Annotated in this window: 79 protein-coding genes and 3 tRNA genes; 25 read left to right on the top strand and 57 right to left on the bottom strand. The window is 57.2% G+C overall.

The annotated features are described in order from the left end of the window. Together F8562_RS28450 and fepB are read right to left on the bottom strand one after the other, a co-directional pair. A partial coding sequence (locus F8562_RS28450; protein ID WP_151891957.1) for a glycoside hydrolase family 18 protein occupies positions 1–1,512 on the bottom strand: 1,512 nt, incomplete at its 3' end. A gap of 229 nt (positions 1,513–1,741) precedes the next feature. Then, positions 1,742–2,701, bottom strand: coding sequence for a Fe2+-enterobactin ABC transporter substrate-binding protein (gene fepB, locus F8562_RS28445; protein WP_014837776.1), 960 nt, complete (start codon positions 2,699–2,701; stop codon positions 1,742–1,744). A gap of 187 nt (positions 2,702–2,888) precedes the next feature. On the opposite strand from fepB, the gene entC reads away from it, so the two are divergent. From entC to F8562_RS28405, 7 genes are all read left to right on the top strand, one after another. Next, entirely contained in the window at positions 2,889–4,064 is a 1,176-nt protein-coding gene (gene entC, locus F8562_RS28440) for an isochorismate synthase EntC (protein WP_014837777.1), read from the top strand. A gap of 9 nt (positions 4,065–4,073) precedes the next feature. Further along, positions 4,074–5,681 (top strand): (2,3-dihydroxybenzoyl)adenylate synthase EntE, encoded by a 1,608-nt coding sequence (gene entE, locus F8562_RS28435; RefSeq protein WP_014837778.1) that lies wholly within the window; start codon positions 4,074–4,076, stop codon positions 5,679–5,681. A 13-nt stretch (positions 5,682–5,694) separates the two neighbouring features. Next, positions 5,695–6,546 carry an enterobactin biosynthesis bifunctional isochorismatase/aryl carrier protein EntB gene (gene entB, locus F8562_RS28430; RefSeq protein ID WP_014228361.1) on the top strand — a complete coding sequence of 284 codons (852 nt, stop codon included), beginning with the start codon at positions 5,695–5,697 and terminating at the stop codon, positions 6,544–6,546. Further along, positions 6,546–7,301: a 2,3-dihydro-2,3-dihydroxybenzoate dehydrogenase EntA gene (gene entA, locus F8562_RS28425; RefSeq protein ID WP_014837779.1), complete on the top strand. Its 756-nt coding sequence runs from the start codon at positions 6,546–6,548 to the stop codon at positions 7,299–7,301. The genes entB and entA overlap by 1 nt, the downstream gene beginning before the upstream one ends. After that, positions 7,302–7,715: a proofreading thioesterase EntH gene (gene entH, locus F8562_RS28420; RefSeq protein ID WP_004848685.1), complete on the top strand. Its 414-nt coding sequence runs from the start codon at positions 7,302–7,304 to the stop codon at positions 7,713–7,715. It abuts the gene before it with no gap. Between the two features lie 507 nt (positions 7,716–8,222). Then, positions 8,223–10,328: a pyruvate/proton symporter CstA gene (gene cstA, locus F8562_RS28410; protein WP_025108508.1), complete on the top strand. Its 2,106-nt coding sequence runs from the start codon at positions 8,223–8,225 to the stop codon at positions 10,326–10,328. 55 nt (positions 10,329–10,383) lie between these two features. After that, positions 10,384–10,581, top strand: coding sequence for a YbdD/YjiX family protein (locus tag F8562_RS28405; RefSeq protein ID WP_004130340.1), 198 nt, complete (start codon positions 10,384–10,386; stop codon positions 10,579–10,581). Here F8562_RS28405 and F8562_RS28400 read toward each other — a convergent pair. From F8562_RS28400 to F8562_RS28390, 3 genes are all read right to left on the bottom strand, one after another. Beyond that, a complete protein-coding gene (locus tag F8562_RS28400; protein ID WP_032718732.1) occupies positions 10,578–10,982 on the bottom strand; it encodes a helix-turn-helix domain-containing protein in 405 nt (134 codons plus the stop codon). The genes F8562_RS28405 and F8562_RS28400 overlap by 4 nt on opposite strands. Then, positions 10,963–11,256 (bottom strand): type II toxin-antitoxin system RelE family toxin, encoded by a 294-nt coding sequence (locus F8562_RS28395; protein WP_071889099.1) that lies wholly within the window; start codon positions 11,254–11,256, stop codon positions 10,963–10,965. The genes F8562_RS28400 and F8562_RS28395 overlap by 20 nt, the downstream gene beginning before the upstream one ends. Before the next feature lie 186 nt (positions 11,257–11,442). Next, on the bottom strand, positions 11,443–12,531 hold the full coding sequence (locus F8562_RS28390) for an oxidoreductase (RefSeq protein WP_014837783.1): 1,089 nt from the start codon (positions 12,529–12,531) through the stop codon (positions 11,443–11,445). Positions 12,532–12,691: 160 nt separating this feature from the next. On the opposite strand from F8562_RS28390, the gene F8562_RS28385 reads away from it, so the two are divergent. From F8562_RS28385 to F8562_RS28370, 4 genes are all read left to right on the top strand, one after another. Then, positions 12,692–14,194, top strand: a complete 1,503-nt coding sequence (locus F8562_RS28385; RefSeq protein ID WP_014228366.1) for a sugar ABC transporter ATP-binding protein — start codon at positions 12,692–12,694, stop codon at positions 14,192–14,194. Continuing rightward, the gene (locus tag F8562_RS28380; RefSeq protein WP_014837784.1) at positions 14,191–15,189 is read left to right on the top strand and encodes an ABC transporter permease; all 999 of its coding nucleotides are present in this window, start codon (positions 14,191–14,193) and stop codon (positions 15,187–15,189) included. Before F8562_RS28385 ends, F8562_RS28380 begins: the two co-directional genes overlap by 4 nt. Positions 15,190–15,333: 144 nt before the next feature. Next, the gene (locus F8562_RS28375) at positions 15,334–16,398 is read left to right on the top strand and encodes a sugar ABC transporter substrate-binding protein (RefSeq protein WP_014228368.1); all 1,065 of its coding nucleotides are present in this window, start codon (positions 15,334–15,336) and stop codon (positions 16,396–16,398) included. Then, positions 16,395–17,636, top strand: coding sequence for an LVIVD repeat-containing protein (locus tag F8562_RS28370; RefSeq protein WP_004848703.1), 1,242 nt, complete (start codon positions 16,395–16,397; stop codon positions 17,634–17,636). Before F8562_RS28375 ends, F8562_RS28370 begins: the two co-directional genes overlap by 4 nt. 344 nt (positions 17,637–17,980) lie before the next feature. On the opposite strand, the gene mtnK is transcribed toward F8562_RS28370, so the two are convergent. Next, positions 17,981–19,180, bottom strand: coding sequence for an S-methyl-5-thioribose kinase (gene mtnK / locus F8562_RS28365; RefSeq protein WP_014228370.1), 1,200 nt, complete (start codon positions 19,178–19,180; stop codon positions 17,981–17,983). Between the two features lie 102 nt (positions 19,181–19,282). On the opposite strand from mtnK, the gene mtnA reads away from it, so the two are divergent. Next, positions 19,283–20,311, top strand: coding sequence for an S-methyl-5-thioribose-1-phosphate isomerase (gene mtnA, locus F8562_RS28360; RefSeq protein ID WP_014837785.1), 1,029 nt, complete (start codon positions 19,283–19,285; stop codon positions 20,309–20,311). Between the two features lie 46 nt (positions 20,312–20,357). On the opposite strand, the gene F8562_RS28355 is transcribed toward mtnA, so the two are convergent. The 7 genes from F8562_RS28355 to codB form a co-directional block, all read right to left on the bottom strand. Beyond that, positions 20,358–21,626: a histidine-type phosphatase gene (locus tag F8562_RS28355; protein WP_014837786.1), complete on the bottom strand. Its 1,269-nt coding sequence runs from the start codon at positions 21,624–21,626 to the stop codon at positions 20,358–20,360. A gap of 25 nt (positions 21,627–21,651) precedes the next feature. Beyond that, complete coding sequence (locus F8562_RS28350) at positions 21,652–23,013, bottom strand: MFS transporter (RefSeq protein WP_014837787.1); 1,362 nt, start codon at positions 23,011–23,013, stop codon at positions 21,652–21,654. Between the two features lie 300 nt (positions 23,014–23,313). Further along, positions 23,314–24,123, bottom strand: a complete 810-nt coding sequence (locus F8562_RS28340) for an inositol monophosphatase family protein (protein WP_014837788.1) — start codon at positions 24,121–24,123, stop codon at positions 23,314–23,316. 121 nt (positions 24,124–24,244) lie between these two features. Further along, entirely contained in the window at positions 24,245–25,234 is a 990-nt protein-coding gene (locus tag F8562_RS28335) for a LacI family DNA-binding transcriptional regulator (RefSeq protein ID WP_038424211.1), read from the bottom strand. A 145-nt stretch (positions 25,235–25,379) separates the two neighbouring features. Next, complete coding sequence (gene codA, locus F8562_RS28330) at positions 25,380–26,618, bottom strand: cytosine deaminase (RefSeq protein WP_014837789.1); 1,239 nt, start codon at positions 26,616–26,618, stop codon at positions 25,380–25,382. Next, positions 26,615–27,850 carry a PucR family transcriptional regulator gene (locus tag F8562_RS28325; RefSeq protein ID WP_014837790.1) on the bottom strand — a complete coding sequence of 412 codons (1,236 nt, stop codon included), beginning with the start codon at positions 27,848–27,850 and terminating at the stop codon, positions 26,615–26,617. Before F8562_RS28325 ends, codA begins: the two co-directional genes overlap by 4 nt. 2 nt (positions 27,851–27,852) lie before the next feature. Further along, the gene (codB, locus tag F8562_RS28320) at positions 27,853–29,115 is read right to left on the bottom strand and encodes a cytosine permease (RefSeq protein WP_014837791.1); all 1,263 of its coding nucleotides are present in this window, start codon (positions 29,113–29,115) and stop codon (positions 27,853–27,855) included. A gap of 520 nt (positions 29,116–29,635) precedes the next feature. Here codB and F8562_RS28315 point away from each other — a divergent pair. From F8562_RS28315 to F8562_RS28305, 3 genes are read left to right on the top strand one after another with little or no spacing between them, the layout of a single operon-like run. Beyond that, a complete protein-coding gene (locus tag F8562_RS28315) occupies positions 29,636–30,247 on the top strand; it encodes a methylthioribulose 1-phosphate dehydratase (RefSeq protein WP_014837792.1) in 612 nt (203 codons plus the stop codon). A gap of 24 nt (positions 30,248–30,271) precedes the next feature. After that, complete coding sequence (locus tag F8562_RS28310) at positions 30,272–31,768, top strand: FGGY-family carbohydrate kinase (RefSeq protein ID WP_014837793.1); 1,497 nt, start codon at positions 30,272–30,274, stop codon at positions 31,766–31,768. Further along, positions 31,765–32,793 (top strand): 2-hydroxyacid dehydrogenase, encoded by a 1,029-nt coding sequence (locus tag F8562_RS28305; RefSeq protein WP_004848726.1) that lies wholly within the window; start codon positions 31,765–31,767, stop codon positions 32,791–32,793. Before F8562_RS28310 ends, F8562_RS28305 begins: the two co-directional genes overlap by 4 nt. A 38-nt stretch (positions 32,794–32,831) precedes the next feature. Here F8562_RS28305 and F8562_RS28300 read toward each other — a convergent pair whose 3' ends face one another. The 5 genes from F8562_RS28300 to F8562_RS28280 are packed head-to-tail and all read right to left on the bottom strand — an operon-like array spanning position 32,832 to position 38,302. Beyond that, complete coding sequence (locus F8562_RS28300; RefSeq protein ID WP_014837794.1) at positions 32,832–33,776, bottom strand: carbohydrate kinase family protein; 945 nt, start codon at positions 33,774–33,776, stop codon at positions 32,832–32,834. 11 nt (positions 33,777–33,787) lie between these two features. Next, positions 33,788–34,789: an ABC transporter permease gene (locus F8562_RS28295; protein ID WP_094909295.1), complete on the bottom strand. Its 1,002-nt coding sequence runs from the start codon at positions 34,787–34,789 to the stop codon at positions 33,788–33,790. After that, complete coding sequence (locus F8562_RS28290) at positions 34,789–35,775, bottom strand: ABC transporter permease (RefSeq protein ID WP_014837796.1); 987 nt, start codon at positions 35,773–35,775, stop codon at positions 34,789–34,791. Before F8562_RS28290 ends, F8562_RS28295 begins: the two co-directional genes overlap by 1 nt. Continuing rightward, positions 35,772–37,277, bottom strand: coding sequence for a sugar ABC transporter ATP-binding protein (locus F8562_RS28285; RefSeq protein WP_047725149.1), 1,506 nt, complete (start codon positions 37,275–37,277; stop codon positions 35,772–35,774). The genes F8562_RS28290 and F8562_RS28285 overlap by 4 nt, the downstream gene beginning before the upstream one ends. Positions 37,278–37,321: 44 nt before the next feature. After that, positions 37,322–38,302 (bottom strand): sugar ABC transporter substrate-binding protein, encoded by a 981-nt coding sequence (locus tag F8562_RS28280; RefSeq protein ID WP_014837797.1) that lies wholly within the window; start codon positions 38,300–38,302, stop codon positions 37,322–37,324. Positions 38,303–38,840: 538 nt separating this feature from the next. Between F8562_RS28280 and F8562_RS28275 the strand changes: the two genes are divergently transcribed. After that, positions 38,841–41,150 (top strand): molybdopterin-dependent oxidoreductase, encoded by a 2,310-nt coding sequence (locus F8562_RS28275; protein ID WP_014837798.1) that lies wholly within the window; start codon positions 38,841–38,843, stop codon positions 41,148–41,150. A gap of 183 nt (positions 41,151–41,333) precedes the next feature. Here F8562_RS28275 and F8562_RS28265 read toward each other — a convergent pair whose 3' ends face one another. Together F8562_RS28265 and mtnC are read right to left on the bottom strand one after the other, a co-directional pair. Then, positions 41,334–41,876, bottom strand: coding sequence for a 1,2-dihydroxy-3-keto-5-methylthiopentene dioxygenase (locus F8562_RS28265; protein WP_014837799.1), 543 nt, complete (start codon positions 41,874–41,876; stop codon positions 41,334–41,336). Continuing rightward, positions 41,873–42,562, bottom strand: coding sequence for an acireductone synthase (mtnC, locus tag F8562_RS28260; RefSeq protein ID WP_014837800.1), 690 nt, complete (start codon positions 42,560–42,562; stop codon positions 41,873–41,875). Before mtnC ends, F8562_RS28265 begins: the two co-directional genes overlap by 4 nt. A gap of 194 nt (positions 42,563–42,756) precedes the next feature. On the opposite strand from mtnC, the gene F8562_RS28255 reads away from it, so the two are divergent. Next, positions 42,757–43,902, top strand: coding sequence for a pyridoxal phosphate-dependent aminotransferase (locus tag F8562_RS28255; RefSeq protein WP_160742792.1), 1,146 nt, complete (start codon positions 42,757–42,759; stop codon positions 43,900–43,902). Here the strand turns inward: F8562_RS28255 and F8562_RS28250 are convergent, their stop codons facing one another. The 3 genes from F8562_RS28250 to citR form a co-directional block, all read right to left on the bottom strand. Further along, positions 43,903–44,532 (bottom strand): IbrB-like domain-containing protein, encoded by a 630-nt coding sequence (locus F8562_RS28250; protein WP_014228387.1) that lies wholly within the window; start codon positions 44,530–44,532, stop codon positions 43,903–43,905. After that, positions 44,517–45,740: a phosphoadenosine phosphosulfate reductase gene (locus F8562_RS28245; protein WP_094909296.1), complete on the bottom strand. Its 1,224-nt coding sequence runs from the start codon at positions 45,738–45,740 to the stop codon at positions 44,517–44,519. Before F8562_RS28245 ends, F8562_RS28250 begins: the two co-directional genes overlap by 16 nt. A 104-nt stretch (positions 45,741–45,844) precedes the next feature. Further along, positions 45,845–46,756 carry a DNA-binding transcriptional repressor CitR gene (citR, locus tag F8562_RS28240; protein WP_014228389.1) on the bottom strand — a complete coding sequence of 304 codons (912 nt, stop codon included), beginning with the start codon at positions 46,754–46,756 and terminating at the stop codon, positions 45,845–45,847. 866 nt (positions 46,757–47,622) lie between these two features. On the opposite strand from citR, the gene ahpC reads away from it, so the two are divergent. After that, on the top strand, positions 47,623–48,186 hold the full coding sequence (gene ahpC, locus F8562_RS28235; RefSeq protein ID WP_002894394.1) for an alkyl hydroperoxide reductase subunit C: 564 nt from the start codon (positions 47,623–47,625) through the stop codon (positions 48,184–48,186). Positions 48,187–48,355: 169 nt separating this feature from the next. Then, positions 48,356–49,921 carry an alkyl hydroperoxide reductase subunit F gene (gene ahpF, locus F8562_RS28225; protein WP_004848755.1) on the top strand — a complete coding sequence of 522 codons (1,566 nt, stop codon included), beginning with the start codon at positions 48,356–48,358 and terminating at the stop codon, positions 49,919–49,921. A 76-nt stretch (positions 49,922–49,997) separates the two neighbouring features. Here the strand turns inward: ahpF and uspG are convergent, their stop codons facing one another. The 4 genes from uspG to dcuC form a co-directional block, all read right to left on the bottom strand. After that, positions 49,998–50,426, bottom strand: a complete 429-nt coding sequence (gene uspG, locus F8562_RS28220) for a universal stress protein UspG (RefSeq protein WP_004100140.1) — start codon at positions 50,424–50,426, stop codon at positions 49,998–50,000. Positions 50,427–50,625: 199 nt separating this feature from the next. Continuing rightward, positions 50,626–51,036 carry a nucleoside diphosphate kinase regulator gene (gene rnk / locus F8562_RS28215; RefSeq protein ID WP_094909294.1) on the bottom strand — a complete coding sequence of 137 codons (411 nt, stop codon included), beginning with the start codon at positions 51,034–51,036 and terminating at the stop codon, positions 50,626–50,628. Positions 51,037–51,191: 155 nt separating this feature from the next. Continuing rightward, positions 51,192–51,986, bottom strand: coding sequence for a ribonuclease I (gene rna / locus F8562_RS28210; RefSeq protein WP_014228391.1), 795 nt, complete (start codon positions 51,984–51,986; stop codon positions 51,192–51,194). A gap of 92 nt (positions 51,987–52,078) precedes the next feature. Continuing rightward, the gene (dcuC, locus tag F8562_RS28205) at positions 52,079–53,452 is read right to left on the bottom strand and encodes an anaerobic C4-dicarboxylate transporter DcuC (RefSeq protein ID WP_014228392.1); all 1,374 of its coding nucleotides are present in this window, start codon (positions 53,450–53,452) and stop codon (positions 52,079–52,081) included. A gap of 296 nt (positions 53,453–53,748) precedes the next feature. Between dcuC and pagP the strand changes: the two genes are divergently transcribed. After that, positions 53,749–54,318 (top strand): lipid IV(A) palmitoyltransferase PagP, encoded by a 570-nt coding sequence (gene pagP / locus F8562_RS28200; protein WP_014228393.1) that lies wholly within the window; start codon positions 53,749–53,751, stop codon positions 54,316–54,318. 195 nt (positions 54,319–54,513) lie between these two features. Then, positions 54,514–54,723: a transcription antiterminator/RNA stability regulator CspE gene (gene cspE, locus F8562_RS28195; protein ID WP_004100146.1), complete on the top strand. Its 210-nt coding sequence runs from the start codon at positions 54,514–54,516 to the stop codon at positions 54,721–54,723. Positions 54,724–54,787: 64 nt separating this feature from the next. Here cspE and crcB read toward each other — a convergent pair whose 3' ends face one another. Then, the gene (gene crcB, locus F8562_RS28190) at positions 54,788–55,171 is read right to left on the bottom strand and encodes a fluoride efflux transporter CrcB (protein WP_014228394.1); all 384 of its coding nucleotides are present in this window, start codon (positions 55,169–55,171) and stop codon (positions 54,788–54,790) included. A gap of 91 nt (positions 55,172–55,262) precedes the next feature. Here crcB and F8562_RS28185 point away from each other — a divergent pair, with 91 nt between their 5' ends. Both F8562_RS28185 and tatE read left to right on the top strand, forming a co-directional pair. Continuing rightward, entirely contained in the window at positions 55,263–56,051 is a 789-nt protein-coding gene (locus tag F8562_RS28185; RefSeq protein ID WP_014837805.1) for a deaminated glutathione amidase, read from the top strand. 127 nt (positions 56,052–56,178) lie between these two features. Next, complete coding sequence (gene tatE, locus F8562_RS28180) at positions 56,179–56,382, top strand: twin-arginine translocase subunit TatE (protein WP_004130411.1); 204 nt, start codon at positions 56,179–56,181, stop codon at positions 56,380–56,382. A gap of 226 nt (positions 56,383–56,608) precedes the next feature. Here the strand turns inward: tatE and lipA are convergent, their stop codons facing one another. The 15 genes from lipA to leuS form a co-directional block, all read right to left on the bottom strand. Further along, positions 56,609–57,574 (bottom strand): lipoyl synthase, encoded by a 966-nt coding sequence (gene lipA / locus F8562_RS28175; protein ID WP_004848774.1) that lies wholly within the window; start codon positions 57,572–57,574, stop codon positions 56,609–56,611. A 187-nt stretch (positions 57,575–57,761) separates the two neighbouring features. Continuing rightward, complete coding sequence (locus F8562_RS28170) at positions 57,762–58,715, bottom strand: YbeF family transcriptional regulator (RefSeq protein ID WP_014837806.1); 954 nt, start codon at positions 58,713–58,715, stop codon at positions 57,762–57,764. A 137-nt stretch (positions 58,716–58,852) separates the two neighbouring features. Beyond that, on the bottom strand, positions 58,853–59,497 hold the full coding sequence (lipB, locus tag F8562_RS28165) for a lipoyl(octanoyl) transferase LipB (protein WP_014228397.1): 645 nt from the start codon (positions 59,495–59,497) through the stop codon (positions 58,853–58,855). 100 nt (positions 59,498–59,597) lie between these two features. After that, positions 59,598–59,861, bottom strand: a complete 264-nt coding sequence (gene ybeD / locus F8562_RS28160; protein WP_004100153.1) for a DUF493 family protein YbeD — start codon at positions 59,859–59,861, stop codon at positions 59,598–59,600. A 106-nt stretch (positions 59,862–59,967) separates the two neighbouring features. Continuing rightward, the gene (dacA, locus tag F8562_RS28155) at positions 59,968–61,167 is read right to left on the bottom strand and encodes a D-alanyl-D-alanine carboxypeptidase DacA (RefSeq protein ID WP_014228398.1); all 1,200 of its coding nucleotides are present in this window, start codon (positions 61,165–61,167) and stop codon (positions 59,968–59,970) included. Between the two features lie 143 nt (positions 61,168–61,310). Beyond that, positions 61,311–62,411, bottom strand: a complete 1,101-nt coding sequence (rlpA, locus tag F8562_RS28150) for an endolytic peptidoglycan transglycosylase RlpA (protein WP_014837807.1) — start codon at positions 62,409–62,411, stop codon at positions 61,311–61,313. A gap of 10 nt (positions 62,412–62,421) precedes the next feature. Then, a complete protein-coding gene (gene mrdB, locus F8562_RS28145; protein WP_004100156.1) occupies positions 62,422–63,534 on the bottom strand; it encodes a peptidoglycan glycosyltransferase MrdB in 1,113 nt (370 codons plus the stop codon). Next, positions 63,534–65,435, bottom strand: a complete 1,902-nt coding sequence (mrdA, locus tag F8562_RS28140; protein WP_004130417.1) for a peptidoglycan DD-transpeptidase MrdA — start codon at positions 65,433–65,435, stop codon at positions 63,534–63,536. Before mrdA ends, mrdB begins: the two co-directional genes overlap by 1 nt. Before the next feature lie 27 nt (positions 65,436–65,462). Beyond that, the gene (gene rlmH / locus F8562_RS28135) at positions 65,463–65,930 is read right to left on the bottom strand and encodes a 23S rRNA (pseudouridine(1915)-N(3))-methyltransferase RlmH (RefSeq protein ID WP_004100160.1); all 468 of its coding nucleotides are present in this window, start codon (positions 65,928–65,930) and stop codon (positions 65,463–65,465) included. 3 nt (positions 65,931–65,933) lie between these two features. Further along, the gene (rsfS, locus tag F8562_RS28130; RefSeq protein ID WP_004100162.1) at positions 65,934–66,251 is read right to left on the bottom strand and encodes a ribosome silencing factor; all 318 of its coding nucleotides are present in this window, start codon (positions 66,249–66,251) and stop codon (positions 65,934–65,936) included. Between the two features lie 221 nt (positions 66,252–66,472). Continuing rightward, positions 66,473–67,102 (bottom strand): adenosylcobalamin/alpha-ribazole phosphatase, encoded by a 630-nt coding sequence (locus F8562_RS28125; RefSeq protein ID WP_014837808.1) that lies wholly within the window; start codon positions 67,100–67,102, stop codon positions 66,473–66,475. Positions 67,103–67,148: 46 nt separating this feature from the next. After that, the gene (gene nadD / locus F8562_RS28120) at positions 67,149–67,799 is read right to left on the bottom strand and encodes a nicotinate-nucleotide adenylyltransferase (RefSeq protein WP_032694329.1); all 651 of its coding nucleotides are present in this window, start codon (positions 67,797–67,799) and stop codon (positions 67,149–67,151) included. Beyond that, a complete protein-coding gene (gene holA / locus F8562_RS28115; RefSeq protein ID WP_032748700.1) occupies positions 67,792–68,823 on the bottom strand; it encodes a DNA polymerase III subunit delta in 1,032 nt (343 codons plus the stop codon). The genes nadD and holA overlap by 8 nt, the downstream gene beginning before the upstream one ends. Continuing rightward, positions 68,823–69,413 (bottom strand): LPS assembly lipoprotein LptE, encoded by a 591-nt coding sequence (gene lptE, locus F8562_RS28110; protein ID WP_004130425.1) that lies wholly within the window; start codon positions 69,411–69,413, stop codon positions 68,823–68,825. The genes holA and lptE overlap by 1 nt, the downstream gene beginning before the upstream one ends. A gap of 14 nt (positions 69,414–69,427) precedes the next feature. Next, positions 69,428–72,010, bottom strand: a complete 2,583-nt coding sequence (gene leuS, locus F8562_RS28105) for a leucine--tRNA ligase (protein ID WP_014228403.1) — start codon at positions 72,008–72,010, stop codon at positions 69,428–69,430. A gap of 226 nt (positions 72,011–72,236) precedes the next feature. Here leuS and F8562_RS28100 point away from each other — a divergent pair, with 226 nt between their 5' ends. Continuing rightward, positions 72,237–72,719, top strand: coding sequence for a zinc ribbon-containing protein (locus F8562_RS28100; protein ID WP_014228404.1), 483 nt, complete (start codon positions 72,237–72,239; stop codon positions 72,717–72,719). A gap of 199 nt (positions 72,720–72,918) precedes the next feature. Here F8562_RS28100 and F8562_RS28095 read toward each other — a convergent pair whose 3' ends face one another. The 11 genes from F8562_RS28095 to miaB form a co-directional block, all read right to left on the bottom strand. Continuing rightward, on the bottom strand, positions 72,919–74,706 hold the full coding sequence (locus tag F8562_RS28095; protein WP_094909293.1) for a filamentous hemagglutinin N-terminal domain-containing protein: 1,788 nt from the start codon (positions 74,704–74,706) through the stop codon (positions 72,919–72,921). 55 nt (positions 74,707–74,761) lie between these two features. Next, positions 74,762–76,429 (bottom strand): ShlB/FhaC/HecB family hemolysin secretion/activation protein, encoded by a 1,668-nt coding sequence (locus F8562_RS28090; protein WP_014837811.1) that lies wholly within the window; start codon positions 76,427–76,429, stop codon positions 74,762–74,764. A 371-nt stretch (positions 76,430–76,800) separates the two neighbouring features. Next, positions 76,801–77,526: an amino acid ABC transporter ATP-binding protein gene (locus F8562_RS28085; RefSeq protein ID WP_004100186.1), complete on the bottom strand. Its 726-nt coding sequence runs from the start codon at positions 77,524–77,526 to the stop codon at positions 76,801–76,803. Continuing rightward, positions 77,526–78,200, bottom strand: coding sequence for a glutamate/aspartate ABC transporter permease GltK (gene gltK, locus F8562_RS28080; RefSeq protein WP_004848815.1), 675 nt, complete (start codon positions 78,198–78,200; stop codon positions 77,526–77,528). The genes F8562_RS28085 and gltK overlap by 1 nt, the downstream gene beginning before the upstream one ends. After that, positions 78,200–78,940, bottom strand: a complete 741-nt coding sequence (locus F8562_RS28075; protein WP_014837812.1) for an amino acid ABC transporter permease — start codon at positions 78,938–78,940, stop codon at positions 78,200–78,202. The genes gltK and F8562_RS28075 overlap by 1 nt, the downstream gene beginning before the upstream one ends. A gap of 163 nt (positions 78,941–79,103) precedes the next feature. Beyond that, entirely contained in the window at positions 79,104–80,015 is a 912-nt protein-coding gene (locus F8562_RS28070; protein WP_004848819.1) for an amino acid ABC transporter substrate-binding protein, read from the bottom strand. A gap of 357 nt (positions 80,016–80,372) precedes the next feature. After that, on the bottom strand, positions 80,373–81,911 hold the full coding sequence (lnt, locus tag F8562_RS28065) for an apolipoprotein N-acyltransferase (protein WP_014837813.1): 1,539 nt from the start codon (positions 81,909–81,911) through the stop codon (positions 80,373–80,375). A gap of 22 nt (positions 81,912–81,933) precedes the next feature. Next, positions 81,934–82,812 (bottom strand): CNNM family magnesium/cobalt transport protein CorC, encoded by an 879-nt coding sequence (gene corC / locus F8562_RS28060; RefSeq protein ID WP_004130445.1) that lies wholly within the window; start codon positions 82,810–82,812, stop codon positions 81,934–81,936. Positions 82,813–82,910: 98 nt separating this feature from the next. Then, positions 82,911–83,378 (bottom strand): rRNA maturation RNase YbeY, encoded by a 468-nt coding sequence (gene ybeY, locus F8562_RS28055; protein WP_004130446.1) that lies wholly within the window; start codon positions 83,376–83,378, stop codon positions 82,911–82,913. Further along, positions 83,375–84,421: a PhoH family protein gene (locus F8562_RS28050; RefSeq protein WP_179294845.1), complete on the bottom strand. Its 1,047-nt coding sequence runs from the start codon at positions 84,419–84,421 to the stop codon at positions 83,375–83,377. The genes ybeY and F8562_RS28050 overlap by 4 nt, the downstream gene beginning before the upstream one ends. A 144-nt stretch (positions 84,422–84,565) precedes the next feature. After that, positions 84,566–85,990, bottom strand: a complete 1,425-nt coding sequence (gene miaB, locus F8562_RS28045) for a tRNA (N6-isopentenyl adenosine(37)-C2)-methylthiotransferase MiaB (RefSeq protein ID WP_004111391.1) — start codon at positions 85,988–85,990, stop codon at positions 84,566–84,568. A 208-nt stretch (positions 85,991–86,198) separates the two neighbouring features. Between miaB and ubiF the strand changes: the two genes are divergently transcribed. Beyond that, positions 86,199–87,374, top strand: a complete 1,176-nt coding sequence (ubiF, locus tag F8562_RS28040; RefSeq protein ID WP_014837815.1) for a 3-demethoxyubiquinol 3-hydroxylase — start codon at positions 86,199–86,201, stop codon at positions 87,372–87,374. A 107-nt stretch (positions 87,375–87,481) separates the two neighbouring features. On the opposite strand, the gene F8562_RS28035 is transcribed toward ubiF, so the two are convergent. The 3 genes from F8562_RS28035 to F8562_RS28025 form a co-directional block, all read right to left on the bottom strand. Next, positions 87,482–87,556, bottom strand: a tRNA-Gln gene (locus F8562_RS28035). Between the two features lie 97 nt (positions 87,557–87,653). Further along, positions 87,654–87,728, bottom strand: a tRNA-Gln gene (locus F8562_RS28030). 45 nt (positions 87,729–87,773) lie between these two features. Beyond that, positions 87,774–87,850: transfer RNA gene (locus F8562_RS28025), tRNA-Met, on the bottom strand. Position 87,851 lies beyond the last annotated feature (1 nt).

The following is an 87,851-nucleotide window of genomic DNA, read 5'->3' as shown; positions in this document are numbered from 1 at the left end:
ATCCGCCGGGTCGACGTTGATGCCTTCGAAATAGAACGGCTCCATATCGATAACTTCAGACGCCATTTCATAGCCCAGACCTTCACGGGCGGCGTTAACCAGCACGCCGTTGTCCTGGTCGATTGTCCAGGTGAACAGCGCGCCCAGGCCGAGGCTGGCGGCGTATTCGCCCTTGGCTTTCACCGTGCGCGGCGTATCCAGGGACATGAACAGTTTGCTGTCAGGGTTGTAGAGGTAGTCCGCGTCGGCAACCTTGTCGGTGTAGACGTTGAAGCCGTTACGGCCTTTCTGGTTTTCCAGATCCAGGTAGTTATAAATGATGTCGTACCATTCGGTGGTACCCGATTCGAAGGAGCCGACGGTGGTACCGGTGCCCGGGTTATAGGTGCCTTTCAGCGGGGACAGGGATTCCAGCTCCGCGTTGCGCTCGTTACGGGTGTAGGCAGCGTAACCAATGTTGATGCGCTCTGCCGGGAAGCCTTCGGACAGCAGATGGCCGACAACGGTATCCACCCCCCAGCCGCCTTCTTCCAGCGCCTTCAGGTTGGTGTGGTGGGTCACGCTCTCCGCCCACGGGGTACCGAAGAAGTCATAGGTCATGACGTTGATACCGTAAAGGCCCGCTTTCAGCAGCGCATTGACGTTGGAGTAGCCGAGCGTCTTGACCACTGCGGAGCTGGCAATGGAGATTTTGACGTTGCTCAGGCCTGCGGCGTCCAGCTGCTTACGCAGTTCGCCAATCAGCAGGGCGTAGTTCTCGCCGTCTTCCGGGCCGTACGGGTTGCCAGCGCCTTCGGCGTTCGGATATTCCCAGTCAATGTCCACTTCGCTGAACATCGGGAACTGCTTGAATAGTTTTACCACGCCTTTGGCAAAGACCTTACGCGAGGCGTCAGACGCGGCGGTTTCATGGAAACCGTTACTCATACTCCAGCCGCCGATGCTCATGGACAGCACCAGGTCGTGGCCCTGCTGCTTCGCTTTGGCCTGCAGATCGCGCAGGCCGCCGAGCAGGCCCTTAGTATTACTCTGGGTCACGGTCTTCGGATCGACATCCCAGCCGCTGACGGTATGGCCAACGTTAACGTAAGACTGGAAGTCGCCCCACGGGTCGAGGAAGGTGGGCTCGTACTTCACTTTTCCGCACTGATCGGCACCTTCGGCAACCACGTCGCGCCACAGGTTGTCTACTTTGTGGAAGCCGGTCACGCCGACGAAACCGACGATGATTTTGTCGTAGGCGGTAGGAGAAACGTTGGCCAGGTCGTAGCCGCGACCGCGGTTATCTTTTGAATCATCGCCCTGCAGACGACCATCGTACTGTGACCAGTCGGTGTAGTAGCCGAAGACTTTGGGTTTGGTGGTGGAAGCTTTGTATTTGTTATAGACCGGTTTAGCGACGCGAGCGGAGGTATAGCTGTATGCGCTCACTTCTGTTGCCGGGTTAAAGCCGTCTGCGGCGTTGCTGGTTTCGGTCAGCGTATCGCCCTTAATCAATTTGCTCGTTGCCACGTTAATTTCCTTCTGTGTTGAATGACCACCTCAAGCGGTGTGGGGCAGATAATCGGGCAACGCGGCGGCCGGGGCTAATCACAAATTAACACCTGAAACGATGATATTTCGGCTGATGGGCGATGAGGGTGATAAGGCGCTAAACGGTGAAAAAGCCTGTTATAACAACGCGATGATATATGAAATGAGGCGCGATGAGATCCCGGCGACCGACGCCGGGAAGCGTGGCTTATGCAAAGAGGGCCGCTAAGCGCTGCAGCACCAGCACGGCGCTGTAGTAATCCAGGCGGAAGGTTTCCGTCCCCAGCGGATAAACGCGTTTGCCTTCAACGGCGGGCAGATGCGCCAGCAGCGGGTTGGCGTTAATCGCGTCGGCATCCTTTTGGTCGCCGGCAAACAGGAACAGGCTCTGGCCGTTAAGTCCGGCGGCTAAGTTTTCCCCGCCCAGCTGCACGATATCATGACGTTTTCCCTGGCTCTGGCTGGCATGCAGCCCGCCGGGCAGGTCGGCGAGGGTAAAGCCCAGCTGCTCGAGCAGCTGTCCCTGAGCGGATTCTTTGGTCCAGATATTGGCGCTATGGGCCGCGGCGGTGTAGACCAGCGCGGTGACCGGCTGCGGCGGCAGCTTCATTTTCTCTTTCAGCGCCGCCAGCTTTTTATCAAACTCCGCGATTCTCTCCGCCGCCTGTTTTTCGTGGCCGGTAATCTCCCCCAGTTGGATCAGCAGGGCCTGCCAGCTTTTATCATCGTAGTTAATGATAAGCGTCGGGGCGATGGTGGAAAGCTGGTCGTAGAGCATCATCGCCGAATCGCCGCCGGTGGCGCTAATCAGAATGAGATCCGGCATTTGCGCCGCGACGGCCTCAGCGCTCGGTTCGCCAATATAGAGGCGCGACAGCTTGCGCGCTTTCGCCACATCGCTCCACTGGCGTAAAAATCCCTGACCGTCGGCGACGCGGTTATTGGGCGTCGTGGCCCCGCTGGCCACCACCGGCGCGTCAATCGCCAGCAGCGAGCCGGTCAGCGTCACGCTGGTGGAAACAATGCGTAGCGGCTGGCTTTCCAGCGTATGGGGTCCCCGGCTGTCGGTTATCTGACGCGGCCAGTCTGCCGCCAGCGCTGAGCTAATTCCGAAAATCGCCAGGCCGCTGGCGAGGAGGGTACGGCGGCAAAAGGTGGAGAAATTCACGTATTCGCATCCTGGTTAAGTAGTGATAAATGCTTCTCATTTTCAGCTGTGAGCGACGTCGATGCAAGCTTAAGTCGCACAACATGCTACCTGTACGGTTGACATAGCGCGCAATACCTTTTAGGTTACCCAACCAAAATATAAATGATAATTATTAGTAATATCTTTATCGTTTTTGGAGGATGATATGGAAACGTCTTTGGCTGAGGAAGTACGGGAGAAAAAAATGACTCTGCCGCCGGAAAGCTTCTTCTTTATGTCGCCGTACCGCAGCTTCACCACCGCTGGCTGCTTTAGTCGGTTTTCTCATCCTGCCGCCGATGGCGAAAATCTGGACGGGGAATTCCAGCGCAAAATGGCTGCCGCCTTTGCAGCGGCGCGGGCTGCCGGGATCGCTAAGCCGATAATGGTCGGCGCCATTCCGTTTGATACCAGCGAGGCGTCCGAGCTGTTTATACCCACAAGCTGGGAAACCTTCTCCCGACCAGAAAAGCAGCACTCCGCGCGCTATGCGTCCGGGCAGCAGCCGATGGACGTGGTGCAGCGCCGGGAGATCCCCGAACAGGACACCTTCATGGCGATGGTGGCGCGCGCGGCGGCCCTCACCGCGACGCCGGAAGTGGACAAAGTGGTCCTCTCGCGCCTGATTGATATCACCACCCGCGAACGGGTGGATAGCGGGGCGCTGCTCGAGCGCCTGATCGCCCAGAACCCGGCCAGCTATAACTTCCACGTGCCGCTCTCGGACGGCGGCGTGCTGCTGGGCGCCAGCCCGGAGCTGCTGCTGCGTAAAGAAGGCGCGCATTTCAGCTCTCTGCCGCTGGCCGGTTCGGCCCGTCGCCAGCCGGACGATGTGCTGGACCGCGAAGCGGGGCACAGGCTGCTGGCATCGGAAAAAGACCGCCACGAACATGAGCTGGTGACCCAGGCGATGAAGGCCGTATTAGCGCCGCGCAGCAGCGAACTCTCCCTGCCGGACTCTCCGCAGCTGATCACCACGCCGACCCTGTGGCATCTGGCGACGCAGATTCAGGGCGCCGCGCTGGCAAATGAGAACGCCATGTCGCTGGCCTGTCTGCTGCACCCGACGCCGGCGCTGAGCGGCTTCCCGCATCAGGCGGCGAAACGCCTGATTAACGAACTGGAGCCGTTCGACCGTCAGCTGTTCGGCGGCATCGTCGGCTGGTGCGATGATGAAGGCAACGGCGAGTGGGTGGTGACCATCCGCTGCGCGCGCCTGCAGCAGCGCACCCTGCGGCTATTTGCTGGCGCAGGTATCGTCCCGGCCTCTTCGCCGCTAGGCGAGTGGCGCGAAACCGGCGTCAAACTGACCACCATGCTGAACGTATTCGGCTTGCAATAAGGGACTATGATGATCGAATTTACCCGCTGGCCGGAAGAGTTTGCGGCCCGCTATCGGCAAAAAGGTTACTGGCACGATCTGCCGCTAACCCATCTGATTACCCGTCATGCGGAAAACGACGCTCCCGCGATTATCGACGGCGACAAAAGCTACAGCTACCGTGAATTCAACCGCCTGGTGGATAACCTCGCCTCCTCGCTGCAGCGTCAGGGCCTGAAGCGCGGCGAAACGGCGCTGGTACAGCTGGGCAACGTTGCGGAATTTTATATCACCTTCTTCGCGCTGCTGCGTATCGGCGTTGCGCCGGTCAACGCGCTGTTCAGCCACCAGCGTAGCGAGCTGAACGCCTACGCCGCGCAGATTGAACCCGCTTTGCTGATTGCCGACCGCGAACACGCGCTGTTTGCCGATGATGATTTTCTTAACGCTTTTGTCGCCCAGCATGCGTCGGTACGCGTGGCCCTGCTGCTGAACGACGGCGGCGAACGCAGCCTGGCGGCGGCCATCGCCCGGCCTGACGATAATTTCGTCGCGCATCCGACGCCCGCTGACGAAGTGGCCTTTTTCCAGCTCTCCGGCGGCAGCACCGGTACGCCGAAGCTCATTCCGCGTACTCATAACGACTACGAGTACAGCATTCGCCGCAGCAACCAGCTGTGCGGCGTAAGCGCCGAAACGCGCTACCTGAACGCGCTTCCCGCCGCCCACAACTACGCGATGAGCTCGCCGGGTTCACTCGGCGTCTTCCTCGCCGGCGGCGTGGTGGTGCTGGCGCACGACCCGAGCGCCAGCCTCTGCTTCCCGCTGATCGAAAAGCACCAGATTAACCTGACCTCGCTGGTTCCGCCGGCGGTAAGCCTGTGGTTACAGGAGATCCATGAGTCCGGCAGCAATGCCCGTCTGCAGTCGCTGCGGCTGCTGCAGGTAGGTGGGGCACGCCTGTCCGCGACCCTCGCCGCGCGTATTCCGGCGGAAATCGGCTGTCAGCTTCAGCAGGTCTTCGGCATGGCGGAGGGGCTGGTGAACTATACCCGCCTCAACGACAGCCCCGAGCGCATTATCAATACCCAGGGCTGCCCGATGTGTCCTGATGACGAAGTGTGGGTGGCCGATGCGCAGGGTAATCCGCTGCCGCGCGGCGAAGTCGGGCGCCTGATGACCCGTGGCCCTTATACCTTCCGCGGGTACTACAAGAGCCCGCAGCATAATGCCGAGGCCTTTGATGCCGATGGTTTCTACTGCTCTGGCGATCTGATCTCGATCGATGAAGATGGCTATATCACCGTGCAGGGACGGGAAAAAGATCAGATCAACCGCGGCGGCGAGAAGATCGCGGCGGAAGAGATCGAAAACCTGCTGCTGCGCCATCCGGCGGTGATCCACGTCGCGCTGGTCAGCATGGAAGATAGCCTGCTGGGGGAAAAGAGCTGCGCATATCTGGTGGTAAAAGAGCCTCTGCGCGCGGTGGCGGTACGCCGCTTCCTGCGGGAACAAGGGGTCGCAGAATTTAAACTGCCGGACCGCGTGGAGTGCGTTGATGCGCTGCCGCTGACGCCGGTGGGCAAAGTCGATAAAAAACAATTACGTCAGTGGCTGGCTGAACGCAAGCTGGGCTGAAGGAGAAGACAGAATGGCAATCCCAAAATTACAGGCTTACGCGCTGCCGGAAGCCAGCGATATCCCGGCGAACAAAGTGAACTGGGCATTTGAGCCGTCCCGTGCCGCGCTGTTGATCCACGATATGCAGGAGTATTTCCTTAACTTCTGGGGCGAAAACAGCGCGATGATGGAGAAAGTGGTGGCCAACATCGCCGCCCTGCGCGAGTTCTGCAAACAGAACCATATTCCGGTTTTTTACACCGCCCAGCCGAAAGAGCAGAGCGATGAAGACCGCGCGCTGCTGAACGACATGTGGGGGCCTGGCCTGACCCGTTCGCCGGAGCAGCAGCAGGTGATTGCCGCGCTTGCGCCGGACGACAACGATACCGTGCTGGTGAAGTGGCGCTACAGCGCGTTTCATCGCTCGCCGCTGGAGGAGATGCTGAAAGACGCGGGGCGCGATCAGCTAATCATCACCGGCGTATATGCCCATATCGGCTGCATGACCACTGCGACCGATGCGTTTATGCGCGATATTAAGCCGTTCTTCGTTGCCGACGCGCTGGCCGATTTCAGCCGCGAGGAGCACCTGATGGCGCTCAACTACGTGGCGGGTCGCTCCGGTCGAGTGGTGATGACCGAAGAGCTGCTGCCGCTGCCGGCATCGAAAGCGGCGCTGCGGGCGCTGGTGCTGCCGCTGCTGGATGAATCCGACGAACCGATGGATGACGAAAACCTGATCGACTACGGCCTGGATTCGGTACGCATGATGGCGCTCGCCGCCCGCTGGCGTAAAGTGCACGGCGATATCGACTTCGTGGTGCTGGCGAAAAATCCGACCATTGATGCCTGGTGGGCGCTGCTTTCCCGCGAGGTGAAATAATGAACGGGCTCGATTTTCACGGCCGGACCGTGTGGATCACCGGCGCGGGCAAGGGGATCGGCTACGCCACCGCCCTGGCGTTCGTTGAGGCCGGCGCGCAGGTAACCGGGTTTGATTTGGCGTTCGACGGCGAAAGCTACCCGTTCGCCACCGAGACGCTGGACGTTGCCGACGCGCAGCAGGTGGCGCAGACGTGCGGCCGCCTGCTGGCAGGGATCGCGCGGCTGGATGTGCTGGTCAATGCCGCCGGTATTTTGCGGATGGGGGCGACCGATGCGCTGAGCCAGGAAGACTGGCAGCAGACCTTTGCCGTTAACGTTGGCGGGGCGTTTAACCTGTTCCAGCAGACGATGGCGCAGTTCCGCCGCCAAAAAGGCGGGGCGATTGTGACCGTGGCGTCCGACGCTGCGCATACGCCGCGCATTGGCATGAGCGCCTACGGCGCGTCAAAGGCGGCGCTGAAGAGCCTGGCGCTGACCGTCGGGCTGGAGCTGGCGGGCAGCGGCGTACGCTGTAATCTGGTTTCTCCTGGCTCTACCGATACCGATATGCAGCGGACGCTGTGGGTGAGCGATGACGCTGAGCAGCAGCGCATTCGCGGCTTCGGCGAGCAGTTTAAGTTGGGCATTCCGCTGGGCAAAATCGCCCGCCCGCAGGAGATTGCCAATACCATTCTGTTCCTCGCCTCCGACCACGCCAGCCATATCACGCTGCAGGATATCGTGGTGGACGGCGGCTCGACGCTGGGGGCATAAATGGCCTGGAAACGTCAGCTGACGCTGGATGAACTCAACGCGACCAGCGTCAATACGATGGTGGCGCATCTGGGCATCGTTTATACCCGGCTTGAGGAGGGCGTGCTGGAAGCGGAAATGCCGGTCGACGCGCGAACCCATCAGCCGTTCGGGCTGCTGCACGGCGGCGCCTCCGCGGCGCTGGCGGAAACCCTGGGCTCGATGGCCGGGTGGCTGATGACCGAAGAGGGGCAGTGCGTAGTGGGGACCGAGCTCAACGCCACCCATCACCGGGCGGTCTCCAGCGGCAAAGTCCGCGGCGAATGCCGGGCGCTGCACCTGGGGCGTCAGGGCCAGAGCTGGGAAATTGCGGTGTTCGACGAGCGGGGACGACGCTGCTGTACCTGCCGTCTGGGCACGGCGGTCCTCGGCTGAGGCATAGCCTGTTCCCGGGTCGCGCTGCGCTTACCCGGGCTACGGGTAACGCGCCGTCTGTGGTTCCGGCCAACTCACCGTCGTCTGCGGTGTGCTTCCCCGGTGGCGCTGCGCTGACCGGGCTACGGGTTCACCGTCGTCTGCGGGCCGGTAGCCCGGGTAAGGCGTTTACGCCGCAACCCGGGGATACGCCGGGATGAATGCATCGGTGCGGCTTCTTCCCGGATCGCGCTGCGCTTACCCGGGCTACGGGTTCATCATCGTCTGCGGACCGGTAGCCCGGACAGGCGCGTCAAGCGCCGCCTCCGGGGAAGCAGGATGCGATGCAGTGAGAGATTATCCCTCCCCGTTTTCATCCATTTTCCTGCCAGAAGTGATCTCGCTTGCAATGTGAGATAAATCCTTGCCGTCAGGCGACATCTGCAACGTTTCAAAGTTGTTAAAACTTCCATTGTGTTCTAGAAACAACTTGTAACATCCTGATTACCCTACCTGTGGAACACAATGATGAATAATTCAGGGAAATACCTCATCTGGACACTGCTCTCCGTTATCGGAGCCTTTGCCCTGGGCTATATCGCGCTAAACCGGGGTGAACAGATTAACGCGCTGTGGATTGTCGTCGCGGCAGTCTGCGTCTATCTGATCGCCTATCGCTTTTACGGCCTGTATATCGCTAAAAACGTGCTGGCTGTCGACCCGACGCGCATGACTCCGGCGGTGCGTCACAACGACGGCCTCGACTACGTTCCAACCGACAAGAAAGTGCTGTTCGGTCACCATTTTGCGGCCATTGCCGGCGCGGGGCCGCTGGTTGGTCCGGTGCTGGCGGCGCAGATGGGCTATCTGCCGGGAATGATCTGGATCCTCGCGGGCGTGGTGCTGGCCGGAGCGGTACAGGACTTTATGGTGCTGTTCGTCTCCACCCGTCGCGACGGACGTTCGCTCGGCGAGCTGGTGAAAGAGGAGATGGGCCCGACCGCCGGGGTACTGGCGCTGGTGGCCTGCTTTATGATCATGGTGATTATCCTCGCGGTACTGGCGATGATCGTGGTGAAAGCGCTGACCCACAGCCCGTGGGGCACTTACACCGTGGCCTTTACCATCCCGCTGGCGATTTTCATGGGGATCTATATTCGCTATCTGCGCCCCGGGCGCATTGGCGAGGTGTCGGTGATTGGCCTGGTGATGCTGGTGTTCGCTATCATTTCCGGCGGCTGGGTGGCGGAAAGCCCGACCTGGGCGCCGTGGTTTGACTACACCGGCGTACAGCTCACCTGGATTCTGGTGGGCTACGGGTTTATCGCCGCGGTGCTGCCGGTCTGGCTGCTGCTGGCGCCTCGCGACTACCTCTCCACCTTCCTGAAAATCGGCACCATTGTCGGTCTGGCGATTGGTATTCTGATTATGCGCCCGACGCTGACGATGCCGGCGCTGACCAAATTTATCGATGGCACCGGGCCAGTATGGAGCGGCAGCCTGTTCCCGTTCTTGTTTATCACCATCGCCTGCGGCGCGGTTTCCGGCTTCCATGCCCTGATTGCCTCCGGCACGACGCCGAAGATGCTGGCTAATGAAGGCCAGGCCTGCTTTATCGGCTACGGCGGCATGCTGATGGAGTCCTTCGTGGCGATTATGGCGCTGGTGGCGGCCTGTATTATCGACCCGGGCGTCTACTTCGCGATGAACAGCCCAATGGCGGTGCTGGCCCCGGCGGGCGTGACCGATGTGGTGGCGTCGGCGGCGCAGGTGGTGAGCAGCTGGGGCTTTACCGTAACCCCGGATACGCTTAATCAGATTGCGAACGAAGTGGGGGAACAGTCGATTATCTCCCGTGCGGGCGGCGCGCCGACGCTGGCGGTGGGCATGGCCTATATTCTGCACGGTTCGCTGGGCGGCCTGATGGACGTCTCCTTCTGGTATCACTTCGCGATTCTGTTCGAGGCGCTGTTTATCCTGACCGCGGTGGATGCCGGCACGCGCGCGGCGCGCTTTATGCTGCAGGATCTGCTCGGGGTGATTAGCCCGGGCCTGAAGCAAACCAGCTCGCTGCCGGCGAACCTTCTCGCCACGGCGCTGTGCGTGCTGGCGTGGGGCTACTTCCTGCATCAGGGCGTGGTTGACCCGCTTGGCGGCATCAACACGCTGTGGCCGCTGTTTGGTATTGCCAACCAGATGCTGGCGGGGATGGCGCTGATGCTCTGCGCGGTGGTACTGTTTAAGATGAAGCGCCAGCGCTATGCCTGGGTTGCGCTGCTGCCGACCTCCTGGCTGCTGATCTGTACCCTGACCGCGGGCTGGCAGAAGTCGTTCAGCACCGATACCAAAGTGGGCTTCCTGGCGATTGCCAACAAGTTCCAGGCGATGATTGACAGCGGCAATATTCCGCCGCAGTACACCGAGTCGCAGCTGGCGCAGCTGGTATTTAACAACCGTCTGGATGCCGGGCTGACCATCTTCTTTATGGTGGTGGTGGTCGTGCTGGCGCTGTTCTCGATTAAGACCGCGCTGGCGGCGCTGAAAGAGGACAAACCGACGGCGAAAGAGACCCCTTACCAGGCGATGCCTGCTGATGCTGATAGCCTGGTGACCCAGGCGAAACGCGCCCACTAAGCCATGACGTTATCGCCCTCCTTTGCGAGAAGGGGGGCGATGATGGGAGTTGAAAATGTTTGATACCCTTTCGAAAGCCGGAAAATATTTAGGTCAGGCGGCGAAAATGATGATCGGCGTCCCGGATTACGACAACTACGTGGAGCACATCCGCGCGACCCATCCGGAACAAACGCCGATGACCTATGAAGAGTTTTTCCGCGAGCGTCAGGACGCGCGCTACGGCGGTAAAGGCGGCGCGAAGTGCTGTTAACCCTCTTTCGGCAGATACAGGCTGATCTGCTCCTGGGTGCAGCCGTATATTGCCGCCAGCTTTTCGCGGGTGCGCTTTTGCGGGCGGGAATCGATAGCTTCTAGCTGGGATACCGCCGACTGGCTAATCCCGAGCTTATTGGCCACCTCCTGCTGCGACAGGCCGCGCAAAATGCGCCAGGCCGCCTGCAGGCTGACTTTCTCTTTATCCATGATGTCGCAGACGTCACCCGGCAGCATCACGTTGTCGTAGATATCGTGTTCTACCGCAATATCTTCAAGATCGGCTTCCGTTTCATCATCCAGCTCGGCTAGCTGCAAACACATCTGGAAGTATTCGTCGTAGGGGATCACCGCGTACTGCGCTTTCCCTTCATCATCCTTAATTATCTGAACAGCCATATGGCATATTCTCCTCATGCAAATAGGTTGTTGAGGTTCTGCGCTTAACGGACACGATAAACAGGTCGCTCAGCGTCAGCCCCTGACGTGTGAAAATGACCCGATAATCCCCTACCCGAAGACGGTAATGATTCTCTGGTTTAGATAACTTTCTGACATCGGGCCGAGGAGCCGTACGGTCACCTAAATCAGCTAGCCTGCTTTTGATTCGCTGCTGATAGCGATAATCGGTATTTGCCAGTTCCTTTTTTGCCACTTTTGACCAGATGAGCATGCTATGTACCTCCACTGTACACCTCAGTTGAACATAAGAAAATAATAAGTTTATAAGATAAGTTTGTTATTTTCTTATGAGGGTACCCTAACGCAGAATCGTCTTCTGGCGAAGGCAGAAACATCGGCTTTGCGAGGCGGCTCGAAAGCGCCTCCGCCGGGCGGCAGAGGCGAATAAAACGGGGGATTAACCGGCGAAACGTTCGACCTTCTCAAACGCCGCGCGCAGGGTTTCGGCGTTCAGTTCAACCGGCAGAAAATGGATGGACTCCACCGGGCGCAGGGTATGGGCAATCACCTTATCCAGCTGTTCGCGGTTGTTGATGTCCACCTCCAGCGCCGCCAGCGTAGTCGGCAGATTAAAGCGCCGATACGCCTGCGCCAGCTGCGCCAGCACGTCGTCCTGGCCGAGCAGGGCGCTCTGGACCAGAATGCCGTAGGCGACTTTGGTCCCGTGAAGATACTTCTCGGTCTGCGGCAGTACCGTCAGCCCGTTGTGCACCGCGTGGGCGGCGGCGACGCGGGTATAGCGCTCGCCCAGCCCGCCGACCATACCGCCGCCGGCGATAACCGCATCCACCACGTCGCGAAACGTCTGGGTCAGCTCGCCGCGCTGCTGGTCGGCCAGCGCGGTTTCGCTGCTTTCCAGCAGCACATCGCGGATCGCCAGCGCGCCGTTGATACCCAGGCGCACGGTGAGCGGCAGCGTCTCCGGCTGCGGAGCCAGCACCACCGCTTCATACCATTTCGCCAGCGTATCGCCGATGCCCGCCAGCAGATATTCCGCCGGCGCGTTAAGAATAATGTGCGGCTCCACCAGCACCAGAAAGTTGGCGTCGTCGAAGATTTCAAACTGCAGCGCCTGACCGGCATCGTTATACCACACCGACAGCGGCGTCCACGCCGCGCAGGTGGCGGCGATGGTGGGGATGGCCACCACCGGCAGGCCGAGGCGACGGGCCAGCGCCTTCGCGGTATCGAGCAGCGCGCCGCCGCCCACGCCAATCACCACCGACCGATCGTCGCCGGATGCGCGGGCCAGCTCGCTGACGTCGCTTTCGCTGCAGTGGCCTTTAAATAATATTTTTTTGGCGCCAGGCGCGTTAAACGCTGCCGGCAGGAAAGCCTGCGCGCCCGCGATAGCCCGCTCGCCGTAAACCCACACCGCGCGTGAAAGCTGTTCTTCGCTGTAAAAATCCTGCAGCCGGGCAAGGCTGCCGGGATGGGAATAGTAGTTGGCGGGGCCGGGGACCACGCGGATATCGCTGTGACTCATCAATGCTGTCCTTGTGCTGTTTCGCTAACCCGATGTTATGTCTGGACATCCGGATGGCTAATATTATTTCGCTTTATCTTATGCCTTTTATGCATTTGTCAGTCAAGGACAGCTATGAAAAATTCGTTAAATCAGAACATTAATCGACAGGGTGCAGGGGATGACCGGCAATCGCCTTGAGATGCAAAATATTAGCCTGGCCTTTTCCGGCTTTCGGGCGCTCAGCAACGTGGCTTTCACCCTGACGGGGGGATCGGTGCATGCGCTGACCGGCGCCAACGGCGCGGGTAAGTCCACGCTCATGGCGGTGCTGTGCGGCACGCACGCCCATTACGAAGGCGAGGTGGTGATTAACAACCAGTCGGTAAGCATTCGCTCGCCGCGCGATGCCAAACAGCTGGGGATCCATCTGGTGCAGCAGGAGGTTGACGTGGCGCTGGTCCCGGGCCTGAGCATCGCGGAAAACATCATGCTCGACAGGCTGGCGGAGCCGGGGATCGCCTTCCGCTGGGGGCGGCTGCGCCAGCTGGCGCGCGAGGCGCTGGCTCAGCTTGACGTCAGCCTCGACGTACGCCGCTCCATCGACAGCTGTACGCTGGCGGAAAAACAGCAAATCCTGCTGGCCCGCGCGCTGTCGCATCACTGCCGCTTTCTTATCCTCGATGAACCGACCGCGCCGCTGGACCAAAACGAAAGCGAGCGCCTGTTTGCGGTGGTTCGCCGCCTGCAGCGGCAGGGCATTGGTATCGTGTTTATCTCGCACCGCATTCATGAATTAAAAGCGGTCTGCGACACCCTGACGGTGCTGCGCGACGGCCGGCTGATTGAGAGCGGGCCGATGGCCGACCTGAGCGGCGAGCAGATCGTCGAGAAGATGCTCGGGCATGAGCTGAGCGATATCTTTCCGCCGAAGCGGCCGCCGCATAGCGATGAGGTGCTGCTACAGGTTGAAGGGCTGCACGACGAAGGGCTGCTGCAGGATATCTCGTTGCGTCTGCGCAAGGGGGAGATTCTGGGGATCGCCGGACTGGCGGGCGCCGGGAAAACCGAGCTGTGTAAGGCGCTGTTTGGCGCCAGCAAAAGCCGTTTGACCCGCGGCGAACTGAACAGCCAGCCGTGGCGACCGCGTGACCCGGCGGACTCGGTGGCGCGCGGTCTGGCGCTGGTGCCGGAAGAGCGGCGCAAAGAGGGCATTTTTATCGAAGAGCCGGTGGCGATGAACCTGGCGGTCAGCGCCGATAGCAGCTTCTCCCGCTGGAGCCTGTTTGGCCATCGTCAGGCCTGGCGCTGGGCGGAAGAGGTGATCGCCCGGGTGGGCATTCGGACATCGGGTCCGGCGCAAACCCTGCGCCGTCTCTCCGGCGGCAATCAGCAAAAAGTGGCGATAGGCAAATGGCTGCGCGGCAACGCCAACGTACTGATTTTCGATGAGCCGACCAAAGGGGTCGACGTCAAAGCCAAAACGGATTTATTCAACGCGATCGACGGCCTGGCGCGGGAAGGCAAAGGGGTGATTTACGCCTCGGGCGAGTTCGCCGAACTGGTCGGCCTGTGCGATCGCATCTGCGTGCTGTGGGACGGGCGCATCGTGGCGGAAATTCCGGGCGCAGAGGCCCGGGAAGAGAACATTCTTTATTACTCCACCGGAGGAGCAGCAGCGTGAGTAAGGCCCTGGCAGTTAACGCGACGGTATCGGGCCGTCAGCGATTTTTCGATTTTCTCTACAAATGGGGCATGTTGCTGACCGTCGTCCTGCTGATCGCCGTTTTTGGCCTGGCGTCGGACAACTTCCTCGACCCGTTTAACATCATCAACATCCTGCGTTCCATCGCCATCGTGACGGTGATCGCCATCGGCGTATCGATATCGCTGACCATCGGCGGTTTCGATTTATCCGTGGGCTCCACCGCCTCGCTGGCCAATGCGCTGGTGATTTCGCTGTTTGTCTGGCACGGCTTCGGCACCACCGAGGCGATCCTTATCACCCTCGCGCTCTGCACCTTAGTGGGGCTGTTTAACGCGTTTCTGATCGTGATCCTGCGTATTCCCGACATGCTGGCGACGCTTGCCAGCCTGTTCGTGATTCAGGGCGTGGCGATGACCTACAGCTACGGCGGGTCGATCACCGAAAACATGGTGCTGCCGAGCGGCGATATGGCGGAAGGCGCGATTCCGGCGGCGTTCGGTTCGCTGGGGCAGGTGCCAACGATAGTGATCATTATGCTGGTGGTGACCGTTATCGCTCAGCTGGCGCTCTCTTTTACCACCCACGGACGGCGGATGTACGCCATCGGCGGCAACCCGGAAGCGGCGCGCCTCTCCGGCCTGCGCATCACCCGTTACAAAGTGGCGGCGTACGTCATCGCCTCTCTGCTGGCGGGCCTCGGCGGCATTCTGCTGGCGTCGCGCATCGGCTCATCGCAGGTGAACGCCGGCGGCGGCTACCTGATGGATGCGGTGGCGGCGGCGTGGATTGGCTTCTCGCTGGCCGGTTCCGGTAAGCCGAACGCGCTCGGTACGCTGGTGGGGGCGGTCATTTTAGGCGTGCTCTCCAACGGCCTGGTGATGCTCTCGGTGCCCTATTACGCGATGGACATTATTAAAGGGCTGGTGCTGGCTGGCGCGCTCGCACTGACTTATTTTCAGCGCCGTACCTAAAATTTTACCCGTCATTCTTCAAATTGCAGGTGTGTTGGCTGCGTTCACTCACCCGAATCACTTACTTATGTAAGCTCATCGGGATTCGTTTACTTGCCGCCGTCCTGCAATTCGAATTATTTAGGGTAACAAAAAGGAAACACTATGAAAAAGATAACATTTTCACTCATCGCGCTGGGGTTGTTCAACGCTGCGGCGGCCTTTGCTGAAACCCCGACGCCGCTTCCGGCTGCCATTGCTGAACACAGCGGGCCGATTCGCATCGCGGTGATCCGCAACCTGGGCTCCGACGATAACACCACTCAGTTTGTCTCCGGAGCGATCCAGGAGGGGAAAAAGCTCGGCTTTAAAATCAGTACCTTCCTCAGCAACGGTGATGACGCCAAATTCCAGGACTTCGTTAACCAGGCGATTAGCCAGAAATACGACGGCATTATCCTTTCTCAGGGGCGCGATCCCTACGCCACCGCGCTGGTGAAAAAAGCGGTGGACGCCGGGATCAAAGTCTCGGTTTTCGATACCGCGGTAAACGGCCAGATCCCGGGCGTCACCGTCACCCAGCAGGATGATGCTTCGCTGACCGAGCTCTCCTTTGGCCAGCTGGTGAAAGATTTCAACGGCAAAGCCAATATCGTCAAACTGTGGGTCGCGGGTTTCCCGCCGATGGAGCGCCGCCAGGCGGCCTACCAGACGCTGCTTAAACAAAACCCCGGCATCAAAGAGCTGGAATCCATCGGCGCGGTCTCTTCCGACGTGCAGGGCGATACCGCCAACAAGGTCGGCGCGATCCTGGCGAAATACCCGAAAGGTAAAATTGATGCTATCTGGGGAACCTGGGACGCGTTCAGCCAGGGCGCCTATAAAGCGCTGAAAGAGAACGGCCGCACCGAGATCAAACTCTACAGCATCGATATTTCCAATCAGGATCTGCAGCTGATGCGCGAATCCGGCAGCCCGTGGAAGGTGAGCGTAGCGGTGGATCCGAAGCTTATCGGCGCTACCAACGTGCGGCTGATCGCCAATAAGATTGCCGGGGAACCGACGCCTGCGACCTACGACTTTAAGGCGGCGGCGATCCCGCAGGCGCTGCTGGCGGCGCAGCCGGGGGCGGTTAACGTCGCTTCGCTGGGTAAAATTATCCCGGGCTGGGGCCAGACCGAAGACTTTATCGCTCCGTGGTTCGCTACCCTGGAAGCGAAAAACAAATGAGTGTTTTGCCAACACCAGAATACAGCCGCAATATGCGGCTGATCGGGCATAGCGATCAGGGAGGACGCCCGGACGGCGTTCAGCTGATGGTCCATCGTGGTTTTGCCTATATCGGCCATATGGTCTCGCAGGGTTTTTCCGTGGTGGACGTGCGCGACCCTAAACATCCGCAAACGGTCAACTACATCGCCGCGCCGCCCGGTACCTGGAACGTCCATTTACAGGCGCACGACGATCTGCTGCTGGTGATCAACGCCCGGGATCTGTTCGCCGATGCCCGCTTCGCCGACGAGAAGGTGTACTACACCCGTTCGGTGGGCGAGACGGTCAGCGACGTACGGGATAGGGGCTGGAGCGCCGGGCTGCGGATTTTTGATATTTCCACTCCGGATAAACCGCGAGAGATCGCCTTTCTGTCGCTTAACGGCATCGGTATCCACCGAATCTGGTACGTCGGCGGACGCTGGGCCTACGTTTCCGCGCTGATTGACGGCTTTAGCGACTACATTTTCCTGACTATCGACCTGGCCGACCCGCGCAAGCCGGAGGTCGCCGGGCGCTGGTGGCTGCCGGGGATGAACCAGGCGGCGGGGGAGACCGCGCAGTGGCCGGAAGGTAAGCGCTATGCCCTGCATCACGCGATTATCGCCGGCGACACCGCCTACGGCAGCTGGCGCGACGGCGGCCTGACCCTGCTCGATGTGCAGGACCGCACTCAGCCGAAGCTGATTAGCCACCGTAACTGGAGCCCGCCGTTTGGCGGCGGCACCCACACCGCGCTGCCGCTCCCGGATCGGGATCTGCTGGTGGTGCTTGATGAGGCGGTGCTGGATAACCAGCAGGATGGCGAGAAGCTGATCTGGCTGTTCGACATTCGCGACCCGACGAATCCGGTGAGTATCGCCACTTTCCCGCAGCCGGACGAAGCTGACTACGTGGCGAAAGGGGCGCACTTTGGCCCGCATAACCTGCATGAGAATCGTCCCGGCAGCTTTGTCAGCTCAACGCTGATTTTCGCCACTTATCAGAACGCGGGCGTTCGCGCTTACGATATTTCCAACCCTTATCGACCGGTGGAAACCGGGGCGCTGGTGCCCGCCGCGCCGGCGAAAATGATGGATACCCGCCCCGGTCGCCCGCGGGTGATCCAGTCCTGCGACGTGTTCGTCGACGCGCAGGGAATTATTTACAGCACCGATTATAACGGCGGGCTGTCGGTGATTGAGTATCTGGGGTAGGGGATTGTGGGTTGTTGCCTTCCCGGGTCGCGGCGTAAACGCCTTACCCGGGCTATCGGATCGCAGATGGTGGCGAACCCGTAGCCCGGACAGATGCGAAGCATCGCCTCCGGGGAAAGAGGCAAATACCCGGAGGCGGCGCTTGACGCGCCTTACCCGGGCTACCGGATCGCAGACGGTGGCGAACCCGTAGCCCGGACAGATGCGAAGCATCGCCTCCGGGGAAAGAGGCACATACCCGGAGGCGGCGCTTGACGCGCCTGTCCGGGCTACCTGATCCCAGACGGTGGTGAACCCGTAGCCCGGCTAAGCGCAGCGCGAGCCGGGAAAGGCTGGACGGAGATTCAACCGTACTGGCGAATTCGCGCAATCAGCTCATCCACGCTGTCGATGCGATCGGCAATCACAATCAGCGCTTTACCCAGGGTGATGGCGTGGCGCAGGCATTCATGGCGCATGGCTTCGTCCTGGATAGTATCGATATCCGCCACGTGCGACAGCCCGACGCTGCGGCGAATCAGTTCGGTGCCGCAGAAGCCCACCGCGTCGGCCCACACTTTCTTCAGGAACGCGGAGGCATAGCCGGGCCAGGCCAGCGCGGCGTCGCGGGATCTCTCCGCCGCCAGCGCCTGAAAACGCTCGGCAAAGGTGGTCCAGAACTGCTGGATATCGCTGAGGCGCTGTTCGCGAGCGGCGGCGGCATCGCGAATGCCCAGATGCCCCGGCAGACCGCAGTAGTTGAGCAGCAGGTTGCCGATGGCGGTGCCGATATCGAAGCCAATAGGGCCGAAAAAGCCGAATTCGGCGTCGATGGCCTTAAAGCTGCCTTCGGCGACGAAAATCGAGCCGCTGTGGATATCGCCGTGCAGCAGCGCTTCGGCATGGGAAAAGAAGCGATGCTTGAGCGCGGCCACCGCCAGCTTCAGCTGGGCATCGTCGCGCAGGGCGGCGACATCGGCTTCCAGCGCGGCTGGATAGCTGTTGCGCTCGTGAACCTGATACGGGTCGTTAAAGAACAGATCCTCGGTGATTTCGCACATCTCGGGATTAATAAATTGCGCCACCTGGGCCTTTTTCTCATGAGGATGCAGATAAAAGTCGCTGGTGTGAAACAGCGTCTGGGCCAGGTATTCCCCCAGCTGGCTGGCGGCCTGGGGGTAGTAAACGTTGTTGATCAGCTCCCCGCGCCAGATGCGGTGATCGGAGAGATCTTCCATCACCATCACCGCCAGCTCGGGATCGAAATGCACAATCCGCACCGTGTGCTGCGGGCAGTGCTGATAGTGAGCCACCAGGGTTTGCGCTTCAAGGCGCGCGCGGTCAAGGGTCAGCGGCCAGGATTCTCCCACGCAGCGCACGTAGGGCAGCGCCTGCTTAACGATAATCCGGCTCACGCCCCTGATATCGAAAATTTTAAACACCAGGTTGAGGTTGCCGTCGCCCACTTCCTGCGCGGACACCAGTTCTGACGGATTATCGATACCGCCAAATTGTTGGGCGTAAGCCACCGCATCGCTGGCCGTGAAAGTATGGTATTGCGACATTGCCTCGATCCTCAAAATTCTGATTAAGCCGTTCAGACGTCTATACTTCCGGATTCCATCCTGACACAATGTGATACAACAACGCAACAGGGATTTAACTAAATGCAGACACTACAGACCACCAGCCTGCGGGTAAGCGAAAATCAGCTCTTTATTCTTGACCAGCAGGCTTTACCGCAGGAAAAACGCTGGCTGGCGGCGGATAACGTGGCGCTGCTGGTGGACCATATTCACGCCCTGCGGGTACGCGGCGCGCCGCTGATTGGCCTGTCGGCCAGCCTGCTGCTGGCGCTGCTGGCGCAGCGCGGCCTGACCCGCGAGGCGCTATCTGAGGCGCTGGAGACGCTGCGAGCCGCGCGTCCGACGGCGGTAAACCTGATGAATAATCTGGATCGCATGAAGCTGGCGCTGGCGGAGGAGCGCTTTCCGCAGGCGCTGGAAGCGGAAGCACTGCGCCTGATCGAAGAGGATAAACAGCTTTGCGCCAGCATCGCCGAGGCGGGCAGCGCGCTGGTGACGCCGGGCAGCCGCCTGTTGACCCACTGCAATACCGGCGGCCTGGCGACGGCGGGCGTCGGCACCGCGCTGGGGGTGATTGCGCTGGCGCATCAGCAGGGAAAGGTGGCGAACGTCTGGGTGGATGAAACGCGCCCGCTGTTACAGGGCGGACGTTTGACCGCCTGGGAGCTGGGTGAACTGGGCGTGCCGTATCGGCTGATTACCGATTCGATGGCCGCCAGCCTGATGGCGCAGGGCCAGGTCGACGCGGTTTGGGTGGGCGCTGACCGTATTGCCGCCAACGGCGATGTGGCAAATAAAATCGGCACCTATTCGCTGGCGGTGCTGGCGAAGTATCATCAGATTCCCTTTTACGTGGCCGCGCCGCAGACCACCCTGGACCGCCATTGCCCGAACGGCGCGGCAATCCCGATTGAGCAGCGGGCGGCCGCCGAAGTCACCGGCGTCGCCGGCAGCTTTGGCGCGGTGCAGTGGGCGCCGAAAGAGGCCGCCGTTTATAATCCGGCGTTTGACGTCACGCCCGCGGCGTTAGTGAGCGGCTGGGTGCTGGACAGCGGCGTGGTGACCCCGGAGCAGGTCGCCGCCGGGGCGTTTGCGCCAGAAAAGGCCTGAACCTGAGCGAAAAAGGCGAAGCGACCTCCCTCGCTTCGCTTTCAACTTATGGCAGCACCACCTCTACCGCCGGAGCGGACTGCGGGTCGATATTACGGCCAAGCGCCGTCAGCGCCGCCTGGTACGGGCACAGAGTCCCGACGGCGGTGGTCCGGCAGCCCGCCTGATGCCACTCCTGGCGCAGCAGCGGATGCTGGCTATCCGGCGTTTGCAGGCGGCGTAAATCGTCCAGACTTTGCGCCTGGAAGTAGACGCGCAGGTAGCGTTTTCCGCTATGGGTGTCGCGCCAGCGTTCCAGTACCAGGCTGCTGCCCGGCGGGATATTGCCGCGGCTGTACCCCGGCAGCTGCCAGCTAAAGTCCATTAACGTCCGCACCATGGCGATATTAGTATCGTGCGCCACCAGCAGCAGCCAGCGCACGTTCGGCGCGGCGCCCTCTTTTACCCCTTCGAGCATGGCGTTGAGCAGAATCGAGCCGCGTTTTTGCGCGGTATAAAACACATCGTTGCTCAGATCGTAGTTCTCCGTCAGCAGCGGCAGCAGGGCGGTGACCTGGCTGGCGCGGGTAATATTGCCCCACGCCAGCTGGCTGAGAGGCAGGTTCTCGCTCCAGCCCAGACGCAGCGTCTCAACCATATTGGCCATCACGCTCAGCCCGCTAATCGACGTTTTGCCGCTTTTGCTCTGCTCCACCTGCCACGGCAGGTCAAATACCGGGCAGGGCTTATCGGGCGCGCAGACGGCGTTTTTCAGCAGTTGAATCACCGGAGCCAGCGCCTGCCGACGCTGCGCCAGATCGCCGGCCGTCTTCTTCACTTCCGTCAGCTGGCGGGCGGGATCGGTTTGCGTGGCGGCAAATTTATCGGTCTGAAACAGCGGGTCGGCGTCGCCGCTGACGTGATGAATCATCACGCCGCAGCCGGGAAAGGCGCCGTCCACCAGCGCCTGGGCGGTGGCCCGCGTGCGCTGCAGGGGGCTGGCGCGCACGTAAATTTCTCCGCTCGCCGGACAGCCCGCCGCCAGCAGTCCGAGCTGACGATAGCGTGCGCCTTCATCGCGACCTTTATTGACGACGGCGGCGTAGCCGTGGCCGGTCAGCTCCCCGTCGTGGGTGGTCCACTGCGTCCACGGACGCTGGGTCGCGGCTTCGATGGCCTCCCGGTTGCCCTCCGTCGGCGGACGAATGCCGTGGCGGCTGAGTTCAACCACTTTTTCCAGCGTAAACTGCGCGGCGGCGTGGCCCGGCGCGGTCAGCAGCGGCAGGGCGCAGGCGAGCAGCAGGCGTAGCAAAACCTGATGTCGTACAGGCATCATAAAATATTCCTTATAAGTTAAAAGGTTATGACGAGAATGAGTTCTGACGCTCTATCGCGTGTCGCCTGGCGACAATCGCGGCGGTGGTAAAACAGAATAGCGCGGACATCAGGCCGGTGCCTACCCAAAACAGCGATAGCGTACTGAAGTCATACAGCGTTTTGCCATTTTCGATTATCGATGTTTTATCGATGATGATGCCGGTCAGAAACTCGCCGAGTCCCGCCCCCGCGTAGCTGGCGATACCGATGGTGCCGAGCGCGGCGCCCGCGGCTTTACGGGACGAAATATCGACGGCGATTAGTCCGCCAAGGAAGCAGGTCAACGCCCCGATGGTAGCGCCGAAGATAATCATCGCCAGAATATCGGTGTAGTAGCCGTGCGGCGACCAGAGCATCAGCGCGAAGCCGGCGGTGTTGAGCAGGCTGATAAAACCCGCCATCACGCTGCGGTTGCGCGGGAAGAAGCGGTCGGAGAGCATCCCGGCGATAATCGTTCCGGCAATACCCGCGATAGCGTTGACCCCGATAATCCCGGACGCTTCGAGGGTAGAGTAGGCTTTATCCTGCTCCAGGAAGAAGATCCCCCATGAGTTCACCGCGTAGCGGTCGATATACATAAACGCCGAGGCCAGCGCCAGCGCCCACAGGGCCGGGTTGCGCAGCGCCAGCAGCTGGTTTTTAAACACCGAGCCGCGGGCTTCCGTCTCCTCCAGCGGTTCGTCGCGAATCACGTTGATTGACGGGAAGCCGCAGCTTTGCGGCGAGTCGCGCATAAACAACAGCATCAGCACCACCCCGGCGGCGCCGAGCGCGGCGGTCGACAGATAGCCCATCTGCCAGCCGAATCCGGCAATTACCGCCGCGATCACCATATAGGTCATCGCTTCGCCGATGTTATGCGCCGTCGACCAGATGGCGTAAAAGGTGCCTCGCTCTTTACAGCCGTACCAGCGCGCCAGCGATACCACGCACGGGCCGACGCCCATCGACTGCGCCCAGCCGTTAATCCCCCAGAAGATAGCCAGCAGCATGGCGTTGCTGGTCATCCCCATCATCAGGTTCATCCCGGCGCTCAGCAGCAGCCCAAGGCTCATATAGCGCACCACGTTGGCATGATCGGCGATAAAGCCGTTGACCAGCTTGCCGATGGCGTAGCTGAAAAACAGCGTTGAGCCGATCATGCCCAGCTCCGTCGGGGTAATGCCGAGCTCCACCAGCGCGCTTTTGGCGACGGTGAACGACAGCCGGCAAACGTAGAACGTGACGTACGCCAGAGTCATGGTAATAAAGGTTTGCCAGCGCACGCTGCGAAAGCGCCGCTCATCGAACTCGCCGCCCGCTTTGGGCGGCGAAGCGCGAAAAAATGCGATAATTCTTCCAGACATAATGGTATCTCCGAAGGTCGGAGGCCTGACTGATTAGTGTGGTTCGTCCATGAGGTTTAACCCGTCATACTTCAAGTTGCATATGCGTTGGCTGCGTTCGTTCACCCCAGTCACTTACCAGAGTAAGCTCCTGGGGATTAATGAGAGGCTCCTGCCTCTCACCGGAGGCCAGCCTTCGGCTGGTCAAATTCGTTCCCGACGAATTTGTCGCTCACTTGCCGCCTTTCTGCAACTCGAATTATTTAGGGTTGATTGTCGTTGTGTAGAGTACATAATCAGATAAAGCCTGACCCGATGCGGTTAAGGTAATGGGTGACAAAGCATGTTTTTTAATTGTGGATAGAGCGTCTTGCTGGCCAGCAGCAGCGGATTACCGTGACGAATCCCGTCGTTTGCCAGATAGTCGTTGCTGAGGCCGCCCGCTTCGCGCATCAGCACCAGCCCCGGCAGCCCGTCCCACGGGTTCATATGCGGTTCGTAGTAGCCGATAAGCCTGCCCGCCGCCGCCCAGGCGCTCATCAGCGCCCCGGAGCCGTTGCGGATAAACATCCCGCCGTCGCTCAGCAGCGCATCGAGGAAGGGCAGAAAAACCGCAGGCGTCACGCGGTGCGAGGTGCCGACGCCCATCACGCCCTCTTTGACCGTCGCTGCCGGATGCGGCGCGATAGGCGCATCGTTAAGCCATGCGCCCTGGCCTTTCAGGGCGTGGAACAGCTCGCGATGGTTGGGGTCGTACACCACGCCGATAACCGGTTCGCCGTCGGCTATGATGGCCAGCGACAGGCACCAGGTGTGCAGGCCGTTAAGAAAACAGCTGGTGCCGTCGATGGGATCGACAACCCACAGCACGCGGGCGTCCGGCATCAGCGTCCCGCTCTCCTCGCCGAGAAAACCGTCCTGCGGGAAGGCGTCGGTAATGCGCTGCTTAACAAACGCTTCGACCCGCTTATCGGCGACGCTGACCACGTCCTGCAGATCGTCGCCTTTATGATCCACCGTCAGCCGGTCGCGCTGTTGATAGTATTCGAACGCCAGTTCAGCGCCGGCCTTCGCCAGCTCGCAGGCTAAACGGTAGCGGGCCTGCAGTTCATTTGATTCCAGTGATTTCATCATAACTCCCTATTTTGCACACGTGTGCAAATTGCCTGAAAAAAACGGCCCCGAAGGGCAAAATGAGTGTGGATGGATTAAAAATATTATTCTGTGATCGCTCCGGCATAAAATGAATTTTTCATTTCGCACTTTGACGAACGATCAGTTTCACCGGCACTTCGCGATGGCGTGACGGCAGGCTGAATTTGGCGATCCGCGTGACCAGCAGATCCACCGCGTGGTGGGCGAGCAGGGCGGTATTCTGCTGCACGGTAGTCAGCTGATAGGGCTGCCAGTCCGCCTGGGGAATATCATCGAAGCCGATAATCGCCGGTAGCGAAGCGGCGGGGTTGTCCGCCCGCAGGCCGTCCAGCGCGCCGAGCGCCAGCATATCGGTGGCGCAGAACAGCGCCTGCAGCTGCGGATGCGCGGCAAGCAGCTGCCTGGCGGCGGCAAAGCCTGCCTGATAGCCGCTGCTGTCGCAGAAGTGCGCGGCGACCTCCATGCCCTGAGTATGGGCAACAAACGTTTCGTAGCGCTGGCGGGTGCTGAAGTTATCCAGGCTTTCGCCGATAAACCCGGCCTGGCGCCACTGGCGCTGGGCAAACAGGTCGGCCACCAGCTTCGCGCCCTGCGCGTTGTCGCTGCACACGCGATCGCAGCCGGCCAGCTCGGCGTGGCGGTTGATAAGGGTCACCGGGATTTTTCGCTCCAGATACTCCTCCGCCAGCGACAGCGGCGGCGCCCCGGAGGTGATAATAACCCCCGCGACGTGATAGCTCAGCAGCTGCCTGAGAGACGGGGCGAGCTGCTGCGGATCGTCGGCGTTCATCAGCAGCGGCATAAAACCGTTGAGCGCCAGCTGGTGGACCAGCGGCGACAGCAGCTTGCTGCGGAAGGGGTTATCAAAGCCGGCGGTGACGATGCCGATAAAATTGCTGCTGCCGGTGTTCATCGTGCGGGCGATAATGTTGACCTGATAGCCCAGCGTTTCCGCCGCGGCGAGGACTTTCTGGCGGGTTTTTTCCGCCACCGATGCGCCGGGCGTAAAGGTGCGGGAAACCGCGGAACGTGAGACGCCAGCGAGTCGGGCAACGTCCTCTGCCTTAATCCATTTTTTTTCGCTCATAGTATCAGGGTACGGGTTATCCTCAGTGAGCCCGCGCCGACGCAGGAACCTATGGCCGGCACGGAAAAAGTCGTTAAAAGGTACCACATAAATCCCCGGGCGAGCAGTGGGTTGACGCGGCATCGCGGCCGCGTCAACGTCAGGCTTATGCCGGATAGCGAATCTGCTCCGCCTGGCGCTGCAAAATAACTTTGCCGTGACGAATGGAGGTCAGCACTTTGGCCTGGCGGCGCAGCGCGTCGTAGTCGTTTTCCGCATCGAGGATCAGCAGGTTCGCCGGGCGTCCTTCGGCAATGCCGTAGTTGTCGCCGAGGCACAGGGTGCGGGCGCTGTTATCGGTGATCAGATCGAGGCAGCGCTGCAAATCTTCGTATCCCAGAATATGGCAGATATGCAGCCCGGCGTCGAGGATGCGCATGATGTTGCCGTTGCCCAGCGGGTACCACGGATCCTGAATGGAGTCCTGGGCAAAGCAGACGTTGATCCCGGCGCGGTCCAGCTCCGCCACCCGCGTCACGCCGCGGCGTTTAGGCCAGCTGTCGAAGCGCCCCTGCAGGTGAATGCTTTCGGTCGGGCAGGAGATAAAATTGATGCCAGACGCTTTGAGCAGACGGAACAGCTTCGAGCAGTAGGCATTGTCGTAGGAGCCCATGGCGCAGGTATGGCTGGCGGTGACCTGCGAGCCCATGCCGCGCACCCGGGCCTCTTCCGCCAGCACCTCCAGAAAGCGCGACTGCGGGTCGTCGGTTTCATCGCAGTGCACGTCCACCAGGCAGCCGTGGCGCTGGGCCAGGTCCATCAGAAAAACCAGCGAGCTGACGCCCTTATCGCGGGTGTTTTCGTAGTGCGGAATGCCGCCCACCACGTCGGCGCCCATTTCGATGGCGCGGGTCATCAGTTCGCGTCCGCCGGGGAAGGACTCAATGCCCTCCTGCGGGAAGGCGACGATCTGCAGATCGATAAGATGGGCCGCTTCTTTTTTCACTCTCAGCATCGCCTCAAGCGCCGTCAGGGAAGGGTCGGTGACATCAATGTGGGTGCGCACGTGCTGCACGCCGTTGTCGCGCAGCATGCCGATGGTTTTCAGCGCCCGCTGGCATGTATCTTCGACGGTGACGCTCGCTTTGCGCTGGCTCCAGCGGGCGATGCCCTCAAACAGGGTACCGCTCATATTCCACTCCGGCTCGCCCGCCGTCAGGGTGGCGTCAAGATGGATATGCGGTTCGACGAACGGCGGGATGACCAGCTTTTGCTCAGCATCGATATCGTCGGCGTCAGCCGCCTGCGCCGCGGCCTGCGCGGTGATGCTTTTAATCACGCCGTCCTGTAAGTCGAGGGTATAGAGCGCTTCTTGATGGCGCAGGCGAGCGTTGATAATTTTCATGGTTGTTCCCGTAAATGGTTTTGCGACATACGCCAGATCGCTAAGGCGACCGAGGCGTTGAGATGAAACTGCGGGTGGCTGACCGGATAGCCGGTCAGCTTCTCAATACGCTGAATGCGTTGATGCAACGTGTTGCGGTGAATGCCCAGCCGCTCGGCGGCTCTGACCACGTTGCCGCTCTCCTGAAGCAGCGTTTCCAGGGTCTCCATCAGCAGCCAGGGGCTTTTGCGATCCGGCTCAATCAGACAGCCGAGGGTGTCGTGCATAAAGTCGCTCAGCAGGGCGGGGTCGCTAACGGCGGAGAGCAGCTTGATAAACCCCAGCTGCTGGTAGTCGCTGATGCGCTGGGCCGGACGCAGGTTATCGCTGAGGTCCAGCGCCTGACGCGCCTGCGACAGCGCGCGCTGATATCCCTGCAGCTGCTGCACCGGCGCCGAAAGGCCACACAGCAGCGATAGCCCGTCGTCGCCCTCCGCCAGCGCGATCAGCCACGCCTGGAGCCACGTTTTTTGCTGATAAAACTCGCCTTCCTCATCCGGAAGCAGAAAGAGAAACATATTGCTGCGCTCGACCAGCGGAAAGGGATTACCCTGCTGATTGAGCTGCTGCTGCAGCCGCTGGCGTACGGTGCGGCGGGCCTGCTGCAGCCAGGCTTCGGCCTGCTCCGGCGGAAACTGGCGAAACAGGCGCGGTATCCCCTCAAGGCGCAGCGCCGCCACCCGCAGCGGGCGGGTAAAATCCAGCTGCTGGTGGAGCGCCCGCTGATGCAGGATTTGCAGGTCGGGATAGTCGCCGGTTAACAGCTGCAGCAGAATATCGCGCTGCGATTGCAGGGCGTTTTCGCTGCGCACCAGCGCGGTACCGATGCGTTCGGTCACGATCACCATTTTCAGCAGATAGGGCTGTTCGATCAGCGGAATGCCCAGCTCGTCGGCCAGCGCAATCAGGCGCGGCGAGATCGCCTGAATGTACGCGTCGCCGGTGAGGATCACCATCCCGGCGATCCCGCGCTGCTTGCCCTCCATCAGCAAATGGATCAGGTTTTCTTCATCGCGGGGATGGTTGATCCCGGTGATAAACACCAGCTCCCCGCCCATGATCCATTCGGCGATATTTTCATTTTCCGCCACGTAGTACCAGCGAACCGCCAGCTGCAGCCCCTGCTTACCGGCGCGCAGGCGCATGGCGGAGAGCCCCTCCAGGGCGAGGATTTCGCTGACCGTCAGGCTCACGGCTACTGCTCCGCGACCGAATCAGCGGCGGGCTGACGTTTGCTCAGACGCGTCAGCGCGATATAGACCAGCGCGGAAACGGTAATGCCAACCAGCGGGGCGATCCACGGTGACAGGTAAGCCACCGCCGCGCCCACCGCGTAGGCGCTAAGACCCAGCCAGTTAAAGCGCGGCAAACGGGCGGTGTGCAGCAGCGGATAGCGGCCGCCGCGATAAAACCAGTAGTCGGCGAGGATCACGCCGCCGATGGGCGGAATGATGCTGCCCAGCAGCACGAGGAAAGGGATCAGCATTTCATACATACCGCCAATGGCAAGCAGAATGCCGACCCCGGCGGCAACCACGGTCAGGGTGCGGCGACGCTCGCTGCGCAGCAGATGGCAGGCCGCCGCCGAGACGTTGTAGATCGTTGGCCCCTGAATCGTCAGCAGGTTGAGGCACAGCATTATCACCGCGGCGACCGACAGCCCCTGCAAAATTAGCACTTCCACGATATCGGCCTGCTGATAGACGATGGCGCACCAGGCGCCGGCGATAATCATCAGCCCGTTGCCGATCAGGAAGCTGCTCATGCTGGCGACGATGGCGGTGCGGCTGGAGTTGGCCAGCCGCGTCCAGTTCGTCGCCTGGGTCGCGCCGCTGGCAAAGGTGCCGAATACCATGGTAATGGCCGCCGACCAGGTCATGGTTTCACCCGGTTCGATTTGGGTCATCGCCTGCCAGCCGCCGGCGTGATGGGTGGCAAGGTACATCGACACCACCAGCAGAATAAACATCAGCGGTACCGATACGCGCGACAGCGCATCCAGCCCCTTATAGCCCACCAGCGCGGTGACGCAGAATAGGATGCCGAACAGGATCATCAGCGGAATCGTCATCGCCGCAGGCAGGGCGAGGATTTTGACCAGCGAGATGGCGACCGTCGCGGTTCCCCAGGCGTACCATCCCAGCTCGGCGAAGCCGAGAATAAAATCGGCGAGCTTGCTGCCGATTTCACCGAAGCAAAAACGGCCCATCAGTACGGTATTTAGCCCGCTGCGCGCGGCAATCCAGCCGAGCGAGGCGGCGTACAGGGCCAGCAGAAAGTTACCGATAACCGCAATCCACAGCAGGTTAACGATGGAGAAAGAGACGCCAAGCTTGCCGCCCGCGAACATGGTGCCGGTGAAAAAAGTAAAGCTGAACAGAACCATCGAGATGGAAAAAACGCCCTTACGCCCGGCGGCGGGCGCTTCGACGAGCGGAAAATCATTGCTGTTTGACATGATGGAACCTCTGAGTGGCTATCCGAATAGCGATGGCAGAGGGGTAGCAAGAGGTGTGCCAGAAAAAGCGGGGCAGAGGTAACACAATGTGGTGGGCAGTATGCACATAAAACGACGTTAAACGGCCGCTGTTTGCCATAAATGTGTGCACAGTGCCATGTTTTGCACCGCCGTGGGGCAGTGGGATGTGACTCCTGCCCCCGCATTTTTGGCGGACGACGGCTGGCGTCTTACCCGACCTGGGGGGGCAGGTCAGAATCGACAAATGATGCCAATTTTACGCCGTTTCCCGGCGGCACGATCCCCCATCTTTTTAACCGCCCGCAGGCGGTAATTTTGGCGTCATGAAAATGCTCAGTTGTATTGTTGTTAAAAACAGTAATTTCATATGCTTTTCTGATATAACCATTATCAATGTAAGTCTTTCCTGAAATATTGTTCGCTTACGCTGGCGGTGTTAGTATCGGGTAAATAGCCATTTAGACGGCTAAATACAACATCGCTAAACTAAGGAACTGCTATGTGGCAAGAAAGACTCGCGCAACTGGTCACCACCTGTCATTGGATCGGCGCGAAAGGCTGGGCACCGGCCACCGGCGGCAATATGTCGGTGCGTCAGGATGAGACCTGGTGCTGGCTGAGCGAGTCGGGGCGTGATAAAGGCAGCCTGACGACGGAGGATTTCCTGCAGGTGGAGATCGCCAGCAATAAAGCGCCTTCCGGACGTAAACCCTCTGCTGAAACCGGCCTGCATACCCTGGTGTATCGCCTGTTCCCGGAAGCGAATGTCGTGCTGCACGTGCATACCGTCAACGCGACCGTGCTGTCGCGGATTGAAAAAAGCGCCACCCTGGCGCTGCAGGGCTATGAGATGCAGAAAACCCTGACCGGCCAGCACAGCCATCTCGATACCGTGCCGGTCGCCATTTTTGATAACGACCAGAATATCGATGCCCTGGCGGCGCGCATTGAAGATTATGCGCAGACCCACCCGCTGCGCTACGGCTTCCTGCTGCGCGGCCACGGCCTGACCTGCTGGGGCAAAGACATTCACGAAGCCCGTCGCCAGCTCGAAGGACTGGAATTTTTGTTCGAATGTGAGCTGATGCGCCGCCGCTACGAGCGCGACTAATTTCTCTTCACCAACGGGTCAGGCATGGATTTTTATCTCGGAATCGATATCGGCACCTCGCGCGTGAAAGCGGTGCTGTTTGATGAACGCTTTCAGGCGTGCGCCAGCGCGGCGCAGAACACCGGCCCGCGGCTGTCGGCCAACGGCCACGCCGAGCAGGATATGGCCCAGCTGTGGCAGTCGGTGGTGGCGATTTTACGCGATATTGCCCGGTATCCGGCGCTGCAAAGCGGGCATTTACGCGCCATCGGCCTTGCCGGGCAGGGCGAAGGGGTCTGGCTCAGCGACGCCGAAGGCGAACCGGTCGGGCCGGGTATCCTGTGGAGCGACACCCGCAGCCGCGACCTGATGAGCGAACTGCTCAGTCGCCCCGGTTTTGACCGTCGCTTCTTTGACGATACCGGTACCCATCTGCAGCCCTGCAACACCAGTATGCAGCTGTGCTGGCTTAAGCATCACCAGCCGGAGCGGCTGGCGGCGGCCCGCTATCTGTTTTTCGCCAAGGACTGGATCCGCTTTCGCCTCACCGGTGTCGCGGCGCTGGATCTTACCGATGCCAGTACCTCTTTGCTGAATCAGCAGAGCGGGAAGCTATCCACGGTGGTGCTCAATGAGATGGGCCTGGCAGATTTACAATCTCTGTTCCCACCGCTGCTGGCGCCGGACGCTCAGGCTGGAACGCTGCGTGAAGAGGTCGCGGCGCTGACCGGGCTTCCCGCCGCCACGCCAGTCGCGGCGGGGGCGCTGGATGTGTGCAGCGCGGCGCTGGGCTGCGGCGCGGTCAACGATGGCGATATTTATACCATTCTTGGCACCACCTGCTGCACCGGTATCGTCTGCCACGGTCGCCAGACGGTCAACGAGGGGACGCGCTACGTCACCCATACCGAAGCGGGCAGCTTTATTAACCTTTTTCCGATGCAGGCCGGGACGCCGAACATCGACTGGCTCCAGCAGCAGATTGCGCTGGAGCCGGATTTACAGCAGCTGGAACAGCATATCGCCAGCGTTGAGCCCGGCAGCGGCGGCGTCTTCTGGCAGCCCTACCTCAACGGCGAACGCGCCCCGTTCTTTAGCCCCGAGGCGCGGGCCGGTTATTTCGGCATTAGCCAGCACACCACCCGCGCGGAGCTGCTGCGGGCGGTGTTTGAAGGGCTGGCTTACGCTATCGTCGACTCGCTTCAGGGCTACCCGCAGGGCGGCGAACTGTACCTGACCGGCGGCGGCGCGGCTTCGGCGACCTGGCTGCAAATCATTGCCGACTGCACCGGCAGAACGGTGGTTTCCAGTCCTTTCAACGAGCTTAGCGCGCGCGGCGCGGCGATTCTGGCGGCGCGCAGCGTCGATGCCCTGAGCCGCTATCCGGCGCTGGAGCAGACCCGCTATCGACCCCATCCGCAGGCGCACAGCCGCTACGCCGCGCTCTATCCGGTGTATCGCCTGCTGCGCGAGCAGATGCTCCCGGTGTGGCAGGCCCGCCGCGAGGCGCTTCAACGTATTTCTCAGGAACAACGCATATGAAAATTGTTTTTACCGCCGAACACGCCGGCGACCTCAGCGCTTTTCAGCAACTGGGCGAACTGCGGGTAGAAGGCTGGGCGCTGGGCAAGCCGAAGCTGAGCGCAGGCCAGCTGATCGAACTGGCCCACGACGCCGAGGTGCTGGTGACCAGCTACGATGAGGTGACGGAAGCGGTGATCGCCGCCTGCCCGCGTTTACAGGTGATCGCCTGCACCCGCGCCAATCCGGTGAACATCGATACCAAAGCCGCCCAGGCGCGCGGTATCCGCGTGCTCTATACGCCGGGGCGCAACGCGGACGCCGCCGCCGAGCTGACGCTGGGGCTGATGCTGAGCCTGGCGCGGCATATTCCGCAATCCCACGCGGCGCTGAAGCGCGGCGAATTCACCCACGCCGAAAACGCCGCGCAGGCCACCCAGAGCGGACTGCGCCGCGATGTTGTGTGGGACGTTAGTCCGCAAAGCCCTTATGAAGTCTTTAAAGGCAGCGAGCTGCGCAACAAAACCCTGGGGCTGATTGGCTACGGTAATATTGGCCGCCGGGTGGCGCGTATCGCCCGCGCCTTTGGCATGGCGGTACTGGTGGTGGACCCGTTTGTCGCCGCTGAGGATATCAACGAACCGGGGTTGCAAAAGACGACCCTTGAGGGGCTGTTCCGCGAGGCGGATATCGTGAGCCTGCATCTGAGCAGCGGCCCGCACAGCGATGGGCTGGTGAACGCGCCATTGTTGAACAGCATGAAGCCGGGCGCGCTGCTGATCAATACCTCGCGCGCGGCGGTCGTGGACGAAGAAGCGCTGATTCACGCGCTGCGCCACGGCCCGCTGGGCGGCGCGGCGCTGGATGTTTACCATCGCGAGCCGCTGTGGCGCGACCATCCGTTTGTCACCGAGTTTGATAACGTGATTATTACGCCGCATATCGCCGGGGCGACGCGGGAGAGCATTGCTAAGCATACGGCGATGATTGCCGCCGACCTCCAGCGCTATGTCGCCGGAGAGCCGCTGCTTTATCAGTGGCGTTAAGCCGCGCTTGCCGCCGCGCAATGCGGCGGCGAAGCTTGTTATCCGCGACGGTGGGTCGCCATAAACTCCTGCGTATGCTGCCAGTCCACCACGCCGGCATCCGATCCCATGCCGGTCGCCACCAGCGCGGCGACGGCGGAAGCCACCTCGCACGCCGCTTTGACGCTTAACCCCCGGGCCAGCGCGGCAATAAAGCCGCCGCAGTAGCTGTCGCCGCAGCCGGTAGTATCTACGGCATCGACCCGGAACGGCGCGATATGCTCGACGGCGCCGTCGCGGGTCAGCAGCCAGGAGCCGTTTTCGCCGTCCTTCAGAATGCAGGTTCCGACGCCAAGCGCAAAGAAGACGCGGGCAATCGCTTCCGGCTGGGTCTCCCCGGAGAGATACGCCGCTTCTTCAAGGGAAGGCATAAAGTAGTCCACCGACGGCAGCAGCGGGCGCAGCAGATCCAGGGTGCCCGCGTCGGGGGCGATTAAATCAAAGCTGGTGGTGACGCCGCGGGCTTTCGCCGCCCGCAGCAGCAGCGCGCTTTGCCCGCTATCCATCGCCGCCAGCAGGCCGGTGCCGCCGTGGTGCAGGAACCGGCAGTCGAGGATCGCGTCAAACTCTTCTTCGCGGATAAAAAGCGCATCGGAAGCGCCCCGACAGTGCAGCGCCGGGCGCTCGCCGTTAGGGCGGATGGGCAGGATCGTCGCCGACGTTTCCTGCTGCGCCGTACGCTGGACCAGCGAGCAGTCGATCCCCAGCCGCGCGTAGCTGGCGAGGATAAAATCGGCTTTTTCATCTTCACCGAGGCAGGCCACCGCGGCGGTGCGAATGCCTAGCTTCGCGGCGTTAATATTGGCCCCGGCGGCGGTTCCGGCGGGGTTAAGACGAATTTGTTCGATAAAGGCTACCCCGCCGCGCGGCGGGATGTCGATCACCGGGCGACCGGCGATATCAAGAATAGTCAGGCCGACAAAGACGGCGTCAAAAGCTGCCATAGGTGCTCCGCTTAACGATGGGTCTGGCGCAGACGAGCCTGCCAGAAGGAGAGGGCCAGCGCGATCACCAGAATCACGCCCACCAGCGCATCCTTCACCAGGTAGTTCAGCCCCATCAGGTTCAGGCCATTATCAATAATCGCGAGAAACAGCACCCCGCCGAGGGTGCCGGCGATGCTGACCCGGCCGAGCCGGTTAAAGGCGGTGCCGATAAAGACCGCGGCGATGGCGTCCATCAGGTAGGCCTGGCCGGCCAGCGGCGTAAACTGGCGCAGGTTGGCGGAGAGAATGACGCCGCCGACGGCGCACAGCGCGGAGGCCGCCACCAGCACCCACAGCATGGTCCGGCGGTCGCGGATCCCGGCGATACGCGCCGCTTCGCCGTTCTGGCCGATAGCGCGCACGTACTTGCCAAACAGCGTGCGTTCGGTCAGCAGCCAGGCTACCAGCCACAGCGCCAGCACAATCACCACCGGCGTCGGAATACCGGCGATATTGCCGACCGCCAGATCGTGATACTCCGGCGCCATCCGGCGGTAGGAGATAGAGCCGCCGCCGTCGGTATAGATACGCTCGGCGCTGCTGGCGATAAACCAGGTGCCGAGGGTGGCGAGGAACGGACGAATCTGGCAGACAAGGATCAGAAAGGCGTTCAGCAGGCCGATAATCACCCCGCCGAGCAGCGCGCAGCCCACCGCCGCCTGCCACGGCAGGTGCCAGGTCTTCAGCGCCACCAGCGCAAAAGCGGCGCCGAAATCCAGCGCCACGCCGACGGAGAGGTCAATCGCCCCGGCGCTAACGATAAGGGTCATCGCCATCGCCACGATCAGCAGAATCGCGCTGCCCTGCAGCAAATTGGCCCAGTTATCGAAGGTCAGAAATACCGGGTTCGCCCAGCCGAACAGGGCAATCGCCAGCAGGGTAATGACGCCGAATCCTGCCCGCGATAGCCACGCCAGCGGACCGCTGCCGGTTTGCCCCGTTGAGGGGGGCTTGAGCGTCAGTTGGCTCATTAATGGCCTCCTTTATGTCTGACCGCTGAAGCCGCCAGCACCAAGAGGATCAGGCCGCCTTTGATCGCGCCCATCCAGAAAATATTCACTCCCAGCAGGCCGAGCCCGTTAGAGAGCGCGTTGACCAGCACCGCGCCGAGCAGCGCCCCCCAGATGGTGACCACGCGCCGCCGCGAGAACGCCGCGCCGATAAAGGTCGCGAGGACGGTTTCCAGCAGCAGCGGCGTCGCCGTGCCGCTGGAGCTGCCTGAACCCTGGCTGAGCAGCGGCAAAATCGCCAGGCCGGCGGCGATGCCCGCCAGCAGCCAGACGATAATGGTCAAACGGCGAACGTTGAGTCCGCTCATCTGCGCCATATCGCGGTTACCGCCCACCGCCTGTAAATGCTGGCCGAAGCGGGAGTGGTGGAGCAAAAACTGAAACAGCGCGAAGACCGCCAGCAGATAGATCAGCGGCCAGGGAATGCCAAATAAATCGTTATCGCGAAAGGCCACCATCAGCGGGTCGCTCACCGCGATGCGCCGCTGGCCGGTCAGCAGGTCGGTCAGGCCGGTGAAGGCCACCGAAGTTGACAGGGTCGCCAGCAGCGGCGGCAGGCCCGCCGCCAGCACCAGCGTGGCGTTGACGGCGCCGCAGGCCAGGCTAACGGCGATCAGCAGTAACAACAGCGCCAGGTAAGGGGTGTTCCACTCCGCCATGCCGAGGCTGAGCAGCGCGACGCCGAGCACCGCGATGGCGGGCAGCGACAGGTCGATGCCGCCGGAGACCACATCATCGCCGCCGACGGCAATCACGCAGACCAGGCCGAAGCAGAGGATCGCCAGCGGTACGCTTTGCACCAGCATCATGCTGATATTTTGCCAGCTTAAAAAGAAAGGCGACTGCAGGCTGAGCCAGACCAGCAGCGCAAAAAAGAGAATCAGGGGAAATTTTTCGATAAGCGTCGTGATGCCCGGAAGGGGGCGGCGTTGGATACCTGCACTCATACCTGTTGTTCCTGTCCACCGTTAATCGTCACCAGCAGCGCGTCCAGCGTCAGCCCCCGGGTCGGGAGATTGGCCACCAGCTCGCCGCGCCACATCACCAGGATGCGGTCGCAAAGGCCCAGCAGCTCCGGCGCGTCGCTGGATGAGACCAGTACGCCGCGACCGCGATCCGCCAGCTCGCGGGTGCGCTGATAAATATCGCGGCGCGCGCCGATATCCACCCCGAGAGTGGGTTCATCAAGAATAAAAAGCCGCGCATCGGTGCCCAGCCAGCGGGCGAGAATCGCCTTTTGCTGGTTGCCGCCGCTCATGAAGCGCACCGGAAGCTCCGGACGGCCGGGGCGGATAGAGAGCTGGTCGATCCAGCTGCGCGCTTTTTCCAGCGCCCGGCCGCGGTGCTCCCAGCCGAAAGTGGCGGTCTCCGGTAGCGAGGCCAGATTGATATTGTCGGCGGTGGTGAAGGGGAGAATCAGCCCCTGATGGCGGCGGTCGCGCGGCACCAGGGCCAGTCCGGCCCGGGTAGCCTGATACGGCGTCCGCAGCCGCTTCGGCTGGCCGTCAACGCTTATCGTACCGCTGCGGGCGCGGCGTAGCCCGTAAAGCAGATCGATCAGCACGTCGCGCCCGGCGCCCAGCAGTCCGGCGACGCCGACGATCTCGCCCGGCTGAATATCAAAGGTAATATCGCGTAACTGCTGCCCGTCGCTGAGATGGCGAACCGACAGTACCGGGGCAGCGGCATCGACCTGATGCGCGCTGCTCTGGCGCGGGGTATAGAGCTGTTCGATATCGCGGCCGACCATCATTTTGATCAGCGCGTCGGTATTCTGCAGAAGCGCCCGGTCGGGGTAGCCGACCACCTCGCCGTTACGTAGCACCGTGCCGCGATCGCAAAGGGCGGCGATTTCGTTGAGATAGTGGGAAATGTAGAGAATCGCGATCCCCTGTTCCCGCAGGCGCAGAATCGCGGAGGTGACCAGGCCGGCTTCCTGCGCTTCCAGCGGCGCGGTGGGCTCATCGAATACCACCAGCTTTGCCGCGCCGTCGATCAGCGCTCTGGCGATTTGCACCAGCTTGCGTTCGGCGAGGCTGAGGTCGCGGATCAGGCGGCGGGGATGAATATCCAGCTGCCAGCTGTCGCGGAAAAACGCCCGGGTGGCCGCGTTCATTCGCCGCCGGTCCAGCGCGCCCCAGCGGGTGCGGTACTCCTGGCCGAGAAACACCGATTCCGCCACCGTAAAGTGCGGGATTAGGTTGAGTTCCTGGTGAATAACGCGGATACCCAGCGCTTCAATCGCCGCGGGATTGCCGAGCGGCAGCGGCGCGCCGTCAAGGGTGGCGCTGCCGCTGTCGGCCCGGTAGACGCCCGCGAGGATTTTTATTAGCGTCGATTTTCCCGCGCCGTTCTCGCCGATCAGGCCGTGAATTTCACCGGGATTCAGAAGCAGCGTGACCGCATTTAATGCAGTCACGTTGGCAAAGCTTTTGCCGATCTGGTTCATCGCCAGACCAGCGGCGGGGTTAACCCCGCCGGAGGATGGAGTGATCACTGCAGTTCGCCATATCCCAGCTGTTTGTAGACCGTTTTTGCCTCCTGCGGGCCTTTCACCGGCACCACCGGAATAAAGGTCTGCAGCGGCAGCTTCTGTTTGTCGAAGTAGCGCGCGACGTTATCGGCGGAGGTCTGGCCGATCAGGTGCGGCTGCTGGGCGACGTTGGCGACGAACGGGCTGCCCGGCTCGGCCATGATCTCCAGGGTTTCCGGGCCGGCGTCGATCGCGGTGACCTTGACGTCTTTATCGCGGCCGGTCTCTTCCAGCGCCTGGACAATACCGATAGCCGGCTGATCCCAGCAGGCGACATGGATGGCGTCGAGTTTGCCTTTTGGATACTGGCTCAGCAGTTCGAGGGTTTTCTTACGCGCATCTTCCGGCGAGTTGGCAAACTGCTCGGCCAGCTCCGGCTGAATAATGTGAATATCCGGATAATCCTTGAGGACATATTTCCACTGGTCATAACGAATGCCGCAAATACGCAGGGAGCTGGAGAATGCGTTAAATACCGCAACGTTGCCTTTGCCGCCCAGTTCATCGGCCATATAGCGACCAATGGTCGATCCCAGGGTGTAGTTATCGGAGGTGGTGTTATTGACCGAATATTTTGAAACGTGGTCTACGGTAAATACCGGAATGCCGGCATCGCGTAGCGCTTTGAATTTAGGCTCAACGGCGCTGTCGCCCAGAATGCTAATTACCGCATCGACCTTGCGCGACAGTAAAATATCGTGGTTATTCGCATGAACCTGGTTATCGCGGCCGCCATCGACGCCGATTACTTTACCCCCCAGTTTCTCTACCTCTTCGGTCGCACCCTTATAGGCTTCACGATCCCAGAAGTGCTGCGTCCCGACCACGGCGACGCCGATAGTTTTTCCCTGAAGTGATAAGGCCTCCGCCGCCAGAGCGTTGACGGAGGCGAGCGAGAGCAGGCCCAGCGCGATGGGCAATAATTTCATTTTCTGCGACATTCTTATTATGGTCCTGTGATGGAGGTGGCTGTGCGGAGCAGTAGCATGACAACAACAGCCACACAATCTCAAATACAAAATATGTCTAAGTTATACCCGTTATACTTCAAGTTGCATGTGCGTTGGCTACGTGCGTTCACCCGAATCACTTACTTGAGTAAGCTCATCGGGACTCTCTTACTTGCCGCCTTCCTGAAACTTGAATTATTTAGGGCATATTAACGATGTTATATCGCAGATTTGCCTGAGGAAAACGTAAATTTGTTATCTGTAACCTGAAAATATTTCATGATGCAGCTTAATCCCTTTTTATTTTGTGGGCTTAATTTGCTTGCAACTCTTATTTATTCAAATAAAGATTGCTGCTTAATTAAAATTATTCTGTCGCTGTAATATATCGCATCCTGGAATGGCGTAGAGCTATTCTGCGTGGAAAATCCTTTCTCAGCAGCAGATTGTATGGTGATACGTATTTTATTCCCAGGATTCGCACGCTTTATTATGGCGGCCTTTATCGGGTGAGAAGAAAACAGGCAAGATGAAAAAACAACATAATCTGACCGTAATGCACTGGGGAACCTGGCAGGTCCAGGCCCGTGACGGCAACATTGAGGCGGTGACGCCGGTGCCCTGGGATAAAAATCCCTCACGTATTGGTCAGTCGCTCCCCGATGCAGTCACCAGCAAGACGCGCATTCGCCGTCCGGCGGTGCGCGCGGGCTACCTGCAAAATGGCCCGGCTTCGCGCGAGGGGCGCGGTAAAGAGCCGTTTGTTGAGGTGAGCTGGGAGGTGGCGCTCGATTTACTGGCCCGCGAACTGAATTCGGTCAAAGCGCGCTGCGGCAATGAGGCGATTTTCGGCGGCTCCTACGGCTGGGCCAGCGCCGGCCGTTTTCACCACGCGCAAAGTCAGCTGCACCGCTTCCTCAAGTGCTTCGGCGGCTATACCGCCAGCACCAACACCTACAGCAGCGCGGCGGGCGAGCGCATCCTGCCGCATATTCTCGGGCCGCTGAGCCCGCTGCACCGCCAGCACACCCACTTTTCCGAGCTGGCGCGCGAATGCCAGCTGTTTGTCGCATTCGGCGGCCTGCCGCTGCGTAATGCGCAGGTCAACGGCGGCGGCGCCAACGACCATATGCTGAAATACTGGCTGGAAAAGATGCAGGCGCAGGGGACGCGCTTTATCAATATCAGCCCGGTGCGCAATGACCTGAGCGCCGTGGAGAGCGCCGAGTGGCTTGCGGTTCGTCCGGGAACCGATACCGCGCTGCTGCTGGCGCTCTGTTATGTGCTGATTAATGAATCCCTCTACGACAGCGGTTTTATCGCCAGCCATACCGTGGGTTTCGCGCCCTATCGCGCCTACCTGATGGGGGAGAGCGATGGCGTCGCAAAAACGCCGGAGTGGGCGGCGGCGATAACCGGTATTGAGGCGCAGCGGATTGCCGCGCTGGCGCGCGAGATGGCCAGCCAGCGCACGATGGTCAATATCTCCTGGTCGATTCAGCGGGCGCGCCAGGGCGAGCAGGCCTACTGGGCGACGGTGGCGCTCACTGCGCTGCTGGGGCAAATCGGTACGCCAGGCGGCGGCCTGGGGTTTGGCTACGCCTGCACCAATCTGGCGGGGGCGGCGCGTAAGGCCTTTTCCGGCCCGCGCCTTCCCGCCGGAGAGAACGCGGTAAACCAGGTGATTCCGGTGGCGCGCCTTTCCGATATGCTGCTGCATCCGGGCGAGGCATACGAGTTTGACGGCCAGCATCTGCGCTATCCCGACATCCGCCTCGTCTACTGGGCCGGCGGCAACGCGTTTCATCATCATCAGGATATTAACCGCCTGTGTGAAGCCTGGCGGCGGCCGGAAACGGTGGTCGTTCATGAACAGTTCTGGACCGCGCAGGCCAAATTTTCCGATATCGTTCTGCCGGTCACCACTTCGCTGGAGCGGGAAGATATCGGCAGCGGCGGTCACGACGGTTTTATGATCGCCATGAGCGCGCAGATCCCGCCGGTAGGCGAAGCGCGCGATGATTACGCCATCTTCTGCGACCTTGCCGAGCGGCTGGGCTGCGGCGAGCGCTTTAGCGAGGGGCGCGACGCCGGGCAGTGGCTGCGGGAGATCTACGAAGCGTCGCGGCCGCGCGCGCGGGAAGAGGGGATCGCGCTGCCGTCGTTTGATGAATTCTGGCGGCAGGGGGTGCTGGAATACAGTGCGCCGGAGAAACCGCAGGTTTTCCTGGCGGATTTTCGCGCCGACCCGCAGCGCTATCCGCTCTCTACGCCTTCCGGCAAGATTGAGCTTTTTTCCGAAACCATCGCCGGGTTTGGCTATCGCGAGTGTCCCGGCCACCCGTGGTGGGATGAGCAGGAGGCGGCCTGGCAGCGGCAGGAGGCGGCGCGCTGGCCGCTGCATCTGCTCTCCAGCCAGCCGCGCACCCGCCTGCACAGTCAGTACGATCACGGCAGCGTGAGCCGGGCGACGAAAATCCAGGGGCGCGAGCCGCTGTGGATGCATCCGCAGGATGCGCAGGCGCGGGATATCAGCGAAGGCAGCGTGGTCAAGGTCTATAACGCCCGGGGAGCCATTCTTGCCGGGGTGCACCTCAGCGAGCAGATTTTGCCCGGAGTGGTGCAGATGTCGACCGGCGCCTGGTACGATCCGCTGGATCCGGCTGAAAAGGGGTCTCTGGATAAGCACGGCAATCCCAACGTGTTGACCGAGGATCGCGGCAGCTCGCGGCTGGGGCAGGGCTGCAGCGCCCAAAGCTGCTGGGTGGAGATTGCGCCGTGGCGGGACGCGCTGCCGCCGGTGACCGCTTTCGACCCGCCGATCTTTATTCAGGGTTAGGCGCCCGGTAATTCCCGGCTTACGGAATCAAAACCCTCCTGGGGCGGATAGCCCGAACAGATGCGCAGCATCGCCTCCGGGAAATTCAGCCACGCTGCGTTCTGCTCCCGGGGGCGGCGCAGGGCGCCTGCCCGGGCTACATGTTCACAGTTGTCTGTAGATCGGTAGCCCGGATAAGGCGCGTTACGCCAGCCGCGGGTAGGCGCTGGCGATATCGTCGCCGGTAAACTGGGCAATCCAGCCTTCCGGGTTGTCGAAGATGCGGATAGCGGTGAAGTTGGGCTCCGAGCCCATATCAAACCAGTGCGGCGTGTGCGCCGGAACGGAAATCAGGTCGTTCTTTTCACAGAGCACCTGGAATACCTCGTCGCCAATATGCAGGCAAAACAGGCCGGCTCCCTCGACGAAGAAGCGCACTTCGTCTTCCCCGTGGGTATGCTCGTTGAGGAATTTTTCCCGCAGCGCCTCTTTCTGCGGATTATCCGCACGCAGGCTGATCACGTCCCAGCTCTGGTAACCCTTCTCAGCCACCAGCTTATCAATCGCATGCTGATAGGCGGCAATCACCGTTTCTGAGGCTGGCGCCGGGCCTAAATCGCGGTCGGCCTGCCAGCGCTCGAAGCGGACGCCTTTGGCGTTGAGCTGCTGCTGGATCTCTTCGGCGTTCGTGCTGTGCCAGAGAGTATTTTGCGGGTCTTTCACGGAAAAAATGGTTAATGCGCTCATGCTGGGATCTGCTCCGGATGAATATCGTCAAAACGCTGAACCTGCGGATGGTGGCTGGCCGGGTCACGGTCGCCGCGCACCAGCTGTAGGGTGCGGAAGCCGGCCTCTTCGGCGGCATCCAGCTCCTGATGGATATCGGACAGGAACAGGATGGCGGCAGGAGGCTGTCCCAGCTGCTCAGCAATATTGCGGTAGGACTGCGCTTCGCGCTTGGCGCCTACCAGGGTATCGAAATAGCCGTTGAACAGATGAGTAATATCACCTTCGTCGCTGTAGCCAAATAACAATTTCTGCGCGGCGACGGAGCCTGAGGAATATACATATAAATCAATACCCTGTGACTTCCATTTTTCCAGCGACGGCAGGACGTCAGGATACAGGTGGCCGGTGAAGTCGCCATTGACGTAGCCTTCGCGCCAGATAATCCCCTGGAGCGCCTTGAGGGCGGTGGATTTGCGGTCTTCATCCATAAAGGCGAACAGGGTAGCAATAAGCTGCTCGACGCTGGCCGCCGGTTGGGCGATCTCTTCGCGCAGGTTATCGAGAATGGTCTTTACCGGATCGACAAACTGCTGGGCGGTCACGAAGCCGGCCAGGCGTTCGCGAGCGTACGGGAACAGGACGTTGTGGACGAAGCGAATGTCGCTGGTGGTGCCTTCAATATCGGTCACGATAGCGCGGATCATGAGTTCTCCAGAGTGAGCGGTAGGTCGTGCTGACGGTGGCGTTGTGCTGCTCGCTGTTTTCCACTCATAAGCATAAGCGAAATAACATTATCATTTAGACGTCTAAGCGTCTTGATTGCCAAATATTAACATCGTGTTATAGTGGCTTCAACAACAGCATGACAGACGGTACAAAAAGAATGAGCAATAAGCCACTGATTCCTGAGAGTAAACTCCCTTCACTTGGCACCACGATCTTTACCCAAATGAGCGCTCTGGCCCAGCAGCATCAGGCGATTAACCTGTCGCAGGGGTTCCCGGATTTCGATGGTCCGCGCTATCTGCAGGAGCGTCTGGCGTATCACGTGGCGCAGGGGGCGAATCAGTACGCGCCGATGACAGGCGTGGCCGCGCTACGCGACGCCATCGTCGATAAAACGGAAGAGCTGTACGGCTATCGTCCCGATGCCAACAGCGACGTGACCGTTACCGCTGGCGCGACGGAAGCGCTGTATGCGGCGATTACCGCGCTGGTACGTTCCGGCGACGAAGTCATTTGCTTTGACCCTAGCTATGATAGCTACGCCCCGGCGATTGAGCTTTCGGGCGGCGTGCTGAAGCGCATTGCTCTCCAGCCGCCGCATTTTCGCGTTGACTGGCAGCAGTTCGCCGCGAGCCTCAGCGACAAAACCCGACTGGTTATCCTCAATACGCCGCACAACCCGTCAGCGACGGTATGGCAGCGGGAAGATTTTGCCGCGCTGTGGCAGGCGATTGCCGATCGTGAAATCTATGTGCTGAGCGATGAGGTTTACGAACATATCTGCTTTGCCGCCGAAGGGCATGCCAGCGTGCTGGCGCATCCGCAGCTGCGCGAGCGGGCGGTGGCGGTCTCTTCGTTTGGCAAGACCTTCCATATGACCGGCTGGAAGGTGGGCTACTGCGTGGCGCCTGCCGCCATTAGCGCCGAGCTGCGTAAAGTGCATCAGTATCTGACTTTTGCCGTCAATACGCCCGCTCAGCTGGCGATTGCCGATATGCTGCGCAGCGAGCCGGAGCACTATCGCCAGCTGCCGGCGTTTTACCGCGAGCGGCGGGACCTGTTTATTGATGCGCTGCGCGCCAGTCGGCTGGACATTTTGCCCTGCGAAGGGACCTACTTCCTGCTGGCGGACTACAGCGCGGTCTCGGATCTGGATGATGTCAGCTTCTGCCGCTGGTTAACCACCGAAATCGGCGTCGCGGCGATTCCGCTATCGGTGTTCTGCGCCGATCCGTTCCCGCATAAGCTGATACGCCTGTGCTTCGCCAAACAGCCAGCCACGCTGCTGGCTGCGGCGGAACGACTGTGTCGTCTGTAGTTATTTAACGGTCCACGCCTGAGAAAATTGACGGTCGCTGAACATCTCCACCAGACCGTTGATTTGCTTCAGGCGCAATACTTCGTCTGAGTCCATCCCTAACTCTTTGCCGATTTTCTCGTCACACCAGCCGAGATGCGCCAGCTCCTGGACGATTTCCGACATCGCATGAATCTGATGACGTCCGCGCGCCCGGTTGTGGCGGATGGTGGCGGCCATCAGCGAATCACGCCTGGGGCTGCTCTTTTCCAGGCAGGTGACGGGAAGGTAGCCTTTCAGTCGTTTCTTCAGCGCCGCTCTGCCGCTCGCCAGCTCATGACGGTGAAAACCGTCGATAATGGAATAGCGCTCCTGATCCTGTTTCACTACCACAACGGGCTGCGTGAAGCCGTCCGTTTCCAGCGAGGTAAACAGCAGGCGTTTTTCCGGTGGCGCAAGATTATTTGGGTTGTAATCATTAGGCAAAACGGCGCCCTGTTTTACCCACAATACGCAGTCAACCGGTTGGGATTTGAAGGGGCTATATTCATGCAGAATCTGGCGAAAGGCGTTAAGCGCAGTAATCTTTTCCTCTTCATCTTCCAGCGATTGCAGATAGCGTTCGAGATCCTGGATTAATTGTCGTTGCATAGTATCCCCCATTGCTGGCGCTTTTTATTCATCCGTTCGCGATAGCGTTTATATTGATTCGCTTTGGTCGGGCTGAAAGAGAGCTGGCGGCACCAGTAATCATTGTTCAACAGAACTTTACAGATGCGCCGCCAGGACGGGACGTCTTTCGAGCCAATATCCGCCGGCTGCGTGTCCGGAATATCTATCATTCCCTTTTTTTGGTACCAGTGAAGATAGACGGCGATTTTATTGCGGTAATGTTCCGCCGTTTTCTCCGGCATGCTGTCGAGTAAAAACAGGGCGTAGCTTTTCCAGGTATGCTGCGCAGGTTTATCCAGCTTTCGATGGCCGTAGAACTGATTATCGTGACCGGCATAAACTCCGCCGCAGTGGACGCCGCTGACGCGATGGCACATGGCGGCCCAGCGTTCAGGCTCCAGCACATGGTAGAGCCACAGCCCCTGGCGCTGCTCCGGGCCAAAGGGTTCGCAGATACGCATATAGCGCAGCGGAACGCCCGCCTGATACATCAGGTTATAGAGCGGGTTGTAGGACAGGCCGCTTTTGCCGAACCAGGTCCAGATATCGGCGGTTTTCCAGTCGTAGATAGGATAGATGTACCACGCGTGTCCGCCCGGCGCGGAGGTGGTCCAGGGTTTATCGTCGGCGAAGCGAAGCTTGCGCTGCGAGGAGATGGTGATAAACCGATTTAACGATTCATCGGCGCGGATGCCGATCATCACCGCCGCGGGGCGGTTTTGCGAAAACCAATCGGCAAATTCGCGAACGAACGTTTCAAAACTCATGCCCGATTGATAAAACGGGAAAAAGCCGGGATCGGTAATCGCGTCCTTTGGCGGTTGTCGCACCCAGGGCGCGCCGGGTTCCCAGCACTGCCATTCGGGATGATATTGGGTCAGAGAATTCTGGGTAGTGAGAGGCAACGCGACCCAGAAAAATTGCTCAATAACGTCGCGATACTCTGCGCGCATCTTTTTACAATGCGCAATGGTGCAAGAGAACTGCGCTTCCCAATCCACAAACAGGACGCAAATCTTTTTGCCTGTACGGCGGGCGTGCTGCGCCGTGAGATGCAGCATGATTGTAGAATCTTTACCGCCAGAAAAAGAGACGCAAACACGGGAGAAGTTTTCCATTACCCATTCTATTCGCTGCTGACTGGCCTGCAGAACGGACTCGGGTAATGGAAGTTTTATAAAAGACACAGCCATTATTCCTTTAATGCTAAAAGATACTGTGTACTTATATCACATTTATTTCTTAATCAAGAGATTACTTATTATTCGTTAATCAAATTAAATGGCATTAACTATTCAATAATTTTATTCTTTTCACATTCGTCGATAAAGTTTGCAAAGTTCGGGTCGTCAAGGTTTACCCGATTGTAAATCATATAAATAGTGATGGAAGGGATCTTAAATGGCGCCTCTATAACCTTAAATTTATTATGGAAACTGATGTGTTCTAAAATACAGGTGGGTACAAACCCAATAATATCAGTTTGCTGAATAACATTAAGGATCGCTATGTATGAATCGCTACGGAACGAAATTTTCCTGTCAGACAGTATGCCGGCCGCCTGGCTTTGAAACGACTTCGTTCCCTGATCGTTGCAAATATAATACGTAAAGCGCTCCTGCAGTATGGCTTTCGTCGTTGTTAGCGATGCCAGCCGAGGATGATTTTCACTACAGACCAGAGAAATGCCCAGCTCCTGAATACGTTTACACACGGTAGCCCGCGATGACAGGGGCGTGGTGCTAAATATCAGGTCGGCTTTACGGTAGGCCAACAGGCTTTCTACCGACTCTCCGGACGCCAGCAGATCGTGATGTTCTACGTGTAAGTTTGAATCATCTAATAACATATGGATCAGGCTGGTTGTTTTTGGGGTAATAAAAAGCTGCGGCGCATAGACAACCAGGCGTTTCTTTAACTCAGAACGATTGGTGAGATAAATAGTTTGTTCTAATTGATTAAGATTTTTTTCAAGATGATGGTGGAGATTAACCCCTACGGTGGTCGGCGTAATTCCTTTACCTGAACGAACGAATAGCGGATCATTCAGCTGGGTGCGTAGCCGCTGAAGCGACTGACTGACGGCGGAGGGCGTAATAAATAGCGTTTCCGCCGCTTTACTGATGCTTAAATGCTGGTAAATACATTCGAAAATAACGAGTAGGTTCAGATCAAATTTCTTAAGATCGTAAAGATTAGCCATTATCAACGTCCTGTTAAGCTGGCGGTAAGGGAAACTGGTGAATATATATCTGTATTATATTCATTGTATGAATATTTGTTTCTTGTTATTTAATGCAGGCGCCGTCATTAAGTTTATCTAAATATATACTACCGTTGCGTATTCTACCAGATCCTTTTGTGTACCGCTAAAGTCAGGGGAGTGGGTTATTTATAAATACTTACCTTGCCCCGCTTAGCATCTGTAGTTTTTCTTTAACGGGAAGCCTGAACGCTTGTTGAAGTTTATTTGGTTATTCATATTATAAATTACTGATACGTGAGCGGCACTGAGGATGTTCATCAACCGCGGGCGGTAATTAAATTCTTTATTCTCCGGCTTTCGCTGGTCCTGCGGGCAAGTATGGCAAGTGGAAGAGCGGCAGTGGGGGCGTCTGCATCGCGCTAACGCGGGAAACATGTCACAAAGAACGGGCATTTTGACATGGTAATGCTCTGTGAAATCACCGGAAAAGTAGGGGTAGCGGTAAAACCTATTACAGTCATAGATAAGACCTGCCGCCGCGTGGATTGCCCTTTCGTTCAGCGGGTGATGTAATCCCTTAGCTGTTACATTAAGGTGTAGAGCGCAACACATTGCCAGCTACTGGCGCTGAACCTACCTGCGGGTGTTTCAGGTAACGGGGCCGCCTGCGAGGGCGGCCTTTTTACTTTTCAGCGCATATAATGCGAAACGCGGTAGAAGATTGTCATCGCGTTGACAGGTTCACAAAGTTGTCTTGTTCCGGTTGTTAGATAACGCTTATTGATTCGATAATGCAAACGCATTGGTCGAGTCAGGAAAAATTCGTTAACTTAGACCTCAACGAAAACACGGAGGAAGTATAGATGTCCTTAATTAATACCAAAATCAAACCTTTCAAAAACCAGGCGTTCAAAAACGGTGAATTCATCGAAGTTACCGAGAAAGATACTGAAGGCCGCTGGAGCGTCTTCTTCTTCTACCCGGCTGACTTCACCTTCGTTTGCCCGACCGAACTGGGCGATGTGGCAGACCACTACGAAGAACTGCAGAAGCTGGGCGTAGACGTTTACTCCGTCTCTACCGACACTCACTTCACCCACAAAGCGTGGCACAGCAGCTCTGAAACCATCGCGAAAATCAAATACGCGATGATCGGCGACCCGACTGGCGCCCTGACCCGTAACTTCGACAACATGCGTGAAGATGAAGGCCTGGCAGATCGTGCCACCTTCGTTGTTGACCCGCAGGGTATCATCCAGGCTATCGAAGTTACCGCTGAAGGTATCGGCCGCGACGCGTCTGACCTGCTGCGTAAAATCAAAGCAGCTCAGTACGTAGCTTCTCACCCAGGCGAAGTGTGCCCGGCTAAATGGAAAGAAGGTGAAGCGACTCTGGCTCCATCTCTGGACCTGGTCGGCAAAATCTAAATTTCCATCGTCTTTCACGCCAACGCAGCTATGGCGTGAAATACTTGGGAAATTATTTCAGTCATGGGCGCACCGGCGCCCATTTTATTCCAACACCATGATGCAAGCGTATTCAGGCTGCCTGAACGAGGCCGCTTGCATGATGATGTTTTAAGCCCAGGAGATAAAAATGCTCGACACCAACATGAAAACCCAGCTCAAGGCTTATCTTGAGAAGCTGACCAAACCTGTTGAGCTGATTGCCACGCTGGATGACGGCGCTAAATCGGCAGAAATCAGGGAACTGCTGGCTGAAATTGCTGAACTGTCAGATAAAGTCACCTTCAAAGAAGATAACGGCCTGGCGGTGCGTAAGCCGTCATTCCTGATTACCAACCCCGGCTCCAGCCAGGGGCCGCGCTTTGCCGGCTCTCCGCTGGGACATGAATTCACCTCTTTAGTTCTGGCTCTGCTGTGGACCGGCGGTCATCCGTCAAAAGAAGCGCAGACTCTGCTGGAGCAGATCCGCAATATCGACGGTGATTTTGAATTCGAAACCTACTATTCGCTTTCATGCCATAACTGCCCGGACGTGGTTCAGGCGCTGAACCTGATGGCGGTACTGAACCCGCGCATCAAGCACACGGCGATTGACGGCGGAACGTATCAGAATGAAATCACCGAACGCAACGTGATGGGCGTACCGGCGGTATTTATGAACGGTAAGGAATTTGGTCAGGGTCGCATGACGCTGACGGAAATCGTTGCCAAAGTGGATACCGGCGCGGAAAAACGCGCGGCGGAAGAGCTGAATAAACGTGAAGCCTATGATGTCTTAATCGTTGGCTCCGGTCCGTCCGGCGCAGCGGCAGCCGTTTACTCCGCGCGTAAAGGTATTCGTACCGGCCTGATGGGTGAACGCTTTGGCGGCCAGGTGCTGGATACCGTTGATATTGAAAACTATATTTCAGTACCCAAAACGGAAGGCCAGAAACTGGCTGGCGCATTAAAAGCGCACGTCAGCGAATACGATGTTGATGTGATCGATTCTCAGAGCGCCTCCAGACTGATCCCGGCGACGGTTGAAGGCGGCCTGCATCAGGTTGAGACCGCCTCCGGCGCGGTGCTGAAAGCGCGTAGCGTTATCATTGCCACCGGCGCGAAATGGCGTAACATGAACGTGCCGGGTGAGGATCAGTATCGTACCAAGGGCGTGACCTACTGCCCGCACTGCGACGGCCCGCTGTTTAAAGGTAAACGCGTGGCGGTTATCGGCGGCGGTAACTCCGGTGTGGAAGCGGCAATCGATCTGGCAGGCGTTGTTGAACACGTTACTCTGCTGGAGTTCGCGCCGGAAATGAAGGCCGACCAGGTTCTGCAGGATAAAGTCCGCAGCCTGAAAAACGTCGATATCATTCTCAACGCGCAGACCACGGAAGTGGTGGGCGACGGTAGCAAAGTCACTGGCCTGCAGTACCGCGACCGCGTGAGCGGCGATGAGCATCACGTGGCGCTGTCGGGGATCTTCGTGCAGATCGGTCTGCTGCCGAATACCAACTGGCTGGAAGGCGCGATTGAGCGCAACCGCATGGGTGAAATCATCATTGATGCGAAATGTGAAACCAACGTGAAGGGCGTTTTCGCTGCCGGCGACTGCACGACCGTTCCGTACAAACAGATTATTATCGCCACCGGCGAAGGTGCGAAGGCGTCTTTGAGCTCGTTCGATTACCTGATTCGCACTAAGACCGCATAATTCATAATAAAGTAAGACCAAACCTGCACAGCAAAGAGGCTACCCTGGGGTAGCCTCTTTTTTTACCTTACCGCCGCTACCTGACCACCATCACCGGAATATGCGCATGGCGAATCACGCTTGAGGCGTTGGAACCTAGCAGATGGGTGCTGATCGAAGGGTTACGGGAGCCTATCACCACCACATCGGCTTTAATTTCATTGGCCAGTTCATTGACCATATCGCGCACGTTGCCAAAGCGGACGTGCATTTTGATTCGCGACGGGTCAATGCTGAAATGGCCGGCCATCGTTTTCAGGCGCGTTTCTGCTTCATGCTGCAAATGCTCTTCAAAGCGGCGCAGATCGGCGGTAAAACGACTCATCGTGAAGCTTGATGAACCGGGTAGTACGTGGAGAAGATGGATAACCCCGTCCTGCTGGGCTAAAAACTCCGCATGGCGAACGGCTTTATCGCTTAACTCCATTTCAAAGACATCAACGGGCATAATGATGGTTTTATACATATGCATTCCTCCTTGTTCGTCTGCTTTTATATCAACACATTATAGGAAAGTATTGTGCCATTCAGGTCGCAAAATTGTCAGAACGGTACGAGGGCGGCGTAAAAGTTTGTCAAAAGAGAGGAGAAGAGCGAAAGATGCAGAAAGAGGATGCAGTAACATCCTCTGGATAAAGCGCGAAACGCTTCAGGCAGCGGGGAGATTAACGGTGAAAATCGCCAGCGGCCTCCGGCTGATACAGCAGTTCCAGCACTTCAAGGTGCGTTGAGGTGCCGCCCGGTAATTCCCAGTGAATCGTGCTGCCGACTTTGAGGCCCAGCAGGGCTGCGCCAACCGGCGCCATCACCGAAAGCTGGGTGGCGCTATCCGTGACCTGCGCCGGGAAAACCAGCGTGCGGATGCGCTCTTCACCGGTGGTTAAATCGCGAAATCTGACCTTGCTATTCATGCTGACAACATCATGCGGCATGGCTTCCGGGGCCAGCATCTGCGCGCGGTCAAGCTCGTCATTCAGCGCGTCCGCTACCGGTGAGTTGGCGAAAGACGGTTGTTCCAGCAGTCTGTCGATGCGTTCTGCATCCAGTTCATTAATGATAATTGCGGGTCTGGTCATCTCATACTCCATGTTATCCAGGAACCTGTCCGTAAAAGAAAACCCTCACCGAAAATGGCAAGGGTTAATGTCCTCTCATCATACTGAGACTTGCTGGTGGTTTGAAGTGATTAAACGCACATTCATCAACGAACCATAGCGGAGTTGTATGAAATCTAGCCGGCTTTATCCAGCAGAAATTGCTTACCGCAGTTCCCCGGATGGGGTTGGGGTAAGAATGAATCAGCGGAGAGAGGGGCATTAATGGCCGCTGCTTTGATGGAGATTTGCATCTCAGTCAGATAGGCGGGGTTGCCGTTGCAGGTTAACTTGAAAGCCCTGACGTTCTGTTTTCCATAGGCCTCAGCAACCGCGGCGTTGAAGCCATCCCGGCTAACGGTTTGCCCATAGTGTTTGGCCAGGAAAGCGCCCAGATGGCTCTGTTTTATCTCGCCGTTCAGGCGCACCATGGTGCCGAAATAGTTGTCAGGATCGAAACCAAAGCAAACGCCATGCTTGGCGTATTCATAACGTTCGAGACATGAGTTACCGCCCGAACCCGGCATCACGCCGTTAAGCTTATTCGCCATTTCCAGCGAGAGCCCGGTTTCAGCCGCCCGACATTTTTGCCCGGCTTTTGCTTCCGGCATATTGGGAACAGGGCGGGTCGCACAGCCAAAGCGCATCCAGCGCCGCTCGTCCACCCCCCGTGCGGCAATAGATTTTGGCAGGCTCGGCCACAGGCCGTGAACGGTGAGAAAATCGGCTTTATTGCTGAGTTCCTGCTGCAGGCGGCACTCTTCCGGTTCGCTGCGGTTGCGGTCTTGCATACTTTGGCAGAACCCCGTTTGCCAGGAGAGAGCCAGCACGTAGCGGTCAAAATCACCGTATTGCGTGGCGATCAGCGGATCTGCGCTGACCTGGGCGGCGCTGAGCAAAAGGGCAATGGCAACGAAATCCTTCCTGAACATTTTTATTCCTGATGACAAATGGTCATTGATAACATTGAGTTATTAAAGCATAAAAAAGGCGCCAACAGGCGCCTTTTCACACGGTTTCAGCTTTAGCGGATTGCGCTGCCGGGAACCAGAACTTCGGTGGCGATAATCACCACTAACAAACCAACCAGCACCGGGACAGAGGTCCGTTTCACCACTTCAAACGGCGAAATTTTTGCCATACCGGCGACGGCGACCACCACGCCGGAGACCGGAGAAATGGTTCGGCCAAGGTTAGATGCCTGCAGCATCGGGATCGAGAGATAAGCTGGATTGATGCCGGAAGAGTGCGCCAGCTTCGGGATCATCTCAACGAAAGCATAGAAGGGGGCGTTACCGGAACCGGTGGTCATCGCCGCCAGCATGGTCAGAATGACCAGCACCAGCATCAGAATGATACTGGCGGAGCCGAACGACGTGGCGATAGAGATCAGACCGTTAATAAAGCCAATGGTACTCAGACCCTGAGCAAAGACGCCGGCGGCTACCAGCAGCATCACCACACCGGCAAACGCGTCAGCCATGCCGCGATACGCCGCTTCCAGGCCATTGAACACATTTTTGGTGTTAAAGCCGCGGCAGAATTCCAGAACCGCCGCCAGCAGCATGCAGAGCACAAGAATGGTGATGATGTGCAGCTCCGGGCCCCATTTGCCGTCGAAAATCAGTACGCCGATTATCGGCGTAAACGGCAGAATGGCGTAGAAAGCGGGGGCGGTCGTGGTTATCTCGTTTACATCGAGCATTTCATGGGCGACGTTTTCTTTTTTATCCAGGTATCGCTGCCAGAAAAAGTGAGCGATCGCCATGCTGATAATGGCCACAATAGAAATGGGCAGCGTGGTTTTAAAGGCAAAGTCAATCAGCGGCATTTCGGCGGCTTTGGCGGCCAGCACGACATCCCCGGAAGTGGGGGAGAGAATAATCGCCGCCGGAGAAGCGCAGATAGCGGCGGCAGCGCCGCGGCTGATGCCAACGTTGACCATCACCGGGAACAGTGTCGCCATCAGCAGTACTCCCAGACCGGTAGCGGAGGAGACGGCCAGCGACATCAGGCAGGCAACGAAATAAGCGGCGATCATCAGTAGATAGGGGGAGTTAATGAAGCGCAGCGGTTTTGACGCCAGCTTCACCACCATGTCATTGGCGCCGATGTGCGTCATATAAGTCGCGAAACCGCAGAGCATCATGATCATCATGCCGAGATCGCCGCCGCGGCTCATCAGCAGTATCTTAATATATTCAACGATATCGGTTGCAGAATAACCGGTGCTCTTTGCGTCGCCTGGTAAAACCTTATGCCCCATCAGCGCGCTGGCGATGAGTAATACTAAGCCACCGACGAACAGCACGCCGGTGGCGGAATAGCCTTTAATGATATAGCGGGCGACGCCCACAATGACCACAATCCCAATCAGGATCTCTACTAGCGTAAGCATTCTTTTACCTCTAAACCATTAACCCAAAGAATCTACTAATAAATGAAGCGAAGAAAAAATTTAGTGAGGGAATGTGCCTAAAAAACGGGCGAAACTCGCTGACGCAAATCAATAAATCGATGAGAATTCCTGTCAGGCGGTACCATGCCCGCCTGGTCAAAGCCAGGACGCGAGAGATTTTCAGATTTTTTGCACCGGGTAAATCAAGAGTTTGCCTAATACCGTTAAGGTAGTATTAAGATTATCTTTGCTATCTTACTCCGCTTTAAAAATGATACTGGTAAGAGAAAAGTGTAATGCGACGTCGATTTATAGGGTTGTTTCTGGGATGCCTGGGCCTGCTGCTATCATCCACCTCCGCTAATGCATCGTTTAGTTCGACGCTTCGTGACGGCTACAATACGCTGAGCGATAACGTCGCGCAGACCTGGAATGAGCCTGAGCACTATGATCTTTATATCCCCGCGGTGACCTGGCACGCCCGTTTCGCCTACGACAAAGAGAAAACGGACCGCTACAACGAACGTCCCTGGGGCGCCGGCTTCGGCGTCTCGCGCTGGGATGATAAAGGGAACTGGCATGGCATCTATTTGATGGCCTTTAAAGACTCTTATAATAAGTGGGAGCCTATCGGCGGCTATGGCTGGGAGAAAACCTGGCGTCCCTTAGCAGACGATAATTTCCATCTGGGTTTAGGCTATACGCTTGGCGTGACGGCGCGCGATAACTGGAACTACATCCCGATTCCGGTCGTGCTGCCTCTGGCTTCTATCGGGTACGGCCCGGCCACGTTCCAGATGACCTATATCCCGGGCACCTATAACAACGGAAACGTTTACTTTGCCTGGGCGCGCATTCAGTTTTGATGCGATTTTTTATAGCAATAAAAGAGATAAGCGGACTGTCTTGTTGAAAAACAAAGACTAACGTGAGCCCGGTGCAAAAAGATAGAGACTTTTATCACTTTTTAGCAAAGTTGCGCTGGACAAAAGGTACCACAATTGGTGTACTGATACCCGACACAGTATTAGTGTCGATTTTTTCATATAAAGGTAATTTTGATGTCTAAGATTAAAGGTAACGTTAAGTGGTTTAATGAGTCCAAAGGATTCGGTTTCATTACTCCGGAAGATGGCAGCAAAGATGTATTCGTACATTTCTCTGCAATCCAGTCCAACGGTTTCAAAACTCTGGCTGAAGGTCAGCGCGTAGAGTTCGAAATCACTAACGGTGCCAAAGGCCCTTCTGCTGCAAACGTAATGCCTATCTAAGCAACGCGTCAGTAGAATATAAAAACCCGCTCATGGCGGGTTTTTTTTTGCCTGCGGTCAGGGGCTAGCGGCTGGCCGCATGTGAAAACAGCCAGAACGCGGTGGCCGTCATGGCAAATGAGCCTGACAAGTTGACCAGTACGTTGAGTAACGCCCAGCTAAAGCGCCCCTGCTGGAGTAGAAACACCACTTCGGCGGAAAACGTGGAGAAGGTGGTCAGCCCGCCGCAAAAGCCGGTGGTGATAAGCAGCTTCCACATCGGATCGATATCCGTCATGCGGTTAAACCATGCCAGCCCTGCGCCGATAATAAAAGCGCCCAGCAGGTTAGCGGTGAGCGTACCAATGGGGATAGCATGATGCATGGGGTTAAACTTCATACCCAGCCACCAGCGCAAAACGCTGCCGGTGCCGCCGCCAAGAAACACAGCCAAAAGGAGTTGCAACACGGTCATTCCCTGTTTATTGATCGAGACTAAACTTCGAGTGTAGCGCGCGAAAGGCCTCACTGGCTATGACTAACCTGACGGGAGAGAAAAGATGCTTGTTGCTGCCGGACAATTTGCCGTAACGCCGGACTGGACGGAAAACGCGCAGACCTGCGTGAGCATGATGCGTCAGGCCGCGGAGCGGGGGGCCGCGCTTCTGGTTCTCCCGGAAGCGCTGCTGGCGCGAGACGATAACGATGCGGACTTATCGGTTAAATCCGCCCAGCGCCTTGATGGCGGCTTTCTACGGCTCTTGCTGGCAGAGAGCGAAAACAATGCCTTGACGACGGCGCTGACCCTGCATATTCCTTCCGGCGAAGGACGGGCAGCGAATACGCTGGTGGCGCTACGTCAGGGCAAGATTATTGCGCAATATCAGAAACTGCATCTGTATGATGCTTTCAATATTCAGGAGTCCCGGCTGGTCGATGCCGGGCGGCAGATTCCGCCGCTTATCGAGGTGGATGGGATGCGCGTCGGGCTGATGACCTGCTACGATTTACGTTTCCCTGAGCTGGCGCTGTCGTTAGCGCTCAGCGGTGCGCAGCTCATCGTGTTGCCCGCCGCGTGGGTAAAAGGGCCGCTGAAGGAGCATCATTGGGCGACGCTATTAGCGGCGCGGGCCCTGGATACCACCTGTTATCTTGTCGCCGCCGGGGAGTGCGGGACGCGTAATATCGGCCAGAGTCGTATTGTCGATCCCTTAGGGACAACGCTTGCCGGGGCAGGAGAGCGGCCGCAGTTGATTTTTGCCGAACTTTCAGCTGATTATATTCAGCAGGTACGCGAGCGTCTGCCGGTGTTGCAGAATCGCCGCTTTGCGCCACCGCAATTATTATGACGTTTTTTTAAACAAGGCTTGATTCACCTTGTTACAGATTGCTATTGTGTCCGCGCGTCAAATAGCCGTTAATTGTATGCGTGTATGATGGCGTATTCGCAGCTTGTATTAGAGAAGAAGGTTAGCTATGGGTGAGATTAGTATTACCAAACTGCTGGTAGTCGCAGCGCTGATTATCCTGGTGTTTGGTACCAAAAAGTTACGCACGCTGGGTGGAGACCTGGGCTCGGCTATCAAAGGCTTTAAAAAAGCCATGAACGATGACGATGACAGTGCGAAAAAGACCAGTGCTGAAGAAGCGCCGGCGCAGAAGCTCTCTCATAAAGAGTAATTCGCGACGAGTTTCCTGAACGAGGGGGCTCGCTACCGACGGGGATAAACCGCGTCGGCAAAGAGGCTGCAGCGATAGCGCTGCGGCCTCTTTTGTTATTTGCACTGAGTTTTGACGAAAAAGATGCAACCAACTGTTACCGGGGTGGGATTTTTAGCGGGTAACGAAACGCATCGGCAGAACGGACCGCTGCGCTAAAAATATCACGCCGCGGTCGAGGCAGAGATTACTTCACTTCCATGCCTTTGGCCTGTAGATCGGCATGATAGGAGGAACGAACGAACGGCCCGCAGGCAGCATGGGTAAAGCCCATGGCCATCGCTTCGGCTTTCATCTCTTCGAACTCATCCGGGCTGACGTAGCGCTGTACCGGCAGGTGGTGGCGGCTCGGCTGTAAATACTGGCCTAACGTCAGCATGGTGACGCCGTGGCGGCGCAGATCGCGCATCACTTCTACGATTTCAGCATTGGTTTCGCCTAACCCCACCATCAGGCCCGATTTCGTCGGGATCTCCGGGTGTGCTTCTTTAAAGCGTTCCAGCAGCTTCAGGGACCAGTTGTAGTCGGCTCCCGGGCGGACCTGGCGATACAGGCGCGGCACGTTTTCCAGGTTATGGTTAAACACGTCCGGCGGCGTCGCCTGAAGGATTTCCAGCGCACGATCCATACGGCCGCGGAAGTCCGGCACCAGGGTTTCAATTTTAATCGTCGGGCTTTTTTCGCGAATCGCGCTGATGCAGTCGGCAAAGTGCTGAGCGCCGCCATCGCGCAGATCGTCGCGATCCACGGAAGTCACCACCACATAGCGCAGCGCCATATCGGCGATGGTTTGCGCCAGCTTTTGCGGTTCGTTGGCGTCCGGTGTCACCGGGCGACCGTGGGCAACATCGCAGAACGGGCAACGACGGGTACAGATGGCGCCCAGGATCATAAAGGTTGCCGTTCCGTGGTTAAAACATTCCGCGAGGTTAGGGCAAGAGGCTTCTTCGCACACGGAGTGCAGGCCGTTCTTACGCATCGCTGCCTTGATCCCCTGGATACGGGACGAGTCAGCCGGAAGTTTGATTTTCATCCATTCCGGTTTTCTGAGCAGAGCTTCACGCTCAGTTGCCACGTTTTTCACCGGGATAAGGGCCATTTTATCGGCATCGCGGTATTTTACACCGCGTTCCATCACAATGGGTTTACTCATAGCGTGCGTGTTCCAGTTGCGAGTGACGAAGGAAAGCGAATCAATTCAAGTAAATGTTGCATTTATCAACTATTTTTGAATTAAACGCAGGCAGTATATCATTGATACGGGGCATAAAGCAGCCTGCTGGCCGGGCAAATTGTAAAATAGTTGTTGTTTTATGCTTTTCCCTCTCGTGCCTTATCGGCTAAAAAGCCTGACGAATCGTCTCTACGATCTCTTTCAGCAAGGGCTCCTGCGCGCTGAGCTTGTTATAGTGCAGCGCAATATCAATTTTTTCTTCCCGCAGCGGCGGGAAATCGAGCATTTTTAAGGGCCAAATCTTCTCGACCAGGGAAAACATTCCGGAAGTGATTAGCCCCAGCATATCGCTGTCGTTGACCAGGGCTGCTTGAGTTAACAGATTATAGCTACTGAAACCATAGCGGCGTTCGCCGAGATGCTCCTGCAGGTGACGCAGGATGGTCGTATAGCGCTGTCCTTCGGGCTGCAGGAGAGCGAATTCATATTGGCCCAGGTTTGCTGAGTTTGCGGGGAGCGCGAGGGCCGGATGCCCTGCCCGGCAGAAGATATGTACGCTATCCTGAAATAGCACATGGTGCGTAATCGCCTGCCCGCTGTGGGGGAAGCTGTCGACCAGCAGGTCAACCTGACGCTGGTTTAACTGGCTGGCCGCGTCGGTAATGGCGACGTTGTGCAGCAAAATCTGGGGAAAGACGCTCCGCAGCTTTTTGGTGATAACCGGCATGATCAACGCGCCGATAGCCGGAGAGGTGGCAACGGTTATCACCCGTTCCCGCTGCGTATTGCCAGTTAAATCCAGGGCGTTGAGAAACGCCTCCATCCCCTCACTGATATGCTTATGCAGATGCGTGGCGTAGGCCGTTGGCGTCACGCCCTGGCCCTTGCGAATAAAGAGCGGGTCAGGGAAGAGGGCGCGCAGTTTGTTCAGGGACTGACTAATCGCCGACGGCGTGATATTCAGTATTTTTGCCGCGTTGACGATGCCTTTATGGACGTAAACCGCTTCAAAAATAGTGAGTAAATTGAGGTCTATGTTGCGCAAAATGCGAAACATCTGTCGATCGTAGCGATCGTCAACTCGTTCGGTTGGTACGCTCTGAGCGTTATTTTCTTCCACTCTGTATTTCCGCTAGTGATGATTAGCACCATTATAGCGGTCACAATTATTTTATTAGTGATAATTGATTGCAAAAATAAAGGCTTAATCGCGCCTGAGGGATAAATGTGACGTCCCGCGGTAGCGGGACGCGATGGCTAGCGGCCTTGAAGATATTCCGCAGGTGGATCGTTGAGCAACGCCAGCAGATTGGCGGCCAGGCGTGGAGACACGGTCTCCGTACGGGCATCGGGCAACCACTGGCGCATTTGGGTCATCTCCATTCCGGCATAACCGCAGGGGTTAATCCTCAGGAATGGTGACAGATCCATGTTGATATTCAGCGCCAGGCCGTGGAATGAGCAACCTTTGCGGATGCGCAAACCCAGGGAGCAAATTTTTCGATCGCCCACGTAGACGCCGGGGGCGTCTGCTCGCGGGTGCGATTCAATACCGTACTCCGCCAGGGTGTTCACGACGGTTTGCTCTAACAGCGTGACCAGCTCGCGTACGCCCAGCTTGCGCCGTTTCAGGTTCAGCAGAACGTACATCACCTGCTGTCCGGGACCATGATAGGTGACCTGTCCGCCGCGATCGCTCTGAATCACCGGGATCTCGCCGGGAACCAGAACATGTTCGGCCTTTCCGGCCTGACCCTGTGTGAACACCGGGTAATGCTCTACCAGCCAGATTTCATCCAGCGTGGCATCGTCGCGGGTGTCGGTAAATTCATGCATTGCCTGCGAGACAGGTTCGTAAGGTTGCAGGCCGAGCTGGCGGATGAGGATTTTATTGTGCTGCAAAACAACGTCTCCGCAGAGAGAGAATGATTTGAGTGGGGAAGTATATCACAGCGAGAAAGCGAGAATGACCCGGCGTGGATGCCGGGTCAGGGGAAGAGATTTACAGCACCATTCGTACGATTTCAATATTGCCCAGCTCTTCGTAGAGGGTTTCTACCTGCTCAATGTGGGTTGCATTGATGGTGATAGAGACTGAGTGGTAGTTGCCTTTGCTGCTGGGTTTTACCGTCGGAGAGTAATCACCTGGTGCATGGCGCTGTACCACTTCAACCACCTGGTCAACCAGCTCCGGCAACGCCTGTCCCATTACTTTGTAAGTAAATGGAGTAGGGAATTCAAGCAGTTCGTTAAGTTTGGTTTTCATGTCAGCTCCGGTGTTACAACAAAAAATAATAACTCCCACGACGTGTGGGAGTTATCAGGATAACTAGTATATGGGGATCTAAATCACACTTTCAAGTGGTCGATTTTTAACCAAACCAGTGATGGAACATTAATTTAATGTAATCAATGATTTTACCGAAGAAATTGCCTTCCGGGATTTCCTGCAGTACGACCAGCGGGCGCTGATCGATCGTTTTGCCATCCAGCTGGAAGTTAATGGTGCCTACCACCTGATTTTTCTGCAGCGGCGCGTGCAGCTCAGCGTTATTCAGCACGTAGCTGGCTTTCAGATCTTTCATGCGACCGCGCGGGATAGTCAGATAAACGTCTTTATCCACGCCGAGCGAGGCGCGATCGGTATCGCCAAACCAGGCAGGCTCAGAAGCGAACTCTTTACCGGCTTTAATCGGATTAACGGTTTCAAAGAAGCGGAAGCCCCAGGTCAGCAGCTTTTTGCTTTCAGACTCGCGGCCTTTGTAGGTGCGGCCGCCCATCACGGCGGAGATCAGGCGCATCTGGCCTTCGGTTGCCGAGGCCACGAGGTTATAGCCCGCTTTGTCAGTATGGCCGGTTTTAATCCCGTCGACGTTCAGGCTGTTATCCCACAGCAGCCCGTTGCGGTTGAGCTGACGAATACCGTTGAAGGTAAACTCTTTTTCTTTATAGATGGTGTATTCATTCGGGACATCGCGGATCAGCGCCTGGCCGATAAGCGCCATGTCGCGCGCGGAGCTGAACTGACCATCGGCATCCAGGCCGTGTACGGTCTGGAAGTGGGTGTTTTTCAGACCAAGGGCGTTAACGTAGTTGTTCATCAGGCTGACGAAGGCATCCTGGCTGCCGGCGACGTAGTCGGCCATCGCCACGCAGGCGTCGTTGCCGGACTGCAGGTTGATGCCGCGGATCAGCTGCGAAACCGGCACCTGCATACCCGGTTTAAGGAACATCAGCGAGGAGCCTTTAAAGACCGGGTTGCCGGTCGCCCACGCGTCGTTACCCACGGTGACCAGATCGGACTCTTTAAACTTGCCCGCTTTCATGGCCTGACCAATCACATAGCTGGTCATCATTTTGGTCAGGCTCGCCGGATCGCGGCGGGAGTCGGCGTTGTTTTCTGCCAGGACTTTGCCTGAGTTGTAATCGATAAGAATCCAGGATTCGGCGTCAATCTGCGGGGCGCCTGGGATCATCGTTTTGATATTCAGGTCATCGGCGCGGGCAGCGGAGGACAGCGCTGCCACGGAGAGCGCCGTAACGAGTAAGCGAGCGGTAAAAGAGGTCTTCATGGTCTGAACAACGGCATCCGTGATGGAGTTAAAAAAAGTGCCTTACTATAACAAACGCACTACGAACCAGCATCCGACATTGCGCACGACTTTGTTAATGACTTTGTCATGCGCAACAAGCAGGGGAGGCGGGTGCGATGCCTTTAGTTGGCGCGAGTAATAAATGACTGCAGCTGAGCTTCGCTTTGCAGACGCTGTTGAATCGTGCTGGCCTGCGCTTTGCTGCTGAATGGGCCGAGCTGAATACGCCATACCGCGCCGTTTTGCGTGACGCGGCCCGGGACGGAAAATTGCTGACTCAGACGCTGCTGGTACTGCTGCGCGCGGGCCTGGTCGCTGACGGCGCCGACCTGTACGACGAAATCGCCGCTGGCGCTGGCCGCTGCGGCAGGCGCTACGGCAGCGGTGGCGGCCACGGCGGGCGCAACGCTGCCTTGTACTGAACCCGGAGCGGTAACCGGCGCGCTTTGAACGACAGGCTCGCTGCCTTCCAGCACGCCGTTATTCAGCGGCGTCGGGGCGCCGAGGAAACCGCCGCTGTTGACCGGCGCGCCGGTGGTGTCTTCCGGCTTCAGCGTTGAATTACTGATGGCGTGCACGTCAGTTTGCGCGGGTTGACTCATTGCCGCGCTGCTGTCGCCGTCAAGATTCGGGCGGGCGGGCAGCGCGTAGGTCTGTTTGGCCACGGTGGTACAGGCCATACCCGGACCGGAAAGCGAGCCGTCCGGTGCGACGACGATCGGGTCGATGCGCACTTTGGTATTGTTCGAGGTATTCAGACGATCGGCTGAGGCGCGGGACAGTGAAATCACGCGATCGTTACCGTAAGGCCCGCGATCGTTGATGCGCACGACGATCATGCGACCGTTCGCCAGGTTGGTGATCCGAGCGTAGCTTGGGATCGGCAGCGTAGGATGGGCCGCGGTAAGCTGCGTGGGATCGAACGCTTCTCCCGATGCGGTCAGATTGCTGTTAGGCTCGGCATCGTAGATGGCTGCGAAGCCTGCCTGGGTGAAGTTAGACGGATCCTGGACGATTTTGTAGCTTTTGCCGTCGCGTTCATAATCCTGATTCGCCGTGGCATTAGGCGTTTCGTACTGCGGATCGGCGCCGCTAATCTCCACCGTTGGGCCATTGCAAACGGCCGGCTGTGGAGTGCTGACCGTTTTCTGTTGAACGTCTTCACTCGAACATGCCGCCAGCAGCCCTGCTGCTATGCAGATCCCCAGCCATTGCTTACGCATCGCGAACCCCTTACACGCTTTTCGACAACATTTTTCTGTGAGTATGGATCGACATGACGATACCAAACCCGGCCATCAATACGATTAGGGCAGAGCCCCCGTAGCTGACCAGCGGCAAAGGTACCCCCACCACCGGTAAAATACCACTTACCATACCAATATTTACGAAGACATAAACGAATAAAATCAACATTAAACCACCGGCCATCACCCGGCCAAAGGTGGTTTGCGCCTGGGCGGCAATCCACAACCCGCGCATAATCAGCAGAATATAGAGCGCCAGCAGAATCAGTACGCCGATCAGCCCCAGCTCTTCCGCCAGGACGGCAAAGATAAAGTCGGTATGGCGCTCAGGCAGAAACTCCAGCTGCGACTGGGTTCCGTGTAGCCAGCCTTTTCCGCGCAGTCCGCCGGAGCCGATGGCGATTTTTGACTGAATAATGTGGTAACCCGCGCCGAGCGGATCGGTTTCCGGGTCGAGCAGCATCATTACGCGCTGGCGCTGATAATCATGCATCAGGAAGAACCAGAGGATGGGAATAAAGGCGGCGACCAGCACCACGGCAATACCAATCAGACGCCAGCTCAGGCCAGACAGAAAGAGGACAAACAGACCGGACAGGGCGACCAGAATCGAGGTCCCGAGGTCAGGCTGCGCGGCGACCAGCAGCGTAGGCAGGAAAATCAGCACCAGCGCGATAGCGGTATTTTTCAGCGATGGCGGGCAAACGTCGCGGTTGATAAAGCGCGCCACCATCAGCGGTACGGCTATTTTGGCGATTTCCGACGGCTGGAAACGGACGATGCCGAGATCCAGCCAGCGCTGCGCCCCTTTGGAGATGGCGCCGAAGGCGTCAACCGCCACCAGCAGGATAATACAGAAGATATAGAGATAGGGCGCCCAGCCTTCATAGACCCGCGGCGGGATTTGCGCCATGACGATCATGATAACAATCCCCATGGCGATCTGGCCGATTTTGCGCTCCATCATGCCCATGTCCTGACCGCTGGCGCTCCAGATCACCAGCGCGCTGTAGGTCAGCAGCGCCAGCAGGATAAGCAGCATGGTGGGGTCGAGGTGGATTTTATCCCATAGCGATTTTTTATTTGGATTATCAGTCATTATTGATCCTCCCCAGCCGTTACCGCCGGGTTTTCACTCGGCAGATTGGTGTTGTTATCACCCAGCATTATATGATCGAGAATCTGACGCATAATGGTACCGACTGCCGGACCTGCGCCGCCGTTCTCAAGAATAATCGCCACGGCAACCTGGGGGTTGTTGTAAGGGGCAAACGCCGTCATCAGTTTATGGTCACGCAGGCGTTCAGCGATTCTGTGCGCGTTATAGGTTTCATTGGCTTTCAGGCCGAAGACCTGAGCGGTACCCGATTTGGCCGCAATTTTATACGGCGCGCTGGCGAAGTATTTATGCGCGGTACCGTTGCCGCGGTTGGCTACGCCAAACATCCCGTCTTTGGCGATTTCCCAAAAACCGGAGTGAATATCGCCGACCGGCGGTTCATGCGGCTGAACCCACGGCACCGGTTTGCCGTCCTCCACCGTGCTCTGCAGCAGGTGCGGTACTTTAACCACGCCGTCGTTAATCAGGATCATTAGCGCCTTGTTCATCTGGATAGGCGTCGCCGTCCAGTAGCCCTGTCCGATGCCGACCGGGATAGTATCGCCCTGGTACCACGGTTTCTTGAAGCGCTTGAGCTTCCATTCGCGGGTCGGCATATTGCCAGAGCGCTCTTCCGCCAGGTCAACGCCGGTATAGTGGCCATAGCCAAATTTGCCCATCCACTCCGACAGGCGATCGATGCCCATGTCGTAGGCGACCTGGTAGAAGTAGGTGTCGGCCGACTCCTCCAGCGCTTTGGTGACGTTCAGATGGCCGTGGCCCCACTTTTTCCAGTCGCGGTAGCGTTTATCCGAGCCGGGAAGCTGCCACCAGCCGGGGTCAAACAGGCTGGTGTTGCGGGTAATAACCCCGGCGCTGAGCGCCGAGACGGCCACGTATGGCTTAACCGTCGACGCCGGTGGGTAAACGCCCTGAGTCGCGCGGTTAACCAGCGGCGTATTGGGATCGTTGAGGAGTCCGGAGTAGTCTTTGCTGGAAATACCGTCAACGAACAGGTTGGGATCGTAGCTTGGCGTCGAGACCAGCGCGAGGATTGCGCCGGTACGCGGGTCGGTGACCACGACCGCCGCGCGGCTGCCGGCCAGCAGCGTTTCAATATACTGCTGTAGCTTCAGGTCGAGCGTTAAATAGATATCGCGCCCGGCCTGCGGCGGGACCTCTTTCAGCTGGCGAATCACGCGGCCGCGGTTGTTCACTTCAACCTCTTCATAGCCGGTTTGCCCGTGCAGGACATCTTCGTAATAGCGCTCGATGCCCAGCTTGCCGATATCGTGCGTGGAGGCGTAGTTAGCCAGCTTCCCTTCTTTATCCAGGCGATCGACGTCTTTATCGTTAATTTTAGAGACGTAGCCGATAACGTGGGTCAGGGCGGAGTTATAGGGATAGTAGCGGCGCTTATAGCCTTTGACTTCCACGCCGGGAAAACGGTACTGGTTCACCGCGAAACGGGCGACCTGCACTTCGCTGAGGTTAACTTTCACCGGAATAGAGGTAAAGCGGTGCGAGCGGGCGCGCTCTTTTTTAAAGTTCGCCACATCGTCATCGGTGAGGTCGATAACATCGCGCAGCGCATCCAGCGTTTGCTGAACGTTGTCGACCTTCTCCGGCATCATCTCCAGCTGGTAAATCGTACGGTTGAGCGCCAGCGGCGTGCCGTTGCGATCGTAGATAATGCCGCGGCTCGGCGGAATCGGGACCAGCTTGATGCGGTTTTCGTTTGAACGCGTTTGATAGTCGGTGTAACGCACAATTTGCACGTTATAAAGGTTGGCGATCAGTACGCCGGTAAGCAGCAAAATCCCCAAAAAAGCGACCAGCGCCCGGCGCACGAACAGCGAGGATTCAGCCGTATAGTCGCGGAAAGAATTCTGTAATTTCATTCGCTGCTTAGTCTACCCTGGTCATCATTACTCACGGTGGTAAGGGTGGTTGGTGGTAATGCTCCACGCCCGATACAGACTCTCGGCCACCAGTACGCGAACCAGCGGGTGAGGTAGGGTGAGCGTTGAGAGCGACCAACTTTGTTCCGCCGCCGCTTTGCAGGCGGGTGAAAGGCCTTCCGGGCCGCCGATAAGCAGGCTAACGTCGCGGCCATCCTGTTTCCAGCGTTCCAGTTCGCGCGCCAGCTGCGGCGTATCCCAAGGTTTCCCCGGAATATCCAGGGTGACGATGCGGTTTTTGCCTGCAGCCGCCAGCATCATTTCACCTTCTTTTTCGAGAATGCGCTTGATGTCGGCGTTTTTGCCGCGTTTACCGGCGGGAATTTCCACCAGTTCGAACGGCATATCCTTTGGAAAACGGCGCAGATATTCGCTAAAGCCGGTCTGAACCCAGTCCGGCATTTTGGTGCCAACGGCTACCAGGTGCAGCTTCACGCGCTAACTCCAGAGTTTTTCCAGCTCGTACAGACGACGGCTCTCTTCCTGCATAACGTGAACCATAACGTCGCCGAGATCGACCACGATCCAGTCCGCGGCGGCTTCGCCTTCAACGCCCAGCGGCAGCATCCCGGCGGCGCGAGACTCCTGCACAACGTGGTCGGCAATGGACATAACATGGCGCGTGGAAGTGCCTGTGCAGATAACCATGCAATCTGTAATGCTGGATTTGCCATGAACGTCAATGGCTACGATGTCCTGACCTTTCAGGTCATCAATTTTGTCGATAACAAAATCCTGGAGTGCTTTACCCTGCAAGAGTTCCCCCTGGGTGTGTGAAGAGTGATAACAATAAACAGCCTGACAGTATACCCGAACTGTTGGCAAAGTCGGGATAAATGTCGATAAACGGGCGGTGAAGGCGGCTATCATCCCATCCATCGCCGATGATTGCATCGCCATTTTTGTAAAACAATTTCTGCAAAGTTCAAATGGCGGATGCAGCCTGGCTGCGGAGAATAACAGCCTGCTTTGCACTGTCAATGGTCTGCGCGCAATTCTTCTTCCGCCAGCCAAACGGCCCGGCTATTTAGTACGCGCAGCGTGGTGAAATCAGGCTGGAGATCGACAAGGCTCCACGCGCCATGCTCGATGGGGAAGTGCCACATCGCCGAATCCGGCATGTTCAGAAGTTGCGCGACTAAGAGACTAAGCACGCCCTGATGGCCGACGATAAGCAGATGGTCAAGTTCCCGAAACTGAGAGAGGGTGACGGTAAAGCCGCGGACGCGTTCGGCAAACGCCTGGAAGCCCTCCCCGTTGGTGGGCGCCGCGTGCTGCCAGTCGGCGCACCATGCGGCGTAGTTTTCGGCATCTTCCTGCTGTAAATCGCGGTGGTGGCGCATTTCCCAGTCGCCGAAGAACATTTCATTGAGCGCGGCGAAGGACTGGCGGGGGACGTTACGGTCGCCCAGCAGGAGGCTGGCCGTGCGCTGGGTGCGCTCAAGCTCACTGCAAAACGCGCGCTGAAACGGGACGGCCCGCAGCCGCTTTCCCAGCGTTTGCGCTTGTTTGATTCCGCGCTCGGTTAACGCAGTGGGCGCGTGCCCGCTATAGAGGCCCGCGACGTTGGCCTCGGTTTCGCCATGACGAACTAACCATAACTTCATGATGACCCTCTCGAAAGGAGTCTATGAGACTCTCCTTGTGGCAAGGCTAGCAGTAGAGCTTCTGCTCATGGATATAGTCGAGTACGCTTTCCGGCAGCATGTCCGCGCAGGATTCGCCGGATTCAAGACGCTGGCGAATCAGGGTGGCTGAGATATCAAACCACGGCGTTTCGGCCAGGTAGATAACGCCCGCCGGGCTGCTATGCATCCGCTCGACGTCATGAGTGAGATGTTTGTCCAGCCACTGCTGATCCTGCTCGCACGCCATGGTCAGCGGATAGCCCGGGCGTCGGCAAACGATCAGATGCACGTTATCAAGAATGCTTTCATAGTCGTGCCAGGTGGTAAAGGTGAGCAGCGAATCCTGGCCAATAATAAACGCCAGCGACCGTTTTGGCCCTTGCTCCTGGCGCCACTCGCGCAGGGTTTGCGCAGAGTATGACGGCGTGTCGCGCTTGAGTTCGCGATCGTCGAGAATAAACAGCGGCTTATCCGCGATGGCCAGCTCCAGCATATGCCTGCGTTGGTCGCTGGTGGCTTCGGGCTGCGGGCGGTGCGGCGGCACGTTGTTGGGCACGATGGTGACTTGATTAAGGCCAATCTGGTTGGCCAGAATTTCCACCGGTTTAAGGTGACCATAATGCACCGGATCGAAGGTGCCGCCGTACATTGCCAGTAACTGAGTCATATCAACCATCAATAAAAACGTCTGCCAGCGCTTTATGGCAGAGCAATAAAGAGAGACTTTCCAGCTCGGGCCATACGGAGTGCCCGTAATCCTGCTTGAAGGTGAGTTCGGCACGGGTCAGCAACGTGACGGCCTGGCGCAGCTGGTCGGCGCTGAGGCGGGCCAGCGCATCGCTAACCAGCTGGCGGCGGTTCTGCCACACGCGATGTTTGTCAAACAGCGAACGCAGCGGCGTATGGGCCGACTGCCGCTTCAGGTTGACCAGCAGCAGCAGCTCGCGCTGTAGGGTGCGCAGCAGGATGGCGGGCTCGCTGCCTTCCAGACGCAGCTGTTGCAGAACGTGGAGTACGCGCTTACTTTTCCCGGCCAGCAGCGCATCAACCCAGTGATAGGGGGTGAAATGCGCGGCATCATTCACCGCCTGCTCAACCCGCGGCAGCGTCAGTTTACCGTCCGGCCACAGCAGCGACAGACGCTCCAGAGCCTGCGCCAGCGCCAGCAGATTACCTTCATAGCAGTAGCACAGCAGCTGACTGGCCGCGTCATCAAGCTGCAGATTATTCTGCTTCGCGCGCGCGGCGAGCCAGCGCGGCAGCTGGGCATATTCCGGCGTCTGGCAGCTTACCTGCACCGCCCGGCTGGTCAGCGCCGTCATCCACGCGGCGTTCTCCTGCGCTTTCGTCAGCTTATTACCGCGAACGATGAGCAATAAATCGTCATGCAGCATGCCGACAAGCGTCGCGAGCTGTTCGTTAATTGCCGCATTAGGGCCATTATCGGGCAGGATGAGCAGCAGCGTCTGGCGGCTGGAAAACAGGCTCATGGCCTGACTTAACGAGAACAGGGCAGGCCAGTCGGTACTGGCATCAACGGTGGCGGTGTGATGTTCGATAAAGCCCTGGGCGGCCGCGGCTTCGCGGATGGCGTCCTGGCTTTCCTGCAACAGCAGCGGATCGTTGCCAAGCAGCAGATAGGCCGCGCGCAGCCCTTCAGTGAGCTGCGCGCGGAGCTGTTCCGGGTACAACCGAATCATCAGTTACCCAGCGTGGTGGAGACGCGATTGCCGGAGGTTGAAGCGGCTGGGGTCGTCGTGACCGGCTTCTCATCCTCTTTGGTGGCTTCGACATCCGCAACGTGTACGCTCGGCAGCTTACGGATCAGCTGCTCCGCGGCTTTGTCGTACATTTCCTGAACGATCATGTCCTGCTCGGCATCTTTCGCTAACGCCGCCTGCGGGTTATCGAAGAACGAGCGGTAGACTTTGGTCGTGATGGGATAGATATCATGGCCTGGGATCAGGACGCTGGCATTTACCGTCATCACCATCTGATATTCCGCAGTACGGCCGTCCTGGAAAATAGATGCTGTATCTTTCTGAATGGACGATGTCTCCAGACGCAGGGAAGGAATATCCTTGCGCAGGGTACTGCTATCGACCAGTTCAACGCCGTTCAGACGCAGCTGATTACGGACAGCACGACTTAATGGTCCATTGGGATCGCCCGACTGGAAGATCATGGTTTTCATTGCGGTCGGAACCTGCGTAGTGCTACGCAGGTGCCAGCCGCAACCGGCGGTGATTAACACCGCCAAAGATAACAACAATGTTGCCAGATATCGCACGCTTCCTCCTGCGCTTAGCCAACGACCAGATTGAGCAGTTTACCCGGAACGTAGATCACTTTACGTACGGTCACACCGTCGAGATATTTCGCGACCAGATGCTCCTGACCCGCGCGCTCACGAACCTGCTCTTCAGTTGCATCCACCGCAACGGTAATTTTACCACGAACTTTACCATTTACCTGGACCACGACCAGAGTCGTGTCTTCAACCATTGCGCTTTCATCAGCGACCGGCCACGGCGTGTTGTCAATATCGCCTTCGCCGCCCAGCTCCTGCCACAGGGTAAAGCTGGCGTGCGGGGTGAACGGGTTGAGCATGCGAACCACGGCCAGCAGGGCCTCACGCATCAGCGCGCGATCCTGATCGTTTTCCTGCGGCGCTTTCGCCAGCTTGTTCATCAGCTCCATAATCGCCGCAATCGCGGTGTTGAAGGTCTGACGACGGCCGATGTCATCGGTCACTTTCGCGATGGTTTTGTGCACGTCGCGACGCAGCGCTTTTTGATCTTCGCTGAGGCTGGCAACGTCCAGCGCAGGGGCTTCACCCAGGGTAGTGTGTTCGTAAACCAGTTTCCAGACGCGTTTCAGGAAGCGGTTCGCACCTTCCACGCCGGATTCCTGCCACTCCAGCGTCATGTCGGCCGGAGAAGCGAACATCATAAACAGGCGCACGGTGTCCGCGCCGTAGCGTTCCACCATCTCCTGCGGGTCGATGCCGTTGTTTTTCGACTTGGACATCTTGCTCATGCCGGTATAGACCAGCTCGCGACCCTGCGGATCGAAGGCTTTAACGATACGCCCTTTCTCGTCGCGCTCGGTGGTCGCCTCTTTCGGAGAGACCCAGTTACGCTCGCCGTTTTCGCCAACATAGTAGAAGGCATCTGCCAGCACCATGCCCTGGCAAAGCAGCTGTTTAGCCGGTTCGTCAGAGTTCACCATGCCCGCGTCGCGCATCAGCTTGTGGAAGAAGCGGAAATAGAGCAGGTGCATAATGGCGTGTTCGATGCCGCCGATATAGATATCGACCGGCAGCCAGTAGTTGGCCGCTTCCGGGTCGAGCATACCCTGGTCGTACTGTGGGCAGGTGTAGCGCGCGTAGTACCAGGAGGACTCCATAAAGGTGTCAAACGTATCGGTTTCGCGCAGCGCCGGCTGGCCGTTAACGGTGGTTTTCGCCCACTCAGGATCGGCTTTGATTGGGCTGGTGATGCCGTCCATCACGACGTCTTCCGGCAGAATAACCGGCAGCTGATCTTCCGGCGTCGGCATCACGGTACCGTCTTCAAGGGTCACCATTGGGATCGGCGCACCCCAGTAGCGCTGACGGGAAACGCCCCAGTCGCGCAGACGGTAGTTCACTTTACGTTCGCCGACGCCAAGAGACGCGAGCTTATCCGCGATGGCATTAAAGCCAGCTTCGTGATCCAGACCGTCGAATTCGCCGGAGTTGAACAGCACGCCTTTTTCGGTCAGCGCCTGTTCGGAGAGATCGGGTTCGGAGCCATCAGCGGCCAGGATGACCGGCTTGATGTTGAGACCGTACTTGCTGGCAAACTCGTAGTCGCGCTGATCGTGACCCGGAACGGCCATCACCGCGCCGGTGCCGTACTCCATCAGCACAAAGTTTGCCGCCCATACCGGGATCGCTTCGCCGGTCAGCGGGTGAATCGCTTTATAGCCGGTATCGACGCCTTTTTTCTCCATGGTTGCCATTTCGGCTTCGGCAACTTTGGTATTACGGCATTCGTCGATAAACGTCGCCAGCGCGGGGTTATTGGCTGCTGCCTGCTGCGCCAGCGGGTGACCCGCAGCGACGGCCAGGTAGGTACAGCCCATAAAGGTGTCCGGGCGGGTAGTATAAACGGTCAGCTTGTCGGCGTAGTCGTTAACGTCGAAGGAGATTTCGACGCCTTCGGAGCGGCCAATCCAGTTGCGCTGCATGGTTTTAACGGTATCTGGCCAGTGATCCAGGTTATCCAGATCGTTCAGCAGCTCGTCAGCGTAGGCGGTGATTTTGATAAACCACTGCGGGATCTCTTTACGCTCAACTTTCGTGTCGCAGCGCCAGCAGCAGCCGTCGATAACCTGTTCATTCGCCAGAACGGTCTGATCGTTCGGGCACCAGTTTACCGCGGAGGTTTTTTTATAGACCAGCCCCTTTTTATACAGCTCGGTGAAGAACTTCTGCTCCCAGCGGTAGTATTCCGGGGTGCAGGTTGCCACTTCACGGCTCCAGTCATAGCCGAAGCCCAGCTTTTTCAGCTGGTTTTTCATGTAGGCGATATTGTCGTAGGTCCACGGGGCCGGAGCGGTGTTGTTTTTCACCGCGGCGCCTTCCGCAGGCAGACCAAACGCATCCCAGCCGATAGGCTGCAGGACATTTTTGCCCAACATACGCTGGTAACGGGAAATCACGTCGCCGATGGTATAGTTGCGCACGTGGCCCATGTGTAGTCGACCAGAAGGATAGGGAAGCATCGACAGGCAGTAATACTTCTCTTTGCTCTCGTCTTCGGTAACTTCAAAGGTACGCTTCTCGTCCCAGTGTTGCTGGACTTTTGATTCTATCTCTTCCGGGCGGTATTGCTCTTGCATGGCAGCCAGTGGTCCTGTTTTCAATACAGCTACAAAATGTAGCCAATGGATGTGTTATTTCAGATCGGCATAGCATAGCCCAAACGCCAACGTCAAAACAGCCTTTCACACACTTACAGAGATGAAAGCGGTGGAGAATATTTCGTGACTCTGTGGGTTGGCTGGCAGAGCAATCCGCAGATAACGTCTATCATAAGAAGAAGTTAACCACACCGGAGGCGAAAAGATGAACAAGGTTGCTCAATTCTACCGAGAGCTGGTGTCGACGCTCAGCGAGCGGTTACGCAATGGAGAACGCGATATTGATGCGCTGGTGGAGCAGGCCAGGGTCAAGATTAGCCAGTCCGGCGAGTTAACGCAGAGCGAAATCGAGAATGTGATCCGCGCAGTCAGACGCGACCTGGAAGAGTTCGCGCTCAGTTATGAAGAGAGTCAGGATGAGCTGACTGATAGCGTCTTTATGCGGGTGATCAAAGAGAGCCTGTGGCAGGAGCTGGCGGATATCACCGATAAAACTCAGCTTGAGTGGCGCGAGGTGTTCCAGGATCTCAGCCACCACGGCGTCTATCACAGCGGCGAAGTCGTGGGGCTCGGTAATCTGGTGTGTGAGAAGTGCCATTACCATCTGCCGGTTTATACGCCGGATGTGCTACCGCGTTGTCCAAAATGCGGGCACGATCAGTTCCAGCGCCGGCCATTCGAGCCGTAAATACGCGGTAGATATCTGCGGAGCCTTTTACACAGGCGTTAAGCCAGCCCGAGAGCCAATATAAAGCGCGTTGATATATTGGCCTTCCTTTTAAAGGGCAGGCTAACCCTTCATCTGTATGCATAAAAATGCTGGTGCCGAAGCACCAGCATAAGGTCTTTATTAAAAAGAGAAGCGCATCTTCGATGATAACGTCATGTTAATTGATAGTGTTAATGGTCGCGCTCTTAAACTGCTGAGTGCCCCCCATTTCACTGGCGTATTTATGTGATGAATTTAAAACCAGATTATTAGTGGAAATCGTGCCTTTGCCACAGGTTGCCAGATTAAGGAAACCGCAGCGATACCCTCCGTTAACCACTTTTTTTGCCGTCATGGTTAAAGTGCCGTCAGCCCTGATAAGAGAACGGTTTGTGATATCACCGTAATTTTGGGTATCCAGCGTCATATTTGATGAGCTTGAAATTTCACCTTCATTATAAAGCTCGTGATAGGTTTTAACGCCAACATTATACTGACCAACAATAGCCCCATAGTTGTGGGTGACATAGTTATCAATAGCTATTGTATTTGCCCCGATGTAGCCTTCATTATTAAGCAGGTAGCTTTTTGTTGTCAGCGTATCAGCAGCTTCCATAAAACTCCCTTTTTTTAATGCCAGAGTACCATTGGTTTTTATGGTCACGTTGCCGCCGGAGGTAGTACCAAAGTTGCTAATCTCCCCGGACGTCATCTGTTCATTTTTTTGCGCCTGAACCAGCAGAGTATCGTAGCCAAAAATATTGCCAGTGACTTTAAGCGAATCCCCCCCAAAGGTCACCGTTGTGTTTTTACTTCTGGTTGAACCTCCGTTGTCAATATTACCGGCAGCGGTGACTATCAGCTGATTATCTGAAAGTAAACTGGAACCATACGTTGTTTTCAGGTTACCGTTAGTCATTACGTTCAATATGGTGGATGCTTTGAATTTACCCGTATTTTCGATATTTCCGGATGCGTTGACTAATAAATTTCCTGTGCTGGAAATGGTTCCACTATTGCTTATCGAACTGAGGCTGTTCAGTAGGGTGATATTATTCGAGGATATATTTCCCGTATTTTTAAAATTGCCTGCAGAGACTACCTGAGTCATCATACCATTGCTGGCGATAGAGCCTTCGTTGGTGAGTGAGCCAAAGCTGGTCAAAGAGAGGCTGGTGTTAGCAACAATAGCGCCTTTATTTCGAACGCCAAAACCTAAATTATTGCCAACCATAGTAATACTATTGGCTTTGATGCCACCAAGATTACTAATGTCGATACTATATTCAGGGTAAAGATACTGCAGCGCCGTTGCTGATTTACCCGCTGAGGTTATCGCGCCTGAGCCGTTATCAAACGTGAAGTTTCCGGCACCCACTATTGCGTTCTTTGCATTAACCGCACCGTTAATGGCTATCGCATCGGCGAGCAGTACAGCATAGCTATTGCTCGCATCCATTCCTTTTTTGTCGATGGACAACTTGCCACCGGTTACGTCATAGCTGGCGATCGCGCCAGTATCAGAAAAAGTCACCTTTCCGGTCGTTAAAATCGCCTTATTGGTGTTAATGAAACTACATCCTGAGCAGGAAATGCCATTGGGGTTAGCAATAACAACATCAGCGCGTTGACCCGCGACTTCAATAAATCCATTCAGTGAGCTGGCACGATTTGAGGTGACTTCGTTAAGAATAACAGAAGCACTACCATTGGTCAGATTGTTATTTTTAGCAATATTTCCTAAGGTCCCGTGTGTGAGATCGCTGGTGCTATTGTTAAGAACGACACCTTTACTATCAACGTTAAACTCACGATACATATTATGTGAGACGCCGGCGGCATTGGGTTTTTCAATATCGATGACCTTGACGCCTGATAAATGAGTATAGGTTGTCGGGTCGGCATAAACGAAGGTTGAGCTCAAGGCTGCTGCTAGCACAACATAGGATAATTTGAATTTAAACATTTAATATAGTCCTTTAAAAATAAATGAAGTTAACCGATACGTTGAAAAACTGACTTTAATACCTCCATTGTAATGAAAACCCCAGGTTCACAGGGTCTGTATGAAAACCGTTTGGCTTTACCAACGGTGTTCCCAGGAAAAAATCATATTGAGTAGCAATAACGCTCCCGCGCACTCCCATACTGGCGCCAGATATGACTTTGCCATTTCCGTACTGTTCTGTTCCTGTAATGCGCCCAACATCTATGCCTAAGTACAGCTGTTGTTCCGGGGCGGGCATATCCCAGATGAAATCATTGCGCCAGTACCAGCCTTGATTTCCTGAAAGGGTTCTTTCACCGTCAAAGCCTCGTACCGTCCAGCGATTACCTATATTAAATTGATTATCTACGGATAAGATGTCGGGACTGATTTGTATATTGACATGTGGGGCATAGCTGAATTTATCTCCCGTCAATTCAAACTTCATTAGGGCTTGAAGGTCGGCATGAATAATGCGCGAAAGCTTACTGTACAGACCGGCTTTTTCCTCAGGGGTTGGTACTGAACTGAGCCACGGAAGGCTACGCTGTACGCCCAGGCTGGCATCTATGATTGTATGAGTAAAATATCGTTGTTGATGTACAGTAATATCCCAGGCAGGATTCTGTTTGCGCATAACGCTCAATTCACTACCGCCAAAATAGTAATGTGAGGTGCTTTTAGATATTCGCGCATCAACAGTCGTTTTTTGCTGACGGGTATGCGAAAGTAAACGCGTTAAGGTTGCGCTGGCATAATCATTTTTGCTTTTATATTCAATGGTAGAGTATCTACCATTGAACTGCTGACGATATTCACTTTGTGAACCGTAAAGATTGAGCGACCAAAATCCAAAGGGAATAGAATAATAGAGGCTTTTATTCTGATTACCATCGTTATGTTGATTAAACTCGACATCGCCCCCCATGGATAAATAGAGTATGTCATTTAGCGTCGTCAGGTCGTAAAGATAAAGCGCGCCACCGGCCTGGTAACGCCCGCTGCTACGGCTTCCGGCATCATCCAGCCATGCGCCTACTTGCCAGTTTCGTGCCAGATGCCGGGATATTTGGATGTCGCTTTCCGCATTGTTCTTACCCGGCATGATTTTCATCTGCGCCGATGAGCCGGGTAAACGCTGTAAGTTAGCCATTCCCTGTTCCAGTTCGGTTAGCTTCAGGATATCTCCTGTTTTAGCCGGTATGGCATTCCACAGGCTGGTTGTCGCGCTATTGTCGGAAGCCCAGCTAATATTACCGATATAGCCATAGCTCAACGTGATGCTCAGAATGCCATCATTCAGGGACTGTGAAGGTACATCAATAAGCGACGTGATATATCCCCGGGCAATAAGTTCATTTTGCAAGGTTGTGGTGAGTAGACGTATGCCTTCAATACCCAGACACTTTTTTTCAGCCTGGCGAGCGATATTACCTAACAGACCGAGGGTCAGCTTGTGGTCAGCGGAAATAATTTCAACATGGTTGATATATCGACAGGTTGCTTCCAGTGGAAAGACAAGTTTATATTTTTGCGATCCTCTACCTGATGCCGAATATTCCTGCTGTGCTGGTGCCAATGCGCTTTGACGTGCCTTATCCTGTTCCACCTGATTGGTATTACTAATCGATACATTCGCCAATGTCGACGCGGTTAGCAGAATATAAAGAGAAAGGGCGGTTATGAGACTTTTATTATTCACGAAGCAATATCCATTTGTTTCATTCGTCCGTTATAGCCTTGTCAAGAATGTTTAGCGTTCACTGAGTATGGTTAACGAAGCCGGGTACTCAATCTTAAGAATCTTACTTTTCTAAAATCAAAAAAAAACGCTGCCGGTGCTCAGCGTTGTTGTCAAATCTGCGCCATGTTATCTACGGCAGATTAGGTAATCCACGATGTAAAGCGTGAATTTTTGTTGAATTGAGCGTTTCAGGTCGTGAATTATTTGGCGTGAGGCTGGATATATTTATGACGCGTATTTGAGAGCAACGAAACTATTGCCATAACTATGGAGAGAGACAGGAGCGGGAAGAGATAAAAGGCGTGTACGGTACCGTACACGCCGGAAGGTTAGTGCAGAATTTTGGCGAGGAAGTCTTTGGCGCGTTCAGATTGCGGGTTAGCAAAAAACGCTTCTTTATCGGCGTCTTCGACAATTTTTCCTTCATCCATAAAGATAACCCGGTTGGCTACCTTACGCGCAAAGCCCATTTCATGGGTGACCACCATCATAGTCATCCCTTCGTTCGCCAGTTCAACCATGACGTCCAGCACTTCGTTAATCATCTCCGGATCCAGCGCGGAGGTGGGTTCATCAAACAGCATGGCGATAGGATCCATACACAGCGCGCGGGCGATGGCCACGCGCTGCTGTTGGCCACCCGAGAGCTGGGCGGGGAATTTTTCGGCATGAGCGGAAAGCCCCACGCGTTCCAGCAGCTTAAGCCCTTTTGCCCGGGAGGCGGCTTTATCGCGATTGAGCACCTTGACCTGCGCCAGGGTGAGGTTATCGATAATCGATAAGTGAGGGAACAGCTCAAAGTGCTGGAATACCATCCCGACGCGCGAGCGCAGTTTGGCCAGGTTGGTCTTTTTATCGTTGACGGTGGTGCCGTCGACGATGATTTGACCTTGCTGAATGGGCTCAAGGCCGTTTACGGTTTTAATCAGCGTTGATTTACCCGAGCCCGAAGGCCCGCAGACCACCACCACTTCGCCTTTTTTCACTTCCGTGGAGCAATCGGTCAGCACCTGAAAGTGACCATACCATTTTGAAACATTTTTCAGGGTAATCATTACACAGTCCTTTTCTTCAACCAGCTGACCAACAGCGATGCGCTGAGACTAAACACAAAATATACGGCGCCTGCGAACAGGATCATCTCTACCTGGGTTCCATCACGCTCGCCGATAGTCGAGGCGGTGCGGAAAAAGTCGGCCAGGCTCAGGACATAGACCAGCGAGGTATCCTGAAATAGTACGATGCCCTGAGTCAGCAGCAGCGGTACCATGGCGCGGAAGGCCTGCGGCAGAATCACCAGCTTCATGGATTGCCAGTGGGTCATGCCCAGCGCCAGCGCGGCGCTGGACTGGCCGCGCGAGATGCTCTGAATGCCGGCACGGATAATTTCCGAGTAATAGGCCGCTTCAAACATGGAGAAGGCGATCATCGCTGAAATCAGGCGGATATCGGTTTTCGGCGACAGGCCAAGCACGTTCTGCAGGAACCCGGGAACAATCAGATAAAACCACAGCAGTACCATCACCAGCGGAATGGAGCGGAAAACGTTAACGTAGGTTTTGGCGAACCACGCCAGCGGCAGGAAGCTCGACAGGCGCATAACGGCCAGGATCGTCCCCCACACAATCCCGACAACAATCGCGGTCACGGTAATTTTTAAGGTAATCACCAGCCCTGCCAGCAGGTATGGCATGGAAGGAATAATGGAGCTCCAGTCAAAATCGTACATTATTTACCCCCCATATTGCCCGGCAGGCGGACTTTACGTTCGACCACGTACATGATCAGCATAATAACGGCGTTGATAAACACGTAGGCGAGGGTGATAGCGGTAAACGATTCCCAGGCATGGGCCGAGTAGTCCAGCAGCTTACCCGCCTGCGCGGCCATATCGGCAAGACCAATGGTGGAGGCGATGGCCGAGTTTTTCACCAGGTTCATCATTTCAGAGGTCATTGGCGGCACGATAACGCGATAGGCGTTGGGCAGCAGAACGTAACGGTAGGTTTGCGGGAGCGTTAGCCCCATCGCCAGCCCGGCGTTTTTCTGGCCGCGCGGCAGGGATTGAATACCGGAACGAACCTGCTCGCAGACGCGCGCGGCGGTAAACAATCCCAGACACAGCATCGAAGAAACGAAAAACTGAATATTCGGATCCAGCTCGGACTTAAACCACATGCCGATGTTTTCCGGCAGCAGTTCAGGCACCACCAGATACCAGGTGAAAAATTGAACGATAAGCGGAACGTTACGAAAAAGTTCAACGTAGCAGGTGCCGATAGTCGACAGCAGACGGTTCGGGACCGTACGGAGAATACCGAAGAGCGAACCTACAAAGAACGCGATAATCCAGGCCGTTACCGACAGGGTGACGGTGATCTGAAAACCACTCCACAGCCAGCCTAAATAGGTGGTGTTGCCGAACGGGGCCTGTTGCAGGAATATCCCCCAGTTCCAGTCTATTGACATAAATGACTCCTGGAAAAAAAAGGGTAGCAGCGCTACCCTCGAAGATTGTTGCTCAGCCTGTTTCGGTATTCGCGGCCGCTGGGGAACGACCAGCCGCCGTATAGTCTGTCCGCGCCGTAGCAACAATCGGGAGGGCAGGATTCCCCGCCCTTTGTTTTTTTAATTAGTTAAGAGCTTTATCGTTAGGTGATTTGAACAGCGCTTTCATCTCGTCAGAGAGTTCAAAGTTCATATTCAGGTTCTTTGGCGGAATAGGATTTTTAAACCACTTATCGAACCATTTTTCGGCTTCACCGGAGGTCTGAACCTGGGCGACCGTCTCATCAACCAGCGTTTTGAACTGCGGGTCATCTTTGCGCAGCATGCAGCCGTAGGCTTCCTGAGACTGAGCGGTACCGACAATCTCCCAGTTATCCGGTTTCTTCGCTTTCGCACGTTCGCCCGCCAGCAGCGCGTCATCCATCATAAAGGCCACCGCGCGACCGCTTTCCAGAGTACGGAAAGAGTCACCGTGATCTTTTGCGCTGATAATACGCATATTCATTTTTTTCTCGTCGTTCAGCTTGTGCAGCAGAATTTCGGAGGTGGTGCCGGAGGTGACGACGACGGCTTTATCCTTCAGGTCCGGGAAATCTTTAATCGCGCCGCCTTTTTTCACCAGCAGACGGGTACCGACGACGAAAATCGTGTCGGAAAAGGCCGCCTGTTTCTGGCGCTCAAGGTTGTTGGTGGTGGAGCCGCATTCGAAATCATACGTGCCGTTTTGCAGCAGCGGAATACGGTTTTGTGAGGTGACCGGGATCAGTTTGACCTGCAGATCCGGCTTGTTCAGCTTCTTCTTGATGGCATCAACGATCGCATTCGAGTAGTCCTGGGAGTAGCCAACGACCTGCTGCTTGTTGTCATAGTAAGAGAACGGAACGGATGATTCACGGTGACCAACGACGATAACGCCGTTTTTGGCAATTTTATCCAGAGTGCTCTGGCCAGCGGTGGATGCCGCATCTTCTGCATGCGCCACCCCAGCGGTGAGGCCCATGACCAGCATTGCTGCGGCCAGTTTACGTAATTGCATATCCGACTCCTTATCCTCAGCGCCGTCAGACGCTATTGATACCCATTGTGAATGTGTGTGCTTTTTTATCGCTGCCGTCTTTGCGTGCAGCATTTGTATGTGTTTGTTAGCATTTAGTTTGGCTTAATGTAAAGATTTTGCTCTTATATTGTTGATTTTTGCGAAGCGCACCGCACCATTTAAAGGCAAAAATCCCCCATTGCACCAAAATAGCGCCGCCTGACGATCGATGGTGGTGCAACCGGGTTGTACCCCCGAGGATCGCGTTGCGACATGAATTTATTAAGCAATGGTCGTGCCAGAATGGATAAGAAGGGGAGATGACCGCGGCGACGAATGCCGCCGCGGGAGAAGCAATTATTGACGGCGCTGGCGCAGGCTCATCAGCAGCGCAGCAAAGCCAAACAAGGCGGTTAACGCCCACAGCGGCCAGTTCCCCGTACGCGCGTACGGAGTCAGTCCTGCCGTTGGGGTTACTTTGGTGGTTAATACGGCGCGGGTGAACTGCGGGATCATCTCCTGTATTTCACCGCGCGGGCCGATGACCGCGGTAATGCCGTTATTGGTGCTGCGCAGCAGCGGACGGGCCAGCTCCAGCGCGCGCATCCGCGCCATCTGGAAGTGCTGCCAGGGGCCGATAGATTTGCCGAACCATGCGTCATTCGAAATAGTTAACAGAAAATCCGTATCCGGGCGGAAGTTATCCCGCACCTGCTCGCCAAGAATGATCTCGTAGCAGATAGCCGCCGTCAGACGCATATTATGCGCCACCAGCTGCGGCTGCACGTACGGCCCGCGGCTGAAAGAGGACATTGGCAGGTCGAAGAACGGCGCCAGCGGACGCAGAATCGATTCCAGCGGCACAAACTCACCAAACGGCACCAGATGATTCTTGTTGTAGCGATTCTTTGAGTCGTAGCTGTACGGGTTATCTTTGCCCAGCGTAATAATGGTGTTGTACGTATCGTAGCGATTGCGCGCGTTCAGACGCGCATCGACGATGCCGGTGATCAGCGAGCTATTTTTCGACCGCATCAGGTCGTCCATCATGCTGAGGAAGCGCTGCTGGTTAATTTCCAGATCCGGAATCGCGGACTCCGGCCAGACGATCAGCTGCGATTTACCCATATGCGGCTGGGTGAGATCCAGATAGGTTTTCAGGGTGTTGAGCAGCTGATTCTGGTCCCATTTCATCGCCTGGGGGATATCGCCCTGTACCAGCGAAACCGTGGTCGCGCGCGCCGGCAGCGGTTGATACCACTGAATATAGCGAAGCGGGAAGGGCAGGGCGAACAGCACGACGGCGGCGATCAGCGGCTTCCAGTTACGCTGCGCGATGGCCAATACCAGCAGGCCGCTGACAAGCATCAGCAGGAAGTTAATCGCCTCAACGCCCATCACGGGAGCCAGGCCTTTGAGCGGGCCGTCAATCTGACTGTAGCCGAACTGTAGCCACGGGAAGCCGGTGAGCACCCAGCCGCGCAGAAATTCGCTGATTTGCCACACCACCGGCGCGGCGATAGCCACGCGTATCCAGCTGGTTTTTGGCCACAGGCGCGAAAGAATGCCGGCAAATAATCCGGTATAGAGCGACAGATAGGCCGCCAGCAGCACCACCAGGAAAACGTTGACCGGACCGGGCATGCCGCCGAACTGCGCGATGCTCACGTAGACCCAGTTAATACCGGAGCCGAACAGCCCTAACCCCCAGAAATAGCCAATCGCGGCGCTTTGCAGGGGACGTCGATTGAGGGTTAAACCTTGCAGGCCAATTAACGAAATAAGGGCTGCTGGCCAGAAGTCATAAGGTGAAAAAGCCAGCGTTCCGCTGGCTCCGAATAACAGCGCCAGCAGCAAACGTACGCGCTGGCGTTCAATAAGAGAGGCAAATACCATTTAGGTTAATCGTCCCGTTGGATTAGTCTTCCAGCTTCGGCTGCGGGGCATCATCAGGAAGCTTTACATGTACCTGAATAATACGTCGACTGTCAGCCATTGCGACCTTGAATTGGTAACCATCAATGTCGATAGACTCGCCGCGGGCAGGCAGATGACCAAACGCCTGCATGACCAGACCGCCGATGGTGTCGACCTCTTCATCGCTGAAGTGGGTGCCGTACGCTTCGTTGAAATCTTCGATTGAGGCCAGCGCGCGCACCGTCCACGTGTGGCGGCTCAGCTGACGGAAATCGATATCTTCTTCTTCGTCGTATTCGTCTTCTATTTCACCGACGATGAGCTCAAGGATATCTTCAATGGTCACCAGACCTGAGACGCCGCCAAACTCATCGATAACGATAGCCATATGGTAACGTTGGGAGCGAAACTCCTTCAGCATGCGGTCAACCCGCTTGCTCTCGGGCACGACAACCGCCGGACGCAACACTTTTTCCATGCTGAAGGCTTCGGCATCGCTGCGCATAAACGGCAGCAGATCTTTGGCCATCAGAATCCCTTCGATGTGATCTTTATCTTCGCTGATCACCGGGAAACGCGAGTGGGCCGATTCGATGATGACATCGAGGCACTCGTCCAGCGTCTGGTTGCGTTTCAGGGTAATCATCTGCGAGCGGGGGATCATGATGTCGCGGACGCGCTGGTCGGCAATATCCATTACCCCTTCGAGCATATCGCGCGTATCTTCGTCGATAAGGTCGTTTTGCCCGGAATCACGGATCAGCGCCAGCAGTTCGTCACGATTTTTGGGTTCACCGTGAAAGAGCTGGCTGAGTAACAGGGAGAAGAATCCCTTTTTGCTGTTTACTGTGTCGCTACTGTGTGAATTGTCGTCGCTCATGGCGTCGTATGGGTTCTCATGTTAGTTAAATAGTCGCTCGTCACGCGTATACTCAGCGCCCGGCATAGCGGCCAGTCGCCGGCAAAGCCGGCAACGGGTTATTCCTTCTCGGCAATGTACGGATCCTCATAGCCCAGAGCAAGCATTATCTCTGTTTCGAGGGATTCCATCTCTTCCGCTTCTTCATCAATGATGTGGTCATAGCCCAAAAGATGCAGGCTACCGTGGACCACCATATGCGCCCAGTGCGCTTCCAGCGGTTTACCTTGCTCTTTCGCTTCCTGTTCAACCACCTGACGGCAGATGACCAGGTCGCCAAGCAGCGGCATTTCGATACCCGGCGGGGCTTCGAACGGGAAAGAGAGCACGTTAGTCGGTTTGTCCTTCCCGCGATAGGTCAGGTTCAGCTCGTGGCTTTCCGCTTCATCAACCAGGCGAATCGTCAGCTCCGACTCTTCCTGAAACTGCGGGATAACGCTATCGACCCAGCGCTGAAACAGGGCTTCATCCGGCATTCCGCTGTTATCTTCGCAAGCCAGCTGTAAATCGAGAATGACCTGACTCATTTATGCTCCTGTTCCTGGGCTTCGCGTTTGCGCTCGGCGGCCAGTTCTGCTTTACGTTTCTGGTCTGCTTCTTCCCAGGCTTCATAGGCGTTAACGATGCGGGCGACAACCGGGTGGCGCACGACGTCTTCGCTATGGAAGAAGTTGAAGCTGATCTCATTGACTTCCGCCAGCACTTCAATCGCATGGCGCAGGCCCGATTTGGTGCTGCGCGGCAGGTCAATCTGCGTGACGTCGCCGGTAATGACCGCCTTAGAGTTAAAGCCGATACGGGTCAGGAACATTTTCATCTGTTCAATGGTCGTGTTCTGGCTTTCGTCGAGAATGATAAACGCATCGTTCAGCGTACGGCCGCGCATATAGGCCAGCGGCGCGACTTCAATCACGTTGCGCTCAATCAACTTTTCGACTTTCTCGAAGCCGAGCATCTCGAACAGCGCGTCGTAAAGGGGCCGCAGGTACGGATCGACTTTCTGGCTCAAATCGCCGGGCAGGAAGCCCAGTTTTTCGCCGGCCTCAACCGCCGGACGGGTCAGAAGAATACGGCGGATCTCCTGGCGCTCCAGCGCGTCTACCGCGGCGGCGACCGCCAGGTAGGTTTTCCCGGTCCCGGCAGGACCGACGCCGAAGGTAATGTCGTGGTCAAGAATATTGGCGATGTACTGCGCCTGATTCGGCGTACGCGGCTTAATCACGCCGCGCTTGGTTTTGATATTGATGGCCTTACCGTAGTCCGGCACGCTTTCGGCGCTCTGCTCCAGCACGCGGGCTTCTTTGATCGCCAGATGAATTTGTTCCGGTTCAATATCCTGAATTTCGCCGCGCATCGGCGCGGTATCGACGTACAGACTGCGCAGGATATCCGCCGCAGCGGTGACGCAAATCGGCCGACCGGTCAGTTTAAAGTGGTTGTCACGACGGTTAATCTCGATGCCGAGGCGGCGTTCCAGCTGTTTAATGTTGTCATCAAACGGGCCGCACAGGCTCAGCAGACGGGCGTTGTCCGCGGGCTCAAGGGTGATTTCGCGAGTGTCTGTATTCAAGCTGTTCCTCTTATACATAGATAGCCGGAAGGTAGCCGGTCAGGAAATTATTCACGTCATCGGAATATGGCGCAAGCATCGCTATAGATATTGGGTTCAGGAGAGGAAATACAAGGCCTGCCGGAGCCGGCAGGCCTGAACGGATTATGGCTGGTAGATACCGACGCCAAGATCGTTTTCTTTACGGGTGCGGGCAATTACCGACTCCGGGGTTTCCGCGATGCGCAGACCCATTTCGTCCTCGGTGCGCACCACTTTACCGCGCAGGGAGTTTGTCCAGACGTCGGTGATCTCGACATCGACAAACTTGCCGATCATCTCAGGCGAGCCTTCGAAGTTCACCACGCGGTTATTTTCGGTGCGGCCAGACAGCTCCATGATGCTCTTACGTGAGGTGCCTTCCACCAGAATGCGCTGCACGGTGCCGAGCATACGGCGGCTCCAGGCCATCGCCTGCTGGTTGATGCGCTCCTGCAAAATATACAAACGCTGCTTCTTGTCCTCTTCCGGTACGTCGTCAACCATATCGGCCGCCGGCGTTCCCGGACGCGCGGAGAAGATGAAGCTGTAGCTCATATCGAAATTCACATCGGCAATCAGCTTCATGGTCTGCTCGAAATCCTGGGTGGTTTCGCCAGGGAAGCCGACGATGAAGTCGGAGCTGATCTGAATATCCGGACGCGCCGCGCGCAGTTTGCGGATAATCGCTTTATATTCCAGCGCCGTGTGGGTTCGGCCCATCAGGTTCAGCACGCGGTCGGAACCGCTCTGCACCGGCAGGTGCAGGAAGCTGACCAGCTCCGGCGTATCGCGGTAAACCTCAATGATATCGTCGGTGAACTCGATGGGATGGCTGGTGGTAAAGCGGATCCGGTCGATACCGTCGATCGCCGCAACCAGACGCAGGAGATCGGCAAAGCTACCGGTGGTGCCGTCATAGTTTTCCCCGCGCCAGGCGTTTACGTTCTGCCCGAGCAGGTTGACTTCACGGACGCCCTGAGCCGCAAGCTGGGCGATTTCAAACAGGATATCGTCGCTTGGGCGGCTCACTTCCTCACCGCGGGTGTAAGGCACCACGCAGTAGGTGCAGTACTTGTTGCAGCCTTCCATGATGGAAACAAAGGCGCTTGGGCCTTCGGCGCGCGGTTCCGGCAGGCGGTCGAATTTTTCGATTTCCGGGAAGCTGATATCGACGACCGGGCTGCGGTTGCCTCGTACCGAGTTGATCATTTCCGGCAGACGGTGCAGGGTCTGCGGCCCAAAAATAATATCGACGTAGTGGGCGCGCTGGCGAATATGGTCGCCTTCCTGAGAGGCTACGCAGCCGCCAACGCCGATGATCAGGTTGGGATTCTTCTCTTTCAGCAGCTTCCAGCGTCCTAGCTGATGGAATACTTTTTCCTGAGCCTTCTCACGGATTGAGCAGGTATTGAGCAGCAGCACATCCGCTTCTTCCGCCACTTCAGTGAGTTGATACCCGTGGGTGGCATCCAGCAGATCGGCCATCTTTGATGAATCGTATTCGTTCATCTGACAGCCCCAGGTTTTAATATGGAGTTTTTTTGTCATCGACTTGCTCATGCTTAATTAGGTATACCCAAAGTCAGCGTCTTCACCGGATGTTGCTCTGCAATGTGAAGGGTGACGGATATAAAGCCAGGATTGCAGGGCGCGTATTGTAATGCTTTGACCGCGCCCTGACCAGTACGACCGTAATCACCACAAGCCGAATAAAAATCCGGTAAACTGAGGGGATTCGGGTTTAAGGATAATAGCCATGACAATTCATGCAAGAGATGTCGTTATCGTCGGCGGCGGGATGGTTGGCGGCGCCCTCGCGCTTGGCCTGGCGCAGCAGGGCTTTACGGTGACGGTCATTGAAAAAAACGCGCCACCGGTTTTTGATGCGTCTTCACCGCCTGACGTGCGTATTTCGGCAATCAGCGCGTCATCGGTAGGGCTGCTGAGAGGCCTCGGCGTCTGGGACAGCGTGCGGTCCATGCGCGCCCATGCGTACCGCCAGCTAGAAACCTGGGAGTGGGAAAGCGCGCATGTTGTCTTCAAAGCCGCGGAGCTGAAGCTGCCGGAACTGGGCTATATGGTGGAGAATAACGTCCTGCAGCGAGCCCTGTGGCAGGCGCTGGAAGCCCATGAGCGCATATCGCTGCAGGTGGGAACATCGCTCCAGGAGATGCGTCTGGAAGAAACGTACGCCTCCTTAACGCTGACCGACGGCAGCCGGCTTGATGCGCGGCTGGTGGTGGGCGCGGACGGCGCCAGTTCGCAGGTGCGTCAACTGGCCGGAATCGGCATCCACGCGTGGCAGTACCAGCAATCCTGTATGTTGATCAGCGTACAGTGTGCGGACGATCCCGGCGACAGCACCTGGCAGCAGTTCACTCCGGCGGGGCCGCGCGCGTTTTTACCGCTGTTCGATCATTGGGCCTCGCTGGTGTGGTACGACGCGCCGGCGCGGATCCGCCAGCTGCAGGGCATGAGTATGGCTCAGCTACAGCAGGAAATTACTCGCCACTTCCCGTCGCGGCTGGGAGAGATTACGCCGCTGAGTGCGGGCGCCTTCCCGCTCACCCGCCGTCACGCATTGCAGTATGTTAAGCCGGGGCTGGCGCTGGTGGGCGATGCTGCGCACACCATTCATCCGCTGGCGGGGCAGGGGGTTAACCTCGGCTATCGCGATGTCGATGCGCTGCTCGATATTCTTGGCAGAGCAAAAGCCCACGGCGAAGAGTGGGCCAGCCTGCCGGTACTTAAGCGCTACCAGACGCGCCGTCAGGCGGACAACTTTATTATGCAGTCTGGGATGGATCTGTTTTACGCCGGGTTTAGCAACGATCTGCCCCCGGTGCGTATGCTGAGAAACATTGGGCTGATGGCGGCCGAGCGCGCCGGCGGACTGAAGCGTCAGGCGTTGAAATACGCGTTGGGATTGTAACGCTGGACGACCCGGCTGGCGAAGGCGCGGCCGGGTAGGGATGCTAATAGACGTAGCCAAAATCCATAAAGCAAAAAGCCCGCCGAAGCGAGCTTTTTGCTTTTTGTTGGCTGGGGTACGAGGATTCGAACCTCGGAATGCCGGAATCAGAATCCGGTGCCTTACCGCTTGGCGATACCCCAATTTTACGTTGACCATTTCGTACCGGGGTCAAACCGGTGGCTTAGCGCCTGGAGATACTCCAACGGGTGCGCGCACAGCGTGGGCGACTTTTAAAATTGGCTGGGGTACGAGGATTCGAACCTCGGAATGCTGGTATCAGAAACCAGAGCCTTACCGCTTGGCGATACCCCAACAATTCTTTTGGATTTATCGAACTGAATCAATAATTCCTTTGTATGGTGGCTACGACGGGATTCGAACCTGTGACCCCATCATTATGAGTGATGTGCTCTAACCAGCTGAGCTACGTAGCCA

The organism is Klebsiella sp. RCJ4 (genome assembly GCF_009025755.1).
GTDB lineage: Bacteria > Pseudomonadota > Gammaproteobacteria > Enterobacterales > Enterobacteriaceae > Klebsiella > Klebsiella michiganensis.
This window is presented reverse-complemented; position numbering and strand designations above follow the sequence as displayed.

Excerpts from the sequence above, each read along its gene's own strand:
- entC (WP_014837777.1), top strand. The coding sequence starts at position 2,889 with ATGGAAACGTCTTTGGCTGAGGAAGTACGGGAGAAAAAAATGACTCTG.
- entE (WP_014837778.1), top strand. The coding sequence starts at position 4,074 with ATGATCGAATTTACCCGCTGGCCGGAAGAGTTTGCGGCCCGCTATCGG.
- entB (WP_014228361.1), top strand. The coding sequence starts at position 5,695 with ATGGCAATCCCAAAATTACAGGCTTACGCGCTGCCGGAAGCCAGCGAT.
- entA (WP_014837779.1), top strand. The coding sequence starts at position 6,546 with ATGAACGGGCTCGATTTTCACGGCCGGACCGTGTGGATCACCGGCGCG.
- entH (WP_004848685.1), top strand. The coding sequence starts at position 7,302 with ATGGCCTGGAAACGTCAGCTGACGCTGGATGAACTCAACGCGACCAGC.
- cstA (WP_025108508.1), top strand. The coding sequence starts at position 8,223 with ATGAATAATTCAGGGAAATACCTCATCTGGACACTGCTCTCCGTTATC.
- F8562_RS28405 (WP_004130340.1), top strand. The coding sequence starts at position 10,384 with ATGTTTGATACCCTTTCGAAAGCCGGAAAATATTTAGGTCAGGCGGCG.
- F8562_RS28400 (WP_032718732.1), bottom strand. The coding sequence starts at position 10,982 with ATGGCTGTTCAGATAATTAAGGATGATGAAGGGAAAGCGCAGTACGCG.
- F8562_RS28395 (WP_071889099.1), bottom strand. The coding sequence starts at position 11,256 with ATGCTCATCTGGTCAAAAGTGGCAAAAAAGGAACTGGCAAATACCGAT.
- F8562_RS28390 (WP_014837783.1), bottom strand. The coding sequence starts at position 12,531 with ATGAGTCACAGCGATATCCGCGTGGTCCCCGGCCCCGCCAACTACTAT.
- F8562_RS28385 (WP_014228366.1), top strand. The coding sequence starts at position 12,692 with ATGACCGGCAATCGCCTTGAGATGCAAAATATTAGCCTGGCCTTTTCC.
- F8562_RS28375 (WP_014228368.1), top strand. The coding sequence starts at position 15,334 with ATGAAAAAGATAACATTTTCACTCATCGCGCTGGGGTTGTTCAACGCT.
- F8562_RS28370 (WP_004848703.1), top strand. The coding sequence starts at position 16,395 with ATGAGTGTTTTGCCAACACCAGAATACAGCCGCAATATGCGGCTGATC.
- mtnK (WP_014228370.1), bottom strand. The coding sequence starts at position 19,180 with ATGTCGCAATACCATACTTTCACGGCCAGCGATGCGGTGGCTTACGCC.
- mtnA (WP_014837785.1), top strand. The coding sequence starts at position 19,283 with ATGCAGACACTACAGACCACCAGCCTGCGGGTAAGCGAAAATCAGCTC.
- F8562_RS28355 (WP_014837786.1), bottom strand. The coding sequence starts at position 21,626 with ATGATGCCTGTACGACATCAGGTTTTGCTACGCCTGCTGCTCGCCTGC.
- F8562_RS28350 (WP_014837787.1), bottom strand. The coding sequence starts at position 23,013 with ATGTCTGGAAGAATTATCGCATTTTTTCGCGCTTCGCCGCCCAAAGCG.
- F8562_RS28340 (WP_014837788.1), bottom strand. The coding sequence starts at position 24,123 with ATGAAATCACTGGAATCAAATGAACTGCAGGCCCGCTACCGTTTAGCC.
- F8562_RS28335 (WP_038424211.1), bottom strand. The coding sequence starts at position 25,234 with ATGAGCGAAAAAAAATGGATTAAGGCAGAGGACGTTGCCCGACTCGCT.
- codA (WP_014837789.1), bottom strand. The coding sequence starts at position 26,618 with ATGAAAATTATCAACGCTCGCCTGCGCCATCAAGAAGCGCTCTATACC.
- codB (WP_014837791.1), bottom strand. The coding sequence starts at position 29,115 with ATGTCAAACAGCAATGATTTTCCGCTCGTCGAAGCGCCCGCCGCCGGG.
- F8562_RS28315 (WP_014837792.1), top strand. The coding sequence starts at position 29,636 with ATGTGGCAAGAAAGACTCGCGCAACTGGTCACCACCTGTCATTGGATC.
- F8562_RS28310 (WP_014837793.1), top strand. The coding sequence starts at position 30,272 with ATGGATTTTTATCTCGGAATCGATATCGGCACCTCGCGCGTGAAAGCG.
- F8562_RS28305 (WP_004848726.1), top strand. The coding sequence starts at position 31,765 with ATGAAAATTGTTTTTACCGCCGAACACGCCGGCGACCTCAGCGCTTTT.
- F8562_RS28300 (WP_014837794.1), bottom strand. The coding sequence starts at position 33,776 with ATGGCAGCTTTTGACGCCGTCTTTGTCGGCCTGACTATTCTTGATATC.
- F8562_RS28295 (WP_094909295.1), bottom strand. The coding sequence starts at position 34,789 with ATGAGCCAACTGACGCTCAAGCCCCCCTCAACGGGGCAAACCGGCAGC.
- F8562_RS28290 (WP_014837796.1), bottom strand. The coding sequence starts at position 35,775 with ATGAGTGCAGGTATCCAACGCCGCCCCCTTCCGGGCATCACGACGCTT.
- F8562_RS28285 (WP_047725149.1), bottom strand. The coding sequence starts at position 37,277 with ATGAACCAGATCGGCAAAAGCTTTGCCAACGTGACTGCATTAAATGCG.
- F8562_RS28280 (WP_014837797.1), bottom strand. The coding sequence starts at position 38,302 with ATGTCGCAGAAAATGAAATTATTGCCCATCGCGCTGGGCCTGCTCTCG.
- F8562_RS28275 (WP_014837798.1), top strand. The coding sequence starts at position 38,841 with ATGAAAAAACAACATAATCTGACCGTAATGCACTGGGGAACCTGGCAG.
- F8562_RS28265 (WP_014837799.1), bottom strand. The coding sequence starts at position 41,876 with ATGAGCGCATTAACCATTTTTTCCGTGAAAGACCCGCAAAATACTCTC.
- mtnC (WP_014837800.1), bottom strand. The coding sequence starts at position 42,562 with ATGATCCGCGCTATCGTGACCGATATTGAAGGCACCACCAGCGACATT.
- F8562_RS28250 (WP_014228387.1), bottom strand. The coding sequence starts at position 44,532 with ATGCAACGACAATTAATCCAGGATCTCGAACGCTATCTGCAATCGCTG.
- citR (WP_014228389.1), bottom strand. The coding sequence starts at position 46,756 with ATGGCTAATCTTTACGATCTTAAGAAATTTGATCTGAACCTACTCGTT.
- ahpC (WP_002894394.1), top strand. The coding sequence starts at position 47,623 with ATGTCCTTAATTAATACCAAAATCAAACCTTTCAAAAACCAGGCGTTC.
- ahpF (WP_004848755.1), top strand. The coding sequence starts at position 48,356 with ATGCTCGACACCAACATGAAAACCCAGCTCAAGGCTTATCTTGAGAAG.
- uspG (WP_004100140.1), bottom strand. The coding sequence starts at position 50,426 with ATGTATAAAACCATCATTATGCCCGTTGATGTCTTTGAAATGGAGTTA.
- rnk (WP_094909294.1), bottom strand. The coding sequence starts at position 51,036 with ATGACCAGACCCGCAATTATCATTAATGAACTGGATGCAGAACGCATC.
- rna (WP_014228391.1), bottom strand. The coding sequence starts at position 51,986 with ATGTTCAGGAAGGATTTCGTTGCCATTGCCCTTTTGCTCAGCGCCGCC.
- dcuC (WP_014228392.1), bottom strand. The coding sequence starts at position 53,452 with ATGCTTACGCTAGTAGAGATCCTGATTGGGATTGTGGTCATTGTGGGC.
- pagP (WP_014228393.1), top strand. The coding sequence starts at position 53,749 with ATGCGACGTCGATTTATAGGGTTGTTTCTGGGATGCCTGGGCCTGCTG.
- cspE (WP_004100146.1), top strand. The coding sequence starts at position 54,514 with ATGTCTAAGATTAAAGGTAACGTTAAGTGGTTTAATGAGTCCAAAGGA.
- F8562_RS28185 (WP_014837805.1), top strand. The coding sequence starts at position 55,263 with ATGCTTGTTGCTGCCGGACAATTTGCCGTAACGCCGGACTGGACGGAA.
- tatE (WP_004130411.1), top strand. The coding sequence starts at position 56,179 with ATGGGTGAGATTAGTATTACCAAACTGCTGGTAGTCGCAGCGCTGATT.
- lipA (WP_004848774.1), bottom strand. The coding sequence starts at position 57,574 with ATGAGTAAACCCATTGTGATGGAACGCGGTGTAAAATACCGCGATGCC.
- ybeD (WP_004100153.1), bottom strand. The coding sequence starts at position 59,861 with ATGAAAACCAAACTTAACGAACTGCTTGAATTCCCTACTCCATTTACT.
- dacA (WP_014228398.1), bottom strand. The coding sequence starts at position 61,167 with ATGAAGACCTCTTTTACCGCTCGCTTACTCGTTACGGCGCTCTCCGTG.
- rlpA (WP_014837807.1), bottom strand. The coding sequence starts at position 62,411 with ATGCGTAAGCAATGGCTGGGGATCTGCATAGCAGCAGGGCTGCTGGCG.
- mrdB (WP_004100156.1), bottom strand. The coding sequence starts at position 63,534 with ATGACTGATAATCCAAATAAAAAATCGCTATGGGATAAAATCCACCTC.
- mrdA (WP_004130417.1), bottom strand. The coding sequence starts at position 65,435 with ATGAAATTACAGAATTCTTTCCGCGACTATACGGCTGAATCCTCGCTG.
- F8562_RS28125 (WP_014837808.1), bottom strand. The coding sequence starts at position 67,102 with ATGAAGTTATGGTTAGTTCGTCATGGCGAAACCGAGGCCAACGTCGCG.
- nadD (WP_032694329.1), bottom strand. The coding sequence starts at position 67,799 with ATGGTTGATATGACTCAGTTACTGGCAATGTACGGCGGCACCTTCGAT.
- holA (WP_032748700.1), bottom strand. The coding sequence starts at position 68,823 with ATGATTCGGTTGTACCCGGAACAGCTCCGCGCGCAGCTCACTGAAGGG.
- leuS (WP_014228403.1), bottom strand. The coding sequence starts at position 72,010 with ATGCAAGAGCAATACCGCCCGGAAGAGATAGAATCAAAAGTCCAGCAA.
- F8562_RS28100 (WP_014228404.1), top strand. The coding sequence starts at position 72,237 with ATGAACAAGGTTGCTCAATTCTACCGAGAGCTGGTGTCGACGCTCAGC.
- F8562_RS28095 (WP_094909293.1), bottom strand. The coding sequence starts at position 74,706 with ATGTTTAAATTCAAATTATCCTATGTTGTGCTAGCAGCAGCCTTGAGC.
- F8562_RS28085 (WP_004100186.1), bottom strand. The coding sequence starts at position 77,526 with ATGATTACCCTGAAAAATGTTTCAAAATGGTATGGTCACTTTCAGGTG.
- gltK (WP_004848815.1), bottom strand. The coding sequence starts at position 78,200 with ATGTACGATTTTGACTGGAGCTCCATTATTCCTTCCATGCCATACCTG.
- F8562_RS28075 (WP_014837812.1), bottom strand. The coding sequence starts at position 78,940 with ATGTCAATAGACTGGAACTGGGGGATATTCCTGCAACAGGCCCCGTTC.
- F8562_RS28070 (WP_004848819.1), bottom strand. The coding sequence starts at position 80,015 with ATGCAATTACGTAAACTGGCCGCAGCAATGCTGGTCATGGGCCTCACC.
- lnt (WP_014837813.1), bottom strand. The coding sequence starts at position 81,911 with ATGGTATTTGCCTCTCTTATTGAACGCCAGCGCGTACGTTTGCTGCTG.
- corC (WP_004130445.1), bottom strand. The coding sequence starts at position 82,812 with ATGAGCGACGACAATTCACACAGTAGCGACACAGTAAACAGCAAAAAG.
- ybeY (WP_004130446.1), bottom strand. The coding sequence starts at position 83,378 with ATGAGTCAGGTCATTCTCGATTTACAGCTGGCTTGCGAAGATAACAGC.
- miaB (WP_004111391.1), bottom strand. The coding sequence starts at position 85,990 with ATGACAAAAAAACTCCATATTAAAACCTGGGGCTGTCAGATGAACGAA.
- ubiF (WP_014837815.1), top strand. The coding sequence starts at position 86,199 with ATGACAATTCATGCAAGAGATGTCGTTATCGTCGGCGGCGGGATGGTT.